Raw genomic sequence first — 115343 nt, forward strand, 5'->3', positions numbered from 1 at the left:
TTTGTTTTGTTGGTGCTCAGATCCGCTGCAGGAAGGGATTGCTGCGTCGCTCGTCACCGATCCGGCTGCCCGGCCCGTGCCCGCAAATAAAACCAACGTCATCGCCCAGCGGCAAAACCTTGTCGCGGATGGAGTCGATGAGTTGCTGGTGATTGCCACCTGGCAGATCCGTCCGACCGATGGAACCGTTGAAGAGTACGTCGCCCAGATGGGCGAAGCTTTGCGCGCGATTGAAGTAGATGACATGGCCCGGCGCGTGGCCGGGTGTGTGATACACCTCGAACTCGTGCGTGCCGAAAGAAACCTTGTCGCCATCCTTCAGCCAGCGATCCGGAACGACGTTCTGCATGCCCGGTGGCAGGCCATACTTCTGCGCCTGCACCTCAATCCGCTGCAACAGCGGAAGATCGTCCTCGTGCGGGCCAACGATATCGATGCCCAAGGCTTGCCGGAGCTCATTGGCACCACCGGCGTGGTCAAGATGGCCGTGCGTCAGCCAGATCGCCTTGATGTCAAGCGCGTTCGCCGTGATGGCCTCAAGGATCGCCGGCACGTCACCACCGGGATCGACCACGACGCCTTCCTTGGTCTCCGGATCGAAGAGGATCGTGCAGTTCTGCTGAAAGGGTGTCACCGGAATAATGCCGGCCTGGAGCATGCCCATGAGTGCCTCGCTTGTCTCTGTCTCAGTGTCCCTATAGTCCGAAACTTTGCCGCGCGCAGCCCGCGATTTTGTTCGGCCACCAGCCGCGCTGCAATTTAACACATCGATACAATCGTTTACCGGCGAAACCCACCGCAGGGGAACCTCGTCATCAGCCAAGCGTTACCTGGCTGTATAAGACAAGGAGAAACGAGATGACCCTGAAGCGAAATCTGTTCCTGGCTGGCGCGATCGTCGTTGGAAGCGCCGGTCTTGCCCAGGCGGACATGGCTGCCACGGCCATCAACGACCTGAACGTTCGTGCTGGCCCTGGTCCGCAGTACCCATCCCTCGGCATAGCGACGCGCGGTTCTGAGGCAATTCTGGACGGCTGCATCCAGGGAAGCCGCTGGTGCCGGGTTGACGTCAACGGCGTGCGTGGCTGGGTCTATGCCGAGTACCTGCAAGTTCAACAGGGTGGCAATAGCGTCATCGTCGAGCAGCACCAGGTCGATCTCGGCGTTCCCATTGTAACCTACGAGACGACGGCAAGCGTCGCTCCCGACCCGGCACCAGGCGACGAGTTGCTGGGACCGGTTGGTTCCGTCGAGGCCATCAGCCCGCCTGAGATGGTCACCACCTATGTTCAAGCCAATCCGGCTCAGACCGTGCGCCTGCGCGGTGACGTCGTCGTCGGTGCAGCGCTGCCTGGCGATGTGACATTCCAGGAAATTCCGGACTATCAGTATCGATATGTCCGCATCAACGATCGGCCGGTCCTTGTGGATCCCGCTACCCGTCGCATTGTTTACGTCTACGACTGACTTTGACACAAAACGTGCAAAAAGGCGCCTTCGGGCGCCTTTTTTTTCCAAGGGGCAGCGTGGAAAACTTTCACGCATGGGTTGCTCTCCATTCCACTCCATATTCAATCATGATAAAATACTGAAATTCAGACGATATCCCTGCTCCCGGTCGGACGTCGGATCGCCTGTATGGCTGGCTATCCTTTCGGACCGCTCAGCCGGCAGTGGCGTTTTGAGGAAACGCAAAAGGAGGGAAATCGTGGAAGCCTTATTGCCCATCATCACACAAGTGATAGCAGGGGCCGTCGGCGGCAATGTCGCAAGCGGCGCACTGAAGCAGGTTGCAATCAATGCCGTTGCCCGCACGATCGCCGGCGCAATCGGTGGCATTGGTGGCGGCATGCTTCTCAGCATGGTCGGCGGCGAAGCCGCAATGAGCGGTCTGATTGCCGACGGAATCGGCGGCCTGATCGGCGGCGGCATCCTGTCGACGATCGTAGGCGCAGTAGCCGCTCGCGCAAGGTAGACGGCGCACCGAAAAACGGCCGAGCTCGTGAGGAACTCGGCCGCTCCTGCTGGTAAAGTTCACTCGGCCGCTGCAGCAGCCGCCGGATATACCTCTTTGATGTAGTCGTTCATCAACGTTTCGCTGATCGTCGCCGGCGTGAATTTATGCGGGCCGATTTCCGAGACCGGCGTCACCTCTGCCGCAGAGCCCGTCAGGAAGCACTCGCTGAAATCCGCAAGCTCCTCCGGCATGATGGCGCGCTCGATCACCTCGATACCGCGACGCTTGGCGAGCGCGATCACTGTCTGTCGCGTGATGCCGTTCAGGAAGCAATCCGGCGTCGGCGTATGGATGACGCCATCCTTGACGAAGAAGATATTTGCCCCCGTCGCTTCCGCCACCTGGCCGCGATAGTCGAGCATCATGGCATCGGCATACCCCTTGGCTTCGGCCGCATGCTTTGAAATGGTGCAGATCATGTAGAGCCCGGCAGCCTTCGAGGCGCACGGCGCCGTCCTCGGATCGGGCCGGCGATATTCGGCAATGTCGAGCCGGATGCCCTTCAGCTTCTCTGCCGGATTGAAGTAGCTCCCCCATTGCCAAATGGCGATCGCGACATTGATGCGGTTCGCTTGAGCGGACACGCCCATCATCTCGCTACCGCGCCAAGCGATCGGGCGGACATAGGCATCGGAAAAGCCCTGGCGCTTCAGGAGCTCGATCGTCGCCGCATCCAGTTCGGCAACCGAATAAGGCACGTTGAAGCCGAGGATCTGCGCGGACGTGTGCAGGCGCTGGTTATGTTCCGTGAGCTTAAAAACCCTACCGCCGTAGGCGCGCTCCCCCTCGAATACCGCGCTTGCGTAGTGGAGGCCATGGGTCAGCACGTGGATCTTTGCGTCTTTCCAGGGCACGAATGCACCGTTGAACCAGATTTCGCCATCCAATTGATCAAAGGGAACTGAAGCCATTTCTCACTCCTCCGGCGCCCGCACGCCATTGCTGTTGATTGTTGTCCCCAATACGTTTTATCCACTCACGCAGGGGAAAATGACGCATTGTAGTGAAGTTTGCGAAGTCAGGCCAAATTTCCAGTGGAAATGGCGTCCTCTTCCGGCTTCGCAACGCTTGGGGAAGCTAGCAACGGCGCAGAGATACGTCAACAATGCTGACATATTTTTACGACAGCTTCCCGCACGGTGCGCAACAAGAAAGGAACTGCCAAGTTGGCACGCCAGACGAGCCCGAAGGTGGGCAAGGCCGAACCGCTGAAGCTGCCGATGGAAAACACGCAAACCATCGATTTCGAGATCATCGAGCTTCTGTTTTTCTCCTATCGTGACTTCGTTTCCGATCCCGACGCCATTCTTGCGGAGATCGGTTTCGGGCGGGCGCACCACCGCGTCGTTCACTTTGTTAACCGCAACCCCGGTATGACGGTTGCCGATCTGCTGGATACATTGAAGATTACCAAGCAGAGTCTCGCAAGAGTGCTCAAACAACTCATCGATTCGGGGTATGTTCGCCAGATTGCAGGGCCTGAAGACAGGCGGCAGCGCAAGCTCTATCCTACCAAGATGGGGCGCGAGCTGGCCCTTGCTCTGGCAGAGCCGCAATCGCGCCGTATTGAGAGAGCATTCGACGGGGCTTCTCCTGAGGTACGGGAAGGCATAAAGGCCTTCCTGAGAGGTATGCGGAACAGACAAAACGCGAAAGCAGACTGAATGGCGACAAAGACAGTGATTTCGGACGACGCTGCGCACTTGCTTGTTGTGGACGACGACACGCGTATTCGTGCCCTTTTGAACCGCTATTTGACCGAGAACGGGTTCAGGGTGACGGTGGCGGCGGACGGCGCGGAAGCGCAGCGCAAGCTTGCCGGACTGGACTTCGACCTCATCATCATGGACGTCATGATGCCAGGCGATTCCGGGATCGACGTGACCAGGGATCTGCGCACGATCAAGAACGTGCCGATCATCATGCTGACGGCACTGGCAGAGTCGGGCAGTCGCATCGCCGGACTGGAGGCTGGCGCCGACGATTACCTGGCCAAGCCCTTCGACCCGCGCGAACTCGTGCTGCGCGTCAACAACATCCTGCGCCGCAATGTCTCAAACGATGCGCCGAAGATCGAACAGGTGATGTTCGGACCATATACCTTCTCCCTGACGCGCAAGGAGCTGAAGAAGGCCTCCGAAGTGGTCCGGTTGACGGATCGCGAGCAGGAAATCATGCTGCTGTTTGCCAAGCGCGCCGGCGATACCATTCCGCGGCACGAGCTCATCGGCAACGATGTCGATGTCGGCGAGCGCACCATCGATGTGCAGATCAACCGCCTGCGACGCAAGATCGAGGACGATCCCGCAAATCCGGTCTGGCTGCAGACGGTTCGTGGTATAGGATACCGGTTGAGCATCGATTGACAGTCGCAACCCCAGGACCAGCGACCAAATGGTGACATTCGACTCCCTTCGGCGCGAGGACCGCCCGCCCGCCCGCGGCTGGCGGTGGATGATCCGCAGATTACGGCTCTATCTGCCGACCGGCCTCTACGTCCGCTCGCTTCTCATCATCATCATCCCGATGTTGCTGCTCCAGTCGGTCGTGGCGGCCTTGTTCATGGAACGCCACTGGCAGATGGTGACGCAACGCCTCTCTGCTGCGGTCACACGCGACATTGCAGCTGTTATCCAGATCATCGAGACCTATCCACAGGATACTGATTACAGCGAGGTCACGCGCATCGCACGCGACCAGCTGGGCCTGCAGATCTCGATCGAACCGGACGGCGACCTGCCGCCGCCACGCACCAAGCCGTTTTTCTCAATCCTTGATGGCATTCTGAGCGACGAGATCAGCGACCAGGTCAAACGCCCGTTCTGGATCGACACGCTGGGCGATTCCAATCTCGTCGAGATCCGCATCAAGCTCGAAGGCAAGATCCTTCGCGTGCTGGCAAGACGCAACTCGACCTACGCCTCCAACACCCACATCTTCATCGTCTGGATGGTCGGCGCTTCGCTGGTGCTGATCGGCATATCGATCCTCTTCCTGCGGGGACAGATCCGTCCAATCCTTGCGCTCGCAAACGCAGCAGAAAGCTTCGGCAAGGGCCAGAAGGCTGACAACTTCCACCCGCGCGGTGCAGACGAGGTTCGCCGCGCCGGCCTCGCCTTCATTCTGATGCGCGAGCGCATCGAGCGGCAGATGGAGCAGCGCACCGCGATGCTGACCGGAGTGAGCCACGATCTGCGCACGATTCTGACCCGCTTCAAGCTGCAACTGGCGCTGGCCGGCGACAATCCCGACCTGCACGGCCTGAACGACGACATCAATGACATGCAATCGATGCTCGAGGCTTACATGGCCTTCGCACGAAGCGAGGTCGAAGAAGACGTCGGCGAAATGAAGCTTAGCGACCTCTTTGCAAAGCTTGAGACCGATTTCGAACTTCACGAGGGCAAGACACTCACATACGCCATAGAAGGCGAGGACGGCATTGCGGTGCGTCCAAACGCCTTCGCGCGCCTTGTGACGAACCTCGCCTCGAATGCTCGCCGCTACGCCAGCACCCTCGACGTCAACGCCAAACACAGTGCCAAGTGGCTGACGATCACCTTTGACGACGATGGTCCGGGTATTCCCGAGAAGAACCGCGAGGATGTCTTCAAGCCATTCTTCCGGCTCGATGAAGCGCGCAATCTCGACGCCTCGGGCACGGGCCTCGGCCTTGCCATTGCCCGCGATATCGCCCGAAGCCACGGCGGCAACGTCACGCTCGGCGACAGCCCTCTGGGCGGTCTGCGGGCGACCGTGCGCCTACCGGCGTGAAAAGAGAGATGATGATCGATACGGCGCGAATGACATGGCTGAACCCGCCGCCTCGCTTTGAAGAGCGCAACGGCTGCCTTTATGTCTGGTCTGGACCGAAGACGGACTTCTGGCAAGGAACCTACTACGGCTTCCACCGCGACGACGGGCATTTCCTGCATCAGCGAAGAGACGGCGACTTCACGGCCGACATATCCTTCTGCGCACGCTATGAGGAACTCTACGACCAGGCCGGCATGATGGTTCGGGCCGACGCGACGCATTGGATGAAATGCGGGATCGAATATACCGATGGAGCAATGCACTTCAGCGTCGTCGTCACCAATGGCAACTCCGACTGGTCAGCCTTTCGGCTCGACCACGGATTCGACCGCATGGGCGTGCGCGTAACGCGAACCGGCGATGCGCTGTTCATTCAATACAGAACAGACCGGATGGAGGACTGGCGAATGGCGCGGCTTGCTTGGTTCGATCCGGCATTTGTGGAGGTTGCCGTCGGCCCGGCATTCTGCTCGCCGCAACGCGCCGGCTTTCAAGCCGTATTCCATGCTTTCTCGCTGACCGACCCGCTGTCGCGCGATATCCACTGATCACATCAGCTTCTTGCCGTTCGGCACTGGCTTGTCCGGTGCCGCAAGAACGATCGCGCCCGCTTCGTCCTCGAAGCCAAGCGTCAGGACTTCTGAGCGAACTGGGCCGATCTGTCGCGGCGGAAAGTTGACCACACCGAGAACCTGCCGACCGATCAGGGTCTCGGGCGTATAGTGAACGGTGATCTGGGCCGATGATGTCTTGAGGCCGATTTCCGCCCCGAAGTCGATCAACAGTTTGAAGGCCGGCTTGCGCGCTTGCGGGAACGGGCTTGCCTCGACAATCGTCCCGACGCGGATGTCGACACGCTCGAAGTCGGCATAGGTGATTTCGTCAGCCATGATCTGGATGCCCTCAGCCGGCAAGCTCTTCGGCACGCTTGCGTGCTGCTGCAAGGGCCTTGTCGAAAAGCGGCTGCATCGCGTCCTCGGCCATAAGGACGGAAAGCGCGGCAGCCGTCGTGCCGCCCGGCGAGGTCACGTTCTGGCGCAACCGCGCGGCGTCGTCGGGGGACTGGTGCAAAAGCTCACCAGCCCCCGCGACAGTTTCCCGTGCAAGACGCATGGCAAGGTCCGCCTGCAAGCCAAGTTTACGGCCTGCCTCTGCCATACACTCGACGAGATAGAACACATAAGCCGGTCCGCTTCCCGACAGGGCCGTGACGGCATCGATGTCGGCTTCGGTTGGAACCCACTCGACCGGACCGGAGACACGCAACAGTGAATGGACAAGCTCGCGCTGCGCATCTGTGACGCGCGCATTGGCGAACGCACCCGTAACGCCACGACCGACCATGGCCGGCGTATTCGGCATGGCGCGCACCATCGCAGCCTCGCCGAGATGCTTTTCAAGGAACGACAATGTCTTGCCAGCGGCAACGGACACGACGACCGTCTCCGGTCCGAGCGTTGCCTTGACCGGCGGCAGCACGGCATCCATGACCTGCGGCTTGACCGCAAGGAAAAGAACGCCTGCCGTCAAACCTGCCGGAGCCGAGGTGACGTGCGTCACGCCGGCATCGTTGATCGTCTTCATCATCTGCTCCGACGGGCCGGGATCGATGACGACGACAGAGGAACCGGCCACGCCGCGCTTGAGCCAGCCGGAGAGCATCGCGCCCCCCATGTTGCCGGCACCGACGAGAACGACAGGACCTGAAGATGCGGATGACATTTACGCCTCGCCGACCGTTTCGAAGAGAACCGCTTCCATCGCGCGGTTCGCCTCCATGCCCGACCAGATCACGAACTGGAAGGCCTGATAATACGCCTCGCAAGTGTCGAGTGCACTAGCCAGCAGAACCTCGACCTGTCGATTGGTCGGCTCGGCACCCCCGGCAAGCAGCAACGACTGGCGGAAAATGATGACATCTTCCTGGCGCCAGAGATCGAAGTGTCCCATCAGCACCTGACCATTGATCGCGGCCAGGAGCTTGGTGACTTCGTTGACACGCTGTTCGGGAACCCTGACGTCGAAGGCGCAGCCTAGGTGCAGCGCCTCAAACTCTTCCATCCAGGAAAAGGAAACGTGGTAGTCGGTCCACTTCCCTTCAACCGTCATCGCAATCTCGTCATCGCCCGACCGCTCGAAAGACCAGTCGTTATTGGCGGCGACGTACTCGATCATATCGACCGGGTTCGACTGACGCTCGACTTCCAATTCCATGAGGCTCATGCAGCACCTTCTTGACCGGAGTGAATGCGAACCAACTTCGTCAACGAGACACAAGGAGAACACACGCAACAGCCGGAACCACCAACCCTGATGACCGTTGAACCGCTACCAGACTTTACGCAGTCAAACCTGCCTGGAGCTTATCAACTGCTTCGAATCATCATTTAAAATCAGTGTATAACGGGCTAGGCGACGCGCCAGCCCCTCACGGCCGTTTTAGGGAACGGCACTGTGGAAAGCTTTTCGGGTTTCCATTCAGAAGGAGGGTTTAAATGACTCTGCCCATTGATCTTTTTGGCAGTGTCCACAGGTGGATAACGACACCCGGTTTTTAAGTCGCAGCCGCGGCGTGTCTCATAAAGGTCACACCACGGCCTGTGTCACAACGGGAATTATTTGCCCTTGGCTGCAAGCTTCGCTTCAAGGGCGGCGATCCGGGCAAGGAGGGCGTCGTTTTCATCGCGCGCCTTGATCGCCATGTCACGCACGACCTCGAATTCCTCGCGCTTGACGACATCGAGAGTATTGAGCCAGCGCTCCGCCTGCGCATTGAAGGCTGTCTCGATTTCCTTGCGCACACCCTGGGCCGCGCCGGCGGCGTCCGTCATCAGCTTGGCGAACTCGTCCATGATGCGGTTTGCTCCAGTCGTCATGGCGGTCTTCTCCCTTTACAACATGCAACGTGCGGCCTTCGGGCCTTTCAAGAATGAGGTAGGGCTTCGCCGCTAAGGATGCAAGCGCTTTGCACTGGATAAGCCTGCCCGTGCGAGCCGATCGCCAACAATCGACTTGACCGTTTTTGATCCCAGCGCCATCTTCCGCCCACATCGAGCTTGGCGCGCCTTTAGAAAGTCGCAAAGGACGCCTTGAACTGAACTGCGTCCGTCCGACCGGCCACTCCGTAGGGCTCACGCCAGCGAATGGGAAACCCTTGCCGACAGCAGCCAATCTCCTGGCGATCATGCCCTTCCCCGAGATCGACCCGATCGCCTTTTCGCTCGGCCCCCTTTCAATTCACTGGTACGGACTTGCCTATGTCGCCGGCATCATGCTCGGCTGGTACTATGGCCGTCTGATCGCCGCAAACAACAAGCTATGGCCAGGCGATGTTTCCCCGATCACCAAGGTGCAACTCGACGATTTCATCATCTGGGTCGCTCTCGGCATCGTTCTCGGCGGGCGTATCGGCTACATCCTGTTTTATGATATGCCGGCAGTGATCGAGAGCCCGATCCGGGCCATCCAGATATGGAACGGCGGCATGTCGTTCCACGGCGGACTGGCGGGCACCACCATCGCGATGATCATTTTCGCACGTCGCAACGCCATACCGATCTGGAGCCTGTTCGACATCGTCTCGGCGGTCGTCCCGATCGGCCTGTTCTGCGGCCGCATCGCCAACTTCGTCAATGGTGAGCTGTGGGGTCGCCTGACGGATGTGCCGTGGGGCATGGTTTTCTGCAATCAGTACATTGAAAAGACCAACGGCTACTGCCCCGGCGACGACTTTGTTCGCCATCCCAGCCAGCTCTATGAGGCTGGGCTGGAGGGCATCGTGCTGCTCTTGGTTCTCGCCGTTCTGATCTACGGCTTCCGCGCCCTGAAGGCGCCGGGCTTCGTCACCGGCGTCTTCGTCTGCGGCTACGCGCTTTCTCGTATCTTCGTCGAATTCTTCCGCGAACCGGATGCCCAGCTGGGCTACCTGCTGGGCACCAATTGGCTCACCATGGGCATGGTGCTTTCCACGCCGATGGTTCTGCTGGGAATCTGGGCCATGCTTTTGGCGCGCCGTCAGGCTGCCTTGCAGCACTGAACGCAGCCGGACAGGAGGGTATCGATGAGCACCGCGCTCGGTGAGAAGATCAAGGCGATCATCCAGGCAAACGGCCCGATCAGCGTCACGGACTTTTTCTCGCTGTGCCTCGCCGATCCCGAACACGGTTACTACAGGACCCGCGAGCCTTTCGGGCGCTCGGGCGACTTCGTGACCGCGCCGGAGGTGAGCCAGCTTTTTGGCGAGATGATCGGCGTCTTCATCGTCCACGCCTGGCAGCGACACGGAACGCCTGGCGGTGTCCGTCTTGTCGAGATCGGCCCCGGTCGCGGCACCATGATGTCGGATATGCTGCGCGTCGTTTCCCGCATAGCACCGCCGCTCTTTGAGGACATGACGGTGCACCTCGTCGAAACGAGCGAGCGTCTGCGCAACATCCAGCAGGAAACGCTCGCGTCGTATGGCGACAAGGTCAGCTGGCATCAAGGTTTCGGCGACGTGACGCCGGGTTTTTCGCTCGTCGCGGCGAACGAATTGTTCGATGCCATTCCGATCCGTCAGTTCGTGAAGACGACGACGGGGTTCCGCGAGCGCATGGTCGGCGTCGACGCAGACGGTGAACTGGCCTTCGGCGTCGGGGTGGCAGGGATCGATCGAGACCTTCTGCCCTGGCCGGAAGAGGATGTGCTCCCGGGAACGCTGTTTGAAATCTCGTCGGCTCGCCAGTCGGTGATGGAAGCGATCTGCGATCGGCTGAAGGACTATGGGGGAACGGCTGTCGCCATCGACTACGGGCACCTCGTCAGTGGCTACGGCGATACGCTGCAGGCGGTGCGCATGCATGAGTACGACCCGCCGCTGGCACATCCGGGCGAAGCCGACCTTACGAGCCACGTCGATTTCCAGGCGCTGGCGCAGGCCGCCACCTCGGCTGGCGTTCACCTGAACGGCATGCTTCACCAGGGCGATTTTCTTGTCGGCCTCGGCATTCTCGATCGCGCAGCGGCGCTTGGCCGAGACCGGGAAGCACATACGCGCCAGATTATCCAAACCGCCGTCGATCGACTGGCCGGCGAAGGCGAAGGGCGCATGGGCGAACTCTTCAAGGTCATGGCGGTCTCTCACCCGGCCGTGGATTTGATGCCCTTCCGTCCAGCGGATTGACAGAAGAAGCGCCGCTGGGCCAACATCCGCCGCAACCGACGGGCTTTGCCATCCGAAAATGGCGGATCAGCAGTTCAAGCAATCTTGGAAGTTTTAATGACACAAGCAGCATCTCCGGCACCGATCCAAAGCACGCTGCTGAACGAGACAACCGGTGACGCGATTCTCCATGGCTATTTTACGCGGGAAGGCGGCGTTTCGCACGGCATCTATCGCGGCCTGAATGTTGGCCTCGGCTCGAACGACGAGCGCGAGAAGGTTCAGGAGAACCGCCGCCGTGTGGCAAACTGGTTTGAGTTGCCTGTCGAGCGTCTCGCTACCGTGCATCAGGTCCACTCTCCCGATGTGGTCATCGTCGATAAAAACTATGACGGATCGCGCCCAGCAGCAGATGCGATGGTAACGGCAACCCCCGGCATAGCGCTTGGCGTTCTGGCAGCCGACTGCGGGCCCATCCTTTTCGCCGACGCGACGAACGGTGTCATCGGTGCCGCTCATGCCGGTTGGAAAGGCGTCCTAACCGGCGTATTGGAGAACACGATTGCCGCCATGGTCCGACTTGGCGCGAAGCGGGAGGCAATCGTTGCCTGCCTCGGGCCATCGATCAGCCAGGCAAGCTACGAGGTCGGCCCGGAATTTGTGGAGCGCTTTGTCACACAGGATCCATCGTACGAGCGCTACTTCCTGTCCTCAGCAAAGCCCGGGCACGCGATGTTCGACCTGCCGGCGCTGACTGTCGATCGGCTGCGCATCGCCGGTGTCCGCGCAGAAACCCTGGGGATCTGCACTTATCCCGACACCGAGCGTTTCTTCTCTTATCGCCGGACCACACATAACAAGGAGCCGGATTACGGCCGGCAAATTTCTGCAATCGCAATCAGGGAGATTTAAGCGGCATGGCCCTGCACTTCGACAGACCCGAATTCGCCGTCCGCCTCGCACGTCTGACCGACAGGATGCGCGAAGAAAAGCTGGACGCGCTGCTGCTCTTTGCGCAGGAAAGCATGTACTGGCTGACCGGCTACGACACCTTCGGCTACTGCTTCTTCCAGACGCTTGTCGTCAAGGCCGACGGGACAATGGCCTTGATCACGCGCTCCGCCGACCTGCGCCAGGCCAAGCACACCTCTATCTTGGAAAATGTCCAAATCTGGGTCGACCGCGTGAATGCCGACCCGACCGTCGACCTCAGGAACCTGTTGGTCGAGATGGACCTGCTCGGCGCCAGGATCGGCGTCGAGTACGATACCCATGGCATGACGGGCCGCGTTGCCCGGATGCTCGATGCGCAGTTGACGTCGTTCGGACAGATTGTCGACGCCTCCTATCTCGTCAGCCGCCTGAGATTGATCAAAAGCCCGGCCGAAGTCGCGTATGTCGAACGCGCGGCCGCCCTGGCCGACGATGCGCTCGATGCGGCGCTGGCGCTGACCAAGCCAGGTGCGGACGAAGCCGACATTCTGGCCGCCATGCAGGGCGCCGTCTTTGCCGGTGGCGGCGACTACCCGGCGAACGAATTCATCATTGGCTCCGCCGAGGACGCGCTGCTGTGCCGCTACAAGGCCGGCCGCCGCAAGCTCGATGCGAACGATCAGCTGACGCTCGAATGGGCGGGCGCTTACGCGCACTACCATGCGGCAATGATGCGTACCATCGTCATCGGCGAACCGAACTATCGCCACCGGGAACTCTACAATGCCTGCTTCGAGACGATCCAGGCGATCGAGACCGTCCTCAAGCCGGGCCGTAGCTTCGGCGATGTTTTCGATACGCACGCGAAAATCATGGATGAACGAGGTCTTTCCCGCCACCGTCTCAATGCCTGCGGCTACTCTCTGGGCGCCCGTTTCTCGCCGTCCTGGATGGAGCATCAGATGTTCCACGTCGGAAATCCGCAGCCGATCGAGCCGAGCATGTCGCTCTTCGTGCACATGATCATCATGGATTCCGACACGGGAACGGCGATGACCCTCGGGCAGACCTATCTGACGACCGACGACGTGCCCCGCGCCCTTTCGCGCCACTTTCTGGACTTCATCAACGTCTGACGCAAACCATTGCTGGCCAAGAATCCGGAATTGACATAGACCGGCGCCGGCCTTCATAAAGTGCATGGGGCCGGCACTGGGAAGGATGTAACGAGGGATGACGCGAGTTGCGACTGCGCCGATGCTCCTTGCCTGCTTTGCCCTATCCGCCTGCAACACCAACGATGCCCTGGTTCCCCTGGTCGACATCGGCGAACCCTCCGGAAGCATCCGTTCCTCGCCGGTAACGCAAGGCGACGTCGAGCGCATGGCAGGCGCGACGCCACGCCAGCAGGCCTTTGCTTCCGAACGGCGGTCGAACGGATATCACCCTGCCTACAACCAGACGGCTTACCGGCAGGGTTCGGGCGCACCACCAACCACGATGCAAGCCCAGGCCATGGCGCTGGAAAACGACCCGCCCCGGCCCGCCGCCGCCGCTCCGATCAAAGCCGAGACGCTGCCTGAGCCTGTGTCCAATGCCCAGGCCGAAGAAGAAGACATGGTGGAAACGCCCCCGCGTGAGCCGCCGCGGCAGCAAAACCAGACTGCCATGCTGAATACCAACTCCCCCTCGGCGCGCGGCACGACCGTCCGCTTCCTGCCGATCATCGGCGCGCCGGTCCAGGCCGTCACGCCGCTTTCGCGCCAGCTCGGGGCCGAGGCCCGCTCGCACGGGCTTTCGATCAAGAGCTCGAACGACAGCTCCAGCGCCTACATTCTGAAGGGGTATCTCTCCGCCTTTTCTGACAGCGGTAAGGTCACTGTGGTCTACGTCTGGGACGTTCTCGACGGTGGGGGCGCTCGCTTGCACCGCATACAGGGACAGGAAAGCGTGCCCTCGCAAGCGCAGGATCCCTGGGCCGGCGTTCCCGCTTCGCTCATGCAGCAAATCGCATCGAAAACCATCACCGAATTCTCGACATGGCGCGACGCTCGTGGCGGTTAAGCCACAAGCTTTTTAGAAATATAGGCGCAGATAACGCCTTAGCCCTTGCATTCAGGAGCAAGCTGGCTAAAAAGCGCGGCTATCAGCAGGTAATAGGCGGACCAAGATGAAGGTTTTCGCAGGCAATTCGAACCGGCATCTCGCCGAAGCGATCTGCAACTATCTCAACGTGCCATTGGGCAAAGCCAGCGTCAGAAGATTTGCCGATCAGGAAATCTTCGTGGAAATCCAGGAAAATGTTCGCGGCGAGGACGTATTTCTCGTTCAGTCGACCTCGTTCCCGGCCAACGACCACCTGATGGAACTGCTGATCATGATCGACGCCATGCGTCGCTCGTCGGCACGTCGTATCACGGCAGTCCTTCCCTACTTCGGCTACGCCCGCCAGGACCGCAAGCCCGGACCTCGTACGCCGATCTCGGCGAAACTGGTTGCCAATCTGATCACCGAGGCTGGCGCGCACCGCGTCCTCACGCTCGACCTGCATGCCGGTCAGATCCAGGGCTTTTTCGACATTCCGACCGACAACCTTTACGCCGTGCCGATCCTGTCGCGCGACATCAAGGCGAACTACGACACCAGCAACGTCATGGTCGTCTCGCCTGACGTCGGCGGCGTCGTCCGTGCCCGCTCGGTCGCCAAGCGCCTCGACTGTCTTCTGGCAATCGTCGACAAGCGTCGCGACCGCCCGGGCGAATCCGAAGTCATGAACGTCATCGGCGACGTCACCGGCAAGGATTGCATCCTGATCGACGATATCGTCGATTCCGGCGGCACCCTCGTCAACGCGGCGGAAGCCCTCCTGAAGAATGGCGCGACAAGCGTCACCGCCTACATCACCCATGGCGTCCTGTCGGGCGGCGCCGTCACGCGCGTCACGTCCTCCAAGCTTCGCGAGCTCGTCATCACCGACTCGATCCAGCCGACGACGGCTGTCCAATCGGCTCACAACATCCGCGTTGTCAGCACGGGCAGTTTGATCGGTGAAGCGATCAACCGCACCAGCCAGGAAGAGTCGGTTTCCAGCCTGTTCGACTGAACCGCTGCGAAATTCGCAACTACCGCTGAGGTTTGAACTTCCCCGGAAATGCAACTTGCGCTAGGATTTAGAAAGAAATCCAGCCGTAGGGGAAGAATAATGACGCTCGCCGGATTCCTCTCGCCGCGAAAGCTCGCTCTGCTGGCGCTCATCCCGCTTCTGTCCGCCTGCACCGTCGACGTCGGGCCAAGTTATTCGCGTCCGCCGCCTCGCCCGCCCAGGCCGGCGATGTGCGGCATGGAACATGCCCCGGTCTGCGCCCAGCGCAGTGGACGTGTCGAGACCTTCACCAATGCATGCCAGGCACGCGCAGCTGGCTTCGCGATCATCAACCGCGGCCAGTGCCGCCGCCCGACCCCGATAACATCGCGTCCGCCGCCGCCTCGCGCCGCAAGCCCGCGGATGTGTACCATGGAATATGCTCCAGTCTGCGGCCAACGTGGGGCACGTGTCCAGACCTTCGCCAATGCATGCCAGGCACGCGCCGCCAACTTCACCGTCATCAGCCGCGGCCAGTGCGCCCGACAGCCCGGGATTGCGGTGCGCCCGCAGCGTCCGGCGCCGCGACCGGCGCAGCCGGGCGGCATCTGCACACGCGAGTATCGGCCGGTCTGCGGCCAGCGCGGCTCTGAGATGCGGACCTTCCCGAACGCTTGCGAAGCAAGCAACAGCGGTTTCCGCATCATGAGCCAGGGCGCGTGCCGGCGGTGAAGCAGCAACCCTCATAGGCGGCTTGCGCTTCCGCCTGCGCGAAAGCGCGTCTGTCGAAATGGAATTCGGTCCTGACAAGCGGAGCTGAAAGCTCGCGACGCGTGTTAGGCGGCAATGTGCGATGCCGCCGACATGACTTCTTCGGGGGCCGGTACGCCGAACATGTGTCGACCGTCGTCCGCGACTTCAGTGAAACACCATCTGACGACGCCATCGCGGTCGAGCAGGAATTCACCGACCAACTGGCCCTCTCCCGTTGCGATCATGCGCTTATCGTCGTCGGTGAATTCGTAGCCATCGGCATTGTCGAGGAATTCGACAGCCGCCATCGGCGCCATCGGCTGAGGCAGATCGGGGATGTCGACGCGCATCGAGGTCAGAGTGTCGAGACTGACCTTATAAGGCCAGACCGTCTCCGACTGCGTGAACTCGAGATTGGGAAGGCCGAAGGCGCGATGCGATATCCGGTCGGGATCGGATGCGGCCACCAGATTGGGCAAGGGGTGGTAACGGAAATAGAGGCGCGCTCGGTCGATGGGCGTGTTGACGATCGTCAGGCTTTCGACCCCCTTTTGCTGGAGATCACCCGCAAGGCTCGCCATCGAGGCGATTTGCCGCCGGCAGAATGGACAGTGGAGCCCGCGAAACAGGCCGACCAGCACAGGCTTCTGCCCCCGGAAGTCATCGATCGATATCTTGCCCTGACGCGTGATCGCATCGAGAATGACGTTCGGCGCGCGGTCGCCGGGCTGCAGCGGTCTTTCGCTTTGATTTTCGGACATGATAGCCTCCCTCACAGACGCGTCGGCGAGACGCCGAGCAGAAGAACAAAAATAGCGAAAATTCAACACCTTACCTGTCGGCGCTGAATCAATCCAGGAAGGGCAACACGACCAGTGCGTCGGGATCCAGCCCATGCCTGACGCAAACATCCTGGGCGAGCGAAAAGTATCGCTCCGCCTCGGCCATATCGTCTTTTTCCAGGTTCAATGTCGCAAGCCCATCATAGCATGGAAAGAGCAGCTGTGGTTCGCCGATTTCACGCGCGAGCTGAAGCGCTTCCTCATAATAATTCCAGGCCAGGTCCGGTTCGCCGTGACATTGATGGATCTGTCCAAGGACGATGAGCGGCACCGCCAGGTGATCGCGCTGATCGAGCGCCCGGTCGATCTCGATCGCCCGCTCCGCCGCCGGCACTCCCTCCTTGGCGCAGTTGTCCGTGAAGGTGCAGCAGGCAACGGCGAGATTGGCGTAAAGCCGTGCTTGAAAGCCGAGGTCGGAAATGCGCTTAGCAACGTCGAGGCCTTGGCGACACACATCGATGGCACGCCTTGGATCGACGATCGTGTAGAGTACGCCGAGATTGGAATAGGCACGGCAGGCGGCGCCAAGAAGTCCCGCCGTTTCGGCAACCTCCAGGCTTCGCTCGACTTCGCGCACGGCCTCGAGATGCTGTCCGAGCCGCGCCAGTGCCACGCCTTTCGTATTCAGCGCCTCGGCGCGCACCTGTGCTGCTTCCACGGCGACGGGACCCCCGTCATCAAAGGCTGCCGTGCTGAGGCAGGATAGCGCATCGTCGGCCCAGCGTGCTGCTGCGCTTTGATCGCCCATGCGGAAGGCAAGATGTCCGCGTTCCTGCAGCAGATGCGCAAGCTCGATGGGCGCAGCGCTCTCGCTCAGCAGCGAGGCAGCCTGTGCATAGTCGGCGTCCGCAAGATCGCTTCTGCCGGCTGCGAGATTGAGGCGACCGAGCTTGCGCAGGATCCGTGCCGCCCCGGGTTGATCACCAGCTTTCCTCAGGGTCGTCAGTGCGCGCCCATAGTGTTCACGTGCCGCATCCCGCTCTCCCGCCGGTCCGCAGAGATCGGCGAACCGCTCATGAAGGGCAAGCAATTCCGCACCGGCCTGTGGCTTATCCGAAATCGCCGCAAGCGCCTCGCGGTAGAGGCGCATTGCATCGTCATTGGCATAGGTCTTGCGGGCAAGATCGCCCGCTGCCATGAGATATTGGGCGCCCTTACCCGTCTCGTCGGCCCGGCAGTAGTGACGGCCGAGTTGTGCGATGTCCTCAAGCCGAGCGGGTATGCCATCATGCATCCGCTCGATGGCCGCGCCGATGCGCGCGTGCAGCTGCTTGCGGCGCTGCAGCAAGAGATTGCCATAGATGGCATCGTGCAATAGCTGTTGCGGAAAGCGATAGGAGATCGCCTTTGTCGAAGCAGCACCGGGCGTTTCCTCGACGATCTCCGCCTGGCAGAGATAGTCCAGCCCATGCTCGATACGGGCTGCATCAAAAGCGACGGCGTGAAGCAGCGCCAGATCGAAGCGCGGACCGATGACGGCGGCTTCCTGCGCCAAACGCTTGACGTCGGGCGGCAGACGGTCGACGCGTGCAAGCAGCATCGCTTGCAGGCTCATCGGTATCTCGCTTCCTATTTCAGCATTGGCGACATGCCAACATCCGCCCTCGGAATGCAGCACGCCCGTCTCGATCAGGGCCCGAACGATCTCCTCTATGAACAGCGGGTTGCCCCCCGCCCGCGCGAGAATTCGTGAGCGCGTTTTCGCTGGCACGGAACTGTCCGCGCCAAAGAACTGATCCAGCAGCGCCTCGCCATCCTGAACCGAAAGCGGCGCGAGCCGCATGAGCGTACGGTTGATCCGGCTTGACTCCAAGCCCTCCCCTTCAGCAACCGATCGCCCTGTTGTCAGCATCATCAGGCGCGTTCGCTCCAACCTGTCCAGCACAAAGCGAAGCGCCTCGATCGAAGCCGCATCCGCCCAGTGAAGATCCTCCACCACCAGCAACAGCGGACTGAGCGACAGCCGCCGCTCGAAAATGGTGCGCGTGGCATAAAAGATCTGCCTGCGCAGTTGCTCCGGCTCCACGTGGCGCAGCGCTCCATCGGGATCGCCGAGGCCAAAGACGTAAGACAAAAGCGGCGTCAGACCGGCAACCTCGCTCTCGCTGAAGCCTAGGTCGATCAATCCTGATGCCAGCAGTTCCGCCGTCCGGGCTGCGGTTTCCCGCTCGGCTATTGCGTAGGCGCTTCGTAGAACGGCCGCGAGCGTGCCGTAGGACTGTTCGCCAAGCGGCGAGCAGACGGCGCGGCGCACAACAACATGACGAAATCGCTCTTTTTCGGCGACGGTCTCCAGGAACTCCCTGACCAGCCTTGACTTGCCGATGCCGGCCTCGCCGATGAGCTGGACGAGTTGCGCATTGCCGCCACAGGCAAAATCCAGGCAATCGGACATCCGCGACAGTTCTGCGTCACGCCCGATGAGTTCGGCGTGTAGTCCAAGGCTTTCCAATCCGCGCGCGGTGTGGGGCGTCTCCATCCGCCCGAGGAGACGATGCACCTGTACATTGCCCGTCTTCCCGCGAAGGGCCAGCGAACCGAGATTTTCGAAGGCGAATGCATGCAGCGTCAGGCGGTATGTCACCGGCCCGACCAGTATCTCGCCCGGACCGGCTAGGCTTTGCAGCCGTTGCGCTGTGTTCACTGTATCGCCAGTCACGGAGTAGGATCGCGCCGCCGCCGCCCCGAAACCACCGCTAACCACCGGTCCGGTGTTGATACCGACATGCAACTGCAGCGGATCACCACCGACCAGATCCAGCCATTTGGCGCCAAGACGGTCGGCCCCCGCAATCATGTCGAGCGCTGCGCAAAGCGCGCGATCGGGATCATCCTCATGCGCCGTCGGCGCACCGAATAGCGCAAGCAGCGCATCCCCCACAAACTTGTCGACAAAGCCGCCGTAAGCCTCCACCGCTCGCGTCAGTTCCTCGAACAGCTCGTTTTGCAGCGAGCGCATGAGCTCGGGATCTGTTCTCTCGCTGAGAGCAGTAAAACCACAGAGATCCGCAAACAGAACCGTCAGCGGACGCCGATCAGCGGCATCATCAGGCGTCGATGTATGCGCGAGCGCAAGCGGCAGCGGTTCGCCAGGAGCTGCACGAACGTCGTCGGCTCGCCCGAGGGCTGCTCCACATTTCGGGCAAAACGCGAAATCGGGCTGGCAGGCCTCGCCACAGGAGGCGCAGACGACAGGTTGTCTTGCGCCGCACTTCGGGCAGAACGCAAAACTGCTTTCGATCGCAAAACCACAGGCGGCACAATTCATCGGCCTGCCCCCAGGACGCGCACCGGCCCCCGCCCGGGAGCCTACGCTAGCGAGACAGAATGAACCTGCCGCGAATGCGCCGCAAGAGGTGCGGCGGCGCTTGACGCTGGGACGGCAAACTCAGTCAGCGCCCTTGATGACCTGGCCATTGATCGTGACGGATCCGTTCCGCGCAACGCTGATATCCCAGCGCTGGCGCCCATCAGGATCAGTCTTCGCAAAACCCTTGGCCATCATCAGGCCGAACGAGACCTGATTGAGATCGGCATTGGTCTTTGCGAGCTCCTGAACGGCGGCAATGGTCTTGTCGAGATCACGCGCCAGAACGGTCGCATCCATGGAGTAATCCTTGGAGGTATCGACGCGACCGCGGATCTTTCCGGAAATCTCGGCGTCATAGACGCCCGACACTGCGCTGATCTTGGGGAAATCCATCACCAGTTCGCCGCCCTTGAAGAGCCGCTCGACAGCCTTCTTGCCGCTTTCTTCCGAGGAAGCGCCGCCGGTGAAATCGACCTTGAGAAACTCATCGCCGAAGGCAGTGAAATCCATATCCTCAATTGCGAACTGCAGCTGCAATTCCCGTGGCACGAAGGCGGAATAGGCCGCAGGGACGATCGCGCTCGCAAAACTGATCTGCTGCGCCGTCAAGCCGACGCCGAAACGCGTCGCATCGGTCGGGCCGTCGAGCGTGACGTCGTAGCTGACGTACTTCGCACCACCGTTGCCCGCAGCACTCGACACGGTGAAATTGTTGAAGTCGATCGTTTCGTTGAAGCTCGTGAGCAAAGGGAAGGCATCCCGAAGCATCCCCTTCAGCTTGTCGCTGTCTGCCGCGGCAAGCTGCTTTTCGTCGGCGTGATCGACCGCGAACAGGATGATATCGCGAACCTTGTTTACCGGCAGGCCGTTGACGGCGGCTGCGAAATCGATCGCGTCGGCGCGAATTTCGACCGGTGGCACCTCGCGACTGTTGATCGTCTCGAGGAACCCTGCAGCGGAGCCGCTGGTGGCGAAGTTCGTCGTGCCGGGCGCTGCGCCATCCGATGACGTCAGCTTGTACGTCATGCCATCAAAGCTGGCGCTGACCTCCTCGGCCTCGCTCTTCGACGAAAAATTTACGGCCTTCGTGGAGACGTCGCCCGAGCGAAGATAGCTGATCGCCGGATCGAAAATGCCGTTGAAGATGAAGGCATCGATGGCATAGGTAAAATCGGTTTTCGGCTGTCCGGGCGCCTTGAAATTCCCGGAAACATTGAGGGAATTGTTCCCTTCGACGCGCCACAGGCCGGTATCCAGTGGTGTAGCGAACATCGACCAAGGCGTCAGGCCGGTGATTGCAAAGCTGCCCGGCTCGACCTTCTTCAAGAGCTTCACGAAATCATAGATGATCTCGTAGCGTGTCCCTGCTGGGTTCACGGTCACGATGCCGTCTTTTGCCACACTCTTCGGCAGCAGCTTCGTCAGGCTTTCCTCGACCTGCTTTGCCCCGGCCTGGTTGATGTCGGCGGCATAGGCTGCAGATGCCAAGGCGAGCGCAATCGTGCTCGTTGCCGCAATGAGATTGACCCGCATACCTGAATTCCTCCGCCGCTTGCGTTTTGCGAGCATGTGAGGTTTCCGCACCACGGATGTCAAGCCGTGTTGCAGCGCCGCAGTCAGGCCGCCGCGTCGGTCTTCACGGCAACTGTCGAGCCCTTGACGACGCCTGCACCGTCAGGATTGACGAAGGCCTCGATGTCAACACGCGGCATCGGCCTTCCGAACAGGAAGCCCTGCACCTGCATGCAACCTTCGCGGCGAAGGAAATCGACATGCTCCTCCCGTTCCACGCCCTCGGCGAGAACCGGAATATCAAGGCTCTGCGCCAGAATAAGCGTCGAGCGGACAATCGCAGCCGACTGTTTGTTGGTGACGACGCCGTCGACGAAGGCGCGATCGATCTTGATCTTGTCGAATGGGAAACTCTGCAACGTCGACAGCGAGGAATAGCCCGTGCCGTAGTCGTCCATTGCCACCTTGACGCCAAGCGCCTTCAGCCGCCTTATGGCATTCAGCGCATGCCCGTGGTCGGCAATGATACCGGATTCCGTGATCTCGAGCTCGAGCCGCGCAGCCGCCAGACCCGTTTCCACCAGGATCTGATGGACGACCTGCGGCAGGCGGCTATCGGCGAGCTGCTGGGCCGCCACGTTGACGGCTATGTTCAACGGGTTCGGCCAGCTGGCCGCTTCGACGCAGGCGCTGCGCAGCACCCATTCGCCGAGTTCCATGATGAACCCCGTCTTCTCGGCGATCGGGATGAATTCCGCTGGCGAGATATGGCCGCGCGTCGGATGCTTCCAGCGCAGCAGCACTTCGAAGCCCAGCACCTCGCGCGTCACGGTATCGTTCTGCTGCTGATAGAACAGTTCGAATTCGCCCTTCTTCAGCCCTTCACGCATCTCGATTGCCAGCGCGTTTCGTTCCCGCGCCGCCTCGTCCATCGACGGGTCGTAGAAGCAGATGCTGCTTCCCGCCGTCGTCTTGGCGCGGTACATGGCGACATCGGCCTGCGAAAGCAGGTCGTCGATGGTGCGCGCCCTGTCAGGGAAACTGGAAATGCCGATGCTGGATCCGACGCTGAGTGATTGGCCGTTCCAATCGACTGGCCGCTCGATCTCGTCGAGCAGGCGTTGTGCCACGTTCCTGGCCTCCGAACGGCCGGCATGATCGCGCATCACGACCACGAATTCATCACCGCCGACGCGGGCGGCAAACTGTCCCTTCTGCATGACCTTCGCGAGCCGCTCGCCGATCGCCCGCAGCACGGCATCGCCAGCGGCATGACCGTGGACGTCGTTGATTTCCTTGAACCGATCAAGGTCGAAGCAGAGGACGGCGACGTTCCAGCCGATGTTATGGGTGTTTTTGGTCGCAGTCGCCAGATGTTCGTTCAGCGCTGACCGGTTTGCAAGGTTCGTCAGCGGATCGTGTAGCGACAGATGGCGATAGCGGGCGACGGCCGCTTCGGTCGACTGCATGTCGATGATGTAGGTGGAGGCGCCGAGAAGCAGGATGATGATCATGACTGCGCCGACAAGGCTGGTCATCACGCCGACGGAGAGAATTTCGCGGGGAACGGACACGGTTGCGTCGGGGACAATCGTCATGCCCGCCATGCCGAGGAAGTGCGTCGAAACGATTGCAAGGATCAGCGGCAGGGCGGCGGCGACCGGGCTGAAACGTGTCGTCGGGCGGGCAACCCGGCTCGTCACGAAGGCGCCGAACGCGGCCGCAGCAATCAGCGAGCAGATGACATAGGCGCTGTTCCACTGGATATCGCCGGCCACCCTGTAGCCGGCGATGCCGACATAGTGCATGGCTGCCACGCCAAGTCCGACGATGGCGCCGCCGGCTTCGACAAGCGCGTCCCGGCTTCGCATCGAGGCCACGGTAAAGCCGATCATCGTGGAGGCGATTCCAATGAAAAGCGACAGCAGCGTCAAATCGGGCTCATAGCCGCTGAGCGCCGGCGCCCGGAAACCGAGCATGGCAATAAAATGCGTCGTCCAGATCGTCGCGCCGCCAACGAACCCTGACAGGAACAACCAGTTGAATTTCTGGAGCCCTTGGGTGCGCCGAACCCGCGAGAAAAGCCGTACCGTCAGCAAAGAGCCGAGAAGGCAGATGACCGTTGCAAAGATCAGGTGCGGCCAGCTATGGTCGACGGCAATGCAGGAGACGAGACGGAGCATGAGAAGGACCAGGTTGTGATTGGCCCCTGATAGCCGCCGTGACTTTCTGTATTCGTTAATCTCGCGGAAAATCCGGCTATATGGTTAAGCCTTCGCGATCGCTTTCAATTCTGAACTCGTTCCCTTGCCGACAGCTTGGGCGCAATCCTGGCCGTTGGCGATGGCAAGGGAGCAGCTTGCGTTTCCGGTGCATCTATACTATAGCGCACGCGTCCGCGCAGACACCCTTGGAGGCAACGCGGATGAGGATGGGGTAACCCGCCTCCAGTTCCGCGGCAAGCATTGGCCTGCGCGGGGCTCTCCAAATAACCTCGGAAGGAAAAGTCATGAGCCACGAAAGCTACGAGCTCAAGGCCGAGGCGCGCGAACGGGTTGGTAAGGGGTCCGCCCGTGAACTTCGCCGCAACGGTTTGATTCCCGCTGTCATCTATGGTGACAAGCAGGCCCCCATTTCTATCGCTCTCAGCACCAATGAGGTGACGAAGCGCATTCACGCAGGTGGGTTCATGACCACCATCGCGACCATCGAAGTCGACGGCAAGAAGTACAAGGTTCTGCCGAAGGACTATCAGCTCGATCCGGTCCGCGACTTCACGATGCACGTGGACTTCCTGCGCGTTTCCGGCAATACTCAGGTTACCGTTGAAATCCCGGTTCACTTCATCAACGAAGAAAAGTCCCAGGGCCTCAAGGCTGGCGGCGTCCTGAACATCGTTCGTCACGAAATCGAAGTGCAGTGCCCGGCCGATGCGATCCCGGAATTCTTCAACGTTGACCTGAGCGGCAAGAAGATCGGCGACAGCATCCACATCTCCGACCTCACCCTGCCGAAGGGTGTGGCAACGGTTATCGCGGACCGTGACTTCACGATCGCAACGATCATCGCCCCGGCTGGCGGCGTTGACGAAACGGTCGAAGAAGAAGGCGAAGCCGAAGCCTGATCGCTTCCATAATTTGTAAAGCATAGGGCCCGCTTTCTGACGAAAGCGGGCCTTTTCATTCGCGCGCGAGGGGCCCGTTTCAGCAACATTTAATACATTTCATGGAAGCATGGCGGTCGGTTTTTGAAGACCGGCGGGCGTAGAAAACCGTGAACGCAAAGTGCGGCTGGGGGCAAACGGAACAATGAACAATTCCGTTGAGAATCGTTTTTTGGCAATCATTTGCGGAGCTTTGCTCCTCTTCGTTGCTCCTCTGTTCGTGCTTTTCCTTTTTCTTTCTTCCGAGCGCGCAGACAAGGAAATACGCGACCACATCTCGGTTCTTCTTGTCGCCAATTCTCAGGCGCTCGCAAAGCCGCTCTGGGACCTCGATGATGACAGCGTAACCCAGATCAGCGCAACGATCGTTTCGCAGGGCGCCATCGTCAAGGTTCAGGTCCGGGATCAATCCGGCCAGCTCGATGTGACGCAATCGACAATACCGAAATCGTACGACGGCAATCTCGTCCAGGTGTCGCGCGCGATCATATATAATACCATCGACGGCCCGAAGAATCTGGGCACCATCTCGGTCTTCTATCCAGCAATTGGCCTCTTCTCCGGCCTCAAGCACGAAGAGGTCGTCTTCATGTCGATCTTCATCTTCGCGGTGCTTGCCGTCTTCAGTGCGGCATTGATCGGCAATCGCATCTTTATCATCCGGCCGCTGATGCGCCTGACGGCAGCCGTCGAGGCCACCCGTCAACTCGGCTCGCGCCATCACGTCAACTGGCAATCGAACGACGAGATGGGCCGTCTGGCCCGCGGCTTCAACGAAATGCAATCGAAGCTCGAAAGCGAGGAATGCGAATTGAAGCTCGCGCATCGCCGTGCTGTCGACATCTACGACCTGACGCCGGCCATGCTGTTTTCGCTCGATGAGGATGATCGCATAACCGCCGTCAGCGACTACTGGCTCGTCGCGACCGGCTATGACCGCCCGCGCGTGATCGGCTGCAGGTTCGCAGATCTCGTGACAGCAGATACGCGCGAAGCCTTCCTCAAGCGCAAGAACGACCTTAACGGCGGCGCCGCAGTCGACGTGACGGTAAAGTTCATATGCGCCGATGGCAGCCTCATGGATGTGCTCATCCTGGAATCGACAGCAGCCACGGCGGGCCATGACCGGCTCTCGCTATCGGTCATGACCGATGTCACGGAGCTGAAGGCCTCCGAAGCACGCAACCACGAGCAAGCCATCCGGGATCATCTGACCGGCCTGCTGAACCGCCAGGGCTTCGAAACCGTGCTCGACGCCACGATCCTCGACGTAGACGCCGCCGGCCAGGAACTCGCCTGCCTGTTCGTCGATCTCGACCGCTTCAAATGGATCAACGACAATCTCGGCCATGCCGAGGGCGACAGGGCGCTGCGTGAGTTTGTCGACCGGCTGAAGACGCATCTGGCGCCATCGGATCAGGCGGCCCGCCTCGGTGGTGACGAATTCGCGATCCTTCTGCCGGCAAAGGACGCGGCCCGGCGGGCAAGCGCAATGGCCGAGCAGATCGCCTCCATCTTCATCGAGCCGTTCGGTCCGGATCTGCATCTGAGCGCCAGCGTCGGCATCGCCATCTACCCGCGCCATGCCTCGAACGCCGCCGAGTTGTTGCAGAAGTCCGATATGGCCATGTACGCGAAGAAGCGAGATGGCAAGAATGGCGCGCAACTCTTCGATACCAGCATGATGGACCACACTCGCGCTCGCGCCGAAATCGAGAACTATATTGAAGCCGGTCTCGCCGAGGACTGGTTCGACGCCTACCTGCAACCGATCGTCAGCCTGAACGGCCGCGGCGTTGCCGGTTTCGAGGCCCTCATGCGCCTCAACCATCCGCAAAAGGGTTTGATGGCACCGGCGGAAATCATCAATGTCGCGGAGGAAACGGCCAAGATCGTTCGCGTCGGCAACGTCATCATGGAAAAGGCGATCGCAAATCTTGCGGCCATTTCCCGCCTCCCCGGCATGCAGGACAGCTATCTCGCCATCAACTTCTCGCCACTGCAGTTCGAAGCCGCCCTGCCCGCGCGGCTGGCCGCGCTGCTTGGCCGCCACGGGATCCGCCCCCAGCGCATCGTCGTGGAAATCACAGAGGCGGTGCTGATGCACAACAATCCGCAAATCCGCACGGTTGTCGCCGAGATGCGCCGCTTCGGCTGCCGGATTGCCCTCGACGACTTCGGCACGGGTTATTCGTCGCTGAGTTATCTCAACCGCTTCCCAGTCGACATCATCAAGATCGACCAGTGGTTCACGCAGTCGATCAACGACGCCAACGACGACGTTCGCGACAAGAGCCGTACGCTGGTGGAAAGTATCACAACGCTGTCTCACAAGATGGGGTGCATCGTCATTGCCGAGGGCATCGAGACCGAGGACGAATGCCAGACCTTGCACAAAATGGGCCTCGACTTCGGCCAGGGATACCTGTTCCATCGCCCGCAGCAAGCTGCGGCTCTGATCGAGCGTCTGTCTGCGACTGAACAGCCCATTGCGCGGGCCTCTTGAACCCAGAAAAGGCAACACATTGAAGAAACTGCTGCTTTTCACACTTTTGAGCATCTGCGCCTCGAGCCAAGCCATGGCAGCCGGCGTCATGCTCGCCACCGAGGAATATCCTCCCTTCAGCTACCGTGATGGAAAGACAATCAAGGGCGCTTCGGTCGAGCAAGTCGAAAAGGTGATGAAAGACGCAGGCATCGACTACAAGATCGAGATGATGCCTTGGGCGAGAGCCTACAATCTCGCCCAGACCACGCCTATGAGCTGCGTTTTCACGACCGCTCACAGCGCCAAACGCGACCCTATGTTCAGATGGGTCGAGCCGTTGCTGGTCGATCGCAACATCCTCATCACCAGGTCCGGGTCAGGTGTGACAGCAAAGAACCTTGAGGAAGCGAGGCCATATACCGTCGGAACACAGCGCGACGATTATACAGAGGTGACGCTGAAGGAGAACGGCTTCACCAAGCTCGATGTCGCCACCGACTTCAACGCCACACTGCGCAAGCTGCTCAATGGTCGCATCGACATGATGCCGATCTCCGAGATCTACTTCGGCAAGCTCAAGGCGCAACAGCCTTTGGAGAAGCTCACGGTGCTCTCCTCACAGCCGATGGGGATCGCCTGCGAGAAGAGCTTCCCAAGCGATCTGCTGACCAAGATGCAGGCCGCGTTGGACAAGCTGATCGCCGATGGTACACAGCAAACCATCTTCACCAAGTATGGTCTAAGCTCGGCAGACTGATTTTTCTGCGCTTGCGGCCTCCGCGCCTTGACTTTGACGCCGTTTCGGGGTGGTGAACGATAAGGCAGATTTCAAGGAATGAACGAGCCATGCTGATCATCGCGGGTCTCGGCAATGCCGGCGGCAAGTACGCCGGAAACCGACACAATATCGGCTTCATGGCCGCTGATGCCATCTACCGCCGCCATCGTTTTTCGCCTTGGTCGAAGAAATTCAAGGCCGAGATCGCCGAGGGCGAGATCGCCGGCGAGAAGGTGCTGCTCATCAAGCCGCAGACCTACATGAACCTATCTGGTGAGGCCGTCGGCGAGGCCATGCGCTTCTATAAGCTGCAGCCCAGCGACCTCGTCGCGATCTATGACGAGCTCGACCTGCCGCCGGGCAAGGCGCGCCTGAAGACGGGCGGTGGCCATGGCGGCCACAACGGCATCAAGTCGTTGGACGCCCATTGCGGCAAGGACTATCGCCGCCTGCGCCTTGGCATCGGCCACCCCGGCGTCAAGGAACTGGTGCAGCATCACGTTCTCGGCGACTTCGCCAAGGCCGATCAGGCATGGCTTGAGCCGCTGCTGGATGCGCTTGCCGACAACGCCGACATGCTGGTTCGCAAGGAAGACTCTCAACTGATGAACAAGCTGGCCCTGGCGCTTGGCGCAAAAGCCGAAGAGGAAAAGCCGAAGCCGGAGAAGAAACCAACGGCGAAGTCTCATATCCACCAGGCCCGCAATCACAATCAGCCGAAGATACCTGCAACCGGCCCGATGGCCGAAATGCTGAAGAAGATGTTCGGCAACAAGGGCGATTGAACCATGTCTGCCGGCGCGCTCATCATTCGCGCCGCTAAGGCAGGCGACCTGCCCGACCTCTTTGCCCTCTATCGTGAGCTCAACCCTGCCGATCCGACCATGGACCGCGCGCACGCCGAAGAGCGGTTTGGAGCGATCCGCGCGCAACCCGGAATGACAGTCTTCATCGGCGTCGTGGGCGAAACCGCCGCGGCATCGGTGACGCTGGTCGTCGTCCCCAACCTGACCAGGAATGGCGCGTCCTATGCGCTGATCGAGAACGTCGTCACCGCGGCCGATTACAGGCAGCGGGGGTATGGACGAGCCATGATCCAACACGCCACCGACGCAGCCTTTAAGGCCGGCTGCTATAAGGTGATGCTTCTGACCGGCTCAAAGGATCCGGCAACACTGCGCTTCTATGAAAATTGCGGCTTCGTCCAGGACAAGACCGGCTATCAGATCAGGCGACCAGCAGCCGGCTCATAGCAGCCCGATCGTGTGGAGCCTGAAAAGGAAGAGGTTCCAGACCCACGAAAGACCCCTATCGATCAGCCAGGCCATGGCATTGGAAACGCCCGGCGAAAACAGCATAGCCAGCAGACCGCCGACCACGCTCAGCATGCAGGAAATGCGAAAATTCTTGAGGCTGTCGAGACGATAATAGCCGCTGTCGTCATATTCGGCCCCGAAGAGCAGATCCGGAAGATTGTAACCACTCGACAGTGGCAAATCCATCAGGGGCCGGTCGGTTACGCGGTCAGGCAGAACGTTGAAGACCGCCCGGCAGAGATGACCGATCGCGCCAAGAAGGGCAAAAAGCGCCGCCGCCACAAAGTAGTGCCATGTTGCTGCCTCGCCCTGCATGAACGCCTCCGCTGCTGCGGACATTCTGCCTGAAAACAGCGGATGTCAGATTAAGGAGCCTGGTTAAGAGATCGCCAAGCTATTCCTCGGGCTCCGCCGTCAACATCAGCGGAAACCCGGCCTCCTTGGCATAGTCCATCGCCTCCTTGACCTTGGTCTCGGCGATATCCTTCGTGCAGACCACGACGACGCTCGACCCCAGCTTGTGCGCCGTCATCATCACCCGGTAGCCGACCTCCTCGCTCATGCGGAACACAGCCTTGAGGATCATCACCACGAATTCGCGCGGCGTATAGTCGTCGTTGAAGAGAATGACCTTGTAGAGCTTCGGCCGATCCAGCTTCGGTTTCGACTTTGTCTTCGGTTTAAGGGCAATGCCGTTGTCACTCATCGGAAACCCACCCGTTGATGACATGGAGAGGCGAGAACAGTCCATCGATATCTATATTGCGCTGCAAAGGCGGGCGTTCAACCCCTCCGAATGCAAGAGACTTGCGCGAAAAGCTTGACCGCAAGGCGCGTTTTATCCCATAGCCAGCACCAACGAATTCAAGAACAGCAGGTTTCAGGCCATGGGCTTCAAATGCGGTATCGTCGGTTTGCCGAATGTCGGCAAATCGACCCTCTTCAACGCGCTGACCAAGACGGCGCAGGCGCAGGCGGCGAACTATCCCTTCTGCACGATCGAGCCGAACACCGGCGAAGTCGCGGTGCCGGATCCGCGCATGCAGAAGCTCGCAGCGATTGCCGGCTCCAAGGAAATCATCCCGACCCGCATCTCCTTCGTCGACATCGCCGGCCTCGTGCGCGGCGCATCGAAGGGTGAAGGCCTCGGCAACAAGTTCCTCGCCAACATCCGCGAAGTCGATGCCGTCGTGCATGTGCTGCGCTGCTTCGAGGACGACGACATCACCCACGTCGAGGGCCGCATCCACCCGGTCGGCGATGCCGACACGATCGAGACCGAGCTGATGCTCGCCGACCTCGAAAGCCTTGAGCGCCGCGTCGAGCAGACGCGCAAGCGCGCCGCCAGCAAAGACAAGGAATCGCTGGCGCAGCTGCCTGTCATGGAAGCCGTGATCAAGCTCTTGAACGAGGGCAAGCCTGCACGCCTGCTTCTCAAGACGCTGGCGCCCGAGGAGATCGAGATCCTCAAGGGCCTCAACCTTTTGACTTCGCATCCGGTGCTCTACGTCTGCAACGTCGCCGAAGCCGATGCCTCGACCGGCAACGAGCACACCAAGGCCGTGGCCGCCATGGCGATGGAACAGGGCGCCGAATGCGTCGTCATCTCGGCTGCGATCGAATCCGAAGTGGCACAACTGCCGGAAGAAGAAGCCGTGGAGTTCCTGTCGGCGCTCGGCCTTGAGGAAGCCGGTCTTGATCGGTTGATCCGCGCCGGCTACCACCTGCTCGACCTGATCACCTATTTCACCGTAGGCCCCAAGGAAACCCGCGCCTGGACGATCGTGCGCGGCACCAAGGCGCCTGCAGCCGCCGGCGTGATCCACACCGATTTTGAACGCGGCTTCATCCGCGCCTTCACGATCGCCTATGACGACTACATCAACTTCAAGGGTGAAGTCGGCGCCAAGGAAGCAGGCAAAGGCCGGGACGAAGGCAAGGAATATGTCGTCCAGGACGGCGACGTGATCCACTTCCGCTTCAATACCTGACGCGAACGGAGAAACTGCCGCCTATGCCGGTGGCAGTTTTTCCTGCATGGCAGCCGGCAGCGTCCTGATGACGAGCCGCCGGAGCGGCATCCATCCAGTGCCGATGACGAGCACGATCGCGCCGACGGTCAGAAGCGTGATGTAGATGTAGGTATCGACACGCGCGTCCCCCTGGCGGAAGATGCCGTAGAGCGCAAAGCCCAGCGACAGCAGTCCTGACGTCACGAATGCGCGCCGGTCGATGACGAGGCCGATCAGCATGAGCGCGACGACCGTCGCAACCACCACGGGCGTACGAAACGATACTGTCTGCAGCGCCGCAAGCGTACCGCCGCTCAGACCGGCAAGCGAAATGACGCTGTAGAGCAAAGCCGGTGCTGCGCCGAGATGGAGCCAGAAGGCAATATCGGAATTGACTGTACGACGAAGCGGGTCGCGCAGATCGAATTTCATGGCCAGTGCGAAAAGACCGACCGCGCATATGATTGCGATGATCGACAAGATGACGGGATGATTGACCTCGAAGAGGGGATCGCCGCTGAGCCAGCCAAGCGTGCGCAAAACCAGCTGCAGAACGACCACCGCGGCCCCTATGATCGTCAGCGCAAGGGCGAGCGGGATGCGATACAGCAGATAGAAGAGACCGAACACAACCGGAAAGGCGAGCGTGTACTGCAGCGCCACGTTGCCGCCTATGGCAATGACGGCAGGGGAGCCTTCCAGCCAGCGCGCAGCCACCACTGCGGTCCAGAGCGCAAGCGTGACGGTCAAGACGACAGCAGGCAATGCCAGCCTCTGGCGTCGAACAAGGATCTCCGCAAGAACGACGATTGCCGGCAACACCGCGAAGACCGAAGCGATGCCCCACAGCCCTGCCAGCGCCACGACGATGCCGATCGTAATCAGCACATCGTGAAAGCCGCGCACGAAACTCGGCGTCTCGGTGTCTGAGAACGCTGTCGGCTGCGCTTCCTGCTCCACCGGCTGGCCATCCGCCTTGACGCCGCGCTCGATCAGAAACGGCAGAAGCCGCTCAGCAGCCTGGACCGGAATGATACCCTCACGTGTGGCTTCATCGAGGATCAATTTCAATTCGGGCATGTTCAAAATCTCGCGGGGTTCGTTGAGTCGCGTCGAATGCTATTGTAGTCGTTTTGAAACTCCAAAGCGGGGAAGAGAAATTTGTCCGATCAGAAACTTGCCTTCGAAGATTTCCAGCCGGGGCGACGTTTTGCACTCGGCCCGAGGCCGGTAACGGCAGCGGAGATCATCGCGTTCGCCCGCGAGTTTGACCCGCAGCCGATGCATCTCGACGAGGCGGCCGGCCGCGCCAGCATCCTCGGTGGATTGGCAGCATCCGGCTGGCATACGTCCGCACTGTTCATGCGCATGATGGCGGAGAGCTTCCTCATCAACTCGTTCTCTCAAGGCGCGCCCGGCGTCGATTTCATGGAATGGCGAAAGCCTGTTCTTGCCGGAGACACGCTTTCGGGCCATTCGACAGTCATGGAGACCCGTGCGCTGCGCTCCAGGCCCGGCATCGGCATGGTGAAGTTCCGCCATGAGGTTGAGAACCAGAATGGCAAACTCGTCTGCTTGGCCGAGAATTCGATCATGTTTATCCTGCGTGAAGCGCTGGAGAAGACCGCATGATCATGGCAGAACGCTACGCCAGCGGCGAGAAGACCGAAATCGGCAGTTATGTATTCACGGCCGAACGGATCGTTCACTTTGCCGAGCGCTTCGACCCTCAACTGTTCCACCTGGACGCGGAAGCCGCAAAGGCGACGCTCTTCGGCGGTCTCTGCGCTTCGGGATGGCACACTTGCGCGGCATGGATGACGACCTTCGTCGCCTACTGGAGCGCAGAATGCGCTCGACTGGCCAGCGAGGGCATCAAGCCGCCCAAGCTTGGACCCTCCCCCGGCTTTCAGAAGCTTCAGTGGCTGCGGCCCGTCTTCGCCGGCGAGGAAGTGACTTATTCCGTCACGTTTCTTTCGAGCCGGCCCCTGGCGTCGCATCCGGGGCGTCGGTTGAACATGATCGTCTGCGAGGGCGCGATCGCTGACGGCACGCCGGTCATCCGGTTCGAAAGCACCGTCATCGAATTCGAGTGATTGCGGGCCTCAGTGGCCTGAGAATTCCACCAGGGTTCGAACGTCGACGCCGAGATCCTCCAGCTTCCTGCGGCCGCCGAGATCCGGCAGGTCGATGACGAAGCAGGCTGAAACGACCTGCGCCCCCATTTGCCGCAACAGCTGTGTGGCGGCCACCGCCGTTCCTCCAGTGGCGATCAGATCATCGACGAGGATGACCTTCTCGCCTGGCTGCACCGCATCCAGGTGCATCTCCATTTCGTCGACACCATATTCCAGGCTATAAGCGACACGCACGGTATCGCGTGGCAGCTTGCCTTTCTTGCGGATCGGTACGAACCCCGCCGAAAGCTGATGCGCCACCGCACCGCCGAGAATGAAGCCCCGCGCTTCGGTTCCGGCAATCTTGTCGATCTTCAGGCCCGCATAGGGCTGCACCAGTTCATCGACGGCGCGGCGGAAGGCGCGCGGATTGCCGAGAAGCGTGGTGATGTCGCGGAAAATAATGCCGGGCTTTGGGTAGTCCGGGATGGAGCGGATGCTGGCTGCAAGCTCCGAAATCGTATCACTCATGGAGTATCCATATTCTGCAGGGCTTCATTCGGCGCACCCTATCAATTGCCACTGTCGGAACCAACAAAAAAGGCGGCTCGAAGGCCGCCTTTCCCTAGACCTGGAGCAAGCTCTCAGTGTTCCTTGTTTGCATAGACCGAACGCTTGGTCAGATAGATCAGTCCCGTGAAGATCACCAGGAAGACCATGACCATGAAGCCGGTGCGCTTGCGATCTTCGAGATGCGGCTCGGCGGCCCACATCAGGAAGGACGAGACGTCCTTGGCATACTGGTCGACCGTCGCCGGCGCACCGTCGTCATAGGTCACCTGGCCGTCGGACAGCGGCTTCGGCATCGCCAGAGCAGCGGCACTGGCGAAGTAGGGGTTATAGTGCGTCCCCTCCGCCACCTGAACGCCGGCCGGCGGCTGCTGGTCGTAGCCGGTCAGCAGCGAGTAGATGTAGTCGGGGCCACCTTCCTGATAACCGCCGACGAACGGGATCATGTCGATCAGAAATTGCGGGAAACCACGTTCGATGCCGCGCGCCTTGGCAATCAGCGAGAAATCCGGGGGCGCCGCGCCATTGTTGGCGGCTGCCGCCGCTTCGTGGTTCGGGAACGGCGACGGGAAGTAATCCGACGGAATGGCCTTGCGGGTGAACATGTCACCGCTGGCGTTTGGACCGTCCTGAACCTCGTAGTTGGCGGCAAAGGCCTTCACCTGAGCGTCCGAGTAGCCAAGATCGCCAAGCGTTCGGAAGGGCACAAGGCTCATCGAATGACAGGCCGCGCAGACTTCCGTGTAGACCTTGAGACCGCGCTGCAACTGGCCCTTGTCGTAGTGGCCGATAGGGCCGGCAAAAGTCCAGTGTTCATGCTTGGGATGAAGCAGCGGATAGTGCGGCGTCTCGCCTTCGGCATGATGGGCCGGCGCGGCGCCGTTCGAGGCGGCTTCCTGGGCGAATGCTGCGCCGCTCAAACAGGCGACGACAGCAAGCGACAGGAGGCTTGTAGCAAGCTTTTTCATGTTTCTCTTCCCTTCCTGTCGCACGCTCAGGCCTTGACCGGCTCAGCGGCGGCCGCCTTGTTGCGCTTTTCCAGAACCGCTTCCGTAATTGAGTTTGGCAAGCGGCGCGGCGTCTCGACGAGGCCGAGAACCGGCATGGCGACCAGGAAGAAGGCGAAGTATAGCAGCGTGCAGATCTGCGAGATGGTGGTGAACAGGCCCTCGGCAGGCTGGGAGCCGAGCCAACCGAGAACGATGGCATTGGCGACGAACAGCCAGTAGAACACCCTGTACCACGGGCGATAGACAGCCGAGCGCACCTTCGACGTATCGAGCCAGGGCAGGAAGAACAGCACGATGATGGCGCCGAACATGACCAGAACGCCGGCGAGCTTGGAGTCGATCGGTCCGATGTTGAAGGTGATCGAGCGCAGCATCGCGTAGAACGGCAGGAAGTACCATTCCGGAACGATGTGTGCAGGCGTCTTCAACGGATCAGCCGGAATGTAGTTGTCCGGGTGGCCAAGGAAGTTCGGCATGTAGAAGACGAAGTAGGCGTAGACCAGCAGGAAGATCGACACACCAAGCGCATCCTTGAGTGTCGCGTAAGGTGTGAAGCGAACGGTATCCGTCTTGGTCTTGACCTCGACGCCGGTCGGATTCGTCTGGCCGACGACGTGCAGCGCCCAGATATGCAGGACGACGACGCCGGCAATAATGAAGGGCAGCAGGTAGTGCAGCGAGAAGAAGCGGTTCAGCGTCGGGTTCTCGACGGCGAAACCGCCGAGCAGGAACTGCTGGATCCACTCGCCGACCAGCGGAAATGCCGAGAAGAAGCCGGTGATAACGGTCGCGCCCCAGAAGGACATCTGACCCCAGGGCAGAACGTAGCCCATGAAGCCGGTCGCCATCATCAGGAGGTAGATGAGGACGCCGAGGATCCAGAGGATCTCACGCGGCGCCTTGTAGGAGCCGTAGTAGAGACCACGGGCGATGTGCAGGTAGACGGCAACGAAGAAGAAGGAGGCGCCGTTGGCGTGCATGTAGCGCAGCAGCCAGCCATGGTTGACGTCACGCATGATCTTCTCGACGGAGTTGAACGCAACCGTCGTTTCCGCGGCATAGTGCATGGCAAGCACGACGCCGGTTAAGATCTGCACGACGAGCATGACCGCAAGCATGGCGCCGAAGGTGTAGGCATAGTTCAGGTTCCGCGGAACCGGATATGCGACGAAACTGTCGTAGACCATGCGCGGCAAAGGCAGGCGCGAATCGATCCACTTCTCTAGGCCGGTTGATGGCTCGTAGCTGGAATGGCCACTCATAAATCAGTCCCCCTCAACCGATCTTGATTACTTTATCGGAAATGAACGAATAGGTCGGGATCGCCAGGTTCTGCGGCGCCGGACCTTTGCGGATGCGGCCGGCCGTATCGTAGACCGAGCCATGGCAGGGACAGAACCAACCATTGTATTCGCCGGCCTGGCCGAGCGGGATGCAGCCGAGATGGGTGCACGAACCGATCATGACGATCCAGTTTTCCTTGTCCTTGCCGGCGGAACGGTCAACGCCGGTCGCCTGGGCGTCTGAAGGCAGGTTGGCGTTGCGCGCGACCGGATCCTTCAGATCGGACAGAGCAACCTCATCGGCAGCCTTCACTTCCTCAGGGGTACGGTTGCGGATGAAGATCGGCTTGCCGCGCCACTTGGCAGTCAGCGACATGCCGGGCTCGAGGCTGGAAACGTCGACTTCGATGGAAGCCAGAGCCAGCGTGGAGGCATCCGGACGCATCTGATCGATAAACGGCCAAGCGACCGAAACGGCGCCGACAGCGCCCGCCATACCAGTGGTGAGATAAAGGAAATCACGGCGAGTGGGCTCGCCCGTGATCTCGCTTGTCGTTTCGTGTTCGCTCACGGCTTAAACCATCCTCTACGCAATTTTTGCGGAACTCCGCCTTCCCCTCGCGGCGGCGAATCTGTCGCGACACAATTCGACCATAGATTCCCCACCAATCCGGCGCGTTCTAAGCTTGATCGCAAATTATGTCCAGCCTTGGCAAGGCCATGTGGGCACAATGTCGCGGGAATTTTCAGATGATTTTCGAAGGCAATCACATGCTTGCCACAGTTGTGCATTGCACCAATTCGAACCTCGTGCTAGGCGACCGCCACAAACATCTCCCTATCCCAGCGCCCGCCGATGAAAGACACTTTATACTGCATAGGGAGTGTTCTCCTCTCGCTGTTACTGGCGCTGGTGTCCTTGCGCTATATCACACACGTCTGGCTTCTGGCCTTCGTCTATAGCTTTCAGATCCACTTTGCTCTGGTTGCGATCGCAGGCTGCCTGGTCCTTCTGCTCCTCAGGCGGCACTGGTATGCCTACGTGCTCCTTTCCGTCGCCGCGATACTGCTCGGACATGGCATGATCATGCTACGAGAGTTTGAGACACCCCCGGCACGGGCCGAGACGCCACCGCTTTTCAGGCTGATGTCCTTCAATATCGAGCACGAGAACGTCTCCAATGCAGCCCGCATTGCGGATTTCATCATCGCCTCGAATGCGGATGTCGTGAACATCCTGGAGGCCGCACCGCTTCGCCCGCACATCGCGCGCCTGTCTGGCACATATCCCTATCACATAGGCTGCGGTGCGGAGACCAACGAATGCGACACGCTTGTCCTCTCGAAGCGACCGTTTGTCGACAAGAAGGTCACCAGCCTGGGTGAGCTTTGGCGCAACCGGCTGACGCGCTCTGCCATCGACTTCGACGGAACCAAGGTCAATTTCCTGGCAGCCCACCTCGCCAAACCCTATTTCGATGACTTCCAGACAGACGAACTCGTCGATCTCAGGTCGGCGGCAGGTGCTATCGACGGCCCGCTCGTTCTTGCCGGAGACTTCAATTCCGCAATCGTCGACCCACACATCCAGCGTTTGATGCGCAGGGCCGGCTTTCACTCCGTCTTTCCGGAACCGGCGACCTGGCCGATCAGGGCGGGCCGCCTCGGCATCGGCATCGACCACGTCCTCGCCCGCCCTCCGCTGCGGCTAAAGTCGGTCGAGCGGATCGAAGACAATATGGGGTCAAACCACTTTGGCCTCATGGCCGAGTTTGCGGTCGACGGTTGACAGAGGCGTCGACGCCTCGAAATCGGTGGCGAGGAACCCGCCTGATTGCCGCGCCCAGAGTTCGGCATAAAGACCGCCACGCTTCAGCAGGCTGTCGTGTGTTCCCTCTTCTATGATCTCGCCCTCGTCGACGACGATCAATCGGTCGAGGGCGGCAATGGTCGAGAGCCGATGCGCGATGGCCAGCACCGTCTTGCCTTGCATCAGGCCGATCAGGTTGGATTGGATTGCCTCTTCCACCTCGGAATCCAGCGCCGAGGTGGCTTCGTCGAGAACGAGGATCGGCGCATCCTTCAGCATGATGCGGGCAATCGCGATGCGCTGGCGCTGACCGCCGGAGAGCTTCACACCACGTTCTCCGACATGTGCATCGAAGCCCTTGCGGCCATTCTGGTCCTGCAGGCGCTCGATGAAGCCAAGCGCTTCTGCGCGCCGTGCCGCCTCCATCAGCCGCGCCTCGCCCGCATCAGGGCGCCCAAACAGGATATTGTCCCGGACCGAGCGATGCAGCAGCGACGTATCCTGGCTGACGACGCCGATCTGCATGCGCAGGGTTTCCTGCCTGACCGCTGCAATGTCCTGGCCATCGACCAATATCTGTCCGCCTTCGAGGTCGTAGAGGCGCAACAGCAGGTTCACCAGTGTGGACTTGCCAGCACCGGAGCGCCCGACGATACCGACCTTCTCCCCCGGCGCGATCGTCAGCGAGAAGTTGTCGATGACACCGCTCTGCCTGCCGTAGTGGAAGGAGACGTTCTCGAAGCGGATGCCGGGCTGTCGGATGACAAGGTCGCGTGCGTCGGGGCGATCGACCAGTCCGAGCGGCTGCGAAATCAGCTCGGCAGCATTCTGGATCGTGCCGAGGTTGCGCATGATGCCGTTGAACTGGGTCATCAGCCGACCGAGAAGGAAGTTGAGGCGCAAGACAAGTGCAAGCGTGAACGCCACAGCACCGGAACTGACAAGGCCGGCCAGCCACAAATGAACGCTGAGGGCCGCCATCGTGACGATCATGATGCCCGACAGCAACGCCATCGAGGCACGTACGCCGGTGATGAAGCGCGTAAACCGCAGCACCGTCTCCTGATAGAAGTCGAAGCCTTGCCGCATGTAGCGGTCGCTCTCCTCATCGCGCGCAAACAGCTTCAAGGTCTGGATATTGCTGTAGGCGTCCACCATGCGCCCGTTGATCATCGAGGCGGCTTCAGCTGTTTCGCGGGAATGAAACCGGATGCGCGGCACGAAATAGCGCGCCAGAACGCCGAAGGCGCACAGCCAGCAGAGCACGACCGCGGCAAGCGAGAAATCGAGCCCTGCGACGAGCACCAGCGTCGTCGCCGCATAGATGCCGACGAACCAGACACTCTCCATCAGCGACGTCACCAAGTCGCCCGTGGCCTGCCCGGCCGACCAGACCTTGGTGACGATGCGACCCGAGAAATCGCTTTGGAAGAAGGACAGCGATTGTCTCGAAACATGTAGATAGGATTGCCAGCGCGCCAGGTTGTAGAAGCCGGGTGTGATTACCTGCTGATCGACGAGTGCGATCAGCAGCGCGACGACAAAGCGGACAATGCCGATAAGGACGAGCATGCTGAACAACTCGGCGCCGTGCGCGGCAAGCAGACCGCTCCAGCCTGCCGCCGGCGTGATCGTCGAAAGAATATCCACGAGCCGCCCGACGAACCAGAACAGTGCCGCCTCGATCGCCGCCGACATCCCGCCGAGCAGGAGCATCGCCACGAACGGCGCCTTTGCTTGACCAATATAGAACCAGACGAATCCAAACGTGGAGCGCGGTGGTTGAATGTTTTCCCGCGGCGCAAAGGGATTAATCCAATTTTCGAAAGCACGGAGGAGTCGTTTTATCAGCATATTTGCGATATAGGCTTAATAGCCGGAGCGGGAAAGCGACGGCCCCAGGGCGCAACCCTATATTTTCGTAACAATCGGTAACAACAACGGCATCGTCGTTGAATGAGACTGACCTCGTCACAATCTCGGGGTACAATGGATTCTTACGGGAGACGGCCGCGATGCAAGCAAGAAAGGCAATCATGTCGAGTATTCCGCTTCCCCTTGCGGCACGACTTGATGCACTCGTTGAACAGTTGGACATATCCTACGACCAAGCTATTGCCGAGGCGATCTCTGCGTGGATCGATCGTGAGGAAGAGCGGCGTCTGTTCGCATTGCGTACGCTTGCGTCGACCAATAGCATGCTTGTCGAAGGAAACCGGGTGAAAGACTGGGCAGACAGCCTCTGACCCATATCCATAGACTTAAAAAGAGAAGCCCTCTCCGCATCTGCAGGGAGGGCTTCTGGTTTATTCGGCTGCCTCTTCCGCCTCTTCCGAATGATCGGCCAGGAAGCCGCCCGATTGCCGGGTCCAGAGGTCCGCATAGATGCCGCCTTGTTCGACAAGCTCGACATGGGCGCCGGCCTGGATGATCCTGCCCTTGTCGAGCACGATCAGACGGTCCATCTCGGTCAGGGTCGACAGGCGATGTGCGATGGCAATCACCGTCTTGCCTTCCATCAGCGCGAACAGGTTCTCCTGGATCGCCGCTTCGACCTCGGAGTCGAGCGCCGATGTCGCCTCGTCAAGGACCAGAATCGGCGCGTCCTTCAAGAAGACGCGGGCGATCGCGATGCGCTGGCGCTGACCGCCGGAGAGCTTCACACCACGCTCGCCAACCTGTGCGTCGAGCCCCTTGCGGCCCTGCATGTCGACAAGCCCTTCGATGAATTCCCAGGCATTGGCCCGCTTGGCAGCTTCGATCACCTGGGCATCTGTCGCCTCGGGGCGGCCATAGGCGATGTTGTCGCGGATCGAACGGTGCAGCAGGGAGGTATCCTGCGTCACGACGCCGATCAGTTCGCGCAGGCTCTCCTGAGAAACGGTCGAGATGTCCTGCCCATCGATGGTGATGCGGCCAGCCTCCAGATCGTAGAAGCGCAAGAGCAGGTTCATCAGTGTGGTCTTGCCGGCGCCGGAACGACCGACCAGACCGACCTTCTCGCCCGCCTTGATGTCGAGAGAGAGACTGTCGATGACGCCTTTGCCCTTGCCGTAATGGAAGCGGATGCGGTCGTAGTGGATTGCACCCTTCTTCGCAGACAGTTGCGGCGCGCCCGGCTGGTCGACGATGTCGTGTTTCTTCGTCATCATCTCCATGCCGTCATAGACCGTGCCGATGTTCTCGAACAGCGCCGAGACCTCCCACATGATCCACTGCGACATGCCGTTGACGCGCATGGCAAGACCAATTGCGATGGCAATGGCGCCGACGGAGATCTGTCCGTTCAGCCAGAACCAGATGGACAGGCCCGACACCACGAACAACGCCACGCAGTTGTTCATGTAGACGGCGATGTGAAACAACGTGACGCGGCGCATCTGCGCATGAACGGTTCCAAGGAACTCCTCCATACCGCTACGCGCATACGTCTCCTCGCGGCCGGCATGCGAAAACAGCTTGACCGTCGCGATGTTCGTGTAGCTGTCGACCACCCGACCCGTCATGATCGAGCGCGCATCCGCCTGCTGCGCCGCGATCCTGCGCAGCCGTGGCACGAAGTAGGACACGATGGCGACGTAGACGGCGAGCCAGACGAGGATCGGGATCATCAGCCGCCAGTCGGCAGCAGCGATGACGATGATCATCGACAGGAAATAGGTCACGACATAGACGAAGACATCAAGGATCTTCATCGTCGTTTCACGCACCGCAAGCGAGGTCTGCATCACCTTCGTCGCAACGCGTCCGGCAAACTCGTTGGCAAAGAACGTCATGCTGTGACGCAGCAGGAAGCGGTGCATCTGCCAGCGCGCGATCATCGGGTAGTTGCCGAGAAGCACCTGATGCATGATGAGCGAATCGATGCCCGCCGCCAGCGGCAGGCCGATGAGGATCAATGCTCCCATCCATGCAAGCCTCGGCCACTCCGTTTGCAGGAACGTTGCCTTGTCGGCATTCGTCAGCCAGTCCACGATGTCGCCGAGGAACTGGAAGAGAGCCACCTCACCGACGGCGATCAGCGCCGTCAGGACTGCCATGATGGCAAGCCACGGTGCTGCCGGCTTCGTATAGTGCCAGCAAAAGGCAAAAAGGCCCTTCGGAGGAGCAACCGGCTCCTCGCTCGGGAAGGGGTTAAGTCGCTGTTCGAACCAGCCAAACATGAAAATGCTCCGAAACTTCGCAGTTCCGGCCTCCCGGCTCGCGCAAAAGGGGGCGCTTGAGCTCATATGGGAACCGGACGTTCACGGGGCGAGGCCACGACAGCCGCGCAATGGATGACAAATGGGAATTCAGGAAAGAAATGGCACTAGGCGTGCCAGATCGCCACTCGTGGGTTCACGCGTCGAGAGCGCATACGGGGCAATATTTCCATCTTGGCGCTCCCTGCTGGCGATTAAAAGATATGCACCGATAGCGCGAATTCGATGAAATTTCCAGCCCCGATCTGCCGGAAATTGGACATTTCCGGGTCAAAATACGTCCTGTTGCACCGAAATCACAGTTGCAATAGGTGTCCTTCGACGAAAACCGAAGAAGACGACCGCGCCATGGCAGACCTCAGACTAGCCCTCTATCAGCCTGACATCCCCGGCAATACCGGTACCATCCTGCGTCTTGCCGCCTGCCTCGGCTTTGGTGTCGACATCATCGAGCCGGCAGGCTTCGACATATCGGACCGCAACCTCAAGCGGGCCGGCATGGATTACATCGCCGCAGCCGCCCTCACCCGCCACGTCAATTGGGATCGCTTCGAAGATTGGCGAAAGAACACCGGCCGACGCCTGGTGCTGGCCTCCACCAAGTCGTCCGGCCGTTACACCGACTTCGCGTTTCAAGCCGACGACATCCTGCTTTTCGGCCGCGAGAGCGCCGGCGTCCCGGACCACGTGCATGCGGCAGCCGACGCCCGGATCCTTGTTCCGATGGTTGCAGGTCAACGCTCGATCAATGTTGCCGTCTCGGCCGCGATGATCGTCGGAGAAGCCATGCGGCAGACCGTCTGGGGTTGATGTCCGGCCCGGTGACATGAAATGCCGATAGAGCCTCAGAATATGTCGCGAACGGCGTTGTGAATTTTCCTGAGCGGCGTATAGTTTTTAGCCGGACAATTAAAAAAGTGTGCGGAAGGCCATGTTTTCAATCACTTGGCAAAGATAGATTCGAACAGGAAGGCGCTTGTTCGCATAAAGACAAAGAAACGGTAGAATGGAATCGACGATCGTCATGATCAACCTGTTCGGCGCGGTAGCCTTGCTACTGTTTGGCCTGGCACAGGTAAAGGACGGCGTTTCCCGAGCGTTTGGAGCGCGACTGCGCAGCGGCCTTGCGACCGGCACCCGTAGTGGCTTGCGCTCTTTCGCGTCCGGCTTCGTCGCCACCGTCGCGCTGCAGAGTTCGACCGCGACGGCCCTGATGGTCGCCTCCTTCGTCGAGCGCGAACTGGTGAAGCCGCGCATGGCGCAAGTCGTCCTGCTCGGCGCCAATGTCGGAACCGCGGTGACCGCCTGGATCGTCGCCACCGGCATCGCGTGGCTGTCTCCTCTGGTGATCCTTGCCGGAATGATCCTTCATCGCAGCGGCTCGTCGGCGCGGCAGGGCGGCGGCACGGCGCTGATCGGCATCGGCCTGATGCTGTTGTCGCTGCATCTCCTGAGCAGCGCCACCGAGCCGATGCGGCAGTCGCCCGCCCTTGGCGCCTTCATCGCCCTGCTCGACAATGCCTGGCCGGTCGCACTTGCCTTTGCCGCCGGCATCGCCTTCATCTCGTCGTCGAGCCTTGCCGCCGTCGTCCTCATTCTCTCGCTTGCCTCGACGGGCATCCTGTCGGCCGGACTGGTCATCGTGCTGGTGCTCGGCGCCAATCTCGGCGGCGCCGTTCCCCCGGTCATTGCCTCGCTCGGCGGGCCGGCAGCTGCCAAGCGCGTCACACTGGGCAATCTGATCGTGCGGGCAATCGGCTGCCTGATCGCATTGCCGCTCGCAGGCTACGGCGCCGAACGCTGCCGCTGGCGTCGGCAAAACTGCCGGTCGACGCCCATCTCGGCTTCAACCTGATCCTCGCGGCGCTTGCCTGGCCCTTCTCGCGCCCCCTCTCGGGGATGATGCTGAGACTGGTGCCTGACGACACGCAGCCCGACAGCGCACCGAGATACCTCGACCAGCAGGAACTTTCGACGCCTGTTGTCGCCCTTGCCAGCGCGACACGGGAAGTGCTCGGCGTCGGCGATCTGATCGAACGCATGTTGTTGCGCGCCTCGAACGCTTTTGAAAACAACGAGCTGGCGAAGCTCAAGGAGATCCCGTCGCTGGAAAAACGGGTCGACAGCCTGCAGCAGGAGGTGAAAATCTACCTGTCCAAGCTCGGCCACGCCGGTCTGAGCGAAGAGGATGGTCGCCGCTCCATCGTCATCATCGACTACGCGATCAACCTCGAACATATCGGCGACATCATCGAGAAGGGCCTGACGCCGCAGGTTTCGAAGAAGGTTTCGCTGGGCCTGAAGTTCTCCGAGGAGGGCTACGAGGAACTGCGCAAGCTCTTCCACCTGACGATCGACAATCTGCGCATCGCCCAGACGATCCTCGTTACTCGCGACTTCAACCTTGCCAAGCAGCTGATGGAGGTGAAGGTCGAGGTTCGCCGGATGGAGAAGCAGTCCTCGGAACGACATCTGGAGCGCCTGCGCGACGGTCGCGCTGACAGCCTGCAGACAAGCTCATTGCATCTGGACATGCTGCGCGACCTGAAGCGCATCAACGCCCACATTGTTTCGGTCGCACACCCGATCCTCGACGAAAGCGGACTGCTCATCGAAAGCAGGCTGAAAGGCGCTGCCGAGTAAAGCCGCTCAGTCGGCCGACGGCAGCCGACGCATCGTGAATTCGATCTGGTCGCCTTCCAGCTGGCGCCAGCTCTCGACTTCCGTCCAATATGCCGCCTTGGGATATTCGTCGAACCATTCGCGCGCCTTGGCACGGGCCTCGAGGAGATTGAGGCAATAGGTTTGTCGGACGAAACGATCGTTCTTGCGGGGCGTGCCTTCCGCCCGGTGGGTAGCAATCCGTCGCTTGAGACCGTCGAACGACGGAGGTCCAGGAATTTTCGTCATGAGCCTACCTCTGTCGGAAAAAGGTAATATCGAAAATCGCGTTTTGCGAGTCGAATCTGAGGAAGCCTCAATCACCTGCTCTCTGCTGGCAGGACCCTGCCCCACCTGCTATCAGAGCAGCAAAGACGCAAGCGCGAGTCGACTGGCGACCCGCTCGGAGAGAGACAGAAATGGAAAGACCCGAACTTCCGATCGGCCTGCCGGATGATATCGAAGAGAAGAAGTCGACTGCCCGGGCATGGTTCGAAAGTCTTCGCGACACGATCTGCACCGCGTTCGAAGCGCTGGAAGACGAACTCTCCGGCCCGCTCTCCGATAGAGAGCCGGGCCGCTTTGTGGCGAAGGACTGGTCGCGCGAAAATGGTGCAGGTGGCGGCGGCCGCATGTCGATGATGCACGGCCGCGTCTTCGAGAAGGTTGGGGTGCACACCTCCACCGTCTATGGAGAGTTCGCGCCGGACCTGCGCGCCCAGATGCCGGGCGCCAAGGAGGACCCTCGCTTCTGGGCCTCGGGCATTTCGCTGATCGCCCATCCGGTCAATCCCAACGTGCCGGCCGTTCACATGAACACGCGCATGGTGGTCACCTCGAGCCTCTGGTTTGGGGGCGGCGCCGACCTGACGCCGGTGCTTGATCGCCGCCGCACGCAGGAAGACGAGGACAGCCAGCTCTTCCACAAGGCCATGGAGATCGCCTGCCGCAGCCACTCCGGTGTCGCCGACTACGCCGCCTACAAGACGTGGTGCGACGAGTATTTCTTCCTCAAGCACCGCAACGAGCCGCGCGGCATCGGCGGCATCTTCTATGATTGGCTGCACTCCAGTGAGGAGGCCGGCGGCTGGGACGCCGATTTCGCCTTCACCCGCGACGTCGGAAGGGCGTTTGCCATGGTTTATCCACGCATCGTTCGCTCCAACGTCAATAAACAGTGGACAGACGCGGATCGTGACGAACAATTGATTCGCCGTGGACGCTATGTTGAGTTCAATTTGCTCTACGATCGAGGTACGATCTTTGGCCTCAAGACAGGAGGAAACGTAGAGTCCATTCTCTCATCCCTACCCCCGCTCGTCCGCTGGCCGTGACCTGACAAAAAAACGCGGCAAGAGGGCTTAAATTCGGAGACTGGACTACTAAGTTTATGCATGTACGCGTAACAATCGGAGGAGGATTGTCATGACGATACAAAGCAGCTCTGCAGCACCAGCGGGTGCTTCGGAGCCTCGCCCGCCCATCGATACGCCGGAGTTTTTGAGCCGGATTGCCGAAGGGTTTCGGGCGAAGAGTGGGTCCGATCTGCCACTTTCGTGCTTTATCGAGCAAGTGAAGCTTCAGCTGGCCGGTGGTAAGACGCCGGAAGAACTTGATCGTCTGGCAAAGATCCAGGACAGCAAAGCAGCAATCGATTGCTACAGAGCCTGGGCGATGCCCGATTAACAAGAAAATGAAAAACCGGCCGGTCCTTCGCGCCGGCCGGAACCTTCCTACCGCTTCGAACATTCAGGCATTACGCAGCGCGTGATGTCGTTGAAATCCGAAAGAAGGAGGAAAGAATGAGACTCTTCGAATGTGGCACCCTCGTCCCCGGATGCGACTGGCATACCCGGGCGAATGACGATGCCGAAATCGTCCGCCGCGCTGTCGAGCATATGCGCAACGCCCACGGCGAAACCGTCATCCGCGAAAACATGATCGAGAATATCAAGGCTCGGATCCGCAACGAGGCGACGGCGGCCTGAGTTATTTTGTCAGATCATTCAGCCGGGCGAGCAGCGCCGCCCGGTCCGGCGTGAAGTTTTCCTCGACCCAGAGGTTTTCCAGTGCCGACAGCGTCTCACCGACCTGCTTCCCGGCCGGCACGCCGGCGCCCATGACGTCGCCGCCATTGATCGGGAACTGTGGTTTTTTCCAGTTTTCAGCCAGTTCGAGCAGCTTGCCGAGCCTTGCGCAGCGAGCCATCTCCTTTATGTCGGCTTCCGCCTTGCCCCGCGCCGTTGCCAGGGCAAGTTTCAAGCGGGTTGCAATCCCGTCCGCGCCGTGCCGATAGAGCAGCCGGGCAAACGCGGCCGAAGACAATTCGTCATTGACAACAGGCGCTTTGGTCCACGCTTTGAAATAGGCGGCTTCCGCATTTGCGAGCTTGAGGCGTGTTGCCATCTTCTCCAGGCGATCGGCATCGCAAGGAACGATGGCGGCGAGGCGCAGAAGCGGGTCCGGCTTCCAGCCAAGCGCCCTCTCCGTGTTGATCAGCGTCGGAATGGTGTCGATCCCCCACTTCTCCGTCTCCGGCAGGATTTCGCTGAGCACGCCGACCTGTCGCATCCACAAGAGCGCCCGCCCCGGATCCTCCACGCTGAGCAGCTTACGCAGTTCCGACCAGACCCGTTCGGCAGAAAGTGTCTTCAGCTTGGCGCGAGCCGATGCGCACGCCCTCAGCCCCTCGCCATCCGGACGGCCCGAACCATAATAGGCGAAAAACCGGAAAAATCGCAGGATACGCAGATAGTCCTCGGCAACACGCGTCGCGGCGTCCCCGATGAAGCGGATGTTGCGTTTCTCGATATCGGCAAGTCCACCGACCAGGTCGATCACATCGCCCTTGGAGTCGACGTAAAGCGCATTGATCGTCAGGTCGCGGCGCTCCGCGTCAGTCTGCCAATCCGAGCTGAAGGCAACCTTGGCCCGGCGTCCGTCGGTCTCGACATCGGCCCTCAGCGTCGTGATTTCGAAGGGCTTGCCGTCGATGACAAGGGTCACGGTGCCGTGTGCAACGCCTGTCGGAACGGCTTTGATAGCAGCGGCGGCGGCGCGTTTGATGACCTCTTCCGGCGTGAGTGTCGTGGCCACATCGATATCGCTGACGGGCAGCCCCATCAGGCTGTTGCGAACCGCCCCGCCGACGACGCGCGCCTCTGCGCCATCGGCGTTGAGAAGCGAGAACACGCGCGTCAGAGCCGGATCCTTGAACCAAGCCTCGTGGCAAAGGTTGGTCATGCATAGAGCCTTTCATAGAGGGTGCGGACGATGCCCGCGGTAATGCCCCAGATCATCCGGCTTTCATAGGGCATCCGGTAGAATTGTCGTTCGAGACCGTCGAGCACACGCCTGTCGCGGCTATGATTGGCCGGGTTCATGAGGAAGGACAGCGGCACTTCGAAGACGTCATCCACCTCGGTGGGGTTAAGCTTCAATTCGAAGCCGCGCCGGACGACCGCGAGCACCGGCGTAATGCGGAAGCCCGTCGACGCGAGGTAGTTCGGAAGCCGCGCCACGGTCTCGACAAACGACCCGTCGATACCGATTTCCTCCTCGGTTTCGCGGATCGCAGCTCTTTCTGCGGATCCATCGATGGCATCGATCTTGCCGCCCGGAAACGCGATCTGTCCGGAATGTTTGCGCAGCGTCGCCGTGCGCTGCGTAAAGATTACATGCGCCTCGTCCCCGTCGTCGATCACCGGCACCAGGACCGCAGCATCGCGAAGCTTGAAGGACTCCACCTGCGCGACGATATCAGGATTGAGGACGTGATCGCCGTGATCGCGCCATGACATATCCACCGGTCCGCCGCTCTGATGAAGCGCGCGACGGCGAAATTCGGCCGCGGAATAGAGCGCATGGCGGTCGGTCAAAACGTTGCTCATCGGGAAAGCTTGTCCAGTTCGTCCGCCGGCATGACGGGAAACGTCACGCCACCGGAGCGCAGGCAGAACATCGTCGTGCCATCGACCTCAAGGCGTTCGCCGCATTCGACGAGTTCGTACATGATTGCGCGGGAAACCAGCGCCTCCAGTTGCCCGCGCACATGAATATAAGGCTTCAACTGGCTGTTTTCGCCGTGAATTACAAAGCGGAGAGGATGCTCCGCTCCGGCCTCGACCACGTCGCCGACATTGGTCCGGAACGTCAGCAACGGCTCGCCATCTCTTTCGCCGGCATTCATTTCAACTGCCAAAAAGGGTGCGTCGACGACCCGGATGCCGACCTTTTCCACAGGCGTGACAAGATACGTCTTCCCGTCCTCATCCTTTCGCAGGACCGTTGAAAACAGTCTGACGAGCGGCGCCCGGCCGATCGGCGTTCCCATGTAGAACCACGTGCCGTCCGCACGGATTTCCATGTCGATATCGCCACAGAAGGGCGGGTTCCATTTATCGACGGGAGGAAGCCCGCGCGCTTTGCGGCCCGCATCGCCGGCGGCGCGTGAAATCAGCGCTGCAAGACCGGCCGCGTCCGTCGTTGCTTTGATCTCTTCGGCTGCCATTCTTCTGTCCCGGTTTGTGTTTAACTCCAGAAGGTCACGAGATAGTCATTCGGAACCAACTTGTCAGCCCGCAACATCTCCATAACTCTATCTGGTATGAGGCTTGCAAGTAAGTCTGCCGATTCGCGACGAATGATATCAGCCGCTGGAGATGCCTAATGGGTATGATGAAGACCGAAGCCCCGCTTGATGAAAAGGCGATCGTCGCCGCGGCCGAGAAGGCACTTGCAGATATCGCCGCCATCCGGGGCGAAGTCTCCAAGGTGATCTTCGGCCAGGAAAGCGTCGTCGAGAACACCCTGCTTGCGCTTCTCTCGGGCGGCCATGCCCTGCTGGTGGGCGTGCCGGGTCTCGCCAAGACCAAACTCGTCACCACGCTCGGCGAAGTGCTTGGTCTCGCCTCCAACCGCATCCAGTTCACGCCGGATCTGATGCCGTCCGACATTCTTGGCTCGGAGGTGATGGACCAGGACGAGAGCGGCCGCCGCTCTTTCCGTTTCGTCAAGGGACCCGTGTTCGCCCAGCTCCTCATGGCCGACGAAATCAACCGCGCGTCGCCACGCACGCAGTCGGCGTTGCTGCAGTCCATGCAGGAGTATCACATCACCGTCGCCGGTCATCGCTACGACCTGCCGGCTCCATTTCACGTCCTTGCCACTCAAAATCCACTGGAGCAGGAAGGCACCTACCCCTTGCCCGAGGCACAGCTCGACCGCTTCCTTCTCCAGGTCGACGTCCACTATCCGGAGCTCGCTGCCGAGCGACAGATCCTGCTCGAGACGACTGGCATCGGCGAAACGACGCCGCAAGCAATCCTGAGTGCCGAGCGCCTCGTCGAAATCCAGACGCTCATCCGCCAGATGCCGGTTAGCGACAAAGTGGTCGACGCCATCCTCGCGCTTGTCCGCTCCGCTCGTCCGGGTCAGGGCAACGCCTCGACCGACAAGAACGTCGCCTGGGGTCCCGGCCCACGTGCCGGCCAGGCCATGATGCTCTGCGCCCGCGCCCGCGCCCTCTACGAAGGCCGCCTCGCACCGTCTGTCGACGACGTCCACGCGCTCGCCGAACCCGTCCTGCAGCACCGCATGGCGCTGACATTCGCGGCGCGCGCAGAAGGCATGTCGGTTCGTGATGTCATTGCCGGGCTGGTCCAGCAGGCCAAGGGATAAGGAAGCGTCTGCGTGGCACCCATCGGACAGATCGTCAATGCGACTTCGGGCAACGACGCCCTTGCGCGCGCAAGGCAGCGGGCAAGCCTGGTGCCGGATTGTCTGGTCGAGGCCAAGCGGATCGCCAACACGGTGATCGCCGGTTGGCATGGCCGCCGCAAACGCGGCATCGGCGAGAATTTCTGGCAGTTCCGTCCCTATACCGAGGGCGAGAGCCTGTCGCGCATCGATTGGCGCCGGTCCGCGCGCGACGACCACACCTACATCCGCGACCGCGAGTGGGAGGCGGCCCATACGATCTGGCTCTGGGCCGACATGTCTACCTCGATGATGTACAAATCGACTTTCGGAAATGCCTCGAAGGAAGGCCGGGCACTCGTCATCATGCTGGCGCTTGCAGAGATTCTCGCGCGCTCCGGCGAGCGCATCGGATGCCCAGGCGTCATGGAACCGATCGCCGCGCGCAACGCCGCAGAACGACTTGCAACGGCATTGATGCATGCTCCGCTGAGCGGCGGCCTCCCGGAAACGACCATGATTCGCGGCTGGAGCGAACTTGTGCTGATCGGTGATTTCCTCGACGATGCGCGTGCGGTCATGGCGCGCATCGGTCCCCTGGCGCGGCGCGGTCTGCGCGGCCACGTGATCGAGATCGCCGACCCGGCCGAAGAACTCTTCCCCTATGATGGCCGCACCGAATTCACCGATCCCGAAACCGGTTCGAAACTGACAACCGGCCGCGCCGAGCATATCCGCGAAGCCTATACACGCGCCTATCTCTGCCGCAGGGACGATCTCGGCCAGGCGCTGCGCCACATGGGCTGGACCTTTGTCAGCCATCGCACCGACCATCTCGCCTCCGAAGCACTGGTCGCCGTTCACATGTATCTGTCGGGCATGCCGGCCAGCGCGACGCATGGAGGGCAACGATGAACGCCCTTCCCTTCGCTTTCGCCTATCCTGCAATTCTCGGCGCGCTCGTCGCCCTGCCGATCATTTGGTGGCTGCTGCGATTGACGCCGCCGCGCCCGAAGACCGAAGTCTTCCCGCCGCTGAAGATTCTCGCGACGGTTCTGAAGCGAGAGGAAACCCCGGCCCAGAGCCCCTGGTGGCTGACGCTGCTGCGCATGCTGCTTGCCGCGGCCGTCATCCTGGCGATCGCCGACCCTGTGTTCAATCCACGCGCGAATTCAATCGCTTCCGGCGGTCCGCTCGTGCTCTTTGTTGACAATGGCTGGGCGACGTCGCCGGATTGGGATCTGCGCGTCAAGACCGCCGACGCGCTGATTGACGACGCGGAAGCGGCTGGGACCCCTGTTGCCATCGCCTTCACCGCCGATCCGACCAACGACGCGGTTCCAGGAACGGCGTCCGTTGCCCGCGACAAGCTGCACGCCGCGGAGCCGAAGCCGCTTGTGCCCGACCGGAAGCGCGCGTTCGAGGCGCTGCGTGCCGCCTTGAACGGCATCCATCCCGGCACCCTTGCCTTCCTCACCGATGGCGCCGCCGCAAGCGACAGCGACGCAACGATCCGCCAACTTTCCGATCTCTCGCCTGCCCAGTTGCGCTTGGTTTCCGGCGACACGGCTGAGACGATCGCCATCACCTCGGCCAACAATGCCGCGGATGCGATGACGGTGACGGCCACGCGCCTTAACAGCGCGGGTGCCGCTTCGCTGCCCATCACCGCGCAGGACACACAAGGTCGCGCGATCGCGGCCGGTTCGATCGACTTCCAACAGGGGCAGAGCGTTGCCACTGGATCGCTCACCGCACCGTTTGAAATGCGCAACGACTTCGCGCGCGTCAGCATTGACAGCCACGCCACGGCAGGCGCCGTGCATCTGCTCGATGATGGCTTCAAGCGCCGCCGCGTCGTCCTTTTGTCCGGCGAAGTCGGCGATACGTTCCAGCCGCTGCTGTCGCCGCTCTATTACATTCAGCGCGCCCTGCAGCCCTATGCCGATCTGATAGAGCCGAACACGCCCGATCTCGCGTCCTCGATCCCGGATCTCCTGACGCAGAATCCGTCCGTGATCATCATGGCTGACATCGGCCGCCTGCCCCAGGAAACCTACGCGCCGCTGCAGCGCTGGATCGCGAATGGCGGAACCTTGATCCGCTTTGCCGGGCCGCGCCTTGCCGCCGCTCCCGCCGACGACCCGCTGGTTCCGGTCACGCTGCGCCAGGGCGAGCGTGCGCTTGGCGGCGCGCTGTCCTGGGCCGAACCGCAGCCGCTGGCCGAGTTTCCGGGATTCGGCCCGTTCGCTGGAATGGCGAAGCCGACGGACGTCACCATCAAGCGTCAGGTTCTCGCTGAGCCGACGCCTGATCTCGCCGAGCGCACCTGGGCAAGCCTTGCCGATGGGACGCCGCTCGTGACCACGAAGCCGATCAATGCCGGCCGGATCGTCCTCTTCCATGTCAGCGCCGAGGCCACCTGGTCCAACCTGCCGATTTCGGGCAACTTCGTCGAAATGCTGCGCCGCCTCGTCCAGTTGTCGCGCTCGGGTGGCGTCAACGCCGAAGCGAATGGCGCTTCGAGCGCCGAGGCGTTGCCACCCTTCCGCCTGTTGACTGCCAAGGGCGCGCTGACGACCGAGACCGGCACGGCGCGTCCGCTGATCCCCAACGCGAAGGTCACACCGCTTGCCAGCTTTGACAACCCGCCTGGCCTATATGGGTCCGAGGAAGGATTTACCGCTCTGAACGTGCTGCCGAAGAACGCCGAACTGAGGCCACTCGACACGTCGGGGATCACCATCGTGCGCGAGGGACTGATCGGCGGTGAAACCTGGTCTGCAAAGCCTGCCCTGTTCCTGATCGCCTTCCTGCTGCTGCTGGCCGACAGCCTGATCGTGATGTTCATGAGCGGCGCCTTCTCGCGGCTGCGCCCAGCGGCCCGCACGGCAGCGCTTGTCGCCGTTGCACTCAGTGCAGCATTCTTGCTGCAACCCGGACAATCGCATGCAGATGACGCCAAGCCAGGCGACGAGCAGATCTTCCAGCGGCTCGACAATACGCACCTCGCCTTTGTCGTTACCGGCGAACAGGACGTCGATCGTATCTCCGAACGCGGGCTCGAGGGCCTGACGGACTTCCTGACCTATCGCACCACACTGGAGCCGTCTCCACCTGTCGGTCTGGACCTCACGAAGGATGAGCTCGCCTTCTATCCGATCATCTATTGGCCCGTCTCGGCGACCGCGCCGATGCCTTCGACAGCGGCGATCAACAAGATTGACGCCTATATGCGCTCCGGCGGAACTGTGCTCTTCGACACACGCGACCAGTTCAGCGCACTCGACAATAATGGCGGCTCGGTCAGCGCCAATGGCGAGCGGCTGCAGCAGATCCTTGCCAATCTCGATATTCCGCCGTTGGAACCAGTGCCATCGGACCACGTGCTGACCAAATCCTTCTACCTGCTGTCGAGCTTCCCCGGCCGCTACGCCGGAAGCCCCCTCTGGATCGAAGCGCGACAGGAAAACCGGGCCGCGGATGCCAAGTCGACGGGCACGGCAGACGGCGTTTCGCCGATCCTCATCACCGGCAACGACTTTGCCGGTGCCTGGGCCGTCGACGACAACGGGCTGGCGATGTTGCCGACGGTTCCGCCTGACGAAACGCAGCGCGAATACGCCTACCGCAGCGGCGTCAACATCATGATGTATATGCTGACCGGCAACTACAAGACGGATCAGGTCCACGTTCCTGCTCTCCTGGAACGGTTGGGACAGTGACATGACGGTTGATTTTTCGCCTTTCATTCCTTGGCCGGTCCTGGCGGGTCTGGCAGTCATTGTCGTCGCAACCGCCGCCTTTGCCATCTGGCGTCGTGTGCGCGGTGCCTGGATCCGCTCGCTTGCTGCGCTTGCTTTGCTGACCGCCCTCGCCAACCCGCTGTTGCTGCAGGAAGATCGCGAGCAACTGTCGACCGTCGTGCCTGTCATCGTCGACCGCAGCCAGAGCCAAGAGACGCCTGAACGCATCAAGATGACCGACGATGCCCTGGCGCAGTTGAAGGAGCGTCTTGCTCGCTTCCCCAATGTCGAACCGCGCTACGTCGAGGCGACGGAACCGGACGATTCCGACGCACCCTCGACCCGGCTGTTCAACGCGCTTTCCGCGGCTGTCGCGGATGTGCCGCCCGCGCGCATCGGCGGCGCGATCATGCTGACGGACGGCGAAGTCCATGACGTTCCCGGCGTAAACCAGGCACTTGGCTTCGATGCGCCGATCCACGGCCTGATCACGGGTAAAGCCAACGAATTCGACCGCCGTATCGAAGTCGTCAAGGCACCACGCTTCGGCATCGTCAACGAGGAGCAGCAATTGCTGCTGCGCGTCTTCGACGACGGCCCAAGCCCAGGCGGCACGGCCAATGTCACGGTCAAGCTCAACGGCAACGAGATCGCCACGCTCCAGGCCACGCCCGGTAGCGACACGCCGTTTTCGTTCAAGGTCGAACGCGGCGGCAGCAATGTTCTCGAATTTTCGGTCACCGGCCTTCCGGGCGAGGTTACCGAGGCAAACAACCGCGCCGTCCATGTGATTGACGGCATTCGCGAGAACCTGCGCGTTCTGCTTGTCTCCGGCGAGCCGCATGCCGGCGAACGCGCCTGGCGCAACCTCCTGAAATCGGATGCGTCGGTGGATCTTGTCCATTTCACCATCCTGCGCCCGCCCGAAAAGCAGGACGGCACGCCGATCAACGAGCTGTCGCTGATCGCCTTCCCGACCCGCGAGCTGTTCGTCGACAAGATCAAGGACTTCGACCTGATCATCTTCGACCGCTACCAGCACCGTGGCGTGCTGCCGATCCTCTACTACGACTATATCGCCCAGTATGTGGAAAATGGCGGCGCCCTTTTGATCGCAGCCGGCCCCGAACATGCCGGCCAGGATTCGATTGCGCTGACGCCCCTGTCGTCCGTGCTGCCGGCCGCCCCGACCGGCCAGATGATCGAGAAGGCGTTCTATCCCAGGCTTTCGGAAGAAGGCCGCAAGCATCCGGTCACCCGTGGCCTCGACGGATCCGCTGACGAGCCGCCTCATTGGGGTCGGTGGTTCCGCAGTGTCGATGTCGAGCCGCCGCAGGGCCAGACGGTCATGGTCGGAGCCGACAACCATCCGCTCCTCGTTCTCAATCGCGCCGGACAGGGTCGCGTCGCCATGCTGCTCTCCGACCAGGGCTGGCTGTGGGCCCGTGGCTTCGAGGGCGGTGGTCCGCATGTGTCGCTCTATCGCCGCGTCGCCCACTGGCTGATGAAAGAGCCGGCCCTTGAGGAAGAGGCGCTGACCGCTCGGGCATCCGGTCGCACGCTGGAGATCACGCGCCAGACGATCGGCGCCAACCCCGGCGACGCGACGGTGCGCTATCCCTCCGGCAAGACGGAGACGCTGCCGCTAACGCAAGCCGAGCCCGGCCTCTTCAAAGCCGAGAAGAAGATGGACGAGATCGGCCTCTTCGAAATCAGGAACGGCGAGATGACGACGCTCGTTCATGTCGGCGCGGTCGATGCTCCCGAATTCAAGGCGATGATCTCGACGAGCGAGGCGTTGAAGCCCATTGCCGACAGGTCGAAGGGCCTCGTCACCCGCGTTTCCGATACCAGCGGCGCGATCAGCATTCCGCCGATCCTGCCGGTTCGTGGCCAGATCCGCGTTACCGACAATGATCGCATGCAGATCCACCTTACCAACGAAACGGTCCTGAAAGGCATCAACACGCTGCCGCTGTTTGCCGGCTTCGCCGGTGTCGGTATCCTGTTGCTGGCCTTCGCCGCCATGTGGTGGCGCGAAGGGCGTTAGCGGATGGCTGAGTTTGAGGTAACAGGCTCGCCTGCTGCCGATGATCTCACGACGATCGGCGACGCGCTCTCGGCGTTCAATCTCGATGATGTTGGCCCTTCCGAACGCCGGCCGCTCGCGGTTCTCATTCGTGATACCGATGGAAACGTCACCGGAGGCCTTTCCGGCTATACCGCCTGGGGCTGGCTCTTCACGCAGTTGCTGTACATTCCCGACAAGGAACGGGGCAAGGGATTGGCTGGCAAGATCCTTTCGTTGGCCGAAGAGGAAGCGGCCGCACGCGGCTGCCGTGGTGCCTGGATCGATACCTTCAATCCGCAGGCGCTGCGGGCATACCAGCGCCAAGGCTACGAGCTATTCGGCGAATTGCCTGAATTCCCGAAAGGCCGCACCCGCACATTTCTGCGCAAGCGCCTCGATTAGACGCCGCAACGCGGTACGCGATTTCGCCAGACATCGATGCTCCACCGTCCGGACGAACGGTGGAGCACTGGTCTCTTTCAGCTGTCAGACGGCAATCTTTCCACCGCCGACCTTGGTGATCGCAACGACAGCCGGTCGGACCGGCATGTCATCCTTGAAGTCCGGCCAGCGGGTGGAGAGATCCTCATAGTAGGACGGACGACCGTGGCCCGACCAGTCGTCGCCGCCGTCGCCGGGATGTTGCACGGCTACGAATGCCGTCTGGTCGTCGGGCAAAAAGAGCGGGCCGCAGAGCTCGGCACCCACCGGAACACGGTAGAAGAGCTTGGACGTTGCACGCGCGTCGCCTTCGGTGTCGACGGCCCAGAGACCGTCGGTGCGGCCTGTCGCCTTGTTGTTATTGCCGTCGGTCGCGACCCAGAGGCGGCCGGCAGCATCGATGGAACAGTTATCCGGCATGCCGAACCAGCCGTTCTTCGTCGTTTCGGTCGAGAAGGAAGCGCCGACGTCTGCGACGGCAGGGTCTCCACACTTCAGCAGCACTTCCCACTTGCCCGAGGTTGCCCCGAAGGCACCGCCATCCTCGGTGATCTCGATGATATGGCCGAAGGCGTTGTCGGCACGTGGATTGGCCGCGTCCACTTGCTCGGGCTTGCGCTTCGTGTTGTTGGTGAGCATCACATAGACCTTGCCGTTGACGGCATTGGGTTCGATGTCTTCCGGCCGGTCCATCTTCGTCGCCCCGAGCAGGTCCGCCGCGCGGCGGGTCTCGATCAGCACGTCGGCCTGGCTGGCAAAGCCGTTTTCCGCTTTCAACGGCCCCTGGCCGTGGACAATAGGCAACCACTGCAGCGTCCCGTCCTCGGTGAACTTGGCGACATACAGCGTCCCTTCATCGAGCAGGTTCATGTTGGCAGTGCGGTCATTGGCAGTGTAGGTGCCCGACGTCACGAACTTGTAGACGTAGTCGAAACGCTCGTCGTCGCCGAGGTAGAAGACGACGCGGCCATCCTTGTCGACGATCGATGCAGCGCCTTCGTGCTTCGTGCGTCCAAGCGCGCTGCGCTTCTTCGGGGTCGACGTCGGATCGAGGACATCGACCTCGACGATCCAGCCGAAGCGACTGGGTTCGTTCGGCTCCTTTGCAACATTGAAACGGTCATAGAAGTCTGCCCACTCATAGGCGCCTTCCGGCACGCCGTAGCGCTTATGGTTCGCCGCCTCCTTGTGATCGGCCGGCAGTTCGCCGGAGAAATAGCCATGGAAATTTTCCTCGGCCATAATGTAGGTGCCCCAGGGGGTGACGCCGCCGGCGCAGTTGTTGAACGTGCCGATTACCTTGGTGCCGGTCGTATCGGCGGATGTCTTGACGCGCTCATGGCCCGCCACGGGACCGGTCAGTTCCGTCTCGGTCACTGCGGTTATGCGGCGATTGTACTTGCCGTCCGGCACGACCTGCCACTTGCCGTCGGCTTTTCGGATCTCGACGATCGTGCCGCCGTGAGCAGCCATCTCGATATCGACCTCTTCCTTGGAAAGCTTCGCCTGCTTGATCTTGCCGTCGGCGATCGTCACCAGGCCGGGGAACATCAAATGCGGGTTTGTGTATTCGTGATTGACGACGAGGATACCGTGCTGTGACGAGCCATCGATCGGGATATAGCCGACATAATCGTTGTTGTAGCCGAACTGTCGGCTCTGCGCCGCAGCCGACTGGTTCTTCGGGTCGAAGACCGGCGAATCGGAGAAAAGGGCATCGCCCCAGCGCAAGAGAATATCGGCATCGTACCCCTCGGCGACATGGTGGTCCGCATCGACGCCAGCCTCGACCTCAGTGAAGGAGAAGGCGGAGCCGCCTGCCGCGCGAGCCTTTTGCGCGCTCAACAGCGCGATTGGGCTGACAGTCGCGGCAATGGCCGAAACGGCGAGCGATCCTTGAAGGAAACCGCGACGCGAGAAACGCCGGCCAATGATCTCCCCCATGGTGGGATTGTCGCTGCGGTTATGGCCATCGCCGTCGGCGTCCTCAAGCTGGCTCGTCGGAAAGATTTGCGTCTGTGAAATACGTTCGGTCATCGAACTACCCCCATCATATTGACACCACAGGCCCGCTTTAGAGCGCGTCCAAAGTCTAAATTAGGGACCGCGCGTGACAGTCCTGTGATCAACTGAATTTGAAGTGGGACGGCGATGCCTGGGTGGGCCGCCCGCACACGCTTTTGCACATGTTGCCGGTGCCGGAATCAGCTGAGCGCTGCCTGGCGCGTTTCTGCGTCGATCGCCATCGCGGCAAAGGCCGCCACGACCAGCAGGCCCGCAAACAGGCCGATGGCCAGGCCCAATCCACCTGATACGACGAATGCCATCAGGGACGGAGCAAGCAGCCCGCCGAGGCGCGCCATCGCGCCTGCCGATCCCATGCCCGTCGCCCGCGATGCGGTGGGGTAGAGCTCCGGAGTAAAGGCGTAGAGCGCGCCCCACGTCCCGAGCAGCGCGAAGCTCATGACCAAGAGCGACGCGCCGACCAGCATGTCGCTCGGAGAAACCACGAAGAGCAGGCACCCCAGCGCAGAAAGCAGGCAGAAACCGATCAGCGTCGGCCTGCGCCCCCAAGCCTCGACGCCATAGGCGGCAAGTGCGTAGCCCGGTACCTGCGCAAGTGCGACGAACACCAGAAAGCCGTATCCGCGGACGAAGCCGAACCCGTCGCCGGCCAGCTTCGCCGGCATCCAGGTGAAGACGCCGTAGTAGGAAACGGAAACCAGGAACCAGATCGCCAGGATCAGTGCGCTTCGGCGACGAAGCGCTTCTGAGAAGATCCCTTCCGCCACCTGCGGCGTCGCGACGATCTGGTCGTCGGACCGCAGGGGCGCTTTGTGGTGCAGCGCCAGCATCCTGTTGACGATCATCTTGGCCTCGCCTGTCCGTCCGGTCCGAATGAGGTAGAGGGGAGATTCAGGAACGAAGAAGCGCAGCGTCAGGCCCAGCAGCGCCGGCAGTGCGGTGACCGCGAAAATATAGCGCCAGGGATCGGTCACCCCGGCAACGCTCGCAGCCCAGGCAGCCAATGCGACGATCAGCGTTCCGATCGCCCAGAAGCCTTCCAGCGCGACCAGCCAGCGGCCACGGTTCCTGGTGGGCAGGAACTCGGCCATCATCGCGTAATCGACCGGCAACGTTCCGCCGACCGCCATGCCGGTCAGGAAGCGCAGCACGAGCAGGCTGGTAAAATCGGCAGCGAAGATCGAAAGCGTGCCGAAAAGCGCATCGCAGGCAACCGTTGCGATCAACACCTGGCGCCGTCCGACCTTGTCGGCCAGGCGGCCGAAGGCGGCGGCGCCGATGAGCATGCCGAAAAAGAACAGCGTGCCGGTCTGCAGAGCTTGCGGAACCGTCAATCCAAAGGTGGCTGCAATCGAGGCTGCGGTGAAGCCGACGGCGAGCACCTGCATTGCGTCCGCCGTCCAGACAAGTCCGAAGATGCCGATCAAGCGCCGCTGGAAAGCACCGGTCCCGGCGCGATCCAGCGCCTCGTCCATGGAAATGCGGCTCATGCTCAAAGCCCTTCAAGCTACTGAAAGATCACGCGAAGCGCGCGCCGAGGCGTAAGGCTCAATACCGCACGCGACCTATTTGCGCCAGCCGATAGTTCCCTTGAGCCTTGCATGCGCATCCTCTGCGAGCGGCACCACCAGCACGCGCGCCGGATCGACCGGGCCCGGAAACGTCAGCGCATTGTGGGCAACCTTCTCGAAGCCGAGCGGGCAGTAGTAAGGCGGGTCGCCGATGAGAATGACCGCCTCCGACCCCTTGCGCCGCGCTGCGTCGACGGCAATCCGGACCAGTTCCCGGCCGATACCGCGACCCTTGTGGGACGGCCGGACGGCCAGCGGCCCAAGCAGGTGTCCATTGACCGAACCGGCCTGGACGGGCGTCATTCGCACCGATGCGATCGTTTCCCCGTCATCGGTGCAAATAAAGGAAAGCAAAAGGTCGTGTGGCCCCTGCTCGCGGATTCGGGCTGCGGCCCGCGTATGCCGGCCGGGACCGAATGCTTCTTCGTTGATGTGTTCGATGGCAGCGTCGTGCGACGCATCCTCAGTGAGGTAGACCAGATCGTGCTTGTGCATGATGAGACGGAAACCGGATAGACAGAATTGATGGATCTCGAGCACGCCCTTCGGCGTTCGGGAGCATCAGCGTCGTCGTAGGTTTCTCGGGGCAAACATCAAATCGGGTTCCAGCAGTGTGAAATGGCCGATAGCAGGAAAAATTTCGGTCGTCCAACGGAAATTTAGCGAAAGACCACGCGACGTGACGCAGTGTTCAATCTTTGTCGCCTGCAAAGAAGCAAGAGCTGCGATATCTTCTGCCCGAGGATAATCTGAAGGATCACAACATGGGCATGCTGGTTGACGGCGTCTGGCATGACGTCTGGTACGATACAAAAGAAACCAAGGGGCACTTCAAGCGCGCCGCTTCGCAGTTTCGAAACTGGATTACCGCGGATGGCGCCCCTGGCCCTTCCGGTACAGGCGGTTTCAAGGCCGAAGCCGACCGCTATCACCTTTATGTTTCGCTGGCGTGCCCTTGGGCGCACCGCACGCTGATCTTTCGCAAACTCAAGAAACTCGATGATCTCATCACCGTTTCCATCGTTGATCCCCTCATGCTGTCGAACGGCTGGGAGTTCAAGATCGGTGACGGCGCCACCGGCGACCATCTCTTCGGCGCCAAGACGCTATCGGAAATCTACGTGAAGGCCGATCCGCACTATTCCGGCCGCGTGACGGTGCCGGTCCTGTGGGACAAGAAGGCAAACACCATCGTCAACAACGAGTCTTCCGAGATCATCAGGATGTTCAACAGCGCCTTTGATCATCTGACCGGCTCAACTGTTGATTTTTATCCGCAGGATCTGCGCGCCGACATCGATGACGTTAATACCGTTGTCTACGATACCGTCAACAACGGCGTCTACAAGGCGGGCTTCGCCACGACCCAGGACGCCTACGGGGAGAATGTCGTCAGGCTTTTCGAAACGCTCGATATGCTCGAAGACCGTCTTTCCAAGGCTCGTTATCTCTTCGGCGATCGGCTGACAGAGGCCGATTGGCGGCTGTTCACGACATTGGTTCGCTTCGATGCCGTCTATGTCGGCCACTTCAAGTGCAACATCCGCCGCATAGACGACTACCCCAATCTGTCGGCCTACCTGCGCGACCTCTATCAGACGGCAGGCGTCAAGGAGACGGTGAATTTCCGCCATATCAAGGACCACTACTATCGCAGCCACAAGACGATCAATCCGACCGGAATTGTGCCGATCGGCCCGGCGCTCGATCTCGATCGCCCGCATGGCCGCGCCCGACTGGCAGCGGCCTAGCCCTGTGCTCTACCAGACGTGGGCGGGATCCTCCTCGCCGGCGAGTTCAGCCAGGCGACGACGCGTCGCGTCAGTGGTGCCAGGCGGCAGATCATCGATCGCGAAGAAGCCGCACTCGACGATTTCCCTGTCCGCGGGGCGCGGTGCGGTCTGCTCCACCTGTGTCTTATAGAAGAGAACATGGTCGCGTCGGCTGGCCGCCGTGTTGAAATAGATGTGAAACAGCTGAGGGCGACCGAGAATACGCAGGTTCCCCTCCTCACGAAGTTCCTTGATCAGCGCCTCCTCGGCAGTCTCATTGCGCTCAAGCCCGCCGCCGGGCATATGCCAGCCGGGCACGTAGCTGTGCCGCACGAGAAAGATGCGGCCCGCCGAATCGAAGCAGGCCGCTCGCACGCCCATCGTCATTCCGCGCGCGATCGCGAAATAGACATGCACGATACGCATCAGGAATCGCGACTGCCAGAGGCGGATGGTACCGATCACGCTTTTTCCAATTCCATTAATCCGTTCAAGCAGATGTGTTTGAATTGCAAACTTACTGGGCTATGTGTCGTCGCATGTTCAAGCTCGCGCACATCTCCGATATTCATCTCGGCCCCCTCCCTCGCCTTTCCGTCCGCGAGCTTTTCTCCAAACGCATTACCGGCTTTGTGAACTGGCATCGCAACAGGCGCAAGCACCTTTTCGGCAGCACGCTGGATCTGTTGCTCGATGACATACGCGCGAAGCAAGCCGATCATCTGGCGGTCACCGGCGACCTGGTGAACCTCGCGAGCGGCTTGGAGATCCGCGCCGCCGCCGCATGGCTGAAAGAACTCGGCGACCCCGCAGACAATTCCGTCGTACCCGGAAACCATGACGCCTACGTCCCCGGTGCCTACGAAAAGTCGGTGCGTGCCTGGTATGACAATGTGCGCGGTGATCTTGCACCGGCCGAGTGGCAGGAAGACCGCCACGTTTTTCCCTACCTCCGCGTTCGCGGCAAGGTCGCCATCGTCGGCTGCTCGACTGCCGTCGCAACGCCCCCTTTCGCTGCCAGCGGCTTCTTCGGTGAACGCCAGGCCCGTGATACCGTCAACATGCTGCGTGCCGCTGGCGAGGCCGGCCTGTTTCGCGTCGTGATGATCCATCATCCGCCCATTCGTGGCGCGACGTCCTTCTACAAACGGATGATCGGCATCCGCCGCTTCGGTGCCGTGATCTCCACCGGCGGCGCAGAACTGGTGCTCCACGGCCATACCCATTTGAACACGCTCCACTGGCTGCGCGGCCAGACTGGTCCCGTCCCCGTGGTCGGCATCGCCTCGGCATCGCAGGGGCCTGGCGGGCTGAAACCTCGCGCCGCCTACAATCTCTTCACGATCGATGGCTCGCCCGGCGCGTGGGAACTGACCGGAGAGCGCTTCAGCATCAACTCCATGGGCGACAGCATGGGCAACGAAAGTGCAGATATTTTCAAGGCTTAGCGCCATTTTTGGAATCATCTTGTCGCCGAGCTCACTCAGGAACGCAAAATGACGATATCTTGAATTCGGAAGGCATCGGCGGCCTTGGCAATTGGCGATCGCCACGTACACTCGTTATTTCTGGACCCATCCATTCACGGAGCGTTGCATGCACTTGGCATCCTTTAGCCTTCGCGGCCTGGCTTTGGCCGGTTCCCTTGCCGTCGCCGTCTCTTCCGCAGCCTTTGCCATTGGCGACGAGAGCGACGAAACGAAGCCGCCGCCAAAGACCGAGACGACGACGAAATGCACAAACGGCAAGGTCTGGGACACAAAGCGCAAGGAGTGCGTGGTTGCAAAGAAGAGCTCGTTCAACGACGACGACCTCTACAAGGCAGCCCGCGAATTCGCCTATGCCGGCCAATACGACATCGCTCTGACCGTGCTTCAGCTTGCCAGGGACCAGAACGATCCGCGCATCCTGAACTACCTCGGCTACGCCAACCGCAAGGCGGGCAGAATGGAACTGGGGATGTCGTATTACCGCAAGGCGCTGCAGGCCGACGCGAACTATGTTCTGGCACGGTCATACATGGGACAAGCTTTGGTGGAACAGGGTGATGTGCAGGCAGCGCGCGTCCAGCTCGTCGAGATCCGGGATCGGGGCGGCGAGCAGACATGGGCCCACCGCTCGCTACTGAAAGCATTAAACGGTTACCGCACGTATTGAGGTTTGCCGCGCCGGTGCCAGCGAAGAAAAGCTTTGAGAACCCGTGGGATACGCCGCCGGATGCTTGCGAAGTATCAGGTACTTGTTTCATAAAGGACACAGAAGCGATATAAATCGATTTCCTGCTGGGCGTTGCGCCCGAACGCCCATGCATTACTTGGAAAGACCATGCGTCAACCCGTGACGACCATCGATATCAGACGCGATCTGGTGGGCCTTCTGCCCCGGCTGCGGCGTTTCGCGATGACCCTTGCAGGTGACGCAGCGAGCGCCGACGAGCTCGTGCAGGCGGCGTGTCAGCGCGCCATCGCCAAAAGCAACCAGTGGAACGGCGAAGGCCGTCTGGAAAGCTGGGTTTACACCCTCGCCCGCCAGCAATGGAGCGATGACCATCGTCGTCGCAAGGCTCATACCTCTCCTAAGACCAATGTGACCGATATCCGTGAGGCGAGCCGCGACCGCGCCTCGCTCATCGATCCCGATGTCATCCACCGCATGGTTTCCGAGATGCCAGAAGGCACCTCCAGCGCGTTTCTGCTGGTCGTCGTCGAGGGGCGCAGCTATCAACAGACGGCCGATATTATGGGCGTTGCCGTCAACATCGTCGTGTCACAACTCGCGGCGGCGAAACTGCACTTCGCCAGCGTCGCGGACAATGATCCTCACAGGTACTGATTTGCTCGATTTCAAGAAACTGCCGCTCGATGCTCAGCTGACCGCCCTGCTGGATGGTGAGGCGACGCCAGAACAGAAGCAGGAGCTCGAGCAGCGCTTGGCAACCGACGAAGGCGCCAAGCGGCTCTACGACAAGCTGCGGCACGGTGCGGACTTCGGGAAGCACCGTTTCGACGATATTCTCAAGGAGCCTGTTCCCCTTGCGCTCGTTCGGTCGATCAAGAGCGTACAGCCGCCGAAGGCTCCGGTTGCTCCACGCCTTTCGCGGCCTTCGCTGAAGCTTGCGCCGACCGGACCGCAGGCTCTTGCCGCGGCAATCATCCTGTTCGTCGCCGGGTGCGGCATCGGTTATTTCGCCGCCGGCAGCACCGGCACCGTGCAGTCGGCGCCGCCGACAACGATTGAAGCTGCCTCGGATTCCAGCGAGTGGTTGACAGACGTCATCGCCAATCAACGCCTGATCGCCCGCCAGCCGCGTCATATTTTCGAAGTGCCGTCGACACAGGCGGAGGAAATTTCCACCTGGCTGACCTCAACGGTCGGCGTTGCATTCCGCGTGCCCGACCTGTCAGATCAGGGCTGGACCTTCCAAGGCGCGCGGATCTTCATCGGCGACGGCCGGCCGGTCGGTCAGCTCGTCTACACGAGCTCGGATGGCGACCTTGCTTCCATCTGCTTCCGCAAGGACAACTTGCCCTCCGAGGCCGACGATTTCAAGGAAACGATCAAGGACGAGATCGGTGTGGTCGCCTGGCACAATGCCGGCACGTCCTATGTGCTCGTCGGCCCATCGTCGGAAGCCTCGCTCGGCCAACTCGCAATGCAGGTCGCCACGTCAATCTGAGACGGTTTAGGTAACCCGCCACACGTTGCCGCTAGGTAGCGACTGGTGCGCGCTGTTCTCAGCATGTTCCTGGAAAGCGGCGCAGCGGAGGAGACCGCTGCGCAGATCTTGTCAGGCCATTCCGGCCTTGACCTCGAGCACGCGGTTGGCCGCGGACACGATCGCTTCCAGCGACGCGCCGACGATGTTCGTGCTGATGCCCGCGCCGAAAAGCTTGCCGCCCGGATAGGAGGTCTCGACGTAGGAGATGGCGGCAGCGTTAGAGCCGTGCTGCAACGAATGCTCCGAATAGTCCTCGACCGACATTTCGATGCCGAGATAGTGCGAGAGTGCATTGATGAAGCCGTCGACCGGGCCGTTGCCCCTGCCTTCGATGCGCTTCGTCTCACCATTGTCGGTAATCTCGGCAGCGACGATGCGCTGCCCCTTGTGCTCCGGATCGGCGTAGGTGTGGTGGTCGACGAACTTGATGCGGCCCTTGGGCTGGGTCACGTAGCGCTCGATAAAGCGGTCATAAATCTTCCGTGACGGCAGCTCCTTGCCCTCTTCGTCGGTGATCCGCTGGATGTCCTCGCGGAATTCCACCTGCAGGTTGCGGGGCAGGTTGAGCCCGTAGTCCTGCTGCAGGATATAGGCGATGCCGCCCTTGCCGGACTGCGAGTTGATGCGGATGATCGCCTCGTAGGAACGGCCGACATCCTGCGGATCGATCGGCAGGTAGGGCACTTCCCAGACCGGGTGATTGGCGACCTTGATCGCCTTCATACCCTTGTTGATCGCATCCTGATGGGAGCCGGAGAAGGCGGTATAGACCAGTTCGCCGACATAAGGGTGGCGCTCGCCGATCGGCATCTGGTTCGAATACTCGAACACTTCCTTCATGCGCACGATATTGGAGCAGTCGATCTGCGGATCGACGCCCTGTGTGAACATGTTCAGCGCCATGGTGACGACATCGACGTTGCCGGTGCGCTCGCCATTGCCGAACAGCGTGCCTTCGACACGGTCTGCACCCGCCAGCAGTGCCAACTCGGCAGCGGCGATACCGGTGCCGCGGTCGTTGTGCGGATGCAACGAAATGATCAGGTTCTCGCGATTGTCGAGATTGCGGCACATCCACTCGATCTGGTCGGCATAGACGTTTGGAGTGGCCATTTCGACGGTGGACGGCAGGTTGATGATCAGCTTGTTGTCAGGCGTCGGCTTCATCACCTCGATGACGGCGTTGCAGATGTCTAAAGCCACGTCGAGTTCGGTGCCGGTGAAGCTCTCCGGCGAATATTCGAAACGATAGCCGCCGCCGGCCTTCGCCGCCATGTCGGAGATCATCTTGGCAGCATCGACTGCAATCTGCTTGATGCCCTGGACGTCCTTGGCGAACACGACGCGACGCTGCAATTCGCTGGTCGAATTGTAGAAATGAACGATCGGACGGTTCGCGCCTTCCAGCGCTTCAAAGGTGCGAGTGATCAGCTCCGGACGACACTGCACCAGCACCTGCAGCGATACGTCGTCCGGCACGTTGCCCTGCTCGACGCACCAGCGCGCGAAGTCGAAATCGGTCTGCGACGCCGACGGGAAACCGATCTCGATTTCCTTGAAACCCATGTCGAGCAGCAGTTGGAACATCCGGGCCTTGCGGTCGTGGCCCATCGGGTCGACCAGTGCCTGGTTGCCGTCGCGCAAGTCAACCGAACACCAGATTGGCGCCTTGGTCAGCGTCTTGGACGGCCATGTGCGGTCCGGGATGTTCACCTGCGGATAAGGGCGGTATTTGATCGCCGCGTCGGGCATGCCTTTGGTCTGGGAGCCGGTGTTCGTGTCCATGTCTTTTCTTCCTCTTCCCGTCATCTGGCCAGCCGCGTCATAGCGTATCGGGTCTGGCTTGGCGATGACGAATCCGGTGCGAATGCATCCGGTTGATCAGCTTTCGGGATTGGTCACGAGGAGCGATGGCCTGGGCGGGCTTTCGGCCGCCGGGCGCTCCTCAACGGACCCGGCAACCGCGCGTAAGGCCGAGGAGAAGAAGCGAGGTAAGGGCGCGCGCATTGTCGCGGAGCGCGATGCGCCCGCGTGCAATCTGCTCAGAAATCATGATGCCCGTGCTCTTCATGGTCGCGCTTATAGCCGGGGTACAAAAAACTGGCAATCCCTCCGTCTATTTTTTCGCCGCTTGCACAAAACGTGACAATGCCAGCATCAGCCCTCCGCCGAGCAATCCCCAGAATGCGCCCGAGATACCGGCAAAGGAAACACCGGATGCGGTCACCAGAAACGTGATGGCTGCCGCCTCCCGCGATTCCGGCGCCTGGAAGGCGGCCATTGCCGAGCCCGAGAAGGCGCCGACCAGCGCCAGACCGGCCACAGCCTGGATCAGGATCGGCGGCGCGAGCGCCACGAAGGTGGTCACTGCGCCGGCAAGCAGCCCGAGAATGACATAGGAGATGCCTGAGACCAGGACCGCCCAATAGCGCCGCGCCGGATCGGGATGCGCGTCCTGGCCAGCGCACATCGCCGCGGTAATCGCAGCAAGGTTCACCGCATGGCCTCCAAACGGCGCCGACAGTATCGAGAACAGGCCGGTCACGGAAAACAGCGGCCCGGGCTTTGGCGCGTAGCCATTCACCTTCAAGACCGCAATGCCGGGAATGTTCTGCGACGCCATGGTCACGATGAAGAGCGGCAGGGCGATGGAAATGAAAGCCGGCAGATTGAAGACAGGAGCCACGAACGCGACAGGGGGCCGCAGCGCCTGTTCGATCGAACCGAGCGCTCCTTGGGGAATGTCCACGCCGAAGGCTACCACCAGCACGAAAGCCGCTAGAGCCGCCGGCACCGCCCAGAGCCGCTTGAACGCGCCGACGACGATCCACGCCAGTACGATCGGCAAGCCAAGTAGCGGATTGAACCCGATCGCCCTGACCGGCGCAAAGCACAACCCGATCAGCACCCCAGCAAGCATCGCATTGGCAAGGGGCGCGGGAATAGCTGCAACTGCCCGGCCGAGCGGCTTGAACAGGCCGGCAATAACGATCAGCAACGCACAGATAAGAAACGCTCCGACCGCCGCATTGAACCCACCTTCGACCACACCGGTACTTGCAAGAAGCGCCCCACCCGGAGTGGACCATGCGATACTGATGGGCACACGCGTCACGGTGCTGAGCACGATCGCGCAAAGCCCCAGCGAGATCGACAGCGCCATAAGGCCCGACGCGGCCTGCGCATCCGTCGCGCCGACACTCTGCAGGCCATGCAGCACGACCGCGAAGGAGCTGGCAAATCCCACGAAAGTGGTGAGAACGCCCATGAACAGGGTTTGCACGGAGAAGTCTTTAAGCATGGCGGGACTCGAACTGAATGCAACTGCCGCATGGAGCATTAGACGTGGAAAGAACACAAGCCCGCGACGGCCAAGTTCCGTTCTCCTGCACCATCGAGCCGTCTTGCAAAAGAGACGCTCCCAATATTCGAAATGCTGTTGACCTGTCCCCTAGGGTTGCCCCGATAAGCAGGGCGACAATCAACCAACGAGGTGAGTCGTGAGCAATTCCGCAGACTTTTTGAGCCCGTCCGAGGCGGCAGCGCGGCTAGGTATCTCCATCTAGGCGCTGCGGATCTATGAGCAACGCGGCCTCCTCGACCCCTTGCGCACATCTTCCGGCTGGCGCGCATACGGGCCAGATGAGATGGCCCGCGCTGGCGAGATTGTGGCATTTCGTGCACTCGGCCTCAGCCTCACACAGATAGCGCAGGTTCTGAAGGGTGATCGCGGCGGCCTCGAACACGTACTCGCCTTGCACCAGGCATCGCTCGAAAGCGGTGTGCAACGGCTCGTCGAAACGATCGGCCGCGTCGCGACCTTCCGCAGGGCCATCGCCGCGGGCCACGCCCCGTCCCCTGCCCAACTTGCCTCGATCATGCCAAGGTCTCCGGTTCTTGCAGTCATTGAACTGCCTTGGCCATGGGGCGGTGAACGTTTTGAACTGCGAGACCTCAAGGCTCTGAACTACATCGTCGGTCCGCTTGGAAGCGGCAAGACGCGGCTCGCCCATGCCATTGCTGACGCGTTGCCGGATGCCCGCTTCCTGGGCCTTGATCGCGCAGCCGCGACGAGCGCCGATATCGATGCGCGATTGGATATCGATCCGGCATCGAAGGCGCGCTTCCTGCAAGCCCTCGACTGGCTTATCGATGAGGGCGCCACCGCCTCACTCGCCTTGAAAGCGCTTCTCGCCGAATTGGAGGCGGAGCAGCAGGGAATGCTCATCATCGACATGATCGAGCAGGGATTGGATCAGGCCACGCAGGAAGCCTTGATTTCCTACCTACGCAATCGTCCCGCAACCGCGCGCACTCTTTTCATGCTGACGCGTTCGAAGATGATCCTGGATCTCGGCGCTGTGACACCGAATGAAGCAATCATCTTTTGTCCGGCCAACCGTAGCCCACCGATGACCGTGCATCCCTATCCCGGGGCGCCGGGCTATGAGGCGGTCGCAACCTGCCTGGCGTTGCCGGATGTCCGTGCGCGCACGGAAGGCGTTATTGCCTGGCGGCCCGCCGTCGCTTGACAGCGGGCGCCTTGCTTCCTGAGTTTACGACGCGCGCCGGACGACGAAGATCATCTCCTCGGCGTTTCGCTCGTCGAAAGGCTGGCGGTCCCAATCGCCGTAAACGGCGTCGGCGCGCAGCCCGGAAGCCTCCAGGTGCCGCTCGATATCGTTGCGCGACAGAAACAGCAGCTCGCTTTCTGAGACAAGCGTCTCTTCGGGGAAATGATAGCGGGTTTCGAAATGGGCCCGCCCTTCGTCGTAAGAGACCACGTCGCGCGTCTTGCGAACGACAAGCCCGTCGTGAATGACCTCGAACACACCGCCGTCCCAACGTGCTTTCCAGTCTATTGCGGGATTGCGAGACTCAAAGACGATCCGGCCGCCCGCCGCCAGATGCTCGCGCATGACGGCAAGGGTTGCGAGGATGGCGTTCTCATCGAGTAAGACCTGAAAGGCATGACCGGTCATGATGATCAGATCAGATCGAAGCGTTTTTCAGATCGAAAGTCCTGGGAGCAACACTCTACCCATTCGATGCTGCAGCCATTCGGTTTGCGTCTTGCGATTTCGAGCATCCGTGCTGAAGGATCGGCGCCGGTCACGTCATGGCCACCTGCCGCGTAGGCATCGCAGATCAGCCCGGTGCCGCAGCCAAGATCGAGAATTGACTTCGGCCAGCCGTCCGCCAGCGAGAGATAGAAATCGCGATCCTGCGACCAACCGCAGGCAAGATCATAAAGGGCTGCCAGGCGCGGATGCTCATAGTGTAGATCGGGCATGTCGAAACCCCGCTTACCTCGGCTCGGCAAACAAAAAAAGCGCCCTCACCCGCCATCCAGCAAGCAAGGGCGCTTCTCATAGCACGAAATCAGATGTCGGACTGCGACGTTACAATGCGAGAAACGAGGCCATAAGCCTTGGCTTCTTCCGCAGACAGCCAGTAGTCGCGGTCGGTATCGGCAGCGATCTTCTCGTAGGGCTGGCCCGTGGCCTCGGACATGATCCTGTTCAGTCGCTCGTTCATCTTGATGATCTCGCGAGCCTGGATTTCAATGTCGGATGCCATGCCACGCGTGCCGCCGGACGGTTGGTGCAGCAGGAAGCGCGTGTTCGGCAGGCAAATGCGCTGTTCCTTCGGCGCCGCGACATAGATCAGCGCGCCGGCCGACGCGACCCAGCCCGTTCCGATCATCCAGACCTTCGGCTTGATGAACTTGATCATGTCATGGATCGAATCGCCGGATTCGACATGACCGCCAGGCGAGTTGACGTAGATGCGAATGTCCTCGTCATTGGCCGCGGAAAGCGCCACAAGCTGCGTGCAGACCTTCTGCGCGAGTTCCTGCGTGATCGGCCCGTAGATGAAGATCGAACGCGACTTGAAAAGGTTCGCCTCCGTTTCCTTGCCGAGCGGCAGTTCCTTCGTCTTGTCGTCCTGTTCTTCTTCTTCGTACATTCGAACCTCTCTTACGTCGAATTCGGGTTCCCCGCACATAGTGCGACTCCATGCGTAAAACAATGCGGGAAAAAGACAAGCCACGGAACGGATGAAGATATGGTTAGGTAGCCCGGCGGCTTACCGAAATGTAACTTGGCGCGGCTTTGAAAAGTCGAAATCCGTTCCTACGTCATCCCTAGGCGCAAATCGCCAGCAACAGAGGAGACCGGCCATGTCACCTGAAGAACGCCAATTGTTGACCGCCCTTTTCGAGCGCGTTCGCACCGCGTCGGCAACGCCGCGTGACCATGATGCCGAAGCGCTGATCGATCAGGGAACGCGCGAGCAACCGTATGCCACCTATTATCTGGCGCAAGCTGTGATCGTGCAGGAAAAGGGCCTCGAAGCGGCGGCCAATCACATCAAGCAGTTGGAAGAGCGCATTCGTCTGCTCGAAGCCGACCAGAGCGAATATCACAAGGCTGAACAGGGCGGCGGCTTCTTAAGCTCGATCTTCGGCAGCAGCCAGAGCCCGCAGCAGCCGGCGTCTCCCCCGCCTTCCTCAGGCCCATGGGGAAGCGCCCCGCGCCAGCAGATCCAGCAGGATCGCGGCTTCGACACTGCCCCGCGCGCCATGTCGCAGCAACCGACCGGACCCTGGAGCCCGCAGGCGGCGCCCTCCGCAGGCGGCAGCTTCCTGCAGGGAGCGCTCGGCACCGCGGCAGGCGTTGCAGGCGGCATGCTGCTTGCCAACTCGCTGAGCGGGATCTTCGGCAGCCACATGTCGTCGCTTGGCTGGGGTTCACCGCTTGCCGGCAACAATCCCTTCGGCAACGCGCCGACCGAAGAGACCGTCATCAACAACTACTTTGGCAACGACGGCGACAAGCAGCAGGCAGCAGCCAACACCACAAGTAACGATAACAGCGACGACAACGACGCTGCCGGTCTGCAACAAGCAGACTACGACACCAACGATGACGCCTCTTCCGACAACGATCAATCCGACTTCGGCAATGACGACAGCTTCAACGTCTGACGCGGTCTGGTTGCCTTCGCTTGATGCCGATCTGTCGGTCGCGGCGCACGAAGATGCTCCCATCCGTTGTCGGACGTATATCAGCAACCGACAGATCAACCTTGACGAGAGAGGCGGAGTTCTCGATAAGGTCGGAAGCGTTATGGCGGTTTAGCAGGCAAGAGCTTAGTGAACATCCTTATTATCAGTCGCAGGTCAGAGCACGAGAGAAGGCATTTTCAGTCTCAACAGATGGCGAGACTTGGATTGGAGTATCGTTTTCTTGATGCGTTTGAAGCAAGCGACCTATCGCCCGAAGACTGCCAGGGAGCCGCGAACACCTGGCCAAGTCCGACGCTTCGCCAGGACATAGCCTGCTTCACCTCGCATAGAATGGCATGGAACGCCGTCGTAGAGCGAAACGAAAAGACAATCATACTGGAAGACGATGCCGTCCTTTCGAGTGATATTGGCGACGTGATAACGACGATCCGCGACCGAGATGACGATTGGAATTGCGTCTACGATCTGGAATTCGTCCCTCAGCCCCATATCGTGGCAAAGTCGCCGCTTTGGATCGACGATCGCACCGGCCACAAGGCGACGCGCGTCTTTCAAAATCGGCTCGGCCTGGCTGGCTATGTCATCGGCCCGCGAGCAGCCACCAGAATGCTTGAGGATACGAGGAAGTATGCGCTGGTCGACGCGCATTTCTGGCATCGATCCTGGGTTGCGGCCCTTCAGATCGAACCCGCTCCGGTGGTCCAGCTGCGTTTTATCGGCGACAGCACGGTCAGGGCGGCGCCCTTCCTTCGGACATCCGAAGACGATGCATTCAGGCCACAGAGCAAGCTGCGCAAGCATTTCATGCGCTTGCGTCTCGAGCTCGTGAAGGCGCGCAATCTTATGCGAGCCGCCCATTTTCGAAGCGAGAAGCGCCAAATCCGTATGGATCGCGCCAAGTTCACACTCGCGCCCGACCACCACAAGGTTTGAATTCCGGGGGACGTTCAGCCAAATCACCCCAGCCGCCATCCGTTTGGCGGCGGGATAACGGTGCTGTGTTGGTCAAACGAACGCCTCAGCCGCGACCGCGATAGGTCGCGACGCCCTGGTCGGGCAGCCACACGTTCTCCGGTGGCTTTCCGGTCTGCCAGAACACGTCGATCGGAATGCCACCGCGCGGATACCAGTAGGCGCCGATCCTGAGCCACTTCGGATCGAGCAGCTCGACCAGCCGCTTGGCGATATAGATCGAGCAATCCTCGTGGAAGGCGCCGTGGTTGCGGAAGGCATGCAGGAACAGCTTCAGCGACTTCGATTCCACCAGCCAGTCGTTCGGAATGTAGTCGATCACGATGTGGGCGAAATCGGGCTGCCCCGTCATCGGGCAAAGCGACGTGAACTCCGGCGCAGTGAAGCGGACGACATAGTCGGTGCCGGCGTGGCTCGACGGCACCCTCTCCAGCACCGCTTCCTCAGGTGTTTTCGGAGATTCTGTCTGGCTGCCCAGCATGGATAGGTTGGATACGTCTGTGGTGGGCATTCAAGCCTCCTTGATGACTTTGACGCGGATGCCATGGGCTTTTTCGCCCTCAGGCTCAACGTGAATGGCGATGCTGGAGCCCGGATGCGCTGCGCGGATGGCATCTTCAAGGCGGTCGCAGATATCGTGCGCCTGCCTTACAGACAGGGCGGCCGGCACGACAAGGTGAAAATCGACGAAGGTGACAGTGCCGGCGCGGCGCGTCTTCAGGTCGTGCACGCCGATGGAGCCCGTGGCGTGCGTGGCGATCGCCTGCATGATCGCCTCTTCCTCATCGGGTGTGACCGCCTGATCCATCAGGCCCCCGATCGAATGCCAGATCACCTTCCAGCCCTGGTAGAGAATGTTGATGGCGACCAGAATGGCGAGTACTGGGTCGAAGATCGCGTAGCCGGTGGCCAGCGCCAGCAGCAGGCCGGCGAGAACGCCGACGGAGGTGACGACGTCGGACATGATGTGCTGACCATCCGCCGTCAGCGCCGCCGATCGGTATTTGCGTCCGGTCCTGATCAGGAGTTGCGCCCAGACGGCATTGATCACGCCGGCGACAAAGTTGATCGCCAGGCCGAGGGCCGGTGCATCCAGCATCCGCGGATCGGAGAGATGCCCGATCGCCTCATTGACGATCAGCAGCGCCGCCACGACGATCAGTGCGCCCTCGGTCACCGCTGAAAAATATTCCGCCTTGTGATGGCCGAAGGGATGATCGTGGTCGGCCGGTTTCTGCGCATAGCGGATGACGAAGAAGGCGACGAAAGCGGCAACGACGTTCACCGTCGATTCCAGCCCATCCGACAGCAACGCCACCGAGCCTGTCGCCCACCATGCGACCATCTTCAAGCCCATGACGCCGAGCGACATCGGGATACCCCAAAGCGCCAGCCGCCGAACCGTAAGACTGCCCTTTTCGTTCATCTTCATCCCCTGCGCAGACATCGGTGCGGATGCGAATGAATTGCAGAAACCAGCCCATTCAAACGCAAAACCGCCCGCGCGAAAATCGCACAGGCGGCCCATGAAGCTCATATGTGTGATGATACCCATTTTGTCAAACAGGATCCGTAAGAAAGATTTCGACGGGTCGCCGTCGCAAACGGCGATCCTGACCGGTCGCCGCGAATGCCGGGCGCGACCGGTCGCTAACGACTCTCGGCCGGACTTGAGGACGTCGATACTGCCGCACTTTCGGCTGTGAAACTGATGGATTGCGGCCAACGGAGGAGTGCCGCTTCGCCGGCTGGCGTCAGGGCATAGACACCCTTCTCCCGCCGTTCGAACCAACCATACACATTGCCGAGCAGGATCTTGCCTGCATCCGGTGCCAGCGCCTTCATGTCGCGCGGCCGCACGAGCCCCTGGCTGAGTACAGCGGCGCAAATCAGCGCCCGCTGGCGATAGGCCGTCATGATCGGTGCCCGCGAGCCACCGCCAACCACCGGATCTCCACGCCGGCGCTGATGTTCCTTGACGAGCCGCGACCGGCGCTTCGGATTGGTGCGCGGCATCGGCGAGACGGAACTGACGATGACGCTGACTTGCCCGGTATCGGCAACACCGAGCATGCCGATCCCCAGCCGACGGCAAAGATCGCGATAGCGCTTGTCGGCCTCGCGCCCCCGCCCCTTGGCGGAAACGCGTGCGGCGATCCACACTTCATCGCTCATCGCGGCTCGATCGACGGCCTGTAGGACAAGTTCAAGATTGAAGCTGAGCTTCAGCTCACACACCACGACGACAGGCGGCTCACCCTCGCTCAAGCCGACGAGATCGCATCCGCCGATCTCGCCTTTGACGACATAGCCCGCAGCCTCCAGAAAGCCTTTCACCGGCAGGTAGAGCGAGGTTTCCATCATGACGCGAGCTTATCAGGGGTTGATATCGGCGATGTCACCGTGCCGGACAAGCAACCGCGGCGACGACATATCGCCGGTCTCCTCGTCGACCATCACGGCATAGGCCGCGACGCCGACGAAACGCGAGGCCATGGAGGTGGCAATCTTCTCGGCGCTGACAGCGTTCGATGCCTGGCGCATCTCGCCCGGCACCAGATTGCCCCGGTTCTTACGGTACGGGAGCACGATAAATTTCTCAGCATTGGCCACGACGTTATTCCTCATTCATCGTTCCCGAAATGTTCTGATTTGTTGCAGGATGTCAATCAGAACCTGCCGGCTCTCGTCGCTGGTGTGAGAACTGCACACCGTCAAGCCGATGCGAGGCGAGGAGCGTGGGCGGCACAAAATCGTCCGCGCCGCCACGGCGGCAGCCGCGCAAGATCGCTGTTCACCGCAGATTGTCCGGAGACGGCTTCATGAGCAAATGCGGCATGATCGTTGTAAAGATGATGTAGCGAAGGTTCGGGTCGTCCAGATCAAGCGCGCCGTCACGAAGGAAGCCGAAGCCCGCAAGAATGTCGGCGTCAACCGGCACGGCGATGTCGCTATGGATCGGATTGCTGAGGACGAGGATGCGGTGGCGGACGTCTCCCGGCGTCGGATCGTCGCGCCAGATCGGCCTTGGCAAAACGATGCCGGCCGAAGTTGCCGCAGCGATCAGTGCGATGACGATCGCGAATGATTTCAGGATCTTCAGCTGAGAGAGCAGTGGATGCTTAACAGCTACTGTGGCAATTTGGAGTAGAAAATCCTGACATGACACGGAAATATTTCCGCGGGCCCGGGCGGTATGGCCACCACATTGGCCATGCCGCCGATTATCTCCAAGGAGGCCGAGACGGCCTCGCCTGACGCGTCGTCTCAGGCCGCCTTTGTCTTTGCCTTGCGGGACAGATGGGCGACGACGTTCTCGATCATCCGCATGCCGGCATCGCCGCCAAGCGTCATGATCGATTCCGGGTGGAACTGCACGGCCGCAATCGGTTCCTTGTCGTGCTCGATGCCCATGATCGTGCCGTCTTCGCTTTCCGCCGTGATGATAAAATCACGCGGCAAGGTCGAGGGATCGGCGAAGATCGAGTGATAGCGGCCGACCGTCACCTCCTTGCCGAGGCCGGAAAAGACGATGCCCGGCTCCAGCACACGAATGCGCGACGGCTTGCCGTGCATCGGCAGCGCCAGATGGCGGAGTTCTCCGCCGTAGGCCTCAGCCAGCGCCTGCAGTCCGAGGCAGACGCCGAAGATCGGAAGGTTGCGCGCCCGCGCCTTCTTGATCGTCGCCTTGCAATCGAAATCCTTCGGATTGCCGGGACCCGGCGACAGCACGACCAGATCCGGATCCAGCCGGTCGAAGATCTCGTCCGGCACCGGCGTGCGAACCGTCGAAACGGTCGCGCCGGTCTGGCGGAAGTAGTTGGCCAGCGTATGTACGAAGCTGTCCTCGTGATCAACAAGCAGGATATTGACGCCCTTGCCGACGGCAGCGACGTCGCGGCTGACCCTGCCGGAGTTGCCGGCCTTGGCATCGCGGATGGCGGAAAGCATGGCGGAGGCCTTCAGTTCGGTTTCGGCTTCTTCTTCGTGCGGATCGGAATCGTTGAGCAAGGTCGCTCCTGCCCTGACCTCCGCGATCCCGTCCTTGATCCGAACCGTGCGCAGCGTCAGGCCCGTGTTCATGTCGCCGTTGAAGCCGACCATGCCGATCGCCCCGCCGTACCAGGCACGCGGGCTCTTTTCATGGCTTTCAATGAAGCGCATCGCCCAGAGCTTCGGCGCGCCGGTTACCGTCACGGCCCAGGCGTGGCTGAGGAAGCCGTCAAAAGCGTCCATGTCGTCGCGCAGCCGGCCCTCGATGTGGTCGACGGTGTGGATCAGGCGCGAATACATCTCGATCTGGCGGCGGCCGATGACCTTCACCGAGCCGGGTTCGCAAACGCGGCTCTTGTCATTGCGGTCGACGTCCGAGCACATCGTCAGCTCGGATTCGTCCTTCTTGGAATTCAAAAGCTTCAGGATCTGCTCACTATCGGCGATCGGGTCCTCGCCACGCTTGATCGTGCCCGAGATCGGGCAGGTCTCGATGCGTCGGCCGGACACACGCACGAACATTTCAGGCGAGGCGCCGACCAGATACTCCTGGTTTCCAAGATTGATGAAGAAGGAATAGGGCGACGGGTTGATCGCCTTCAGGCGCTTGGAAATGTCGGACGGCTTGCTGTCGCAGCGCTCCATGAACTTCTGGCCGGGCACCACCTCGAAGAGATCACCTTTGCGGAAGCTCTCCTTGGCCTTCACCACCAACTCGGCATACTCGCCGGGACGGTGGTCGCTCTTCGGCGGAATGGCGTCGGTGCGCTGGAACGGCTCGGCCGGAATGTCGCCCGCCTTGCCCTCGGTCGAAAGCCCGCTCTTTTCGAAATCGTAACGGTCGATCCAGGCCTTGGCAGAGTAGTTGTCGACGACGAGGATTTCATCCGGCAGATAGAGAACCATGTCGCGCTGGTCGGACGGGCGCGTCAGCTTCAGGTCGATTGCATCGAACTGGAAGGCAAGGTCGTAGCCGAAGGCGCCATAAAAGCCGAGGTTCGCATCCGCCTGCGAATAGAAGAGATCGGTGACAGCGCGCAGCACCGTGAAGATCGTCGGGATCTTCGAGCGTTCTTCCTCGGTAAAAGCGCGCTCCGGGGTCTTCACCGTCAAATCGAGGCGCCGCGCCGTGGAGGCGCCGAGCACCAGATCGGAGACCGTCTTCAGGCGCTCGGTAATGAAGGAGAGGATCACCTCACCGCGCTCGTTGTAGGCCTCGATCCAAACGTCGCGGCCATGGCAAGAAATCCCGAGTGGCGGATCGACGACGGCAGTGTCCCAGCGGGTGTAACGGCCCGGATATTCGTAGTTCGACGAAAACACGGCGCCGCGGCGCTCGTCGAGCTTGTCGATATAAGAGGAGACCGCATCGGCATAGGGGATCGCCCGCCGCTGCCGGGTGACGGTAATCCCGCCCCGCGTCTCGTAGATTTCCGCTCCGTCATCCCGAAGGATCGTTACCATTGTTCCACTCCGTTATCGGGGCCCGGATGACAGGCAGTCTTAAAAACAAAAAAGCCGCCTGGCGTTTTCCGGGCGGCTCACTCGTCGTCTTTGGACACGATTGGTCGAGGCCGCCTCAGCGAGCCCACCACCAAACTGCAATGTTCAAGGACGTGTTCATGGGCGAAATTGTTAGCGTGAGATCGGATCGAGCGCAAGAGCCGAATCCGGGAATGAAAAAAGGGCGGCCCGATGGCCGCCCTTCATATCTTTATGCCACCGGTTCAGAATCTGGCCTTCGCTGTCACCATGAAGGTACGACCGCGACCGGTATCGATCGCTGTGCTCTGGATCGTGCTGGAAGCCGGCGTGTAGGTCTTGTCGAAGACGTTCGTCACGCTCGCCGTCAACTCCAGCCCATTTTCCCACTTGTAATTGGCAAAGAGGTCGACAACGCCATAGCCACTCATGAATCGTGGGCGCCCGGCATTCGTTGCATTGATTTGCCCGATGTCAGCCTTTCCGGCAGCGTAGAGGCGCGTGCCGAGTGTCAGGCGTTGATCTTCAAGGAAGCGCCCACCCAGCGTACCGCTGAAGATGTTTTCCGGAAGATAGCTCTGCACACCGAAGCCGTTGACCTGCGACGGCAGATCGGTGTCGGTATGGGTATAGGCAAGATCGCCGAAGACGAAGCCCGCGTCGTACGCCGCCTGGATTTCAATGCCGCGAACGTTCGACGTACCGGGGTTGTTGACGAAGAAGGTCTGCCTGCCGCCTCCGGCAAACGCACCGGTGATGTAGTTGTCGATGTTGTCGTTGAAGTAGTTGGCTTTGAAGCGGAAGCTGTCGCCTGCATCCAGAATGCCATCCAGCTTGATGTTGGCGCCGACTTCCCAGCCCTTGGAGGTTTCCGGCTCCAGGAAAGGATTCGGGAAAAAGGTCTGGCCGGTAGAACCGGGATGTGAGCCGCCAGCGAAGGTTTCATTGATGGTCGGCGCGCGCTGGGTCTCAGCATATGTCACATAGGGCTGGAACCACTCGGTCGGATTCAGCGCAAAGGTGACACTGGGGTTCAGGCGCCCGTCGGACTTATCGACGCTATAAGGACCGGCCGGCATGCCCAGCGGATTGCCTGCGACAACAGAACCCGAACCGTCAAGATTGAAATGATCATAGCGCAGGCCAAGCGTCAGATCCGCCATGCCGTAGGTCAACGTGGTTGTGTCGAAGACGCCGAGGATGCCGCTCTTGCCGCTACCGTTGACCCCACCCAAGGGCTGCGTCCGGCTGTTGATCACGTCGTAATCGTCGTGGAAATACTCGACACCATAGTTCGTCGAGACGGCGACGTCGCCAATGTCGAATTTGGAGGTGTTGGAGACGTCAAAGCCAATCCCGGTATCGGTAATCCGGCGACCGGCGGCCGCACCGCCGCCCGTGGCGTTCGTGTCATATTTCATCTCAAGGCGGTTGTAGTAAAAGTCCGTCTTGAAATCGATCAGCTCGTTGTCGCCGGGCGTATAGGCGTAGCTCGCGGCAAACGTCTTGTTCTTGACGTTCTGGAAATAGGAATTCGCCAAGAAGTTGTTGTCGTAGGTGATGCCGCCGAGTTTGATCGTGTTTTCCGCATTTGGCGTAATCTCAGCCTTCAGCATGCCGGAAAGCAGATCCTGTTCGGTGAAAGGCACGGTAACGCCGTCGCCGTTTTCGTAGTTGCCCGGATCGCTCTTGCTGATACCGCCGAGGACGGCAAAGACATCATTGAACCGATAGGCGCCAATGGCCGATTCGGACCAACCAAGTTCGTTGGTTCCGACCGTCGCTGAGACGATACCACCGTAGTTCTTGTCGTCCTGGATCAGATCGTCGATCTCGTAGGTTCGGAAATTGACTGTCCCGGCCAGTGCACCGCCGCCGATACCGGTGACTGCACCGCGGGTCACGTCGATGCCTGCCAGGAAGGCTGGATCCACATAGGTAAATCCTTGCGCCTCGTGGCCGGTGAAGCGGAAATTCTGGCGAACGCCATCGATCGACATGTTGACGCGGCCGGAGCCTTCGAAGCCGCGAATATTCACGGCCACCCCCGGGTTCTGGGGGTTGTTGGCCGTCGACGTTCCCGGAACACTGCGCAGCAGATCATCAGTGCCCTGACCGGACTGGAGGTTGATCTGGTCCGCGGTGACCGTGCTGGAAGGACCGGCCTTGTTGTAGGGATCGTTGGCCGCCTGCCGGCTGCCCTTCACGATGATTGGCGAGAGGAAGGTATCGCCCTCGTTCTTGGCCTTCTGCTCTTCGCCCGTCTGGGCAGTCGAAGGCGCGCTTTGCGCAAAAGCGATGGCGGAAGGCAAAACAATGGCGAGCGTTGTGCAGGCGAGTAGAACCGAGCGCGAGTGCCGGACGATCATGAAATCAACCCCTTGAGAAAATATTCACCGGGCTGGCTGGTCGTGACGCGGTTGCGTTTTCGATGGGCTGGCTAGGCTTTCTGGCGACGTTTTTCGCCTTCTTTTTGCCGCATAAAAAACATGAGTTTAATTGTCAATATATCGGTAGGCAGCCATCTTGATTTAATAACTCATATTTTCACCGTAGCGATCAACGTTGCGAAATTGCAACGAAAACCGCATCCGCACGTTCCCCTCCCGGGTCAACATACAACGGGTGGATGCGTGAAGAAAATCATCGTGATTCTAGCGACACTGGGCTGCATTGGGCTTTTGACCGGCGCTCGTCTGCCGGACGAGGGCCCACTTCCTGCGGTCCGTCCAGGTCAATCCAATACGGCGGCCCCCACCCCGCAACTTCCCCCGATCCCTGAACCGAAACCGGAGCGAAGCGATGCTGACACACCGCCCGCCAAACAGGGGCCTCCCGATTTTTCCAACCAGCCGGAAAAGCAGGGGCCGAAACTTCCCTCGCAGCAGACGCTGGAAGAGCAGCATCTGACGATCGCCGCAGAGAGCGATGCCGAGCATTCGGAATGTGAAAGGGAGCTTCAGATCCTCGGCGTTGTCTTCAAGGACATCGCGCGCATCGACGATGGCAACGGCTGCGGAATCGACAAACCGATCAAGGTTTCCGAGGCTTTGCCGGGAATAAAATTGAAGCCGGAGGCGGTGTTTCGCTGTCCTGTCGCTCTCGCCTTGGCCCGCTGGATGAAGGAAAGCGTCATCCCGGCGGCAAGCGTCGCCGCAAAGGACCAAGGCCGCATCGTCGCCGTCAATCAGGCTTCCTCCTATATCTGCCGCCTGCGCAATGGCGCGGAAACCGGCAAGGTTTCCGAGCACGCGCGCGGCAATGCGATCGACATTGCAAGCTTCAGCTTCGAAAAAGGCAAGGAGGTCGCCGTTCAGCCGCGCCGGGAGGATCCAACGCTGATCGGCGCCTTCCAGCGGATGATCAGCGCCGCCGGCTGCCTCTACTTCACGACGGTGCTGGATCCTGACAGTGACGCAGCCCACGAAACGCACTTCCACCTCGACGTGTTGGAGCGGAACGGAGGATATCGCTACTGCCATTAGAGCGCCGTGCGTTCGAATGGGCGCACGTGCTTTCCGAAAATCGATTCCGATTTTCGGGCTGATGCCGTAGCTGGCGTCGCCACCTAAAGGCCGATCTCCCGGTTCAATTACCCGCGCGCCGCGTGCAGACATAGGGTTTCTTCATGCAGGCGATCGTCGGCGTCGAGCAAGCGGCTTTGCCATCGACCACAGCGCAGGTCGAACACTGATCGCTAAATTCCATGCAATCGGGATGACGTTTCATGAAATCGGCCATGCTTTCGCCAGCCTGCTCGTCGGCCATCGCGCTGTTGGCGATGAGCAAAAGGACCGCTGCCGCTGCGAAAGCACAGCGTCGAGTAAAGCCACAGAGCGACATCGTCGTTTCCAATCCAAGCCGGGTGAACCGCATCAACTCCTTGCGTTGCTGAAAGGTTCAGAACAACCCCTCGATATAGCCCTGGTCATTGAGGTAGATGCGCTCCGCCGAGGGCGATCTCGGCAGACCTGGCATGGTCATGATTTCGCCGGTGATTGCGACCACGAAGCCGGCTCCCGCCGAGAGGCGGACTTCGCGCACCGGCACGATATGTCCTTCCGGCGCGCCGCGCAGGTTCGGATCGGTCGAAAAGGAGTATTGTGTCTTGGCCATGCAGACCGGCAGGTGCCCGTAACCCTGCTCCTCCCAGGTCAGCAGCTGGTCTCTCACAGCCTTGTCCGCCGTCACCTCACCCGCGTGATAGATCTTCGAGGCCACGATCTCGATCTTCTCGAACAGGGAGACATCGTCGGGATAGAGCGGCTCGAATCTCGACTGTCCCGATTCCGCAAGCTCGACCACCTTGTAGGCAAGCTCCTCGATGCCGGCAGAACCCTCGGCCCAGTGCCGGCACAGGATCGCCTCCGCCCCGAGGCGGGAGACATACTCCCTCACGGCTGCGACTTCCGCATCCGTATCCGAGACAAAATGATTGATGGCGACGACGACGGGAACGCCGAACTTGCGAACATTGGCGATATGGCGGCCAAGGTTGGAGCAGCCCTTCTTCAGCGCGGCGACATTCTCCGTTCCGAGATCGTCCTTCCTCACCCCGCCATTCATCTTGAGCGCGCGCACCGTCGCAACAATGACGGCGGCATCGGGCTTCAATCCGGCTTTGCGGCATTTGATATCGAAGAATTTCTCGGCACCGAGATCCGCACCGAAACCGGCTTCCGTCACGACGTAGTCGCCGAGCTTCAACGCCGTCTTGGTGGCGATCACCGAGTTGCAGCCATGCGCAATATTGGCAAAGGGGCCTCCATGCACGAAGGCCGGATTGTTTTCCAATGTCTGGACGAGGTTGGGCTGCATGGCGTCCTTCAGGAGAACCGCCATCGCGCCGTCCGCCTTCAAGTCGCGGGCATAGACGGCCGTTTTGTCGCGGCGGTAGCCGACGATGATATTGCCGAGACGCTCCTCCAGATCATTGAGATCCCTGGCGAGGCAGAGAATGGCCATCACCTCGGAAGCCACCGTGATGTCGAAGCCGTTCTGCCTGGGAAAGCCGTTGGCGACGCCGCCCAGCGAGGAGACCATCTCGCGCAGCGCACGGTCGTTCATGTCCATCACGCGCCGCCACGTGACGCGCCTGAGATCGATATCCTGTTCGTTGCCCCAGTAGATGTGATTGTCGATCATCGCGGCGAGCAGGTTATGGGCGGAGGTGATGGCGTGGAAATCGCCGGTGAAATGCAGGTTGATGTCCTCCATCGGAATGACCTGCGCATAGCCGCCGCCCGCAGCGCCGCCCTTCACCCCGAAGCATGGTCCGAGCGAAGCCTCGCGGATGCAGACGATGGCCTTCTTGCCGATCCGGTTCAGCCCATCGCCGAGGCCGACGGTGGTCGTCGTCTTGCCCTCGCCTGCCGGTGTCGGATTGATTGCTGTGACGAGGATCAGCTTGCCATCGGGCTTGTCTGCCTGCGCGGCAATGAATTGGGCACTGAGCTTGGCCTTGTCATGCCCGTATGGCGCCAGTTGTTCGGCCGGGATGCCGAGCTTTGCACCGATTTCGAAGATCGGCTTCTTCTCCGCCGCGCGCGCGATCTCGATGTCGGATTTGTATGCTGCCATCCCCGTTTCCCCACTCTTCTCTGCGCTCGATCGGCGCCGCATATGTTTCAACGGGATAGCGAAATATGCCGCGACTGTGAATAGTGCGCTCGTTGCCCGACGCTCGTCCAAGCCGCTATCCGTCAGACATCGAACCTATCCATTGCGAGGACAAAACATGAAATCACTCGAACTCATCGAGTGCATCATCCTTTCGAACTGACCAAAAAGCGAGATGACGGACACGATCTGATCCCGAAATGATTCGAAAGTCCTGGCGCCTGGCCGCGGGCGCCCGAAACTTCGGCCCGCGCGGGCGCTCACGTCGCCTTCGCATGGATGGAATGGGCCACGCCGTCTCCTTGGGTTGCGTTTCCAGCGGGCACGAAAACAACCATAGGCCGATCCCTGTGGTTAAAGTAATACAATTGCAATTAATCACTGCGCGCCGCGCTGTTTCGCACTAGCAAATATATCAGTTTGCATATTCTATGGCGCTGATATGAAGGTAAGCAGGGACGCATTCATGTCTTACATGACGACCTCGGAACGGCAGCTGTCTCTCGTCACGGAGATTTCAGCGGCCAACACCAGGGCCGAATTCGCACAAGCTCTCGTTGGGGCAGCACGCGCTTACGGTTTCCGGCATATAACCTTGATGCATGCCCCCCGCTCCCGAAAGCATTCTTTTCAAAACCCTTGTCATCGAAACCTCGCTTCCATCTGCATACTTCAACCAGTTTGACCGCGCCCGCATCATGCGCCTTCCGACGCTGTCGACGGGAATGGGCGAGTCGGCGCTGCCGCGTTCCTGGAACCTTTCCGACAATGCCTGCGACAGTATTTTCCCGGATGAGTTGAGCAAGCTTCTGCGCGCCTTCGGCATACCGACGGGCGTCGCGGTGCCCGCCTATACACGCGACGGTGAGCGAATCCTGTTCTGGCTGGCGGGCGAGCGCCCACCGCTCGGGCAGACGGAGCTCAACGAACTCACGATGGTGACCCTCCATTTGCTCGACGCGTATCACCGCACGAAGCAATCGAAGCTCATGGAACACCCGCCCCTTTCTGCCCGCGAACGGGAGGTCGTCCGCTGGACGGCACAGGGAAAAACGTCGATCGAGATCGGCCAAATCCTTTCGCTATCCGATCACACCGTGAACGCCTATATGACAAGCGCCATCAAAAAGCTCGACTGCGTGAACCGGACGCAGCTTGTCGCCAAGGCGATCCGGATGAAACTGATCATCTGAACAAGGTGCTCAGCGATCGAGTACGGAGCGAATCTCGACGAGATTCGACCGGACGCGAAGAATGTAGAAGCCCATCGTCGCCAGATGGCTCGGCATGATCCAGCCGTCTTCCCGGCCGTTGGAAATAATTGCCGGCTGGATCTGCAACGCCGCCTGGAACTGCCTCATCGTTGCGCTAAAGATTGCGCCCAGATTGCGCTCCGCGACGACTTGAGAAAAGTCGGATTGTGCGGCCGCAAGGATCGCGTAGTAGGCATAAAGCTGACCGTAGGCGAACCAGAAGCGGTCGTCGGCGCGTGTATCGAACCAGCCGCGATGATGGTTCTGCGAGCGGTCGGCGAGCACATCAGAGGTGCTACCGAGATCGTTGGCGATGCGGTCGATGAACTGGATCAGGTTGTCCGCGCGTCCATCGAAGATCGCGTTGCAGGCGGCTAGATCGGCATTGAATTTGCGCAGGCTTTCGAGAGCGGAGCGATAGTAGCTTGGTGACGGCGTCTTCGGCCCGAACGGATCAAGTCCGAAATACCAGCTGTACTCGTCGAACTGCAGATTGCCGCGCGCCCTTTGCAGATCGTTGTTGATCCCCGACGTGCCCCGCACGCGGCCAAGCGTATCGACGAGTTCGACCGAGGTGCGACGAACCGCCTGGTTCACGCCACGCTGAAACGACGCCTTGTTGTCGAGGAACGGCGTGTGATCCCAGTCGACGCCGAAGAAGCCGAGACGATAGAGGAGCATGGAGGAGATCCACGCATTCTGATTGACGTTGAAGTCCGTCAGATCGGCCGCGACATCGACGATGGCCGAGCGCTGGCAGGTCTTGGTCGCCGACCCGCCTGTTGTCGGCAGTTCCTGACCGGCAGGAACCTTGCGCTCCGAAAGTCGGTACTCGTTGACGAAAGCAGGGTTGAATCCGGACCAGACCTGTGTCTGCCAGATGAAATAGCAATAGAGAACAGCAAGCAGCCCGATCAAGCCAAGGATTGGCAACCGGACCATCCATGTGCGCTGTACATACCAGCCACGGGCGGCGATAAATGGCCAGAAAGCCCAGGCGAAGAAGATCCGCGCAAAGCGTGCGATGGTCCGGCCGATCAGCCTGAAAAAACCGGCGATCCGGTCGAGCATCGTCTTCTCCTTGCCGTGATGGGCGAACGTTGTCTGCGCACTGACATATGCGCTCGCTCCGGGAAGGACAATATCATGCTGATATTATTGTTTCTTCGCCGAGAGGCTAAGAGCGCAAGAAGCGCAAGCGCAGACGCTTGGAGATTTTCGTCGTATCGATGATCGGCCCGCCGGAGCTTTCCTCCGGCTCCTGCTGGAAGGCCCCGAACTTGCTCGCGAAGACGGCGTCCGCCATCCGCTTGCGATGCTCCAGTTCCTGCGGCACCAGCATGTTACGCTCAAACAGTTCGATCGGACCGGCAATGGCGGGAAAGAGTTCGGCTGAAATCTGGACTTTCGAACCCGGAATGTCGGTGTCCACCTGTGCCTGATAGATCAGCAGTCGCTCTTCGGTGTCGATCACCATCTTGCGGCTGAGGGCGTTGCACTGGCCGACCTGGCTATTTAGCGCATCGACGAAAACCTGGAAGAGATTGATGAAGCGTTCGCGGCGCTGGCTATCCTCGCGCATTGCGCGTTCTTCGTCGGCAACGCGGCCAGCGTCCGCCTTCAGGGCGCGCCGCTCTTCTTCCATGCGCTCCCATTCGGCCCTGCTTCCGTAAAGGCCAATCCTGCCCTGCGTCGTGAGCGCCCTGGCATTCAATTCACGGATGCGCAGGCGCGCGATATCGATCTTGTCGACAAGCCGACGGCGCTGCTCGACGACACCGATCAGCCCATGCTCCCCCAACTTATGAAAGTCGATGCCGATCGCGCGGTAGCTCGCGATGACACCCGTGGTGGCATCCGACTTCACCAGCAGGTCGCGCAGCCGTTCCACGACAGGAGCAGCGCGCACCCGCGCGCTATGGCGACGCCACATGCGCTGGCGCGAAAAGCGACCGATGAATTTTTCGCCCGCGGTCAGGCCACGGAAGCTGTCGAGATCCGACGAAACCTTGATCGTCAGCGTATCGAGGACGCAAACGAGTTCCGCGAGGAGATTGGTCAGGCTCGCGCCGTTTGCGACAAACGCCTGGAAGCGGCCGTTCTCGACAAGAAAGCGCTCATCGTCGACCGCGGCCCCATGGCGTGCAAACTCGCTGATGAAGTCGACGCAGACCCTGGCTTCAAGACGCAACTGTTCCACGAGCGCTCGCGCGGCTTGCAGCTGCGTGTCGAAGGAAAAAGGCTTGCGCACCGGGACGCCTCCATCAATCCGTTATGGCGAAATGAATCGGTTAGGGCGAAACTAGCGCATAAGCCGCCGAACCGGAATCGATTTGAGGAACGATCATAGCGCTTCGGCGAGCCATTCCCCGTTCATGGCGTCATCCCAATGGCGCCGGCACAGGGACACGTACTTTTCGTTGCCGCCGACGTCGATCTGTGCGCCTTCGCGCAGCACCTTTCCTTCTGCGTCGAGGCGCACCACCATCGTCGCCTTGCGCCCGCAATGGCAGATGGTCCGGACCTCGCGCATCTCGTCAGCGATCGCGAGAAGCTCCTCAGACGCGGGAAACAGCTTCCCTTGAAAATCGGTCCTGAGCCCATAGACCATGACTGGAATGTTCATGCGGTCGACGATCCGGGCGAGCTGCCAGACATGCGCGCGCGTCATGAAGTGAGCTTCGTCGACGAAGACGCAAGCGATTGGCTCCCCCTCCTTGCTGAGGTCGCCGATCAAGGCCTGCAAGTCCGCTTCCGGTTCGAAGGCGACCGCGCTCGCCTTGAGCCCGATGCGGGAGCCGATAATCCCCTTTCCGACGCGCTCGTCGAAGGCCGCAATCAGCAAAACGACACGCATGCCGCGCTCCTCGTAATTATAGGAGGCCTGCAGCAGCATCGTCGACTTGCCGGCATTCATGGTCGAGTAGTTAAAATAGAGTTTTGCCATCGTTTTCTCCGTCCTTCGCTTCTTGGAAGCTCGAAACTGCGAAGAAAAGTCCCTCATTTTGATAATCACAGGAAAATCGAGGCCAGAAACCGTCAAAACCCTTGAAAACCCGGCATTCCGCGAAAAATGCCCTACGTCGCAATCGGGTACTGCAATGCGGCGCAAACGCGCTCGGGTCGCTTGTAAAACTCGGCTATTGGTGATTGGCTTGGGAACGCAAGACTGGGAGTCAAAAATGAAAACGACAAGCGCATTCAAACTGACCACCGCCACCGCAGTTGCCGCCCTCTCTGTCGCAACAGCAGCATTCGCCGCAGATCCCGATAGCTGCTCGGCCGTGCGTCTTTCAGACGTCGGCTGGACGGACATCACCGCCACCACCGCCACCGCCGCAGTCATTCTGAAGAACCTCGGCTACGAGCCGGATGTCAAGGTTCTCTCGGTTCCGGTCACCTATCAGTCGATGAAGAACAAGGACATCGACGTGTTCCTCGGCAACTGGATGCCGGCCCAGAAGAAGGACGTCCAGCCCTACCTCGATGAAAAGACTGTCGATTCCCTCGGCGTCAACCTCGAGGGCGCCAAGTACACGCTGGCAACCAATGCCAAGGGCGTTGAACTCGGCATCAAGGATTTCGGCGACATCGGCAAGCACAAGGACGAGCTCGACGGCAAGATCTACGGGATCGAGCCGGGCAACGACGGCAACCGCCTCGTCATGACCCTGATCGAAAAGAACGAGATGGGAATGGGCGGCCTTGAACTCGTCGAGTCCTCCGAACAAGGCATGCTGGCGCAAGTCGCCCGCGCCGAGAAGGAAGGCAAGCCGGTCGTATTCCTCGGTTGGGCGCCCCATCCGATGAACGAAAACTTCAAGATGAGCTATCTGACGGGCGGCGACAGCACCTTCGGTCCGAACTTCGGTGGCGCGACGGTCTACACCAACACCCGTGCCGGCTACACCGCCGAATGCCCCAACGTCGGCAAGTTCATCTCGAACCTGAAGTTCAATCTGGAAATGGAAAACCAGATCATGGGCAAGATCCTCAACGATGGTGAGGATCCGCAGGTCGCCGCGACCGAGTGGCTGAAGGCAAATCCGAACGCAGTCGATCCCTGGCTCGCAGGCGTCACGACGAAGGACGGCAAGGACGCCCTTGCCGCCGTGAAGTCGGGCCTTGGCCTTTGAAACTGATGAACGGGGCGGCCCTCGCCGCCCCTTCTTGTTTCACCTCGATCTTTGCTCTTTCGGATAGGCGCGCTCCTTGAATTGGATCACCGACTATAAAATTCCTATTGGCCCGTTCGCCAAATCGACCGTCGATTGGCTGACATCGAGCGGCGAGTGGTTTTTCGACCAGCTTGCATTCTTTTTATCGCACGTTATCAATGCGTTGCTCTTCATTCTGCAAGCCCCGCATCCGCTCATCGTGCTGGCTGCGATCGTTGGGATCGCCTATTGGCTGCGCCGCTCGATCGGCGTCGCGGTCTTCACCCTGCTCGGCTTGCTGCTGATCATGAACCAGGGTTACTGGAAGGAGACGACGGAAACGCTGGCGCTCGTCCTGGCGTCGACCTTCGTCAGCATGGCGATCGGCATTCCGCTCGGTATCGCCGGGGCCCGACGCGCCTGGGTGTTTTCCATCATGCGGCCGGTCCTCGACCTGATGCAGACGATTCCGACCTTCGTGTACCTCATCCCAGCGCTCATTCTCTTCGGCCTCGGCATGGTTCCGGGCCTGATCGCAACCGTCATTTTCGCGATCCCCGCCCCGATCCGTCTGACGCGCCTCGGCATCATCTCGACGCCCTCCTCGCTCGTGGAGGCCGCGGAATCGTTCGGCGCGACGCCAATGCAGGTGCTGCGCAAGGTCGAGCTTCCCTTCGCCATGCCGCAGATCATGGCCGGCCTCACGCAGACGATCATGCTTTCTCTCTCGATGGTGGTTATCGCCGCGCTCGTCGGCGCCGATGGTCTCGGAAAGCCGGTGGTGCGCGCGCTCAATACGGTCAACGTCGCCATGGGCTTCCAAGCGGGTCTCTGTATCGTCATCCTTGCGATTATTCTCGACCGCATGTTCCGTGCGACAGGTGAAGGAGAAGGCGTATGACCGCGGTCCGCTTCGACAACGTCAGCATCGTCTTCGGCGACAAGCCGGAAAACGCCCTCGCCTTGGCCGATCAGGGCAAGAACCGCGACGAGATCGGTGCTGCGACTGGCCTCGTTCTCGGCGTGGCGGATGCCTCGCTCTCGGTTCAGGAAGGCGAGATTCTGGTCCTCATGGGACTTTCGGGCTCGGGTAAGTCGACCCTGCTGCGTGCCGTGAACGGGCTGGCGCCGGTCGTGCGCGGCGAGGTATCGGTGGCAACATCGAATGGGCCTTGTAATCCCTACAAGACCACTGCGAAGGGCTTGCGCGACTTGCGCATGCATACCGTTTCGATGGTCTTCCAGCAGTTCGCGCTGCTGCCGTGGCGCACCGTAGCGGAGAATGTCGGCTTCGGCCTTGAGCTTGCGGGTATGGCGGAAGCCGAGCGTAAGAAGCGCGTGGGCGAACAGCTCGAGCTCGTCAACCTGACGAAATGGGCCGACCGCAAGGTCAACGAGCTGTCCGGCGGCATGCAGCAGCGTGTCGGCCTGGCGCGTGCCTTTGCGACGGGTGCGCCGATCCTTTTGATGGACGAGCCGTTCTCGGCGCTCGATCCGCTGATCCGCACGCGCCTGCAAGATGAGCTTCTCGAGTTCCAGCGGCGGCTGAAGAAGACCATCCTGTTTGTCAGTCACGATCTCGACGAGGCGTTCCGCATCGGCAACCGCATCGCCATCATGGAGGGCGGGCGCATCATCCAGTGCGGCACGCCGCAGGAAATCGTCAAGAACCCGGCCGACCAGTACGTCGCCGATTTCGTCCAGCACATGAACCCGATCAGCATGCTGACCGCGCAGGACGTGATGCAGCCCGGGCTCGGTCATGCAGCGGCCGGCGCCAGCGTCAGCGGCACGGCGCGTGCCGAGACGCCACTGATCGACATTCTCGATGCGCTGTCGCGCCAACCTGGCAGCATCGGCGTCGTGGAAAACGGCGCCATCGTTGGCACCATCTCGGCGCAGGATATCGTCGAAGGCTTGACCCAGCACCGGCGCAAAGAACAGGCTTGATCCCGCCGTCCGCTTCCGCCAGAAAGTGGACATGAAAGATCAAGCATCCGTTCTCAGGGAAACGGACGGAGAAGCCCGCAAGCTCGCTCGCACGCTTCTCCGCTCCGCCCGCTACGCCGCAATTGCCGTTCTCGACCCCGGGACCGGCTTCCCCTTTGCGAGCCGCGTCCTGCTCGGCACCGACATCGATGGCGTTCCCGTCATTCTCGTCTCGGGTCTGTCGACGCATACGCGTGCGCTCGACGCCGATCGTCGCGCCTCGCTCCTGACGGGTGAGCCCGGCAAGGGCGATCCGCTTGCCCATGCCCGCCTGACAACCCAATGCCTTGCAGAGCCGGTCGAGCGCGACAGCGAGGTCCATGCGCGAATTCGCAGCCGCTTCCTCAACCGCCATGCCAAGGCAAAGCTCTACATCGATTTCCCGGACTTCCGCTTCTTCCGGCTTGTGCCGCAGTCGGCAAGCCTCAATGGCGGATTTGGTCGCGCCTATGTTCTGGAAGGCGACGACCTGACGATTCGATCCTGCGGCAGCGAGGCCGTGGCGGCGCAAGCCGACGCGATAGTGCAAGAATTGCTAGGTAAGCGCCCCGATTTCGCCGCGACGATCGCAGCCGGCCTGAAGGCTGGCAACGGTGATTGGCGCATTTGTGGAGTCGATTGCGCCGGTTTCGATCTGATTTCGGGAGACTTTCTCTTGCGTTGCGAGTTTGACGCCGTCGCGCAAGGGGTTGAGGACATTTATTCACATATATCTAACATAAAATCCGCAATACCTGAAATTTAGCTATATACAATCTTGACGCGGTATTGATAGTTTCCGGCGTCCGGCATTGAGCGGGAACATGCGTTTTTGAAATTAGTTTCACATCGGGAAGAAGGTATGGACACAATCGATTTAACCGCCAACGCAAACGTTGCAGCTGCCTTGTTGTCGGCCATGGCAAATCCGAAGAGACTCCTCATTCTGTGCAACCTCGTTAAGGGGGAAATCCCGGTCGGCGCGCTCGCGCAGCAGGTCGGTTTGAGCCAGTCCGCTCTCTCGCAGCACCTGTCCAAGCTGCGCGCGCAGAAGCTGGTAAAGACGCGCCGTGACGCCCAGACCATTTACTATTCCAGCAATTCCGAGCCGGTTCTCAGGATCCTTGAAGCCCTCACCGACATTTATGCCGTTCAGAGCCGCGCAAAGTCTGCGGCGTAAGGACGCGCTGACATAATGTCAGCCTATAAGTCGCGCTGCCGAGGGGATGTATCCCGGAATAGTGCGGCATTTCATTTCAGCACCTGAGTATAGTTTTAGACCGACAGGAATGCCGGTCTATTTTTTTGAAATGGTGCTCACCGATGCGGCCGCAATGGGAAAGCCAGGTTGGTGACATTTGATCGTGGGCGACGCCCAGGCGGCAATGTCCGCGGCTTGACGCCCCGACAGGCGCTGATAATTTGACCGGGCAGTAAAAAACTGCCTCAGCAATACCGGGAACGGCCTCCGAAACGGCCATGGAGAACAGCATGTCCAACCGCCTCAATACCACGCCAAACGACCTTCGGGCCTTTTGGATGCCCTTCACTGCGAACCGTCAGTTCAAGAAGGAGCCGCGTCTGTTCGTCGGCGCCAAGGACATGTACTACACGACCCATGATGGCCGTCAGGTGCTCGACGGCACCGCCGGCCTCTGGTGCGTGAATGCCGGCCACTGCCGGGCGAAGATCACCGAGGCGATCCGCGAACAGGCCGGCGAGCTCGACTATGCGCCGGCCTTCCAGCTCGGCCATCCCAAGGCCTTCGAGCTGGCCAACCGCCTTGTCGACATCGCACCCGAAGGCATGGACCACGTCCTGTATACAAATTCGGGATCGGAATCGGTCGAGACTGCCCTCAAGGTCGCCCTCGCCTATCATCGCGTGAAGGGCGATGGCTCGCGGTTCCGCCTGATCGGCCGCGAGCGCGGCTATCACGGTGTCAACTTCGGCGGCATCTCAGTCGGTGGCATCGTCTCCAACCGCAAGATGTTCGGCACGCTGCTGACGGGCGTCGACCACATGCCGCACACCCACCAGCCGGGCAAAAACGCCTTCACGCGCGGCCAGCCGGAGCATGGCGGCGATCTCGCGACCGAGCTCGAGCGTATCGTCACGCTGCATGACGCCTCCACCATCGCGGCCGTCATCGTCGAGCCGATCGCCGGCTCGACCGGGGTCCTGATCCCGCCGAAGCGCTACCTGCAAAAACTCCGCGAGATCTGCACCAAGCACGGTATTCTTTTGATCTTCGACGAAGTCATTACCGGCTTCGGCCGCCTGGGCGCGCCGTTCGCTGCCCAGTATTACGACGTCAAGCCTGATATGATCACCACCGCAAAAGGCCTGACCAACGGCGTCATTCCGATGGGCGCCGTCTTCGTGACCGCAGAGATCCATGACGCGTTCATGAACGGCCCGGAGCACATGATCGAGTTCATGCATGGCTACACCTACTCCGGCAATCCGATCGCTTCGGCGGCAGCGCTTGCCACGCTCGACACCTACAAGGAGGAAGGTCTGCTGACCCGGGCTGGCGAACTCTCCGACTACTGGGCCGACGCGCTGCACTCCCTGAGGGATTGCCCGAACGTGATCGACATCAGGAACACCGGCCTGATCGGCGCCATCGAACTGGACCCGATTGCCGGCGAGCCGACCAAGCGCGCCTTCACGGCCTTCCTGAAAGCCTACGAGAAGGGCCTGCTGATCCGTACCACCGGCGACATCATCGCGCTCTCGCCGCCGCTGATCATCGAGAAACACCACATCGACGAACTCTTCGCAAAACTGCGCGAAATTCTGCAAAACAATATCTGATATCGGCAACGATAGAATGCCGCATTCAATCCTCTCCCCTTCCAGGGGGAGAGGCATCAAACGCGATGAGCACAAACACGTGATGACCGACCGCCGCCTTGCTCGTCATGCACCGAATGACAAATCTCTATAAAGCCAAGACCTGAATCGCGTTGCGGGTCTCCGCCACTGCATTTTTCCGCCAGAAAGGACCCGTTCCTTTCGATCGGAGATCATTGCCATGTTCACGAGATTGCGTGCGCTTTTCTGTCTGTTGCTCGTCGTCACATTCTCTGCCTATGCAGCCTCTGCTGCGTCGGGCTTTCGCGAAATGACCATCCCGGGCACCGAGAGCGATCATCCTTTGCATCTCAGCCTCTGGTATCCCACAGGTGCCGACACTGAACCGACCCAGCTTGGCGAGACGCCTGCCTTCGTCGGCCTCCCCGTCATCCGGGATGCCGACCCCGCGCCCGGCCCACACCCTCTGGTCATTCTCTCGCATGGCTACGGCGGAAGCTGGCGCAACCTCGCCTGGCTCGCCAGCGAACTCGTCGACCGAGGTTATGTCGTGGCCGCCCCAGATCACCCCGGCACGACCACCTTCGACATGGCGCCGGCGGACACCGTGACGCTCTGGAAGCGCCCCACCGACATCAGCCGGGCAATCGATGCCGTCCTTGGTGACACAACACTCACCGGCCCCATTGCAGCCAACCGCATCGCCGCCATCGGCCATTCACTTGGCGGATGGACCGTCGTCGAACTCGCCGGCGGCCGCTTCGACGCCGACGGTGTGATGACGGACTGCTTGGCGCAGTTCGGCGCCATCTATTGCAAGATCTTCGCCGCACTCGGCGTTGGCCGCGATCCGGCAGCCACCGCAGCCCTCGGCGCGGATCTCAGCGACAGCAGGCTCGGCGCAATCGTGACCCTCGACCTCGGCCCTGGGCGCGGTTTCACCCCACAGAGCCTCGCTGCAGTGCAGATACCCGTGCTTGTCCTTAGCGCCGGCGAGGACATTGATCCGCAGACGGCGCAAAGAGCTGGCATCGCAGCGACCAACAAGGACTCCTACTATCTGGCCGGGCATCTGCCTTTTGCAACGACGCAATTTACTCTGGTTGCCGGCGCACTGCATTTCAGCTTCATGCAACTCTGCAAGCCGGGCGCAGCCGCACTGATCGAGGAAGAGGCGCCTGGTGAAAGCATCGTCTGCCGGGATGGAGCCGGCGCCGATCGACAGTCGATCCACAGGCAGGTCAGCGACATGACTCTTGCCTTTCTAGCCAGAGCGCTTGCCGCAAAATAGACGGCGCAGCGCAAAAGTCGGATTCGCGGATTTTCGTGTGAAAGTCGTGATTGCGGCGCAGCCCATTACAGAATTCGTCAAAAGTGGCGATCGATTTGCTATCTTCTTGCTTAATTGCCGTGAAATTCCTAAGAAACTTGCTGCGCACTCGCCGAAGCCAAACATGGAAGGCGGGTGCCTCGGCCGCGCAGCTGCTCATCGTCTCTTGGCGCATCCCGCAAGGGTTGTTGTACGATCTGGGTTCGCCGCTGCGGTACCCAAATCGCGGGTTTGAAACCCACCCAAGGAGAAAGAAAATGAGTCTGAAGACTTTGTCGGGCGCGACCCTCGTCGCCTCCCTTGCCTTTGCGCCGCTCGCCCATGCAGACATCACCATCGGCCTTATCGCGCCGCTGACCGGTCCGGTCGCTGCCTATGGCGATCAAGTGAAGAATGGCGCGCAGGCCGCTGTTGACGAGATCAACAAGAAGGGCGGCATCCTCGGCGAAAAAGTCATCCTCAAATATGCAGACGATGCCGGAGAGCCCAAGCAGGGCGTTTCCGCTGCAAACCAGATCGTCGGCGACGGTATCCGCTTCGTCGTCGGCCCGGTCACCTCAGGTGTCGCGATCCCGGCATCCGACGTTCTCGCCGAGAACGGCGTGCTGATGGTCACCCCGACTGCAACCGCCCCGGACCTGACCAAGCGCGGCCTCGCCAACGTCCTGCGTACCTGCGGTCGTGACGACCAGCAGGCCGAAGTCTCTGCCAACTACGTCCTGAAGAACTTCAAGGACAAGCGGGTCGCGATCATCAACGACAAGGGCGCTTACGGCAAGGGTCTGGCAGACGCCTTCAAGGCCACGCTGAACGCCGGCGGCATGAAGGAAGTTTTCGACGACTCGCTGACGCCAGGCGACAAGGACTTCAGCGCGCTGACCACTCGCCTGAAGGCCGAGAAGGTCGATGTCGTCTATTTCGGCGGCTATCACCCGGAAGGCGGCCTTTTGGCCCGCCAGCTGCATGACCTCTCCGTCAACGCCGTCATCATCGGCGGCGACGGCCTCTCGAACAGCGAGTTCTGGAACATCGGCACCGATGCGGCCGGCGGCACGATCTTCACCAATGCGGTGGACGCGACCAAGAGCCCGGACTCCAAGGCCGCGTCCGACGCGCTTGCCGCCAAGAGCATTCCGGCTGAAGCCTTCACGCTCAACGCCTACGCCGCAGTCGAAGTCCTGAAGGCAGGCATCGAGAAGGCCGGCAGCGCCGAAGATTCCGAAGCAGTCGCCAAGGCGCTGAAGGGCGGCGAGCCGATCTCCACGGCAATCGGCAAGCTGACCTACGGCGAAACCGGCGACCTGACCTCGCAGAGCTTCGCGCTCTACAAGTGGGAAGGCGGCAAGATCGTGCCGGCTGAGTAAGTCGTTCGATCGCTTCGATTTTTTGCCGGGCGTCCATTTGGGCGCCCGGTTTCATTTGTGGAACGGGCATCCCACTGCAGCAAGCCAATCTCGCTTTGTCGCGCACATCGGCTATAACTGCACAAACGCCAGCACGAGGATGCCCATGACCGCCAAGCTCGAACGCCTCATCGACCAGGGAACGGGACGCCTGCCTGCCGATATCGTGCTGAAAGGCGGACGCTTCTTCGATCTCGTGACCGGCGAACTTGTCGCATCGGATATCGCCATCGCCCAGGACCGCATCGTCGGCACATGCGGCAACTATGCTGGCGAAACCGAAATCGATATTTCAGGCAAGATCGTCGTGCCTGGTTTCATCGACACGCATCTTCATATCGAGTCCTCGCTGGTGACGCCGCATGAGTTCGACCGCTGCGTCCTGCCCTATGGCGTTACCACCGCCATCTGCGATCCGCATGAGATCGCCAATGTCCTTGGCACCGAAGGCATCCAGTACTTCCTGGATTCCTCCCTCGAGACGATCATGGACATCCGCGTCCAGCTTTCCTCCTGCGTTCCCGCCACGCATCTGGAAACATCGGGCGCCGATCTGCCGATCGAGCGGCTCCTTCCATTTCGCAGTCACCCGAAGGTCATCGGCCTTGCCGAGTTCATGAACTTCCCCGGTGTGATCCACAAGGATCCCATCTGCATGGCCAAGCTCGATGCCTTCCAGGGCGAGCATATCGACGGCCACGCGCCCCTGCTCTCGGGCAACGACCTGAACGGCTATCTCGCTGCTGGCATCCGCACGGAACACGAATGCACGAGCGCTGCCGAAGCGCTGGAAAAGATCCGCAAGGGCATGCACATCCTCGTGCGCGAAGGCTCCGTGTCGAAAGACCTCGTGGCGCTGATGCCGATCATCACCGAGCGCCTGTCGCCGTATCTCGCGCTCTGCACCGACGACCGCAATCCGCTCGACATCGCCGAGCACGGCCATATCGACTACATGATCCGCACCGCCATCAAGAACGGCGTCGAGCCGCTGGCCATCTACCGCGCCGCATCGATTTCTGCTGCGCGTGCCTTCGGGCTGCGCGATCGCGGCCTCGTCGCACCCGGTTGGCGCGCCGACCTCGTGGTCATCGACAGCCTGGCAAACTGCCGCGCCGACATCGTCTTTGCAGCCGGACGCCAGGTGACAGCGCAGCTTTTTGCAGCGCGAAAGCCGGTGGAGCCGGTCGGCCTCGACAGCGTCAAAGCCCGGCCCGTCAACGCCGCCCATTTCGGCGTCCCGGTAGCCGATGGCGAAACGCCTGTCATCGGCGTCACCCCCGGCAAGATCATCACCGAGCATCGCCGCTACCGGCTTCCGGTGAAGGGCAACCAGACCGATGTCGATCTTGGCAACGACATCATCAAGGTCGCCGTCATCGAGCGGCACGGCAAGAACGGCAACCATGCCAACGGCTTCGTCCAGGGCTTCGGCCTCAACAAGGGCGCGATCGCTTCAACCGTCGGCCATGACAGCCACAACATCTGCGTCGTCGGCGTCAGCGAGGATGACATGGCGCTCGCTGCCAACCGTCTCAGCGAAATCAAGGGCGGCTTCGTGGTCGTCGAGGACGGCAAGATCACCGGCGAGATCGCCCTACCCGTTGCCGGGCTGATGAGCCTTGAGCCCTACGAGACGGTGCGCGACACGCTCCGCCATCTACGCCAAGCCGCCTATGCGCTCGGAACGACGCTGGAAGAACCCTTCCTGCAGGTCGCCTTCCTGCCGCTGCCGGTCATCCCGCACCTGAAGATCTCAGACCGTGGAATGGTGGATGTCGACACGTTCGCGTTGATCGGGTGAGTGCCTAGCCCGCTACCCGCGCGCAGAACGCATCCAGCGCTGCCAGCTTGATCGGTCCGGTTCCGATCACCGCGTCGAAACCCGGCATCGCCAGGCGTTCTCCGATCACCATTCTCGCCGGTGGCACGAACTGTGCCGGCTTGCGCGTCAGGTTGAAGACGAAGAGCAGCTTCTCGCTTCCCTTCTGTCGCGTGAAGGCCAGAAGGTCCTGATTGGTCCCGATGAATTCCATCGTCCCGTCGAGCAAGGCTGGATGGCCTTTGCGGAATTCGAGCGTCTGTCTGTAGTGATGCAGCACCGAATGCGGGTCGTTTTCCTGCGTATCGACCGAAAGAGCTGCCTGCTCGTAAGGCACGGGCAGCCACGACCGCTGCGCACCCGTGAAGCCGGCATGCGCCTTGGCAGCCTCCCAGGGCATCGGCGTGCGGCACCCGTCGCGTCCCTTGAAGGCCGGCCAGAAGCGGATGCCGTAGGGGTCACGCAGATCCTCGAAAGCAAGCTCGGCCTCCGGAAGCCCCAGCTCCTCGCCTTGATAGAGGCAGATCGAGCCGCGCAATGTTGCCAGCACCGACATGGCGAGCTTGGCGACGACAGGCCGCTCCGCTTCGGTCTTGGCAAAGCGGCTGACATGGCGGTTGACGTCGTGGTTCGAAAAGGCCCAGCAGACCCATCCATCCGCAACCGATTTCTGGAAGGCGTCGACGCAGCTGCGGATATGCGTGGCGGTGAAATCCGGCCCGAGCAGATCGAAGGTGTAGCACATATGCAGTTTGTCGCCGCCGCTCGTATAGGCGGCTACTGTCTTCAACGAGCGGGCGCCGTCGCCAACCTCGCCGACCGCCGTGCGCGCCTCGTAACGGTTAAGCAGGGCCCGGAACCGCTGGAGGAAGCCGATATTCTCCGGCTGCGTCTTGTCATAGAGGTGGTTCTGCATGCCGTAGGGGTTCGTATCGGGTGCATCAAGGCCGGCATCGCTCTCGTCGGGCGCGTGCGCAGGGTTGTCGCGAAGCAGCTTGTCGCAGAAGTAATAATTGACCGTATCAAGGCGAAAGCCGTCGACGCCGCGGTCGAGCCAGAACTTCACCGTGGCAAGCACGGCATCCTGAACCTGCGCGCTGTGGAAGTTGAGATCCGGCTGCGAGGTCAGGAAGTTGTGCTGGTAATACTGCCGGCGCACGCCATCCCATTCCCATCCCGGCCCGCCAAAGATCGAGAGCCAGTTGTTGGGCGCCGTGCCGTCGGGTTTCGGATCGGCCCAGACATACCAGTCCGCCTTGGGATTGGTCCGGCTCGAGCGGCTCTCGACGAACCAGGGATGAACGTCCGACGTATGGGAGATCACCTGGTCGATGACGACCTTGATGCCGAACCCGTGAGCCGCCGTCATCATCTCGTCGAAATCGGCAAGCGTGCCGAAAATCGGATCGACATCGCAATAGTCCGAAACATCGTAGCCCATATCGGCCATGGGCGACTTGAAGAACGGCGACAACCAGATGGCATCGACACCGAGGCTGGCGATATAGGGCAATCGCCGGGTAATGCCCTTCAGGTCGCCTAAGCCATCTCCGTTCGTATCCTGAAAGGAACGCGGATAAACCTGATAAATCACAGCACCCCGCCACCAGTCCGCCGTCTTGTCCGCAACCGACATCAGCCGTTCCTCTCCTGCATCATCCGATGGTGCCCACACTAAAGCGGGAGAGACAAAAAACAACCTTCAGCCGGGATCTGCCGCGCAGCCATGCTTCTGCATCTTGCGCCTGATCTTTTCGCGCTTCTTGATGTCTTTGCTCGGCAGCTTTCCGCCCGTCACATTGCGCTCCATGACGGCAAGCGTCGCGCAGTCCATCTTGCGCCCCTTTCCGCCACCGCCGTGCCCATAAGCCAACGTCGCCGACACGATTGCTGCAGCGCCAATCGACACAGCCAGAGGAAATCTTGTAACCGCGCGCATCGGTTTGCTCCGGGAGAACCTGCCAGTCGGCAATATGCGCGTCCTGTTCGGTTCAGGCAATTTCCCCGAAGGATGCGGCCGCAGCCAGTTCGTAGCTTGTCAGGAAGGTGCTCTGCGCGTATCAGCGAAGCGGGAAATTCAGGGAGGCTTTCTGTGAGCGGGCGTTTTTTATCGATCGGTGAATGCATGGTGGAGCTTTCGCAGGCCGGCGCCGGTCTGCTGCGCAAGGGCTTTGCCGGCGATACGCTGAACACCGCCTGGTACGCCCGCGCCTGCCTGCCGGCCGATTGGTCGGTGGAGTATTTTACCGCGCTCGGCGACGACGCTATGTCCGATGAGATGATCGCCTTCTTCAAGGAAGCCGACATCGGTACCGAGTTTATAGGGCGCATAAAGGGCAAGGCGCCCGGCCTCTACATGATCAGCCTGAAGGATGGCGAACGCTCCTTCAGCTATTGGCGAGACAACTCCGCGGCCCGCCAACTCGCGGCCGACGCAGAGCTCCTGCGTGAGGCGATCGAGGCCTGCGACGTCATCTACTTCTCTGGCATCACGCTTGCAATCCTGTCACGCAATGACGCCGACACGTTGCTGGCCGAGGTCCGTCGCGCCAAGGCGGCCGGCAAGCTTGTCGCCTTCGACCCCAACATCCGCCCACGTCTCTGGTCAAGCTACGACGTGATGCATGCGACGATCAGCGAAGGCGCGCGCGCCGCCTCCCTCGTATTGCCGAGCTTCGATGACGAGGCCGTTCACTTCGGCGACGTCTCGATATCGGCAACGATAAAGCGATATCGGACGCTCGGGGCGAGCGACGTCGTCGTCAAGAATGGTGCCGAGGGTGCCACGCTGAGTTTCGATGGCGTGGAGAGCTTCGTTGCCGCCGAAAAGGTCGAGCAGGTCGTCGACACGACAAGTGCCGGCGACAGTTTCAATGGCGCATTTCTCGCGCACTATCTCGAGACCAAGGACGCGCCGGGGGCTGCGGCATTTGCGGCAAAGGTCGCCGCTCGCGTGGTCAGCGAACACGGCGCCCTCGTCGCACGCGAAAAGCTCGGCTTGACGACGAGCTGAGCAGCAACGAGCCCCGCAAAAGATCGCAGTCTGTCGGCGCAATGCGACTGTAATATTTCCATCATCGACGACCGCCAGAATGAGAAGCGCGGGAATCGAGTCTCCGGGCCCGCCCGGAATTGAGCCGGCGCCATTGCGGGTGCGGCATGGATGGAATTGGGGCGTGCTGCAAGGGATGTCGGATGTTGGAAGCGACGAAGGCCGGGCCGTGTCTCGGTTGGGCGTGGCGGAACGGCTCGTTATTGTCAGCGATGCCTGGCATCCGCAGGTCAATGGCGTCGTTCGCTCGATCGAGAACACCAATCGCGAACTGGCGAAGATGGGAATCGAAGTGGCGATGGTGACGCCGCAGGGCTTTCACAGCATCCCCTGCCCCACCTATCCCGAAATTCGTCTTTCGATCGCCAATTATCGCCGCGTCGCGCGCGAGATCGAAAAACACATGCCGTCCTACGTTCACATCGCGACGGAAGGCCCCCTGGGTCTCACGGCGCGGCGCTGGTGCCTGAGGAACCGCATGCCGTTTTCCACCAGCTATCACACCCGCTTTCCGGAATATGTCTCGGCGCGCCTGCCCGTGCCGAAGAGCTGGCTTTACGCTTTCGTGCGCTGGTTCCACAATTCCGGCGCCGGCTGCATGGTCGCAACCCCCAGTCTTGCGCGTGAACTCTCCGAGAAGGGCATCCGAAACCTGATGCCATGGAGCCGAGGCATCGACGCGAACCAGTTCCGCCCGATGCCACTGGAGGAGGCGCCGTTCGGTCTGGCCCGCCCAATCTTCATGACGGTGGGCCGGGTGGCGTTGGAAAAGAACCTTCCGGCCTTTCTGGATCTCAATCTGCCCGGAACGAAGGTCGTGGTCGGTGACGGACCCGCCCGCGCCGAACTCGAGAAGCGCTACCCGAATGTACTTTTCACCGGTCTGAAGGTCGGCGAGGAACTGGCAGGGGCTTATGCCCAGGCGGACGTCTTCGTCTTCCCGTCGCTGACCGATACGTTCGGCAATACGATTTTGGAGGCGCTCGCCTCCGGTGTTCCCGTCGCTGCCTATCCCGTGACCGGCCCGCTCGACATCATCGGCGAGGATAACGAGGTCGGCGCACTCGACAACGAGCTGAGGACAGCCTGCTTGGCGGCTCTGTCTGCCTCGCGCGAAAAGGCCCGCGATCTGGCCCTGCAATATTCGTGGGAAGCTGCGACCACGCAGTTCATCAACAACATTCGCGCCGCCAATGGCGTCATCACGCCAAAATGGAAAAAGGCTTGGCAATTTGCCGCCAAGTCGCTGCCAAGAACGAAAAAGCCCGGCGAAACCGCCGGGCCTGTCTCGTCTGGAACCTGATCCACTTATTTCCTGATCGCGTCGCGCAGCGTCTGGTTGGCGACGGAAATCGCGCTGCGCACCGCCGGTGTCTCGGCAATGGCGTTGAGAAGCACGAAATCGTGGATCGTCCCGTTATAGCGGATCGAGGTCACCTTCACGCCGGCCTGGCTCAGCTTCCGGCCATAGGCCTCACCTTCGTCGCGCAGCACGTCGTTCTCATCGGTGATGATCAGTGCCGGCGGCAGGCCGTTCAGCTGATCGAGCGATGCCTGCAGCGGTGAAGCAGTCGGTTCCTTGCGCTTGGCTTCATCGGGCAGATACGCGTTCCAGAACCACTTCATCGCTTCCTTCGTCAGCCACGGACCATTGGCGAACTGGTTGTAGGAGCCGGTCTCGAAGTTGGCGTCGGTCACCGGATAGAAGAGAACCTGTTGATCGATCGCCCGGGCCGCCGCGCTCCTTGGCAAGCAAGGTGACTGCCGCCGTCATGTTGCCGCCCACGCTATCGCCGGCCACCGCCAGGCGGCTTGCGTCGACATTGAATTGCGTCTCATGCTCGGCGACATATTTCGTGGCGGCGTAGGCCTGCTCAAGCGCGATCGGATAGCGCGCCTCCGGCGAGCGCGCGTAGTCAACGAAGACGACGGCGGCCTTGGCACCATTGGCGATTTCGCGCACGAGGCGGTCATGCGTGTCGGCATCGCCGAGAACCCAACCGCCGCCGTGGAAATACATCACGACAGGAAGCTTGCCCTTCGCCCCTTCCGGACGAACGATGCGCAACTTGATGCTGGCAGTCGGACCGGCCTTGATCGTCACATTTTCTTCCTTCGCCGCAAGCGTCTTGACGTCGCCCTTCTGCGCGCCAGCAAGCACGCCACGGGCGTCGGACGGAGACAGCGTATAGATCGGCTTGGCCCCGGCCAGCGCGTCGATGAACTTTTGGGTCGTCGGCTCCAGTACCGGATCGGCAGCGGCGCCGAAGGTGGTGGCTGCCAGGATGGTTGCTGCGCAGAGTGCGGTCTTTACGGTCGACATCGTTCTGTCCTTTCGGTTGCGGTTCGTCGCGAACATGCATTTACTTATCGTGCGATTATTTATTGTACGATATAAAATTTGGCATAGCTTCCATGCGAAAAACTTCATTGCGATTATTTATCGCGCGATATATTATTGCGTAATTTTGGAGATCACAGACATGGGCGACGATCTGAACCTCGACGATTTCGTCTGCTTCGCGCTTTACACCGCGAACCACGCTATGAACCGCGTCTACAAGCCGCTGCTCGACGCCCTGGACCTGACATACCCGCAATATCTGGTGATGGTCACTCTCTGGAAGGAAGACGGTCAGACCGTCGGCGGCATTGGTGAGAAGCTGCTGCTTGAGTCGAGCACCCTCACCCCGCTTCTTAAGCGCCTGGAAGCGATAGGCTACATCAAGCGCGAGCGTGGCAAGAACGATGAGCGCGTGGTCATTATCCGCCTGACCGGGCAAGGCCGGGACCTCAGACAACGTGCGGCTGCCATCCCCCGCTGCATCGCCGAGGCGTCAGGCAGGGAATTCGCAGAATTGAAGCGGCTAGGGGCCGACGTCATCGCACTGCGCGACGCGCTGCAACGCAAAACGGCCTAAACTCCGCTGCCGACTAGGTCCGTCTCTTCTTCGACTCGTACGGATTGTCAGGCGAGCGGTAGTGGATGCGGATCGGCACGCTCGGCATGTCGAAATCAGCACGCAGGCCATTGATCAGATAACGGGTATAGGATTCCGGCAACGCGTCCGAACGCGTGCAGGAAATCATGAAGGCCGGCGGGCGCGCCTTCACCTGCGTCATGTACTTGAGCTTGATGCGGCGGCCGGAGACGGCCGGCGGCGGGTGCTGCACCTGCTGCTGTTCCAGCCAGCGATTGAGGCGCGCCGTCGAAATGCGTTTGTTCCAGACCTTGTCCGTATCGATGATCGACTGCATCAGCTTGTCGAGACCACGCCCCGTCTGGCCGGAGATCGGGACAGCGCGGATGCCGCGCGCCTGCGGCAGCAGCCGGTCGGTCTTTTCGCGCAGATCGGCCAAAACCGCCTGCGGATCCTCGATCATGTCCCACTTGTTGAAGGCGAGCACGGCAGCACGGCCCTCACGCAGCACCAGATCGACGATGTGCAGATCCTGTTTCTCGAACGGGATCGTCGCGTCGAAGACGACGACGACGAGTTCGGCAAAGCGGATGGCGCGCAGCGCATCGGCGACCGAAAGCTTTTCCAGCTTCTCGATAACCTTTGCCTTGCGGCGCATTCCTGCCGTGTCGAACATCTTGATCATGCGGCCGCGCCAGTCCCACTCGACGGAGATGGAATCGCGCGTGATGCCGGCTTCCGGCCCGGTCAGCAGTCGGTCTTCGCCGAGGAAGCGATTGATCAGCGTCGACTTGCCGGCATTCGGGCGGCCGACGATGGCCACGCGCAGCGGCTTGCTGTCGTCGTAAGCCGGCTCTTCCTCTTCCTCGTCGTCGGCGCCGGTCGACTGCGGGATATCGACATCAGTGACGGCGACATCTTCCTTCGGTGGAAACGCACGCTCCTCGCCAAGCGCCGCAACGATCGCGTCGCGCAGGTCGAGCATACCCTGTCCGTGTTCGGCCGAAATCGGCGTGGGCTCCCCGAGGCCCAGCGAGTAGGCATCATAGAAACCAGCGTCGGAGCCGCGCGCTTCGGACTTGTTGGCGACCAGTATCACCGGTTTGCCGCGACGGCGCAGCATTTCGGCGAGCGCCGTATCGACAGGCGTCAGACCGGTCTTGGCGTCGACGACAAACAGAGAGAGATCGGCTTCGTCGATCGCCGCCTCGGTCTGCGCGCGCATCCGTCCCTGCAGGCTCTCTTCGTGGGCCTCCTCAAGGCCAGCGGTGTCGACGATGGTAAAGCGCAGGTCGATGAGCCGCGCATCGCCAGGGCGGCGGTCGCGGGTGACACCCGGCGTGTCATCGACGAGGGCCAGCTTCTTTCCAACCAAGCGGTTGAAAAGCGTCGACTTGCCAACATTCGGGCGACCGACGATGGCGACCGTAAAGCTCATTGAAATTCCTTACATTCAGCCCTGTGCGGCGGGCGCCTTGCCGGATGCGGTGATGTTATCAAGCATCATCTGGGCACGATTGGCAACATTGCGCGGGCTCTGCGCATCATCGGCGATCGCCTGGAACCATTGGCGCGCCTGCGTCATGTTGCCGGCCTTATAGGCGGCAAGGCCGAGTGCCTCGCGGGCGGAGTGACGGAAGGCGTTGCCGGGAACAGCCATTTCCTCGACATGGGCGGAAACCTGATCGTAGGTGCCACCTTCGATCAGCAGCCAGCCAGCACGCATCTTGGCGGCATCGCGAACGGCCTGTGGGGCTGCGTTGTCCTTGCCGATCACGTCGAAGGCGGCAACGGCACCTGATGTATCGCCCTTCTGCGCCAGCACGGTGGCTGCGCGCATCCGCGCCAGGATCGGGTAAGCTCCGTGACCTTCCTTTTCCAGCTTGTTGAGCGCGGCCAGCGCCTCGTCGTTCTTGTTCTCGTCAGCGAGCTTCATGGCAGCAATGAACTGGTCGCCCGTGTCGGAGGACTGGTTGTCGTCCCAATACTCATAGACCTTGTAGCCGACGGTACCGAGGACGATCAGGACGGCAAGCGCAATGAGGTAGCGGCCGAACCTGCGCCATGCGCCCTTCACTTGGTCGGAACGCAGTTCCTCATTGACTTCACGAATGAAGCTGTCGTCGTTGAATGCCATTCTCGTCTCCGGCCGCGGATATGCTTCGTCATGCGGGTTGCACGCACATTGTGGGCCTTCTACCCCATTTTTCAGCAGTTGTAAGGGGGATTGGAAAGATTCGTCAGTTAACGATCGGAGCCACGCCAATCAACAGCTCGTGCAGCTTGAACGTGATGAGTGCCCAGGCAACGACGCCGATGATCACGGCATAGAGGTCATACTTTCCCGAGACGAATGGACGAAGGGTGAGCTCGCCGGCGCGCTCGCGGCGCTTCAGCGCAATGCGCAGGATCACGCCCCATGCGAGGAAGGCACCGAACAGCAGCACCGAGGAAGTCTCGCCGTTGGCCAAAAGGTGTGAGAAAGCCCAGATCTTCACCGACAGCACCATAGGATGCTTGGTCTTGACCGCGATATGCCCCGCCGGTAGCAGCGAGGCGACGAGACAGATGATGGCGAGCAGCATCAGCGTCAGGGTGACGTGCGCCATCCATACCGGCGTGGTGTAGATCATGCCAGTCACCTGGCGGGCCTGACCAAAGCCGTAGATCAGCAAGATCAGCGAGAGGATACTGACAATGGAGTAAGCGATCTTCCAGCCGCGCTCGCCGAGGCTGTCGATCATGGACTGCCGAAGGCCGGGCGCAATGACGCGGATCAGATGAAGCCCGAGGAAAATGATGATCCCGACGATTAGCAATGTCATGGCGATCTCCTGTGCGTTTTCCGAGACTTAGCCGCAGCCGCCGAAAAACGCCAGTGTCACCGCAGCTTTGCCGCATTTCTGTAACAGGAAAGCCGCAAATTGTCGCGGTGTCCATGTTTCATTCGTTTTTCAAAGCCTCCCTCGCTCTTTCCTTGTTCATTCCCGGCGCAGCGGGCGCCAACGACCAGCCGAAGCAGCTGGTGATGATCTCGTTCGACGGTGCGCACGACAATGCGCTCTGGCAGAAAAGCCGTGAGATGGCGGCGAAGAACGGCGCGCATTTCACCTATTTCCTTTCCTGCACCTTCCTGATGAACCAGGCGGCCAAAAAGGCCTATCAGGCACCGCACCAGAAACAGGGCAAGTCGAATGTCGGCTTCGCCCAGAGCGACGACGAAATCCGCGAGCGGCTCGGCAATATCTGGCACGCCCACCTTGAGGGCCACGACATTTCGAGCCATGCCTGCGGCCATTTCGACGGGCGGCAGTGGAGCGAGGCCGACTGGTCGAAGGAATTCGCGACCTTCCATGCCACGCTGAAGAACGCCTTCAAGAGCGTCGATCTCGAAGAGCCGAACGGCTGGCAGGACTTGGTCGACCACGGCATCCGTGGCTTTCGTGCACCCTACCTCTCGGCAACGCCGGGCGCAGACATGATCGCTGCGGAGAAGACGGCTGGCTTCACCTATGACGCAAGCCTGGTGACCAAGGGACCGGCCATTCCGGTCGAGGAAGCCGGCATCGTCCGCTTCGGCTTGCCGCTGATCCCTGAAGGCCCGCGCGAGAAGCCGATTATCGGCATGGACTACAACCTGTTCGTTCGACACTCCAACGGCACTGAGGACAAGGCCGATTCGAAGGCATTCGAAGACCGCTCCTATGCGGCCTTCAAGGAGGCATTCGACAAGCAGTATTCAGGCAACCGCATCCCGCTGCAGCTCGGCTTTCATTTCGTGGAGATGAACGGCGGCGCTTATTGGCGCGCGCTCGACCGGCTTGTCAGCGATGTCTGTCGCCGCGCCGATGTCGCCTGCGTCAGCTATTCCGAGGCGATCCCGATGATCGAGGCGCGCGGCAAGTTGCTGGCGCAGACGCAGATGTAAGCGAGCATTGCAGCACCTTACACCCTTGCGTGTGCTTGCAGTCCATGAAAAACGCCGCGCGTCAGCCTGACGCGCGGCGTTTGTTTTCACCCAACGACAGCGTTAGCCGTCGGCGTGGATGATGCCTGCCTCGCGCTCCAGGTAGCGCTGGTCGATATCAGGCAGCGGCTCGCCCTCGATCGCGGATTCGAAGGTGCGCAGGCGCTTGTAGATCGACAAGAGTTCAACGATCGTCGTCCAGGAGTTGACGAGATATTGGAACGAGCCGCGCACCTGATCGAAGACATTGTTGATCTGCGTCAGCAGGCCGAGCGTCAGCTTGCCGGCCACGATCGACGGCACGAGCACGATCAGGCTGAACAGGTTGTCGGCCTGCAGATAGAAAATGCGGGCGACGTTGAAATACATGTAGTGGAAATAGAGCCGGAAGTAGTTGCGGCGCACATTGGCGAAGAGTTCGGCGACCGTCGGCGGCGTTGCCCGATCGGCATGGTCTTCGCCGTAGACGAGTTCCTTGCGGTAGGATGCTTCGACGCGCTGGTTGCGGAACTCCAACCCCGGCAGCTTGATGCCGACGAGCCCGAGGAAGACAGTGCCGAAGATCGACCAGAAGAGCGCTGCCCAGACGAGCGCATGCGGCACCTCGCCGATCAGCGGCAGCTCGGTGATGTTGGAGCCGATCTTGAACAGCACGGGCAGGAAGGCAATCAGCGTCATGACCGAGCTGACGAGGCTGACGCCGAGGCTTTCAACCGTCGAGGAGAAGCGCATCGTGTCTTCCTGAACACGCTGCGAGGCTCCCTCGATGTGTCGAAGTTTCGGCCAGTGCGCCATGTAGTATTCGTTCATCGCCGTGCGCCAGCGGAAAATCCAGTGGCTGACGAAGAAGAGATTGAGGACACCGACGGTGATCGCCACGAAGGCGATGCCGGCAAAGCCGAGCATGCCGAGGTAGAGCTGCGCTGCGGTGACCGGTGCCGTTTTCGCGAGAGCCTGCTGTATGAGATCGTAGAACGGTCCGTACCAAGCATTGATGGCGACGCTCACCTGAACCGAGAAATAGGTATTGAATATGATCAGTGCGGAGCCCAGCACCGACCACATCTGCCAGCGGTGCGGGCTATAGGTGAACCAGAAGCTGGCAAAGAGCGCGACCGCCAACACATAGTAGATGTAGAACCACAGGAACGGGGCCGACCAGAAGACAGACACACCAATCGGCGCCTCCTGACCTGCCGCCAGGGGCGGCAGGCCAACCACCGCACCGAGGCCGGAACCCACGAAATACCAAAAGAGAACGGCAAGAAGCGCCCAAGCAACAGCTGAGATGAAGAAGAGACTAGGCTTGGGGAAGTAGGATACGAACACGGGAGAGGTTGCTTTCCTGAACTGGAGTCTTCGGAGTCTCTAAACAGACCAATTGCGGCGAAAACTACGGCAGTTCGCAAACAGCGGCAATGGGCTGACCCCATTGTTACGCACTTGTAACGCGCTATGACAACGTCCTGGTGACCGGTGTCACCAGCGCCGCGCACACCAGCAGCGCCGTGGCCGCGGCATAGGTCGGCGTCGTGAAGCTACCCGTTTGCTCGGCCATCCACCCCGCGACAACGGGGCCGATGATCTGCCCGACTCCAAATGCTGCCGTCATCGTCGCGAGTATCCGGCGCGGGCTGGCCGGGGACAGTTTGCGGCCGATCTGCAGGCCATAGGCGGTAATCGCGAGGAAGGTTGCACCAAACAGCGCGCCACCGATGAGCGGCGCTACCGAATGCGGCAGGAGAACGGTTGCCAGCACGCCGACCGCCTCGATCAGCAGTGCGGCCACGTACACCTTCCCCAGTCCGAGCGGGCGGACGAACGGCTTCCAGGCGAAGAGCGCCACCGAAGCGGTCAGACCGGCGATGAACCAGCAAAGAAACTCAACGATCGGCCCGGCAGCATCCAAGCGCGCGATCGTGACCAGAAACGTGCCGGTGATCACATAGCCGAACCCGAACAGGCCATAAGATGCCGTCACAAGCAGCATCGGTGGGCTCCAGACGATCCGCGGTTCCTTGCCGGTCTGTGCCGCGGCGGCCGGGCCTGCCGGCAGCAACCACCAGACCGCCATCAGACTGGCTGCCGAATAGACGGCACCACCGATCCACGACGCTCGCCACGCCTCGGCGCTGCCGTGATAAAACAGCCCGATCAGGAGCACCATGACGGACGAGAGCGCGATACCGGCGCCTGGACCACCGAAATGCGCCGCCTGCACATGGTCGTTGCCAGCGATCGCGCCGTGGCTGAGCACGATCTGCGAACTGAAAACGAGAGCGAAGGCGCTGGCAACGCCGGCGAGGAACCGGATGACGGCAAAGGCTGGAACGGATGTCGTCATGGCCATGGCGGCAAGGAGGACCGCGGTTGCCGCAAGAGCAAGGAGCGCGACCTTGCGCTCGCGTCCTGTTGCCCAGCCATAGGCGGCAAAAACGGCACCGACGAGATAACCGATGAAATTCGCTGAGGCGATAAAGCCCGCATCTGCCGCCGATAGCGGCACGCCGCTGATCATGCTCGGCAGGATCGGCGTGTAGGAAAAACGGCCGAACCCCATGGCGGCGGCCATGGCGATGGCGCCTGCCAGCCCGGTTCGGAACAGGTTTTCGCAGACGGTGTCGTTGCGTGCCAACATGGTCTGCTTATCGCGCTGCAGCATGACGCCGACAATCAAGATTTTCTGATCGATCGATCAATTGCACGAAATCATCGCTTCGCTCCTTGAAAGCGATTATCTTAAGATATATGTTTTACGACATAGTGAAAGATACATCAAAGGAGTGACCCATGAGAGGTTTTAGAGGCGGAATGATGGGCGGCGGCGGTTTTCGCATGGGGCGGAAATTCGCCTCGGGCGACTTGCAACTGGTGATTCTGGCCCTGCTGGTGGAACAACCCCGCCACGGCTACGAGCTGATCAAGCTTTTGGAAGAGCGCTCAGGCGGCTTCTATGTGCCAAGCCCCGGCGTCATCTATCCGGCGCTGACTTACCTGGAAGAAACCGGTCTTGCCGATGTCGAGAGCGAGGGCGCAAAGAAGCTCTATAGCATCACCGAGAGCGGCCGCAGGCTCGTCGAGGAGAACCGCACGATGATCGACGTGACGCTCGGTAAGTTGGAGGGGATTGCTTCGAAGATGGCGCATGTCCGCAAGATCTTCGACCCCGAAAGCCGCGTTGGCGAACGAGACGATGACGGCTTTCCGGAGGACAAAACCGAAGTTGCGGCAGCGCGCATGTTGCTGAAATCCGCGCTTCGACTGCGCTATCCCTGGTCGAAGGATGAAGCCAAGCGCATCGCCGGCATCCTCGAGCGCGCGGCCGGCGAAATTCTTGCCGGCAGCCGTTCGGGCGCCTAACGCCTCAGGCGCCGCCTTCCGGCAGCGTCAGGATGACAGGACCATTCCGCGTGGCGACGATCGTGTGCTCGTATTGCACGGTCGGTGCCTCCGGGTCCGCGTAGAGCGTCCAGGCATCGTCGCCTCCCTCCGCCCATGTTGCGCCGAGCGAGAGGAAAGGCTCGACCGTGAAGACAAGGCCTTCCGTTATCATCCGCTTCTCGGATGGATCCGGCCAGGTCGAGAGCTCGGCCGGCTCTTCGTGTAGCGAGCGGCCGATCCCGTGGCTCGCCAGATTGGCGACAAGGGTATAGCGGTTCTTCACGGCAAAGGCGCCGACCGCCTGGCCGATCCTGGCGAGAGGCTCGCCTGATTTCACCTGGTTGAGGCCGACCCACAGCGCCCGCTTGCCGTCGCGGCAGAGCTTCTCGATCTTCGACTTGTGCGGCGGAAGGCTGAAGGACGCACCGGTATCGGAGAAGAAACCGTCCTTTTCCGCCGATACGTCGATATTGACGAGGTCCCCCGGACGAATGACGCGCTGGCCCGGAATGCCATGGGCGATTTCCTCGTTGACGCTGATGCAGGTCGCACCGGGAAACTGGTAGCAAAGTTCGGGCGCGGAACGCGCACCGGCTTCCTCCAGCACTTTACGGCCGATCTGATCGAGTTCCAGCGTCGTGATGCCGGGTTCAAGCGATGCGCTCATCACCTGCAAGGCATTGGCGCAGATGCGGCCGATTTCCTTCAGCTTGAGGAGTTCGTCTTCGCTTTCAATGATCATGGATCTCTACCCGGCCTTTTTCGGCCGGTCGGCCGGCTCTCGATCAGGATGAGAGCACGACTGCGTTCGGAATCCAATTCATCCTTTACGGCATCATGCTCCAGCTTCAGGCGGTGGCTTTCGCCTCTTCGTCGCTTTCAGTCAATGCCTTTCTGACGATCGGCGCGACTTTCGTGCCGTACAACTCGATGCCGCGCATGATCTGGTCGTGCGGCATCAGGCCGATGGCCATCTGCAGCAGAAAGCGGTCATTCTTGAATAGTCGGTGATGCGCGATGATCTTCTGCGCCACCAGTTCCGGCTCTCCCACGAAGAGCGCGCCGTCGGGTCCGCGCGACATGTCGAAATGCGCCCGGTTCGTCGGTCCCCAGCCGCGCTCGCGGCCAATCCGGTTCATGACCTCAGCCTGCGGACCGTAGAACTGGTCCGCGGCAGCGTCCGTCGTATCCGCAATGAAGCCGTGCACGTTGATGCTGGTCTTGAGCTTCGACGCCTCCTGCCCGGCCCGGCGCGCCGCCTCGCGGTAGAGATCGAACAACGGCGCGAAGCGCCGCGGCTCACCGCCGATGATAGCCAGTGCTACCGGCAAGCCCATCGCGCCTGCACGCGCCAGCGATTGCGGCGTGCCGCCGACGGCGATCCATAAAGGCAAGGGATCCTGCAGCGGCCGCGGATAAACCCCGCGCCCATTGATCGGCGCACGCAATTCGCCCGACCAACTGACCGTCTCGTTGTCGCAAAGGGCCACCAGCAGGTCGAGCTTTTCCGCAAACAGCTGGTCGTAGTCTTCCAGATTGTAGCCGAAGAGCGGGAAGGATTCGATGAACGAGCCTCGCCCCGCCATGATCTCGGCACGCCCATTGGAAAGCAGGTCGAGTGTCGCGAACTGCTGGAAGACCCGCACCGGATCATCCGAACTGAGCACGGTCACGGCGCTGGTCAGCCTGATATTCTTGGTTTTCACGGCAGCGGCGGCCAAGGCGACGGCGGGAGCGGAAGCGGCATAGTCCGGCCGGTGGTGCTCGCCCAGTCCGAACACATCGAGCCCGACCTGGTCGGCGAGTTCGATTTCCTCGATCAGATGCTTCAGGCGCTCAGCCCCTTCCTCACCCTTGCTTCGGCTCGGAACCGGGTTCACGTCGGCAAAGGTGTAGAGGCCTAGTTCCATGACTCGCATCCCGTTGAATTCACTGATGGAGATAAGGATGGCGCAGCCCTAACGCAAATACAAATTCTGGAACCGATCGTTCGAGAATATCGATAGACAGCATCGCCGCGACCTCGGCCGCGGCGGAATTCCGACTCTGAAATCAACGACTTCAGACCTTGAATGGAATCATTTTCCGAAGGACTTCGTATCTGAGATAAAGGCCACCCCAGGCAATCAGCCCGAGATAGACCCCGAACAGCAGGTGCGAAAAGATCGGGCTTCCCACCCGCAGATGCGTCGCGATCGCGCCGCCGAGCAAACCCGTAAGAAGGATTGCCCCGAGCACCGACGTCCGCGGGATTGCATAAAGAAGTGCGCACAACAGCGTCACGATACCGAGACCCCGGGCAAGCATCGGATCA

108 protein-coding genes and 4 pseudogenes (1 of these 112 running past the window's edge) are annotated in these 115343 nt (G+C 60.8%); 57 read left to right on the top strand and 55 right to left on the bottom strand.

Annotated features, from left to right (window positions below):
- Positions 1-16: 16 nt before the first annotated feature.
- Positions 17-664, bottom strand: a complete 648-nt coding sequence (locus BSG20_RS07485) for an MBL fold metallo-hydrolase (RefSeq protein WP_072372976.1) — start codon at positions 662-664, stop codon at positions 17-19.
- Positions 665-858: 194 nt separating this feature from the next.
- Here BSG20_RS07485 and BSG20_RS07490 point away from each other — a divergent pair, with 194 nt between their 5' ends.
- Both BSG20_RS07490 and BSG20_RS07495 read left to right on the top strand, forming a co-directional pair.
- Positions 859-1467 carry a DUF1236 domain-containing protein gene (locus BSG20_RS07490; RefSeq protein ID WP_072372979.1) on the top strand — a complete coding sequence of 203 codons (609 nt, stop codon included), beginning with the start codon at positions 859-861 and terminating at the stop codon, positions 1465-1467.
- Between the two features lie 241 nt (positions 1468-1708).
- Entirely contained in the window at positions 1709-1975 is a 267-nt protein-coding gene (locus tag BSG20_RS07495; RefSeq protein ID WP_024313849.1) for a hypothetical protein, read from the top strand.
- 59 nt (positions 1976-2034) lie between these two features.
- On the opposite strand, the gene BSG20_RS07500 is transcribed toward BSG20_RS07495, so the two are convergent.
- A complete protein-coding gene (locus tag BSG20_RS07500; RefSeq protein ID WP_072372981.1) occupies positions 2035-2928 on the bottom strand; it encodes a branched-chain amino acid aminotransferase in 894 nt (297 codons plus the stop codon).
- A gap of 255 nt (positions 2929-3183) precedes the next feature.
- Here BSG20_RS07500 and BSG20_RS07505 point away from each other — a divergent pair, with 255 nt between their 5' ends.
- Genes BSG20_RS07505 through BSG20_RS07520 form a run of 4 tightly spaced genes read left to right on the top strand, consistent with a single transcriptional unit; the run spans position 3184 to position 6381 of the window.
- Positions 3184-3681, top strand: a complete 498-nt coding sequence (locus BSG20_RS07505; protein ID WP_072372984.1) for a MarR family winged helix-turn-helix transcriptional regulator — start codon at positions 3184-3186, stop codon at positions 3679-3681.
- The gene (locus BSG20_RS07510) at positions 3682-4383 is read left to right on the top strand and encodes a response regulator (protein WP_024313852.1); all 702 of its coding nucleotides are present in this window, start codon (positions 3682-3684) and stop codon (positions 4381-4383) included.
- Between the two features lie 28 nt (positions 4384-4411).
- Entirely contained in the window at positions 4412-5791 is a 1380-nt protein-coding gene (locus BSG20_RS07515) for an ATP-binding protein (protein WP_072372987.1), read from the top strand.
- Between the two features lie 8 nt (positions 5792-5799).
- Positions 5800-6381 carry a DUF1349 domain-containing protein gene (locus BSG20_RS07520; RefSeq protein WP_072372990.1) on the top strand — a complete coding sequence of 194 codons (582 nt, stop codon included), beginning with the start codon at positions 5800-5802 and terminating at the stop codon, positions 6379-6381.
- Here BSG20_RS07520 and BSG20_RS07525 read toward each other — a convergent pair whose 3' ends face one another.
- The 4 genes from BSG20_RS07525 to BSG20_RS07540 all read right to left on the bottom strand — a co-directional run bounded on the left by BSG20_RS07525 (position 6382) and on the right by BSG20_RS07540 (position 8709).
- Positions 6382-6723 (bottom strand): tRNA-binding protein, encoded by a 342-nt coding sequence (locus tag BSG20_RS07525; protein ID WP_072373369.1) that lies wholly within the window; start codon positions 6721-6723, stop codon positions 6382-6384.
- Between the two features lie 13 nt (positions 6724-6736).
- Positions 6737-7555 carry a pyrroline-5-carboxylate reductase gene (gene proC, locus BSG20_RS07530; protein ID WP_072372993.1) on the bottom strand — a complete coding sequence of 273 codons (819 nt, stop codon included), beginning with the start codon at positions 7553-7555 and terminating at the stop codon, positions 6737-6739.
- Positions 7556-8056 carry a type III secretion system chaperone family protein gene (locus BSG20_RS07535; protein WP_024313857.1) on the bottom strand — a complete coding sequence of 167 codons (501 nt, stop codon included), beginning with the start codon at positions 8054-8056 and terminating at the stop codon, positions 7556-7558. It lies immediately after the preceding gene.
- Positions 8057-8448: 392 nt separating this feature from the next.
- A complete protein-coding gene (locus BSG20_RS07540; RefSeq protein WP_024313858.1) occupies positions 8449-8709 on the bottom strand; it encodes an accessory factor UbiK family protein in 261 nt (86 codons plus the stop codon).
- Positions 8710-8987: 278 nt separating this feature from the next.
- Here BSG20_RS07540 and lgt point away from each other — a divergent pair, with 278 nt between their 5' ends.
- From lgt to BSG20_RS07575, 7 genes are all read left to right on the top strand, one after another.
- Positions 8988-9869: a prolipoprotein diacylglyceryl transferase gene (gene lgt / locus BSG20_RS07545; RefSeq protein ID WP_072372995.1), complete on the top strand. Its 882-nt coding sequence runs from the start codon at positions 8988-8990 to the stop codon at positions 9867-9869.
- A gap of 24 nt (positions 9870-9893) precedes the next feature.
- Positions 9894-10994 carry a class I SAM-dependent methyltransferase gene (locus BSG20_RS07550; RefSeq protein WP_072372998.1) on the top strand — a complete coding sequence of 367 codons (1101 nt, stop codon included), beginning with the start codon at positions 9894-9896 and terminating at the stop codon, positions 10992-10994.
- Positions 10995-11090: 96 nt separating this feature from the next.
- Entirely contained in the window at positions 11091-11885 is a 795-nt protein-coding gene (gene pgeF, locus BSG20_RS07555; protein ID WP_072373001.1) for a peptidoglycan editing factor PgeF, read from the top strand.
- Positions 11886-11890: 5 nt separating this feature from the next.
- Complete coding sequence (locus BSG20_RS07560; protein WP_072373004.1) at positions 11891-13042, top strand: M24 family metallopeptidase; 1152 nt, start codon at positions 11891-11893, stop codon at positions 13040-13042.
- Between the two features lie 97 nt (positions 13043-13139).
- Complete coding sequence (locus BSG20_RS07565) at positions 13140-13970, top strand: hypothetical protein (RefSeq protein WP_072373007.1); 831 nt, start codon at positions 13140-13142, stop codon at positions 13968-13970.
- Positions 13971-14076: 106 nt separating this feature from the next.
- Positions 14077-15009 carry a ribose-phosphate pyrophosphokinase gene (locus BSG20_RS07570; RefSeq protein WP_072373009.1) on the top strand — a complete coding sequence of 311 codons (933 nt, stop codon included), beginning with the start codon at positions 14077-14079 and terminating at the stop codon, positions 15007-15009.
- 99 nt (positions 15010-15108) lie between these two features.
- Positions 15109-15720, top strand: coding sequence for a Kazal-type serine protease inhibitor domain-containing protein (locus BSG20_RS07575; RefSeq protein WP_072373012.1), 612 nt, complete (start codon positions 15109-15111; stop codon positions 15718-15720).
- A 104-nt stretch (positions 15721-15824) separates the two neighbouring features.
- Here the strand turns inward: BSG20_RS07575 and BSG20_RS07580 are convergent, their stop codons facing one another.
- The 4 genes from BSG20_RS07580 to BSG20_RS07595 all read right to left on the bottom strand — a co-directional run bounded on the left by BSG20_RS07580 (position 15825) and on the right by BSG20_RS07595 (position 23588).
- A complete protein-coding gene (locus BSG20_RS07580) occupies positions 15825-16502 on the bottom strand; it encodes a peroxiredoxin-like family protein (protein WP_072373015.1) in 678 nt (225 codons plus the stop codon).
- Positions 16503-16590: 88 nt separating this feature from the next.
- Entirely contained in the window at positions 16591-19851 is a 3261-nt protein-coding gene (locus BSG20_RS07585) for an adenylate/guanylate cyclase domain-containing protein (protein WP_072373017.1), read from the bottom strand.
- Positions 19852-19971: 120 nt separating this feature from the next.
- On the bottom strand, positions 19972-21426 hold the full coding sequence (locus BSG20_RS07590; RefSeq protein ID WP_072373019.1) for a hypothetical protein: 1455 nt from the start codon (positions 21424-21426) through the stop codon (positions 19972-19974).
- A gap of 83 nt (positions 21427-21509) precedes the next feature.
- Positions 21510-23588 (bottom strand): putative bifunctional diguanylate cyclase/phosphodiesterase, encoded by a 2079-nt coding sequence (locus BSG20_RS07595; protein ID WP_072373022.1) that lies wholly within the window; start codon positions 23586-23588, stop codon positions 21510-21512.
- Between the two features lie 326 nt (positions 23589-23914).
- On the opposite strand from BSG20_RS07595, the gene BSG20_RS07600 reads away from it, so the two are divergent.
- From BSG20_RS07600 to BSG20_RS07620, 5 genes are all read left to right on the top strand, one after another.
- Positions 23915-24529 carry a 50S ribosomal protein L25/general stress protein Ctc gene (locus BSG20_RS07600; RefSeq protein WP_072373025.1) on the top strand — a complete coding sequence of 205 codons (615 nt, stop codon included), beginning with the start codon at positions 23915-23917 and terminating at the stop codon, positions 24527-24529.
- Between the two features lie 184 nt (positions 24530-24713).
- Positions 24714-27074, top strand: a complete 2361-nt coding sequence (locus tag BSG20_RS07605; protein WP_072373027.1) for an EAL domain-containing protein — start codon at positions 24714-24716, stop codon at positions 27072-27074.
- A gap of 73 nt (positions 27075-27147) precedes the next feature.
- Positions 27148-27813, top strand: a complete 666-nt coding sequence (locus BSG20_RS07610; RefSeq protein WP_083539886.1) for a substrate-binding periplasmic protein — start codon at positions 27148-27150, stop codon at positions 27811-27813.
- 89 nt (positions 27814-27902) lie between these two features.
- Positions 27903-28619, top strand: a complete 717-nt coding sequence (gene pth / locus BSG20_RS07615) for an aminoacyl-tRNA hydrolase (RefSeq protein WP_072373030.1) — start codon at positions 27903-27905, stop codon at positions 28617-28619.
- 3 nt (positions 28620-28622) lie between these two features.
- Entirely contained in the window at positions 28623-29087 is a 465-nt protein-coding gene (locus BSG20_RS07620) for a GNAT family N-acetyltransferase (RefSeq protein WP_072373033.1), read from the top strand.
- Here BSG20_RS07620 and BSG20_RS07625 read toward each other — a convergent pair.
- Together BSG20_RS07625 and clpS are read right to left on the bottom strand one after the other, a co-directional pair.
- Positions 29082-29465 carry a hypothetical protein gene (locus BSG20_RS07625; protein WP_072373035.1) on the bottom strand — a complete coding sequence of 128 codons (384 nt, stop codon included), beginning with the start codon at positions 29463-29465 and terminating at the stop codon, positions 29082-29084. The genes BSG20_RS07620 and BSG20_RS07625 overlap by 6 nt on opposite strands.
- Before the next feature lie 79 nt (positions 29466-29544).
- A complete protein-coding gene (clpS, locus tag BSG20_RS07630; protein ID WP_072373038.1) occupies positions 29545-29856 on the bottom strand; it encodes an ATP-dependent Clp protease adapter ClpS in 312 nt (103 codons plus the stop codon).
- 181 nt (positions 29857-30037) lie between these two features.
- Here clpS and ychF point away from each other — a divergent pair, with 181 nt between their 5' ends.
- Positions 30038-31141: a redox-regulated ATPase YchF gene (gene ychF / locus BSG20_RS07635; RefSeq protein WP_072373041.1), complete on the top strand. Its 1104-nt coding sequence runs from the start codon at positions 30038-30040 to the stop codon at positions 31139-31141.
- Between the two features lie 21 nt (positions 31142-31162).
- Here the strand turns inward: ychF and BSG20_RS07640 are convergent, their stop codons facing one another.
- Entirely contained in the window at positions 31163-32242 is a 1080-nt protein-coding gene (locus tag BSG20_RS07640) for a hypothetical protein (RefSeq protein WP_072373044.1), read from the bottom strand.
- An 81-nt stretch (positions 32243-32323) separates the two neighbouring features.
- On the opposite strand from BSG20_RS07640, the gene BSG20_RS07645 reads away from it, so the two are divergent.
- On the top strand, positions 32324-32794 hold the full coding sequence (locus BSG20_RS07645; protein WP_072373047.1) for a MaoC family dehydratase: 471 nt from the start codon (positions 32324-32326) through the stop codon (positions 32792-32794).
- Positions 32791-33258 (top strand): MaoC/PaaZ C-terminal domain-containing protein, encoded by a 468-nt coding sequence (locus BSG20_RS07650; protein ID WP_072373050.1) that lies wholly within the window; start codon positions 32791-32793, stop codon positions 33256-33258. Before BSG20_RS07645 ends, BSG20_RS07650 begins: the two co-directional genes overlap by 4 nt.
- A gap of 9 nt (positions 33259-33267) precedes the next feature.
- Here BSG20_RS07650 and BSG20_RS07655 read toward each other — a convergent pair whose 3' ends face one another.
- The 4 genes from BSG20_RS07655 to petA all read right to left on the bottom strand — a co-directional run bounded on the left by BSG20_RS07655 (position 33268) and on the right by petA (position 36713).
- Entirely contained in the window at positions 33268-33810 is a 543-nt protein-coding gene (locus BSG20_RS07655; RefSeq protein ID WP_024313881.1) for an adenine phosphoribosyltransferase, read from the bottom strand.
- Positions 33811-33923: 113 nt separating this feature from the next.
- A complete protein-coding gene (locus BSG20_RS07660) occupies positions 33924-34817 on the bottom strand; it encodes a cytochrome c1 (RefSeq protein ID WP_072373053.1) in 894 nt (297 codons plus the stop codon).
- A 26-nt stretch (positions 34818-34843) separates the two neighbouring features.
- Complete coding sequence (locus BSG20_RS07665; RefSeq protein WP_072373056.1) at positions 34844-36121, bottom strand: cytochrome b; 1278 nt, start codon at positions 36119-36121, stop codon at positions 34844-34846.
- 13 nt (positions 36122-36134) lie between these two features.
- Positions 36135-36713, bottom strand: coding sequence for a ubiquinol-cytochrome c reductase iron-sulfur subunit (gene petA, locus BSG20_RS07670; RefSeq protein ID WP_024313884.1), 579 nt, complete (start codon positions 36711-36713; stop codon positions 36135-36137).
- A gap of 285 nt (positions 36714-36998) precedes the next feature.
- Between petA and BSG20_RS07675 the strand changes: the two genes are divergently transcribed.
- Positions 36999-37931, top strand: coding sequence for an endonuclease/exonuclease/phosphatase family protein (locus tag BSG20_RS07675; RefSeq protein WP_072373059.1), 933 nt, complete (start codon positions 36999-37001; stop codon positions 37929-37931).
- Here BSG20_RS07675 and BSG20_RS07680 read toward each other — a convergent pair.
- Entirely contained in the window at positions 37887-39806 is a 1920-nt protein-coding gene (locus BSG20_RS07680) for an ABC transporter ATP-binding protein (RefSeq protein ID WP_072373062.1), read from the bottom strand. The genes BSG20_RS07675 and BSG20_RS07680 overlap by 45 nt on opposite strands.
- 182 nt (positions 39807-39988) lie before the next feature.
- Here BSG20_RS07680 and BSG20_RS07685 point away from each other — a divergent pair, with 182 nt between their 5' ends.
- On the top strand, positions 39989-40198 hold the full coding sequence (locus tag BSG20_RS07685; protein ID WP_029709931.1) for a ribbon-helix-helix domain-containing protein: 210 nt from the start codon (positions 39989-39991) through the stop codon (positions 40196-40198).
- 60 nt (positions 40199-40258) lie between these two features.
- On the opposite strand, the gene BSG20_RS07690 is transcribed toward BSG20_RS07685, so the two are convergent.
- Positions 40259-42115 (bottom strand): ABC transporter ATP-binding protein, encoded by a 1857-nt coding sequence (locus BSG20_RS07690; protein ID WP_072373065.1) that lies wholly within the window; start codon positions 42113-42115, stop codon positions 40259-40261.
- A 387-nt stretch (positions 42116-42502) separates the two neighbouring features.
- Between BSG20_RS07690 and BSG20_RS07695 the strand changes: the two genes are divergently transcribed.
- Together BSG20_RS07695 and BSG20_RS07700 are read left to right on the top strand one after the other, a co-directional pair.
- On the top strand, positions 42503-42964 hold the full coding sequence (locus BSG20_RS07695) for a tRNA (cytidine(34)-2'-O)-methyltransferase (RefSeq protein ID WP_072373067.1): 462 nt from the start codon (positions 42503-42505) through the stop codon (positions 42962-42964).
- Positions 42965-43160: 196 nt separating this feature from the next.
- Positions 43161-44797 (top strand): annotated as a pseudogene (locus BSG20_RS07700) (Na/Pi cotransporter family protein).
- A 6-nt stretch (positions 44798-44803) separates the two neighbouring features.
- Here BSG20_RS07700 and BSG20_RS07705 read toward each other — a convergent pair.
- The gene (locus tag BSG20_RS07705; protein WP_037118207.1) at positions 44804-45064 is read right to left on the bottom strand and encodes a hypothetical protein; all 261 of its coding nucleotides are present in this window, start codon (positions 45062-45064) and stop codon (positions 44804-44806) included.
- 170 nt (positions 45065-45234) lie between these two features.
- Between BSG20_RS07705 and hemF the strand changes: the two genes are divergently transcribed.
- The 3 genes from hemF (at position 45235) to BSG20_RS07720 (ending at position 46803) form a co-directional block, all read left to right on the top strand.
- Positions 45235-46149: an oxygen-dependent coproporphyrinogen oxidase gene (gene hemF / locus BSG20_RS07710; RefSeq protein ID WP_072373070.1), complete on the top strand. Its 915-nt coding sequence runs from the start codon at positions 45235-45237 to the stop codon at positions 46147-46149.
- A gap of 91 nt (positions 46150-46240) precedes the next feature.
- Positions 46241-46501, top strand: a complete 261-nt coding sequence (locus tag BSG20_RS07715) for a hypothetical protein (protein ID WP_072373073.1) — start codon at positions 46241-46243, stop codon at positions 46499-46501.
- A gap of 116 nt (positions 46502-46617) precedes the next feature.
- A complete protein-coding gene (locus tag BSG20_RS07720) occupies positions 46618-46803 on the top strand; it encodes a DUF1059 domain-containing protein (protein WP_024313894.1) in 186 nt (61 codons plus the stop codon).
- Between the two features lies 1 nt (position 46804).
- Here the strand turns inward: BSG20_RS07720 and BSG20_RS07725 are convergent, their stop codons facing one another.
- The 3 genes from BSG20_RS07725 to BSG20_RS07735 are packed head-to-tail and all read right to left on the bottom strand — an operon-like array spanning position 46805 to position 49325.
- On the bottom strand, positions 46805-48058 hold the full coding sequence (locus BSG20_RS07725) for a CCA tRNA nucleotidyltransferase (RefSeq protein ID WP_072373076.1): 1254 nt from the start codon (positions 48056-48058) through the stop codon (positions 46805-46807).
- On the bottom strand, positions 48055-48705 hold the full coding sequence (locus tag BSG20_RS07730) for a CoA pyrophosphatase (RefSeq protein WP_072373079.1): 651 nt from the start codon (positions 48703-48705) through the stop codon (positions 48055-48057). The genes BSG20_RS07725 and BSG20_RS07730 overlap by 4 nt, the downstream gene beginning before the upstream one ends.
- Entirely contained in the window at positions 48702-49325 is a 624-nt protein-coding gene (locus tag BSG20_RS07735; protein ID WP_072373082.1) for a DUF1285 domain-containing protein, read from the bottom strand. Before BSG20_RS07735 ends, BSG20_RS07730 begins: the two co-directional genes overlap by 4 nt.
- Positions 49326-49483: 158 nt before the next feature.
- Here BSG20_RS07735 and BSG20_RS07740 point away from each other — a divergent pair, with 158 nt between their 5' ends.
- The 5 genes from BSG20_RS07740 to BSG20_RS07760 are packed head-to-tail and all read left to right on the top strand — an operon-like array spanning position 49484 to position 56731.
- Positions 49484-50494, top strand: a complete 1011-nt coding sequence (locus tag BSG20_RS07740) for an AAA family ATPase (RefSeq protein ID WP_072373085.1) — start codon at positions 49484-49486, stop codon at positions 50492-50494.
- Between the two features lie 12 nt (positions 50495-50506).
- On the top strand, positions 50507-51427 hold the full coding sequence (locus BSG20_RS07745) for a DUF58 domain-containing protein (protein WP_072373088.1): 921 nt from the start codon (positions 50507-50509) through the stop codon (positions 51425-51427).
- Entirely contained in the window at positions 51424-54237 is a 2814-nt protein-coding gene (locus BSG20_RS07750) for a DUF4159 domain-containing protein (protein ID WP_072373091.1), read from the top strand. The genes BSG20_RS07745 and BSG20_RS07750 overlap by 4 nt, the downstream gene beginning before the upstream one ends.
- A 1-nt stretch (position 54238) precedes the next feature.
- On the top strand, positions 54239-56308 hold the full coding sequence (locus tag BSG20_RS07755) for a hypothetical protein (protein WP_072373093.1): 2070 nt from the start codon (positions 54239-54241) through the stop codon (positions 56306-56308).
- A 3-nt stretch (positions 56309-56311) separates the two neighbouring features.
- On the top strand, positions 56312-56731 hold the full coding sequence (locus BSG20_RS07760) for a GNAT family N-acetyltransferase (protein WP_072373096.1): 420 nt from the start codon (positions 56312-56314) through the stop codon (positions 56729-56731).
- An 84-nt stretch (positions 56732-56815) separates the two neighbouring features.
- On the opposite strand, the gene BSG20_RS07765 is transcribed toward BSG20_RS07760, so the two are convergent.
- The 3 genes and pseudogenes from BSG20_RS07765 to BSG20_RS07775 all read right to left on the bottom strand — a co-directional run bounded on the left by BSG20_RS07765 (position 56816) and on the right by BSG20_RS07775 (position 60928).
- Positions 56816-58807, bottom strand: a complete 1992-nt coding sequence (locus tag BSG20_RS07765) for a PhoX family protein (RefSeq protein WP_072373099.1) — start codon at positions 58805-58807, stop codon at positions 56816-56818.
- Between the two features lie 167 nt (positions 58808-58974).
- Positions 58975-60285, bottom strand: a complete 1311-nt coding sequence (locus tag BSG20_RS07770; RefSeq protein WP_072373102.1) for an MFS transporter — start codon at positions 60283-60285, stop codon at positions 58975-58977.
- A 75-nt stretch (positions 60286-60360) separates the two neighbouring features.
- Positions 60361-60928: pseudogene (locus tag BSG20_RS07775) on the bottom strand (GNAT family N-acetyltransferase).
- A gap of 202 nt (positions 60929-61130) precedes the next feature.
- Between BSG20_RS07775 and BSG20_RS07780 the strand changes: the two are divergent.
- Entirely contained in the window at positions 61131-62117 is a 987-nt protein-coding gene (locus tag BSG20_RS07780) for a glutathione S-transferase family protein (protein WP_072373378.1), read from the top strand.
- A gap of 9 nt (positions 62118-62126) precedes the next feature.
- Here the strand turns inward: BSG20_RS07780 and BSG20_RS07785 are convergent, their stop codons facing one another.
- A complete protein-coding gene (locus BSG20_RS07785) occupies positions 62127-62564 on the bottom strand; it encodes an NUDIX domain-containing protein (RefSeq protein WP_072373381.1) in 438 nt (145 codons plus the stop codon).
- A 113-nt stretch (positions 62565-62677) separates the two neighbouring features.
- Between BSG20_RS07785 and BSG20_RS07790 the strand changes: the two genes are divergently transcribed.
- From BSG20_RS07790 to BSG20_RS07805, 4 genes are all read left to right on the top strand, one after another.
- On the top strand, positions 62678-63586 hold the full coding sequence (locus BSG20_RS07790; protein WP_072373105.1) for a metallophosphoesterase family protein: 909 nt from the start codon (positions 62678-62680) through the stop codon (positions 63584-63586).
- Between the two features lie 148 nt (positions 63587-63734).
- Positions 63735-64295 (top strand): tetratricopeptide repeat protein, encoded by a 561-nt coding sequence (locus tag BSG20_RS07795; protein ID WP_072373108.1) that lies wholly within the window; start codon positions 63735-63737, stop codon positions 64293-64295.
- A gap of 168 nt (positions 64296-64463) precedes the next feature.
- The gene (locus tag BSG20_RS07800) at positions 64464-64970 is read left to right on the top strand and encodes an RNA polymerase sigma factor (RefSeq protein WP_072373110.1); all 507 of its coding nucleotides are present in this window, start codon (positions 64464-64466) and stop codon (positions 64968-64970) included.
- 1 nt (position 64971) lies between these two features.
- The gene (locus BSG20_RS07805; protein WP_072373384.1) at positions 64972-65814 is read left to right on the top strand and encodes an anti-sigma factor family protein; all 843 of its coding nucleotides are present in this window, start codon (positions 64972-64974) and stop codon (positions 65812-65814) included.
- 111 nt (positions 65815-65925) lie between these two features.
- On the opposite strand, the gene leuA is transcribed toward BSG20_RS07805, so the two are convergent.
- Both leuA and BSG20_RS07815 read right to left on the bottom strand, forming a co-directional pair.
- A complete protein-coding gene (leuA, locus tag BSG20_RS07810) occupies positions 65926-67641 on the bottom strand; it encodes a 2-isopropylmalate synthase (protein ID WP_072373113.1) in 1716 nt (571 codons plus the stop codon).
- Positions 67642-67972: 331 nt separating this feature from the next.
- Positions 67973-69157 (bottom strand): benzoate/H(+) symporter BenE family transporter, encoded by a 1185-nt coding sequence (locus BSG20_RS07815; protein ID WP_072373387.1) that lies wholly within the window; start codon positions 69155-69157, stop codon positions 67973-67975.
- Positions 69158-69431: 274 nt separating this feature from the next.
- Between BSG20_RS07815 and BSG20_RS07820 the strand changes: the two genes are divergently transcribed.
- On the top strand, positions 69432-70388 hold the full coding sequence (locus BSG20_RS07820; protein ID WP_280142175.1) for a MerR family transcriptional regulator: 957 nt from the start codon (positions 69432-69434) through the stop codon (positions 70386-70388).
- A 24-nt stretch (positions 70389-70412) separates the two neighbouring features.
- Here BSG20_RS07820 and BSG20_RS37280 read toward each other — a convergent pair whose 3' ends face one another.
- The 3 genes from BSG20_RS37280 to BSG20_RS07830 all read right to left on the bottom strand — a co-directional run bounded on the left by BSG20_RS37280 (position 70413) and on the right by BSG20_RS07830 (position 71826).
- Positions 70413-70838: a hypothetical protein gene (locus BSG20_RS37280; RefSeq protein WP_244541279.1), complete on the bottom strand. Its 426-nt coding sequence runs from the start codon at positions 70836-70838 to the stop codon at positions 70413-70415.
- A gap of 5 nt (positions 70839-70843) precedes the next feature.
- Positions 70844-71149 (bottom strand): class I SAM-dependent DNA methyltransferase, encoded by a 306-nt coding sequence (locus BSG20_RS37285; RefSeq protein ID WP_244541280.1) that lies wholly within the window; start codon positions 71147-71149, stop codon positions 70844-70846.
- Positions 71150-71238: 89 nt separating this feature from the next.
- The gene (locus BSG20_RS07830; protein ID WP_072373116.1) at positions 71239-71826 is read right to left on the bottom strand and encodes an ATP-dependent Clp protease proteolytic subunit; all 588 of its coding nucleotides are present in this window, start codon (positions 71824-71826) and stop codon (positions 71239-71241) included.
- Positions 71827-72040: 214 nt separating this feature from the next.
- On the opposite strand from BSG20_RS07830, the gene BSG20_RS07835 reads away from it, so the two are divergent.
- Together BSG20_RS07835 and BSG20_RS07840 are read left to right on the top strand one after the other, a co-directional pair.
- Positions 72041-72847 carry a DUF2076 domain-containing protein gene (locus BSG20_RS07835; protein WP_072373119.1) on the top strand — a complete coding sequence of 269 codons (807 nt, stop codon included), beginning with the start codon at positions 72041-72043 and terminating at the stop codon, positions 72845-72847.
- Positions 72848-73015: 168 nt separating this feature from the next.
- Entirely contained in the window at positions 73016-73822 is an 807-nt protein-coding gene (locus BSG20_RS07840) for a glycosyltransferase family 25 protein (RefSeq protein ID WP_072373122.1), read from the top strand.
- Positions 73823-73907: 85 nt separating this feature from the next.
- On the opposite strand, the gene queF is transcribed toward BSG20_RS07840, so the two are convergent.
- The 7 genes from queF to BSG20_RS07875 form a co-directional block, all read right to left on the bottom strand.
- Complete coding sequence (queF, locus tag BSG20_RS07845) at positions 73908-74372, bottom strand: preQ(1) synthase (RefSeq protein WP_072373125.1); 465 nt, start codon at positions 74370-74372, stop codon at positions 73908-73910.
- A complete protein-coding gene (emfA, locus tag BSG20_RS07850) occupies positions 74373-75287 on the bottom strand; it encodes a CDF family cation efflux transporter EmfA (RefSeq protein WP_072373390.1) in 915 nt (304 codons plus the stop codon).
- Positions 75288-75511: 224 nt separating this feature from the next.
- Positions 75512-76222 carry a DUF2161 domain-containing phosphodiesterase gene (locus tag BSG20_RS07855; RefSeq protein ID WP_072373393.1) on the bottom strand — a complete coding sequence of 237 codons (711 nt, stop codon included), beginning with the start codon at positions 76220-76222 and terminating at the stop codon, positions 75512-75514.
- A gap of 15 nt (positions 76223-76237) precedes the next feature.
- Positions 76238-76474, bottom strand: a complete 237-nt coding sequence (locus BSG20_RS07860) for a hypothetical protein (protein ID WP_037118251.1) — start codon at positions 76472-76474, stop codon at positions 76238-76240.
- Positions 76475-76655: 181 nt separating this feature from the next.
- Positions 76656-77030, bottom strand: coding sequence for a hypothetical protein (locus tag BSG20_RS07865; RefSeq protein WP_072373128.1), 375 nt, complete (start codon positions 77028-77030; stop codon positions 76656-76658).
- Positions 77031-77128: 98 nt separating this feature from the next.
- Positions 77129-79318 (bottom strand): anthranilate synthase, encoded by a 2190-nt coding sequence (locus BSG20_RS07870; RefSeq protein WP_072373131.1) that lies wholly within the window; start codon positions 79316-79318, stop codon positions 77129-77131.
- 263 nt (positions 79319-79581) lie between these two features.
- Positions 79582-81705, bottom strand: a complete 2124-nt coding sequence (locus BSG20_RS07875; protein ID WP_072373134.1) for a TonB-dependent receptor domain-containing protein — start codon at positions 81703-81705, stop codon at positions 79582-79584.
- Positions 81706-81969: 264 nt separating this feature from the next.
- Here BSG20_RS07875 and BSG20_RS07880 point away from each other — a divergent pair, with 264 nt between their 5' ends.
- Positions 81970-82821 (top strand): extensin-like domain-containing protein, encoded by an 852-nt coding sequence (locus BSG20_RS07880; RefSeq protein WP_072373137.1) that lies wholly within the window; start codon positions 81970-81972, stop codon positions 82819-82821.
- A gap of 103 nt (positions 82822-82924) precedes the next feature.
- Here BSG20_RS07880 and BSG20_RS07885 read toward each other — a convergent pair whose 3' ends face one another.
- Both BSG20_RS07885 and BSG20_RS07890 read right to left on the bottom strand, forming a co-directional pair.
- Positions 82925-83212 carry a hypothetical protein gene (locus BSG20_RS07885; RefSeq protein ID WP_244541281.1) on the bottom strand — a complete coding sequence of 96 codons (288 nt, stop codon included), beginning with the start codon at positions 83210-83212 and terminating at the stop codon, positions 82925-82927.
- A 24-nt stretch (positions 83213-83236) separates the two neighbouring features.
- Positions 83237-84916: a formate--tetrahydrofolate ligase gene (locus BSG20_RS07890; RefSeq protein ID WP_072373143.1), complete on the bottom strand. Its 1680-nt coding sequence runs from the start codon at positions 84914-84916 to the stop codon at positions 83237-83239.
- Positions 84917-85421: 505 nt separating this feature from the next.
- On the opposite strand from BSG20_RS07890, the pseudogene BSG20_RS07895 reads away from it, so the two are divergent.
- A pseudogene (locus BSG20_RS07895) lies at positions 85422-86148 on the top strand (helix-turn-helix transcriptional regulator).
- Between the two features lie 9 nt (positions 86149-86157).
- On the opposite strand, the gene BSG20_RS07900 reads toward BSG20_RS07895, so the two are convergent.
- The 3 genes from BSG20_RS07900 to BSG20_RS07910 all read right to left on the bottom strand — a co-directional run bounded on the left by BSG20_RS07900 (position 86158) and on the right by BSG20_RS07910 (position 89155).
- Complete coding sequence (locus BSG20_RS07900; RefSeq protein WP_072373146.1) at positions 86158-87279, bottom strand: DUF2333 family protein; 1122 nt, start codon at positions 87277-87279, stop codon at positions 86158-86160.
- A gap of 106 nt (positions 87280-87385) precedes the next feature.
- The gene (locus tag BSG20_RS07905) at positions 87386-88459 is read right to left on the bottom strand and encodes a hypothetical protein (RefSeq protein ID WP_072373149.1); all 1074 of its coding nucleotides are present in this window, start codon (positions 88457-88459) and stop codon (positions 87386-87388) included.
- Between the two features lie 93 nt (positions 88460-88552).
- A complete protein-coding gene (locus tag BSG20_RS07910; protein ID WP_072373152.1) occupies positions 88553-89155 on the bottom strand; it encodes a thymidine kinase in 603 nt (200 codons plus the stop codon).
- Positions 89156-89390: 235 nt separating this feature from the next.
- Here BSG20_RS07910 and BSG20_RS07915 point away from each other — a divergent pair, with 235 nt between their 5' ends.
- The 9 genes from BSG20_RS07915 to ade all read left to right on the top strand — a co-directional run bounded on the left by BSG20_RS07915 (position 89391) and on the right by ade (position 99690).
- Positions 89391-90344, top strand: coding sequence for a choline ABC transporter substrate-binding protein (locus BSG20_RS07915; protein WP_072373154.1), 954 nt, complete (start codon positions 89391-89393; stop codon positions 90342-90344).
- A 76-nt stretch (positions 90345-90420) separates the two neighbouring features.
- Positions 90421-91266 carry a choline ABC transporter permease subunit gene (gene choW / locus BSG20_RS07920; RefSeq protein WP_072373157.1) on the top strand — a complete coding sequence of 282 codons (846 nt, stop codon included), beginning with the start codon at positions 90421-90423 and terminating at the stop codon, positions 91264-91266.
- The gene (gene choV, locus BSG20_RS07925; protein ID WP_072373160.1) at positions 91263-92315 is read left to right on the top strand and encodes a choline ABC transporter ATP-binding protein; all 1053 of its coding nucleotides are present in this window, start codon (positions 91263-91265) and stop codon (positions 92313-92315) included. Before choW ends, choV begins: the two co-directional genes overlap by 4 nt.
- Before the next feature lie 31 nt (positions 92316-92346).
- Positions 92347-93099 (top strand): HugZ family pyridoxamine 5'-phosphate oxidase, encoded by a 753-nt coding sequence (locus BSG20_RS07930; protein ID WP_072373163.1) that lies wholly within the window; start codon positions 92347-92349, stop codon positions 93097-93099.
- A gap of 96 nt (positions 93100-93195) precedes the next feature.
- Complete coding sequence (locus BSG20_RS07935; protein WP_024313935.1) at positions 93196-93513, top strand: ArsR/SmtB family transcription factor; 318 nt, start codon at positions 93196-93198, stop codon at positions 93511-93513.
- Positions 93514-93824: 311 nt separating this feature from the next.
- Complete coding sequence (gene aptA, locus BSG20_RS07940; RefSeq protein WP_072373166.1) at positions 93825-95153, top strand: omega-aminotransferase AptA; 1329 nt, start codon at positions 93825-93827, stop codon at positions 95151-95153.
- Positions 95154-95373: 220 nt separating this feature from the next.
- Positions 95374-96444 (top strand): alpha/beta hydrolase family protein, encoded by a 1071-nt coding sequence (locus BSG20_RS07945; protein ID WP_072373169.1) that lies wholly within the window; start codon positions 95374-95376, stop codon positions 96442-96444.
- Positions 96445-96740: 296 nt separating this feature from the next.
- Positions 96741-97847 carry a branched-chain amino acid ABC transporter substrate-binding protein gene (locus BSG20_RS07950; RefSeq protein WP_072373172.1) on the top strand — a complete coding sequence of 369 codons (1107 nt, stop codon included), beginning with the start codon at positions 96741-96743 and terminating at the stop codon, positions 97845-97847.
- A 145-nt stretch (positions 97848-97992) separates the two neighbouring features.
- Positions 97993-99690, top strand: coding sequence for an adenine deaminase (gene ade / locus BSG20_RS07955; RefSeq protein WP_072373175.1), 1698 nt, complete (start codon positions 97993-97995; stop codon positions 99688-99690).
- A 4-nt stretch (positions 99691-99694) separates the two neighbouring features.
- Here the strand turns inward: ade and bglA are convergent, their stop codons facing one another.
- Positions 99695-101344: a beta-galactosidase BglA gene (gene bglA, locus BSG20_RS07960; protein WP_072373178.1), complete on the bottom strand. Its 1650-nt coding sequence runs from the start codon at positions 101342-101344 to the stop codon at positions 99695-99697.
- A gap of 66 nt (positions 101345-101410) precedes the next feature.
- Entirely contained in the window at positions 101411-101647 is a 237-nt protein-coding gene (locus BSG20_RS07965) for a hypothetical protein (RefSeq protein WP_072373180.1), read from the bottom strand.
- 153 nt (positions 101648-101800) lie between these two features.
- Between BSG20_RS07965 and BSG20_RS07970 the strand changes: the two genes are divergently transcribed.
- Together BSG20_RS07970 and BSG20_RS07975 are read left to right on the top strand one after the other, a co-directional pair.
- Positions 101801-102721 (top strand): sugar kinase, encoded by a 921-nt coding sequence (locus BSG20_RS07970; protein ID WP_072373183.1) that lies wholly within the window; start codon positions 101801-101803, stop codon positions 102719-102721.
- 175 nt (positions 102722-102896) lie between these two features.
- Positions 102897-104063, top strand: a complete 1167-nt coding sequence (locus BSG20_RS07975; protein ID WP_083539882.1) for a glycosyltransferase family 4 protein — start codon at positions 102897-102899, stop codon at positions 104061-104063.
- A gap of 5 nt (positions 104064-104068) precedes the next feature.
- Here BSG20_RS07975 and BSG20_RS07980 read toward each other — a convergent pair.
- A pseudogene (locus BSG20_RS07980) lies at positions 104069-105083 on the bottom strand (alpha/beta hydrolase).
- 160 nt (positions 105084-105243) lie between these two features.
- On the opposite strand from BSG20_RS07980, the gene BSG20_RS07985 reads away from it, so the two are divergent.
- Complete coding sequence (locus BSG20_RS07985; protein WP_072373189.1) at positions 105244-105681, top strand: MarR family winged helix-turn-helix transcriptional regulator; 438 nt, start codon at positions 105244-105246, stop codon at positions 105679-105681.
- A gap of 13 nt (positions 105682-105694) precedes the next feature.
- On the opposite strand, the gene der is transcribed toward BSG20_RS07985, so the two are convergent.
- The 3 genes from der to BSG20_RS08000 all read right to left on the bottom strand — a co-directional run bounded on the left by der (position 105695) and on the right by BSG20_RS08000 (position 108506).
- Positions 105695-107119, bottom strand: coding sequence for a ribosome biogenesis GTPase Der (gene der / locus BSG20_RS07990; protein WP_072373192.1), 1425 nt, complete (start codon positions 107117-107119; stop codon positions 105695-105697).
- A 15-nt stretch (positions 107120-107134) separates the two neighbouring features.
- Complete coding sequence (locus BSG20_RS07995) at positions 107135-107818, bottom strand: tetratricopeptide repeat protein (RefSeq protein WP_072373195.1); 684 nt, start codon at positions 107816-107818, stop codon at positions 107135-107137.
- 103 nt (positions 107819-107921) lie between these two features.
- Complete coding sequence (locus BSG20_RS08000) at positions 107922-108506, bottom strand: NnrU family protein (protein ID WP_072373198.1); 585 nt, start codon at positions 108504-108506, stop codon at positions 107922-107924.
- Positions 108507-108619: 113 nt separating this feature from the next.
- Between BSG20_RS08000 and BSG20_RS08005 the strand changes: the two genes are divergently transcribed.
- Entirely contained in the window at positions 108620-109609 is a 990-nt protein-coding gene (locus BSG20_RS08005) for a polysaccharide deacetylase family protein (RefSeq protein WP_072373201.1), read from the top strand.
- Positions 109610-109711: 102 nt separating this feature from the next.
- Here BSG20_RS08005 and bacA read toward each other — a convergent pair whose 3' ends face one another.
- Together bacA and BSG20_RS08015 are read right to left on the bottom strand one after the other, a co-directional pair.
- Complete coding sequence (gene bacA, locus BSG20_RS08010; RefSeq protein ID WP_072373204.1) at positions 109712-110977, bottom strand: bacteroid development protein BacA; 1266 nt, start codon at positions 110975-110977, stop codon at positions 109712-109714.
- A 124-nt stretch (positions 110978-111101) separates the two neighbouring features.
- Entirely contained in the window at positions 111102-112310 is a 1209-nt protein-coding gene (locus tag BSG20_RS08015) for a YbfB/YjiJ family MFS transporter (RefSeq protein WP_072373396.1), read from the bottom strand.
- Between the two features lie 128 nt (positions 112311-112438).
- Here BSG20_RS08015 and BSG20_RS08020 point away from each other — a divergent pair, with 128 nt between their 5' ends.
- Positions 112439-113008, top strand: coding sequence for a PadR family transcriptional regulator (locus BSG20_RS08020; RefSeq protein WP_072373207.1), 570 nt, complete (start codon positions 112439-112441; stop codon positions 113006-113008).
- A gap of 4 nt (positions 113009-113012) precedes the next feature.
- Here the strand turns inward: BSG20_RS08020 and map are convergent, their stop codons facing one another.
- From map to BSG20_RS08035, 3 genes are all read right to left on the bottom strand, one after another.
- The gene (gene map / locus BSG20_RS08025; RefSeq protein WP_072373209.1) at positions 113013-113771 is read right to left on the bottom strand and encodes a type I methionyl aminopeptidase; all 759 of its coding nucleotides are present in this window, start codon (positions 113769-113771) and stop codon (positions 113013-113015) included.
- 106 nt (positions 113772-113877) lie between these two features.
- A complete protein-coding gene (locus tag BSG20_RS08030; protein ID WP_072373212.1) occupies positions 113878-114939 on the bottom strand; it encodes an LLM class flavin-dependent oxidoreductase in 1062 nt (353 codons plus the stop codon).
- A gap of 151 nt (positions 114940-115090) precedes the next feature.
- Positions 115091-115343, bottom strand: partial view of a DoxX family protein gene (locus BSG20_RS08035; protein ID WP_072373215.1) — the 3' portion only. The gene runs 164 nt beyond the window's last position; 253 of the gene's 417 nt are visible here — the last part of the coding sequence; the start codon falls outside the window, past its right edge — the gene reads right to left on this strand; its stop codon occupies positions 115091-115093.

The organism is Rhizobium tibeticum, from assembly GCF_900110205.1.
Classification (GTDB): Bacteria; Pseudomonadota; Alphaproteobacteria; order Rhizobiales; family Rhizobiaceae; genus Rhizobium; species Rhizobium tibeticum.

Coding starts and splice junctions, on each gene's coding strand:
- BSG20_RS07485 (WP_072372976.1), bottom strand. CDS start 664: ATGGGCATGCTCCAGGCCGGCATTATTCCGGTGACACCCTTTCAGCAG.
- BSG20_RS07490 (WP_072372979.1), top strand. CDS start 859: ATGACCCTGAAGCGAAATCTGTTCCTGGCTGGCGCGATCGTCGTTGGA.
- BSG20_RS07500 (WP_072372981.1), bottom strand. CDS start 2,928: ATGGCTTCAGTTCCCTTTGATCAATTGGATGGCGAAATCTGGTTCAAC.
- BSG20_RS07510 (WP_024313852.1), top strand. CDS start 3,682: ATGGCGACAAAGACAGTGATTTCGGACGACGCTGCGCACTTGCTTGTT.
- BSG20_RS07515 (WP_072372987.1), top strand. CDS start 4,412: ATGGTGACATTCGACTCCCTTCGGCGCGAGGACCGCCCGCCCGCCCGC.
- BSG20_RS07520 (WP_072372990.1), top strand. CDS start 5,800: ATGATGATCGATACGGCGCGAATGACATGGCTGAACCCGCCGCCTCGC.
- BSG20_RS07525 (WP_072373369.1), bottom strand. CDS start 6,723: ATGGCTGACGAAATCACCTATGCCGACTTCGAGCGTGTCGACATCCGC.
- proC (WP_072372993.1), bottom strand. CDS start 7,555: ATGTCATCCGCATCTTCAGGTCCTGTCGTTCTCGTCGGTGCCGGCAAC.
- BSG20_RS07535 (WP_024313857.1), bottom strand. CDS start 8,056: ATGAGCCTCATGGAATTGGAAGTCGAGCGTCAGTCGAACCCGGTCGAT.
- BSG20_RS07540 (WP_024313858.1), bottom strand. CDS start 8,709: ATGACGACTGGAGCAAACCGCATCATGGACGAGTTCGCCAAGCTGATG.
- BSG20_RS07550 (WP_072372998.1), top strand. CDS start 9,894: ATGAGCACCGCGCTCGGTGAGAAGATCAAGGCGATCATCCAGGCAAAC.
- pgeF (WP_072373001.1), top strand. CDS start 11,091: ATGACACAAGCAGCATCTCCGGCACCGATCCAAAGCACGCTGCTGAAC.
- BSG20_RS07560 (WP_072373004.1), top strand. CDS start 11,891: ATGGCCCTGCACTTCGACAGACCCGAATTCGCCGTCCGCCTCGCACGT.
- BSG20_RS07565 (WP_072373007.1), top strand. CDS start 13,140: ATGACGCGAGTTGCGACTGCGCCGATGCTCCTTGCCTGCTTTGCCCTA.
- BSG20_RS07570 (WP_072373009.1), top strand. CDS start 14,077: ATGAAGGTTTTCGCAGGCAATTCGAACCGGCATCTCGCCGAAGCGATC.
- BSG20_RS07575 (WP_072373012.1), top strand. CDS start 15,109: ATGACGCTCGCCGGATTCCTCTCGCCGCGAAAGCTCGCTCTGCTGGCG.
- BSG20_RS07580 (WP_072373015.1), bottom strand. CDS start 16,502: ATGTCCGAAAATCAAAGCGAAAGACCGCTGCAGCCCGGCGACCGCGCG.
- BSG20_RS07585 (WP_072373017.1), bottom strand. CDS start 19,851: ATGAATTGTGCCGCCTGTGGTTTTGCGATCGAAAGCAGTTTTGCGTTC.
- BSG20_RS07590 (WP_072373019.1), bottom strand. CDS start 21,426: ATGCGGGTCAATCTCATTGCGGCAACGAGCACGATTGCGCTCGCCTTG.
- BSG20_RS07595 (WP_072373022.1), bottom strand. CDS start 23,588: ATGCTCCGTCTCGTCTCCTGCATTGCCGTCGACCATAGCTGGCCGCAC.
- BSG20_RS07600 (WP_072373025.1), top strand. CDS start 23,915: ATGAGCCACGAAAGCTACGAGCTCAAGGCCGAGGCGCGCGAACGGGTT.
- BSG20_RS07605 (WP_072373027.1), top strand. CDS start 24,714: ATGAACAATTCCGTTGAGAATCGTTTTTTGGCAATCATTTGCGGAGCT.
- BSG20_RS07610 (WP_083539886.1), top strand. CDS start 27,148: ATGGCAGCCGGCGTCATGCTCGCCACCGAGGAATATCCTCCCTTCAGC.
- pth (WP_072373030.1), top strand. CDS start 27,903: ATGCTGATCATCGCGGGTCTCGGCAATGCCGGCGGCAAGTACGCCGGA.
- BSG20_RS07620 (WP_072373033.1), top strand. CDS start 28,623: ATGTCTGCCGGCGCGCTCATCATTCGCGCCGCTAAGGCAGGCGACCTG.
- BSG20_RS07625 (WP_072373035.1), bottom strand. CDS start 29,465: ATGCAGGGCGAGGCAGCAACATGGCACTACTTTGTGGCGGCGGCGCTT.
- clpS (WP_072373038.1), bottom strand. CDS start 29,856: ATGAGTGACAACGGCATTGCCCTTAAACCGAAGACAAAGTCGAAACCG.
- ychF (WP_072373041.1), top strand. CDS start 30,038: ATGGGCTTCAAATGCGGTATCGTCGGTTTGCCGAATGTCGGCAAATCG.
- BSG20_RS07640 (WP_072373044.1), bottom strand. CDS start 32,242: ATGCCCGAATTGAAATTGATCCTCGATGAAGCCACACGTGAGGGTATC.
- BSG20_RS07650 (WP_072373050.1), top strand. CDS start 32,791: ATGATCATGGCAGAACGCTACGCCAGCGGCGAGAAGACCGAAATCGGC.
- BSG20_RS07655 (WP_024313881.1), bottom strand. CDS start 33,810: ATGAGTGATACGATTTCGGAGCTTGCAGCCAGCATCCGCTCCATCCCG.
- BSG20_RS07660 (WP_072373053.1), bottom strand. CDS start 34,817: ATGAAAAAGCTTGCTACAAGCCTCCTGTCGCTTGCTGTCGTCGCCTGT.
- BSG20_RS07665 (WP_072373056.1), bottom strand. CDS start 36,121: ATGAGTGGCCATTCCAGCTACGAGCCATCAACCGGCCTAGAGAAGTGG.
- BSG20_RS07675 (WP_072373059.1), top strand. CDS start 36,999: ATGAAAGACACTTTATACTGCATAGGGAGTGTTCTCCTCTCGCTGTTA.
- BSG20_RS07680 (WP_072373062.1), bottom strand. CDS start 39,806: ATGCTGATAAAACGACTCCTCCGTGCTTTCGAAAATTGGATTAATCCC.
- BSG20_RS07685 (WP_029709931.1), top strand. CDS start 39,989: ATGTCGAGTATTCCGCTTCCCCTTGCGGCACGACTTGATGCACTCGTT.
- BSG20_RS07690 (WP_072373065.1), bottom strand. CDS start 42,115: ATGTTTGGCTGGTTCGAACAGCGACTTAACCCCTTCCCGAGCGAGGAG.
- BSG20_RS07695 (WP_072373067.1), top strand. CDS start 42,503: ATGGCAGACCTCAGACTAGCCCTCTATCAGCCTGACATCCCCGGCAAT.
- BSG20_RS07705 (WP_037118207.1), bottom strand. CDS start 45,064: ATGACGAAAATTCCTGGACCTCCGTCGTTCGACGGTCTCAAGCGACGG.
- hemF (WP_072373070.1), top strand. CDS start 45,235: ATGGAAAGACCCGAACTTCCGATCGGCCTGCCGGATGATATCGAAGAG.
- BSG20_RS07715 (WP_072373073.1), top strand. CDS start 46,241: ATGACGATACAAAGCAGCTCTGCAGCACCAGCGGGTGCTTCGGAGCCT.
- BSG20_RS07720 (WP_024313894.1), top strand. CDS start 46,618: ATGAGACTCTTCGAATGTGGCACCCTCGTCCCCGGATGCGACTGGCAT.
- BSG20_RS07725 (WP_072373076.1), bottom strand. CDS start 48,058: ATGACCAACCTTTGCCACGAGGCTTGGTTCAAGGATCCGGCTCTGACG.
- BSG20_RS07730 (WP_072373079.1), bottom strand. CDS start 48,705: ATGAGCAACGTTTTGACCGACCGCCATGCGCTCTATTCCGCGGCCGAA.
- BSG20_RS07735 (WP_072373082.1), bottom strand. CDS start 49,325: ATGGCAGCCGAAGAGATCAAAGCAACGACGGACGCGGCCGGTCTTGCA.
- BSG20_RS07740 (WP_072373085.1), top strand. CDS start 49,484: ATGGGTATGATGAAGACCGAAGCCCCGCTTGATGAAAAGGCGATCGTC.
- BSG20_RS07750 (WP_072373091.1), top strand. CDS start 51,424: ATGAACGCCCTTCCCTTCGCTTTCGCCTATCCTGCAATTCTCGGCGCG.
- BSG20_RS07755 (WP_072373093.1), top strand. CDS start 54,239: ATGACGGTTGATTTTTCGCCTTTCATTCCTTGGCCGGTCCTGGCGGGT.
- BSG20_RS07760 (WP_072373096.1), top strand. CDS start 56,312: ATGGCTGAGTTTGAGGTAACAGGCTCGCCTGCTGCCGATGATCTCACG.
- BSG20_RS07765 (WP_072373099.1), bottom strand. CDS start 58,807: ATGACCGAACGTATTTCACAGACGCAAATCTTTCCGACGAGCCAGCTT.
- BSG20_RS07770 (WP_072373102.1), bottom strand. CDS start 60,285: ATGAGCCGCATTTCCATGGACGAGGCGCTGGATCGCGCCGGGACCGGT.
- BSG20_RS07780 (WP_072373378.1), top strand. CDS start 61,131: ATGGGCATGCTGGTTGACGGCGTCTGGCATGACGTCTGGTACGATACA.
- BSG20_RS07785 (WP_072373381.1), bottom strand. CDS start 62,564: ATGCGTATCGTGCATGTCTATTTCGCGATCGCGCGCGGAATGACGATG.
- BSG20_RS07790 (WP_072373105.1), top strand. CDS start 62,678: ATGTTCAAGCTCGCGCACATCTCCGATATTCATCTCGGCCCCCTCCCT.
- BSG20_RS07795 (WP_072373108.1), top strand. CDS start 63,735: ATGCACTTGGCATCCTTTAGCCTTCGCGGCCTGGCTTTGGCCGGTTCC.
- BSG20_RS07800 (WP_072373110.1), top strand. CDS start 64,464: ATGCGTCAACCCGTGACGACCATCGATATCAGACGCGATCTGGTGGGC.
- leuA (WP_072373113.1), bottom strand. CDS start 67,641: ATGGACACGAACACCGGCTCCCAGACCAAAGGCATGCCCGACGCGGCG.
- BSG20_RS07815 (WP_072373387.1), bottom strand. CDS start 69,157: ATGCTTAAAGACTTCTCCGTGCAAACCCTGTTCATGGGCGTTCTCACC.
- BSG20_RS37280 (WP_244541279.1), bottom strand. CDS start 70,838: ATGACCGGTCATGCCTTTCAGGTCTTACTCGATGAGAACGCCATCCTC.
- BSG20_RS37285 (WP_244541280.1), bottom strand. CDS start 71,149: ATGCCCGATCTACACTATGAGCATCCGCGCCTGGCAGCCCTTTATGAT.
- BSG20_RS07830 (WP_072373116.1), bottom strand. CDS start 71,826: ATGTACGAAGAAGAAGAACAGGACGACAAGACGAAGGAACTGCCGCTC.
- BSG20_RS07835 (WP_072373119.1), top strand. CDS start 72,041: ATGTCACCTGAAGAACGCCAATTGTTGACCGCCCTTTTCGAGCGCGTT.
- queF (WP_072373125.1), bottom strand. CDS start 74,372: ATGCCCACCACAGACGTATCCAACCTATCCATGCTGGGCAGCCAGACA.
- emfA (WP_072373390.1), bottom strand. CDS start 75,287: ATGAACGAAAAGGGCAGTCTTACGGTTCGGCGGCTGGCGCTTTGGGGT.
- BSG20_RS07855 (WP_072373393.1), bottom strand. CDS start 76,222: ATGGAAACCTCGCTCTACCTGCCGGTGAAAGGCTTTCTGGAGGCTGCG.
- BSG20_RS07870 (WP_072373131.1), bottom strand. CDS start 79,318: ATGGTAACGATCCTTCGGGATGACGGAGCGGAAATCTACGAGACGCGG.
- BSG20_RS07875 (WP_072373134.1), bottom strand. CDS start 81,705: ATGATCGTCCGGCACTCGCGCTCGGTTCTACTCGCCTGCACAACGCTC.
- BSG20_RS07885 (WP_244541281.1), bottom strand. CDS start 83,212: ATGCGGTTCACCCGGCTTGGATTGGAAACGACGATGTCGCTCTGTGGC.
- BSG20_RS07890 (WP_072373143.1), bottom strand. CDS start 84,916: ATGGCAGCATACAAATCCGACATCGAGATCGCGCGCGCGGCGGAGAAG.
- BSG20_RS07900 (WP_072373146.1), bottom strand. CDS start 87,279: ATGCTCGACCGGATCGCCGGTTTTTTCAGGCTGATCGGCCGGACCATC.
- BSG20_RS07910 (WP_072373152.1), bottom strand. CDS start 89,155: ATGGCAAAACTCTATTTTAACTACTCGACCATGAATGCCGGCAAGTCG.
- BSG20_RS07915 (WP_072373154.1), top strand. CDS start 89,391: ATGAAAACGACAAGCGCATTCAAACTGACCACCGCCACCGCAGTTGCC.
- choV (WP_072373160.1), top strand. CDS start 91,263: ATGACCGCGGTCCGCTTCGACAACGTCAGCATCGTCTTCGGCGACAAG.
- BSG20_RS07930 (WP_072373163.1), top strand. CDS start 92,347: ATGAAAGATCAAGCATCCGTTCTCAGGGAAACGGACGGAGAAGCCCGC.
- BSG20_RS07935 (WP_024313935.1), top strand. CDS start 93,196: ATGGACACAATCGATTTAACCGCCAACGCAAACGTTGCAGCTGCCTTG.
- aptA (WP_072373166.1), top strand. CDS start 93,825: ATGTCCAACCGCCTCAATACCACGCCAAACGACCTTCGGGCCTTTTGG.
- BSG20_RS07945 (WP_072373169.1), top strand. CDS start 95,374: ATGTTCACGAGATTGCGTGCGCTTTTCTGTCTGTTGCTCGTCGTCACA.
- BSG20_RS07950 (WP_072373172.1), top strand. CDS start 96,741: ATGAGTCTGAAGACTTTGTCGGGCGCGACCCTCGTCGCCTCCCTTGCC.
- ade (WP_072373175.1), top strand. CDS start 97,993: ATGACCGCCAAGCTCGAACGCCTCATCGACCAGGGAACGGGACGCCTG.
- bglA (WP_072373178.1), bottom strand. CDS start 101,344: ATGTCGGTTGCGGACAAGACGGCGGACTGGTGGCGGGGTGCTGTGATT.
- BSG20_RS07965 (WP_072373180.1), bottom strand. CDS start 101,647: ATGCGCGCGGTTACAAGATTTCCTCTGGCTGTGTCGATTGGCGCTGCA.
- BSG20_RS07975 (WP_083539882.1), top strand. CDS start 102,897: ATGTCGGATGTTGGAAGCGACGAAGGCCGGGCCGTGTCTCGGTTGGGC.
- BSG20_RS07985 (WP_072373189.1), top strand. CDS start 105,244: ATGGGCGACGATCTGAACCTCGACGATTTCGTCTGCTTCGCGCTTTAC.
- der (WP_072373192.1), bottom strand. CDS start 107,119: ATGAGCTTTACGGTCGCCATCGTCGGTCGCCCGAATGTTGGCAAGTCG.
- BSG20_RS07995 (WP_072373195.1), bottom strand. CDS start 107,818: ATGGCATTCAACGACGACAGCTTCATTCGTGAAGTCAATGAGGAACTG.
- BSG20_RS08000 (WP_072373198.1), bottom strand. CDS start 108,506: ATGACATTGCTAATCGTCGGGATCATCATTTTCCTCGGGCTTCATCTG.
- BSG20_RS08005 (WP_072373201.1), top strand. CDS start 108,620: ATGTTTCATTCGTTTTTCAAAGCCTCCCTCGCTCTTTCCTTGTTCATT.
- BSG20_RS08015 (WP_072373396.1), bottom strand. CDS start 112,310: ATGCTGCAGCGCGATAAGCAGACCATGTTGGCACGCAACGACACCGTC.
- BSG20_RS08020 (WP_072373207.1), top strand. CDS start 112,439: ATGAGAGGTTTTAGAGGCGGAATGATGGGCGGCGGCGGTTTTCGCATG.
- map (WP_072373209.1), bottom strand. CDS start 113,771: ATGATCATTGAAAGCGAAGACGAACTCCTCAAGCTGAAGGAAATCGGC.
- BSG20_RS08030 (WP_072373212.1), bottom strand. CDS start 114,939: ATGGAACTAGGCCTCTACACCTTTGCCGACGTGAACCCGGTTCCGAGC.